The sequence below is a fragment of the Stomatobaculum longum genome, assembly GCA_000242235.1.
GTDB lineage: Bacteria > Bacillota > Clostridia > Lachnospirales > Lachnospiraceae > Moryella > Moryella longum.
In genome coordinates, this window is sequence record JH590862.1 from 510984 (window position 1) to 621320 (window position 110337).

92 protein-coding genes, 4 tRNA genes and 3 rRNA genes (1 of these 99 cut by a window edge) are annotated in these 110337 nt (G+C 55.0%); 23 read left to right on the top strand and 76 right to left on the bottom strand.

The features are described from left to right. The 29 genes from HMPREF9623_RS05310 to HMPREF9623_RS05450 form a co-directional block, all read right to left on the bottom strand. Nucleotides 1–120 carry the start of a QueT transporter family protein gene (locus HMPREF9623_RS05310; RefSeq protein WP_009532875.1) on the bottom strand. 384 nt of this gene lie to the left of the window's left edge, so the window shows 120 of its 504 coding nt (coding positions 1–120); the start codon lies at nt 118–120; its stop codon lies beyond the left edge, outside the window. Between the two features lie 76 nt (nt 121–196). Then, the gene (locus HMPREF9623_RS05315) at nt 197–1384 is read right to left on the bottom strand and encodes a VWA domain-containing protein (protein WP_009532876.1); all 1188 of its coding nucleotides are present in this window, start codon (nt 1382–1384) and stop codon (nt 197–199) included. Nucleotides 1385–1395: 11 nt separating this feature from the next. Further along, a complete protein-coding gene (locus tag HMPREF9623_RS05320) occupies nt 1396–3645 on the bottom strand; it encodes a DUF5682 family protein (RefSeq protein ID WP_009532877.1) in 2250 nt (749 codons plus the stop codon). Between the two features lie 17 nt (nt 3646–3662). Further along, nucleotides 3663–4745, bottom strand: coding sequence for an ATP-binding protein (locus tag HMPREF9623_RS05325; RefSeq protein WP_009532878.1), 1083 nt, complete (start codon nt 4743–4745; stop codon nt 3663–3665). Nucleotides 4746–4765: 20 nt separating this feature from the next. Beyond that, on the bottom strand, nt 4766–6586 hold the full coding sequence (locus tag HMPREF9623_RS05330) for a hypothetical protein (RefSeq protein ID WP_009532879.1): 1821 nt from the start codon (nt 6584–6586) through the stop codon (nt 4766–4768). 16 nt (nt 6587–6602) lie between these two features. Continuing rightward, nucleotides 6603–8060 (bottom strand): SWIM zinc finger family protein, encoded by a 1458-nt coding sequence (locus HMPREF9623_RS05335; protein WP_009532880.1) that lies wholly within the window; start codon nt 8058–8060, stop codon nt 6603–6605. Between the two features lie 91 nt (nt 8061–8151). Further along, complete coding sequence (locus HMPREF9623_RS05340) at nt 8152–8688, bottom strand: flavin reductase family protein (protein WP_242822161.1); 537 nt, start codon at nt 8686–8688, stop codon at nt 8152–8154. Further along, on the bottom strand, nt 8591–9280 hold the full coding sequence (locus tag HMPREF9623_RS05345) for a shikimate kinase (protein ID WP_009532882.1): 690 nt from the start codon (nt 9278–9280) through the stop codon (nt 8591–8593). Before HMPREF9623_RS05345 ends, HMPREF9623_RS05340 begins: the two co-directional genes overlap by 98 nt. After that, nucleotides 9273–10190 carry a nucleotidyltransferase family protein gene (locus HMPREF9623_RS05350; protein ID WP_009532883.1) on the bottom strand — a complete coding sequence of 306 codons (918 nt, stop codon included), beginning with the start codon at nt 10188–10190 and terminating at the stop codon, nt 9273–9275. Before HMPREF9623_RS05350 ends, HMPREF9623_RS05345 begins: the two co-directional genes overlap by 8 nt. Nucleotides 10191–10284: 94 nt before the next feature. Next, the gene (gene greA, locus HMPREF9623_RS05355; RefSeq protein ID WP_009532884.1) at nt 10285–10779 is read right to left on the bottom strand and encodes a transcription elongation factor GreA; all 495 of its coding nucleotides are present in this window, start codon (nt 10777–10779) and stop codon (nt 10285–10287) included. Between the two features lie 91 nt (nt 10780–10870). Continuing rightward, nucleotides 10871–11962 carry an N-acetylmuramoyl-L-alanine amidase gene (locus tag HMPREF9623_RS05360; RefSeq protein ID WP_009532885.1) on the bottom strand — a complete coding sequence of 364 codons (1092 nt, stop codon included), beginning with the start codon at nt 11960–11962 and terminating at the stop codon, nt 10871–10873. Between the two features lie 150 nt (nt 11963–12112). Continuing rightward, entirely contained in the window at nt 12113–13351 is a 1239-nt protein-coding gene (locus HMPREF9623_RS05365) for a L,D-transpeptidase family protein (protein WP_009532886.1), read from the bottom strand. Between the two features lie 45 nt (nt 13352–13396). After that, entirely contained in the window at nt 13397–13636 is a 240-nt protein-coding gene (locus HMPREF9623_RS05370) for a hypothetical protein (RefSeq protein ID WP_009532887.1), read from the bottom strand. 87 nt (nt 13637–13723) lie between these two features. Next, nucleotides 13724–13796: transfer RNA gene (locus HMPREF9623_RS05375), tRNA-Gly, on the bottom strand. Between the two features lie 61 nt (nt 13797–13857). After that, complete coding sequence (locus tag HMPREF9623_RS05380; protein ID WP_009532888.1) at nt 13858–15912, bottom strand: glycoside hydrolase family 13 protein; 2055 nt, start codon at nt 15910–15912, stop codon at nt 13858–13860. A 244-nt stretch (nt 15913–16156) separates the two neighbouring features. Continuing rightward, a complete protein-coding gene (gene hpt / locus HMPREF9623_RS05385) occupies nt 16157–16693 on the bottom strand; it encodes a hypoxanthine phosphoribosyltransferase (protein WP_009532889.1) in 537 nt (178 codons plus the stop codon). Next, the gene (gene tilS / locus HMPREF9623_RS05390) at nt 16690–18075 is read right to left on the bottom strand and encodes a tRNA lysidine(34) synthetase TilS (protein WP_083826769.1); all 1386 of its coding nucleotides are present in this window, start codon (nt 18073–18075) and stop codon (nt 16690–16692) included. Before tilS ends, hpt begins: the two co-directional genes overlap by 4 nt. 8 nt (nt 18076–18083) lie before the next feature. Further along, nucleotides 18084–18398 (bottom strand): septum formation initiator family protein, encoded by a 315-nt coding sequence (locus tag HMPREF9623_RS05395; protein ID WP_009532891.1) that lies wholly within the window; start codon nt 18396–18398, stop codon nt 18084–18086. Between the two features lie 130 nt (nt 18399–18528). Continuing rightward, nucleotides 18529–18768, bottom strand: coding sequence for an RNA-binding S4 domain-containing protein (locus HMPREF9623_RS05400; RefSeq protein WP_009532892.1), 240 nt, complete (start codon nt 18766–18768; stop codon nt 18529–18531). A gap of 1 nt (nt 18769) precedes the next feature. Next, on the bottom strand, nt 18770–19045 hold the full coding sequence (locus HMPREF9623_RS05405; protein WP_009532893.1) for an HU family DNA-binding protein: 276 nt from the start codon (nt 19043–19045) through the stop codon (nt 18770–18772). Between the two features lie 30 nt (nt 19046–19075). Next, on the bottom strand, nt 19076–22477 hold the full coding sequence (gene mfd / locus HMPREF9623_RS05410; RefSeq protein WP_009532894.1) for a transcription-repair coupling factor: 3402 nt from the start codon (nt 22475–22477) through the stop codon (nt 19076–19078). Continuing rightward, nucleotides 22477–23049: an aminoacyl-tRNA hydrolase gene (gene pth / locus HMPREF9623_RS05415; protein ID WP_009532895.1), complete on the bottom strand. Its 573-nt coding sequence runs from the start codon at nt 23047–23049 to the stop codon at nt 22477–22479. The genes mfd and pth overlap by 1 nt, the downstream gene beginning before the upstream one ends. A gap of 80 nt (nt 23050–23129) precedes the next feature. After that, nucleotides 23130–23288: a rubredoxin gene (gene rd, locus HMPREF9623_RS05420; RefSeq protein WP_009532896.1), complete on the bottom strand. Its 159-nt coding sequence runs from the start codon at nt 23286–23288 to the stop codon at nt 23130–23132. A 124-nt stretch (nt 23289–23412) separates the two neighbouring features. After that, nucleotides 23413–24216 carry a putative ABC transporter permease gene (locus HMPREF9623_RS05425; RefSeq protein WP_009532897.1) on the bottom strand — a complete coding sequence of 268 codons (804 nt, stop codon included), beginning with the start codon at nt 24214–24216 and terminating at the stop codon, nt 23413–23415. A 63-nt stretch (nt 24217–24279) separates the two neighbouring features. Then, a complete protein-coding gene (locus tag HMPREF9623_RS05430; protein WP_009532898.1) occupies nt 24280–24528 on the bottom strand; it encodes a DUF1858 domain-containing protein in 249 nt (82 codons plus the stop codon). A 118-nt stretch (nt 24529–24646) separates the two neighbouring features. After that, complete coding sequence (locus HMPREF9623_RS05435) at nt 24647–26020, bottom strand: uracil-xanthine permease family protein (RefSeq protein WP_009532899.1); 1374 nt, start codon at nt 26018–26020, stop codon at nt 24647–24649. A gap of 16 nt (nt 26021–26036) precedes the next feature. After that, nucleotides 26037–27251, bottom strand: a complete 1215-nt coding sequence (locus HMPREF9623_RS05440; protein ID WP_009532900.1) for a sensor histidine kinase — start codon at nt 27249–27251, stop codon at nt 26037–26039. A gap of 16 nt (nt 27252–27267) precedes the next feature. Further along, entirely contained in the window at nt 27268–27939 is a 672-nt protein-coding gene (locus tag HMPREF9623_RS05445; protein ID WP_009532901.1) for a response regulator transcription factor, read from the bottom strand. Beyond that, complete coding sequence (locus HMPREF9623_RS05450; RefSeq protein WP_009532902.1) at nt 27936–28559, bottom strand: GTP pyrophosphokinase; 624 nt, start codon at nt 28557–28559, stop codon at nt 27936–27938. The genes HMPREF9623_RS05445 and HMPREF9623_RS05450 overlap by 4 nt, the downstream gene beginning before the upstream one ends. 85 nt (nt 28560–28644) lie before the next feature. Here HMPREF9623_RS05450 and aroD point away from each other — a divergent pair, with 85 nt between their 5' ends. Further along, a complete protein-coding gene (gene aroD / locus HMPREF9623_RS05455; RefSeq protein ID WP_009532903.1) occupies nt 28645–29430 on the top strand; it encodes a type I 3-dehydroquinate dehydratase in 786 nt (261 codons plus the stop codon). Here the strand turns inward: aroD and HMPREF9623_RS05460 are convergent. The 13 genes from HMPREF9623_RS05460 to HMPREF9623_RS05520 all read right to left on the bottom strand — a co-directional run bounded on the left by HMPREF9623_RS05460 (nt 29377) and on the right by HMPREF9623_RS05520 (nt 46165). Next, nucleotides 29377–30372: a glycosyltransferase family 2 protein gene (locus HMPREF9623_RS05460; protein WP_009532904.1), complete on the bottom strand. Its 996-nt coding sequence runs from the start codon at nt 30370–30372 to the stop codon at nt 29377–29379. The genes aroD and HMPREF9623_RS05460 overlap by 54 nt on opposite strands. Then, nucleotides 30369–31814 carry a lipopolysaccharide biosynthesis protein gene (locus tag HMPREF9623_RS05465; RefSeq protein WP_009532905.1) on the bottom strand — a complete coding sequence of 482 codons (1446 nt, stop codon included), beginning with the start codon at nt 31812–31814 and terminating at the stop codon, nt 30369–30371. The genes HMPREF9623_RS05460 and HMPREF9623_RS05465 overlap by 4 nt, the downstream gene beginning before the upstream one ends. After that, entirely contained in the window at nt 31811–32788 is a 978-nt protein-coding gene (locus HMPREF9623_RS05470; protein WP_009532906.1) for a glycosyltransferase family 2 protein, read from the bottom strand. Before HMPREF9623_RS05470 ends, HMPREF9623_RS05465 begins: the two co-directional genes overlap by 4 nt. Next, complete coding sequence (trpS, locus tag HMPREF9623_RS05475) at nt 32785–33882, bottom strand: tryptophan--tRNA ligase (protein WP_009532907.1); 1098 nt, start codon at nt 33880–33882, stop codon at nt 32785–32787. The genes HMPREF9623_RS05470 and trpS overlap by 4 nt, the downstream gene beginning before the upstream one ends. Then, nucleotides 33872–35719 carry a hypothetical protein gene (locus HMPREF9623_RS05480; protein ID WP_009532908.1) on the bottom strand — a complete coding sequence of 616 codons (1848 nt, stop codon included), beginning with the start codon at nt 35717–35719 and terminating at the stop codon, nt 33872–33874. The genes trpS and HMPREF9623_RS05480 overlap by 11 nt, the downstream gene beginning before the upstream one ends. Nucleotides 35720–35731: 12 nt before the next feature. Further along, on the bottom strand, nt 35732–36496 hold the full coding sequence (locus HMPREF9623_RS05485) for an exodeoxyribonuclease III (protein WP_009532909.1): 765 nt from the start codon (nt 36494–36496) through the stop codon (nt 35732–35734). A gap of 8 nt (nt 36497–36504) precedes the next feature. Beyond that, entirely contained in the window at nt 36505–38142 is a 1638-nt protein-coding gene (locus HMPREF9623_RS05490) for an ABC-F family ATP-binding cassette domain-containing protein (protein WP_009532910.1), read from the bottom strand. Between the two features lie 19 nt (nt 38143–38161). After that, nucleotides 38162–39508, bottom strand: coding sequence for a dihydroorotase (locus tag HMPREF9623_RS05495; protein ID WP_009532911.1), 1347 nt, complete (start codon nt 39506–39508; stop codon nt 38162–38164). Next, nucleotides 39505–40251 (bottom strand): MBL fold metallo-hydrolase, encoded by a 747-nt coding sequence (locus HMPREF9623_RS05500; protein ID WP_050806334.1) that lies wholly within the window; start codon nt 40249–40251, stop codon nt 39505–39507. Before HMPREF9623_RS05500 ends, HMPREF9623_RS05495 begins: the two co-directional genes overlap by 4 nt. A gap of 120 nt (nt 40252–40371) precedes the next feature. Then, the gene (locus HMPREF9623_RS12005) at nt 40372–43134 is read right to left on the bottom strand and encodes an AAA family ATPase (RefSeq protein WP_009532913.1); all 2763 of its coding nucleotides are present in this window, start codon (nt 43132–43134) and stop codon (nt 40372–40374) included. Continuing rightward, nucleotides 43131–44285, bottom strand: coding sequence for an exonuclease SbcCD subunit D (locus HMPREF9623_RS05510; protein ID WP_009532914.1), 1155 nt, complete (start codon nt 44283–44285; stop codon nt 43131–43133). Before HMPREF9623_RS05510 ends, HMPREF9623_RS12005 begins: the two co-directional genes overlap by 4 nt. A 69-nt stretch (nt 44286–44354) precedes the next feature. Beyond that, nucleotides 44355–44813 (bottom strand): ribose 5-phosphate isomerase B, encoded by a 459-nt coding sequence (gene rpiB, locus HMPREF9623_RS05515; protein WP_009532915.1) that lies wholly within the window; start codon nt 44811–44813, stop codon nt 44355–44357. Next, nucleotides 44810–46165, bottom strand: coding sequence for a glucose-6-phosphate isomerase (locus HMPREF9623_RS05520; RefSeq protein ID WP_009532916.1), 1356 nt, complete (start codon nt 46163–46165; stop codon nt 44810–44812). Before HMPREF9623_RS05520 ends, rpiB begins: the two co-directional genes overlap by 4 nt. A gap of 152 nt (nt 46166–46317) precedes the next feature. Between HMPREF9623_RS05520 and HMPREF9623_RS05525 the strand changes: the two genes are divergently transcribed. Next, nucleotides 46318–46890, top strand: coding sequence for a shikimate kinase (locus HMPREF9623_RS05525; RefSeq protein ID WP_009532917.1), 573 nt, complete (start codon nt 46318–46320; stop codon nt 46888–46890). Here HMPREF9623_RS05525 and HMPREF9623_RS05530 read toward each other — a convergent pair. Next, the gene (locus HMPREF9623_RS05530; protein WP_009532918.1) at nt 46844–47995 is read right to left on the bottom strand and encodes a DUF4317 domain-containing protein; all 1152 of its coding nucleotides are present in this window, start codon (nt 47993–47995) and stop codon (nt 46844–46846) included. The genes HMPREF9623_RS05525 and HMPREF9623_RS05530 overlap by 47 nt on opposite strands. 11 nt (nt 47996–48006) lie before the next feature. Then, nucleotides 48007–48732 (bottom strand): endonuclease III domain-containing protein, encoded by a 726-nt coding sequence (locus HMPREF9623_RS05535; RefSeq protein WP_009532919.1) that lies wholly within the window; start codon nt 48730–48732, stop codon nt 48007–48009. 111 nt (nt 48733–48843) lie between these two features. Between HMPREF9623_RS05535 and ilvB the strand changes: the two genes are divergently transcribed. Beyond that, nucleotides 48844–50466 carry a biosynthetic-type acetolactate synthase large subunit gene (gene ilvB, locus HMPREF9623_RS05540; protein ID WP_009532920.1) on the top strand — a complete coding sequence of 541 codons (1623 nt, stop codon included), beginning with the start codon at nt 48844–48846 and terminating at the stop codon, nt 50464–50466. Between the two features lie 11 nt (nt 50467–50477). Next, the gene (gene ilvN, locus HMPREF9623_RS05545; RefSeq protein ID WP_009532921.1) at nt 50478–50951 is read left to right on the top strand and encodes an acetolactate synthase small subunit; all 474 of its coding nucleotides are present in this window, start codon (nt 50478–50480) and stop codon (nt 50949–50951) included. Nucleotides 50952–51153: 202 nt separating this feature from the next. On the opposite strand, the gene HMPREF9623_RS05550 is transcribed toward ilvN, so the two are convergent. The 10 genes from HMPREF9623_RS05550 to HMPREF9623_RS05595 all read right to left on the bottom strand — a co-directional run bounded on the left by HMPREF9623_RS05550 (nt 51154) and on the right by HMPREF9623_RS05595 (nt 60170). Continuing rightward, nucleotides 51154–51804: a trimeric intracellular cation channel family protein gene (locus HMPREF9623_RS05550; RefSeq protein ID WP_009532922.1), complete on the bottom strand. Its 651-nt coding sequence runs from the start codon at nt 51802–51804 to the stop codon at nt 51154–51156. Further along, nucleotides 51804–52685: a YitT family protein gene (locus HMPREF9623_RS05555; RefSeq protein WP_009532923.1), complete on the bottom strand. Its 882-nt coding sequence runs from the start codon at nt 52683–52685 to the stop codon at nt 51804–51806. The genes HMPREF9623_RS05550 and HMPREF9623_RS05555 overlap by 1 nt, the downstream gene beginning before the upstream one ends. 162 nt (nt 52686–52847) lie before the next feature. Further along, on the bottom strand, nt 52848–54092 hold the full coding sequence (locus HMPREF9623_RS05560; protein WP_009532924.1) for a M14 family zinc carboxypeptidase: 1245 nt from the start codon (nt 54090–54092) through the stop codon (nt 52848–52850). Nucleotides 54093–54200: 108 nt separating this feature from the next. Next, the gene (locus HMPREF9623_RS05565; protein ID WP_009532925.1) at nt 54201–54866 is read right to left on the bottom strand and encodes a nitroreductase family protein; all 666 of its coding nucleotides are present in this window, start codon (nt 54864–54866) and stop codon (nt 54201–54203) included. Between the two features lie 11 nt (nt 54867–54877). Next, nucleotides 54878–55732, bottom strand: a complete 855-nt coding sequence (locus HMPREF9623_RS05570; protein WP_009532926.1) for a carbon-nitrogen hydrolase family protein — start codon at nt 55730–55732, stop codon at nt 54878–54880. 2 nt (nt 55733–55734) lie between these two features. After that, the gene (locus tag HMPREF9623_RS05575) at nt 55735–56256 is read right to left on the bottom strand and encodes a nitroreductase family protein (protein WP_009532927.1); all 522 of its coding nucleotides are present in this window, start codon (nt 56254–56256) and stop codon (nt 55735–55737) included. A gap of 18 nt (nt 56257–56274) precedes the next feature. Then, on the bottom strand, nt 56275–56832 hold the full coding sequence (locus HMPREF9623_RS05580) for a YcxB family protein (protein WP_009532928.1): 558 nt from the start codon (nt 56830–56832) through the stop codon (nt 56275–56277). An 83-nt stretch (nt 56833–56915) separates the two neighbouring features. Then, entirely contained in the window at nt 56916–58097 is a 1182-nt protein-coding gene (locus HMPREF9623_RS05585) for a M20 metallopeptidase family protein (protein WP_009532929.1), read from the bottom strand. Next, nucleotides 58094–59398 carry an MATE family efflux transporter gene (locus HMPREF9623_RS05590; RefSeq protein ID WP_009532930.1) on the bottom strand — a complete coding sequence of 435 codons (1305 nt, stop codon included), beginning with the start codon at nt 59396–59398 and terminating at the stop codon, nt 58094–58096. The genes HMPREF9623_RS05585 and HMPREF9623_RS05590 overlap by 4 nt, the downstream gene beginning before the upstream one ends. A gap of 112 nt (nt 59399–59510) precedes the next feature. Next, nucleotides 59511–60170 (bottom strand): cupin domain-containing protein, encoded by a 660-nt coding sequence (locus tag HMPREF9623_RS05595; protein WP_009532931.1) that lies wholly within the window; start codon nt 60168–60170, stop codon nt 59511–59513. Nucleotides 60171–60321: 151 nt separating this feature from the next. Here HMPREF9623_RS05595 and HMPREF9623_RS05600 point away from each other — a divergent pair, with 151 nt between their 5' ends. Then, complete coding sequence (locus HMPREF9623_RS05600; protein ID WP_009532932.1) at nt 60322–61032, top strand: CPBP family intramembrane glutamic endopeptidase; 711 nt, start codon at nt 60322–60324, stop codon at nt 61030–61032. A 3-nt stretch (nt 61033–61035) separates the two neighbouring features. After that, nucleotides 61036–61710, top strand: a complete 675-nt coding sequence (locus tag HMPREF9623_RS05605; RefSeq protein WP_009532933.1) for a Crp/Fnr family transcriptional regulator — start codon at nt 61036–61038, stop codon at nt 61708–61710. A 496-nt stretch (nt 61711–62206) separates the two neighbouring features. On the opposite strand, the gene HMPREF9623_RS05615 is transcribed toward HMPREF9623_RS05605, so the two are convergent. Continuing rightward, nucleotides 62207–63508 carry an ATP-binding protein gene (locus HMPREF9623_RS05615; protein ID WP_009532934.1) on the bottom strand — a complete coding sequence of 434 codons (1302 nt, stop codon included), beginning with the start codon at nt 63506–63508 and terminating at the stop codon, nt 62207–62209. A gap of 143 nt (nt 63509–63651) precedes the next feature. On the opposite strand from HMPREF9623_RS05615, the gene HMPREF9623_RS05620 reads away from it, so the two are divergent. Then, nucleotides 63652–64137 (top strand): hypothetical protein, encoded by a 486-nt coding sequence (locus tag HMPREF9623_RS05620; RefSeq protein ID WP_009532935.1) that lies wholly within the window; start codon nt 63652–63654, stop codon nt 64135–64137. Nucleotides 64138–64248: 111 nt separating this feature from the next. Here HMPREF9623_RS05620 and HMPREF9623_RS05625 read toward each other — a convergent pair. The 3 genes from HMPREF9623_RS05625 to HMPREF9623_RS05635 all read right to left on the bottom strand — a co-directional run bounded on the left by HMPREF9623_RS05625 (nt 64249) and on the right by HMPREF9623_RS05635 (nt 66385). Continuing rightward, nucleotides 64249–64321 (bottom strand) — tRNA-Lys (locus HMPREF9623_RS05625). A gap of 73 nt (nt 64322–64394) precedes the next feature. Next, nucleotides 64395–65057: a tRNA (guanosine(46)-N7)-methyltransferase TrmB gene (gene trmB / locus HMPREF9623_RS05630; protein ID WP_009532936.1), complete on the bottom strand. Its 663-nt coding sequence runs from the start codon at nt 65055–65057 to the stop codon at nt 64395–64397. A gap of 20 nt (nt 65058–65077) precedes the next feature. Further along, on the bottom strand, nt 65078–66385 hold the full coding sequence (locus tag HMPREF9623_RS05635; RefSeq protein WP_009532937.1) for a M18 family aminopeptidase: 1308 nt from the start codon (nt 66383–66385) through the stop codon (nt 65078–65080). Between the two features lie 136 nt (nt 66386–66521). On the opposite strand from HMPREF9623_RS05635, the gene HMPREF9623_RS10875 reads away from it, so the two are divergent. Both HMPREF9623_RS10875 and HMPREF9623_RS05645 read left to right on the top strand, forming a co-directional pair. After that, nucleotides 66522–67574 carry an SH3 domain-containing protein gene (locus HMPREF9623_RS10875; protein ID WP_009532938.1) on the top strand — a complete coding sequence of 351 codons (1053 nt, stop codon included), beginning with the start codon at nt 66522–66524 and terminating at the stop codon, nt 67572–67574. Nucleotides 67575–67687: 113 nt separating this feature from the next. Next, a complete protein-coding gene (locus HMPREF9623_RS05645) occupies nt 67688–69163 on the top strand; it encodes a D-alanyl-D-alanine carboxypeptidase family protein (RefSeq protein ID WP_009532939.1) in 1476 nt (491 codons plus the stop codon). On the opposite strand, the gene HMPREF9623_RS05650 is transcribed toward HMPREF9623_RS05645, so the two are convergent. The 4 genes from HMPREF9623_RS05650 to HMPREF9623_RS05665 form a co-directional block, all read right to left on the bottom strand. Then, a complete protein-coding gene (locus HMPREF9623_RS05650; protein WP_009532940.1) occupies nt 69160–70152 on the bottom strand; it encodes a 3'-5' exonuclease in 993 nt (330 codons plus the stop codon). The genes HMPREF9623_RS05645 and HMPREF9623_RS05650 overlap by 4 nt on opposite strands. 3 nt (nt 70153–70155) lie before the next feature. Continuing rightward, nucleotides 70156–70458 carry a septation regulator SpoVG gene (gene spoVG, locus HMPREF9623_RS05655; RefSeq protein ID WP_009532941.1) on the bottom strand — a complete coding sequence of 101 codons (303 nt, stop codon included), beginning with the start codon at nt 70456–70458 and terminating at the stop codon, nt 70156–70158. Nucleotides 70459–70530: 72 nt separating this feature from the next. Then, entirely contained in the window at nt 70531–71652 is a 1122-nt protein-coding gene (gene glgD, locus HMPREF9623_RS05660) for a glucose-1-phosphate adenylyltransferase subunit GlgD (protein WP_009532942.1), read from the bottom strand. Beyond that, nucleotides 71649–72923, bottom strand: coding sequence for a glucose-1-phosphate adenylyltransferase (locus HMPREF9623_RS05665; RefSeq protein WP_009532943.1), 1275 nt, complete (start codon nt 72921–72923; stop codon nt 71649–71651). Before HMPREF9623_RS05665 ends, glgD begins: the two co-directional genes overlap by 4 nt. Before the next feature lie 860 nt (nt 72924–73783). Here HMPREF9623_RS05665 and asnS point away from each other — a divergent pair. Genes asnS through HMPREF9623_RS05685 form a run of 3 tightly spaced genes read left to right on the top strand, consistent with a single transcriptional unit; the run spans nt 73784 to nt 78140 of the window. Beyond that, nucleotides 73784–75175: an asparagine--tRNA ligase gene (gene asnS / locus HMPREF9623_RS05675; protein WP_009532944.1), complete on the top strand. Its 1392-nt coding sequence runs from the start codon at nt 73784–73786 to the stop codon at nt 75173–75175. A gap of 38 nt (nt 75176–75213) precedes the next feature. After that, entirely contained in the window at nt 75214–76293 is a 1080-nt protein-coding gene (locus HMPREF9623_RS05680; protein WP_009532945.1) for a metallophosphoesterase family protein, read from the top strand. After that, complete coding sequence (locus HMPREF9623_RS05685; protein WP_009532946.1) at nt 76290–78140, top strand: ATP-binding protein; 1851 nt, start codon at nt 76290–76292, stop codon at nt 78138–78140. Before HMPREF9623_RS05680 ends, HMPREF9623_RS05685 begins: the two co-directional genes overlap by 4 nt. 160 nt (nt 78141–78300) lie before the next feature. Here the strand turns inward: HMPREF9623_RS05685 and HMPREF9623_RS05690 are convergent, their stop codons facing one another. The 14 genes from HMPREF9623_RS05690 to rpmH all read right to left on the bottom strand — a co-directional run bounded on the left by HMPREF9623_RS05690 (nt 78301) and on the right by rpmH (nt 96585). Next, a complete protein-coding gene (locus HMPREF9623_RS05690) occupies nt 78301–79023 on the bottom strand; it encodes a hypothetical protein (RefSeq protein ID WP_154646121.1) in 723 nt (240 codons plus the stop codon). Nucleotides 79024–79197: 174 nt separating this feature from the next. Beyond that, a complete protein-coding gene (locus tag HMPREF9623_RS10880; protein ID WP_009532948.1) occupies nt 79198–80496 on the bottom strand; it encodes an RNA polymerase sigma factor in 1299 nt (432 codons plus the stop codon). A gap of 9 nt (nt 80497–80505) precedes the next feature. Beyond that, nucleotides 80506–82914 carry a SpaA isopeptide-forming pilin-related protein gene (locus HMPREF9623_RS05700; RefSeq protein ID WP_009532949.1) on the bottom strand — a complete coding sequence of 803 codons (2409 nt, stop codon included), beginning with the start codon at nt 82912–82914 and terminating at the stop codon, nt 80506–80508. Between the two features lie 225 nt (nt 82915–83139). Continuing rightward, nucleotides 83140–83619: a DUF4446 family protein gene (locus HMPREF9623_RS05705; protein WP_009532950.1), complete on the bottom strand. Its 480-nt coding sequence runs from the start codon at nt 83617–83619 to the stop codon at nt 83140–83142. Nucleotides 83620–83632: 13 nt separating this feature from the next. Further along, entirely contained in the window at nt 83633–84580 is a 948-nt protein-coding gene (locus HMPREF9623_RS05710; protein WP_009532951.1) for a ParB/RepB/Spo0J family partition protein, read from the bottom strand. A gap of 3 nt (nt 84581–84583) precedes the next feature. Beyond that, the gene (locus HMPREF9623_RS05715; protein WP_009532952.1) at nt 84584–85351 is read right to left on the bottom strand and encodes a ParA family protein; all 768 of its coding nucleotides are present in this window, start codon (nt 85349–85351) and stop codon (nt 84584–84586) included. Between the two features lie 4047 nt (nt 85352–89398). Beyond that, nucleotides 89399–90175 (bottom strand): 16S rRNA (guanine(527)-N(7))-methyltransferase RsmG, encoded by a 777-nt coding sequence (gene rsmG / locus HMPREF9623_RS05725; protein ID WP_009532953.1) that lies wholly within the window; start codon nt 90173–90175, stop codon nt 89399–89401. Next, the gene (mnmG, locus tag HMPREF9623_RS05730) at nt 90172–92082 is read right to left on the bottom strand and encodes a tRNA uridine-5-carboxymethylaminomethyl(34) synthesis enzyme MnmG (RefSeq protein WP_009532954.1); all 1911 of its coding nucleotides are present in this window, start codon (nt 92080–92082) and stop codon (nt 90172–90174) included. Before mnmG ends, rsmG begins: the two co-directional genes overlap by 4 nt. A gap of 5 nt (nt 92083–92087) precedes the next feature. Then, on the bottom strand, nt 92088–93455 hold the full coding sequence (gene mnmE, locus HMPREF9623_RS05735) for a tRNA uridine-5-carboxymethylaminomethyl(34) synthesis GTPase MnmE (RefSeq protein ID WP_009532955.1): 1368 nt from the start codon (nt 93453–93455) through the stop codon (nt 92088–92090). Nucleotides 93456–93522: 67 nt separating this feature from the next. Continuing rightward, on the bottom strand, nt 93523–94431 hold the full coding sequence (jag, locus tag HMPREF9623_RS05740) for an RNA-binding cell elongation regulator Jag/EloR (RefSeq protein WP_009532956.1): 909 nt from the start codon (nt 94429–94431) through the stop codon (nt 93523–93525). Continuing rightward, the gene (locus HMPREF9623_RS05745) at nt 94421–95749 is read right to left on the bottom strand and encodes a YidC/Oxa1 family membrane protein insertase (RefSeq protein WP_009532957.1); all 1329 of its coding nucleotides are present in this window, start codon (nt 95747–95749) and stop codon (nt 94421–94423) included. The genes jag and HMPREF9623_RS05745 overlap by 11 nt, the downstream gene beginning before the upstream one ends. A gap of 24 nt (nt 95750–95773) precedes the next feature. After that, nucleotides 95774–95986 (bottom strand): membrane protein insertion efficiency factor YidD, encoded by a 213-nt coding sequence (gene yidD / locus HMPREF9623_RS11160; protein WP_083826776.1) that lies wholly within the window; start codon nt 95984–95986, stop codon nt 95774–95776. Next, nucleotides 95983–96330 (bottom strand): ribonuclease P protein component, encoded by a 348-nt coding sequence (gene rnpA, locus HMPREF9623_RS12240; protein WP_009532958.1) that lies wholly within the window; start codon nt 96328–96330, stop codon nt 95983–95985. Before rnpA ends, yidD begins: the two co-directional genes overlap by 4 nt. 111 nt (nt 96331–96441) lie before the next feature. Continuing rightward, the gene (rpmH, locus tag HMPREF9623_RS05750; RefSeq protein WP_040799566.1) at nt 96442–96585 is read right to left on the bottom strand and encodes a 50S ribosomal protein L34; all 144 of its coding nucleotides are present in this window, start codon (nt 96583–96585) and stop codon (nt 96442–96444) included. Nucleotides 96586–97246: 661 nt separating this feature from the next. Between rpmH and dnaA the strand changes: the two genes are divergently transcribed. The 11 genes from dnaA to HMPREF9623_RS05800 form a co-directional block, all read left to right on the top strand. Next, nucleotides 97247–98641, top strand: coding sequence for a chromosomal replication initiator protein DnaA (gene dnaA, locus HMPREF9623_RS05755; RefSeq protein ID WP_009532959.1), 1395 nt, complete (start codon nt 97247–97249; stop codon nt 98639–98641). A 150-nt stretch (nt 98642–98791) separates the two neighbouring features. Beyond that, entirely contained in the window at nt 98792–99901 is a 1110-nt protein-coding gene (dnaN, locus tag HMPREF9623_RS05760) for a DNA polymerase III subunit beta (protein ID WP_009532960.1), read from the top strand. A gap of 17 nt (nt 99902–99918) precedes the next feature. Next, complete coding sequence (locus HMPREF9623_RS11170; RefSeq protein WP_009532961.1) at nt 99919–100131, top strand: RNA-binding S4 domain-containing protein; 213 nt, start codon at nt 99919–99921, stop codon at nt 100129–100131. Further along, on the top strand, nt 100106–101221 hold the full coding sequence (gene recF / locus HMPREF9623_RS05765) for a DNA replication/repair protein RecF (RefSeq protein ID WP_040799808.1): 1116 nt from the start codon (nt 100106–100108) through the stop codon (nt 101219–101221). Before HMPREF9623_RS11170 ends, recF begins: the two co-directional genes overlap by 26 nt. Then, on the top strand, nt 101218–103131 hold the full coding sequence (gene gyrB / locus HMPREF9623_RS05770) for a DNA topoisomerase (ATP-hydrolyzing) subunit B (protein ID WP_009532963.1): 1914 nt from the start codon (nt 101218–101220) through the stop codon (nt 103129–103131). The genes recF and gyrB overlap by 4 nt, the downstream gene beginning before the upstream one ends. Nucleotides 103132–103148: 17 nt before the next feature. Further along, nucleotides 103149–105668 carry a DNA gyrase subunit A gene (gene gyrA / locus HMPREF9623_RS05775; protein ID WP_009532964.1) on the top strand — a complete coding sequence of 840 codons (2520 nt, stop codon included), beginning with the start codon at nt 103149–103151 and terminating at the stop codon, nt 105666–105668. Between the two features lie 136 nt (nt 105669–105804). Beyond that, nucleotides 105805–105894: transfer RNA gene (locus HMPREF9623_RS05780), tRNA-Ser, on the top strand. Nucleotides 105895–106181: 287 nt separating this feature from the next. Continuing rightward, nucleotides 106182–107712, top strand: a 16S ribosomal RNA gene (locus HMPREF9623_RS05785). Nucleotides 107713–107774: 62 nt separating this feature from the next. Further along, a 5S ribosomal RNA gene (rrf, locus tag HMPREF9623_RS05790) occupies nt 107775–107892 on the top strand. A gap of 6 nt (nt 107893–107898) precedes the next feature. Further along, nucleotides 107899–107972 (top strand) — tRNA-Ile (locus HMPREF9623_RS05795). A gap of 158 nt (nt 107973–108130) precedes the next feature. Continuing rightward, nucleotides 108131–110337: ribosomal RNA gene (locus HMPREF9623_RS05800) — 23S ribosomal RNA — on the top strand; the annotation flags it as partial.

A 110337-nucleotide genomic window follows, 5' to 3' on the forward strand; every position in this document is an offset into this window, starting at 1 on the left:
ACGAAACTGCACGGCGCCGAAGCTGATGGGCTTCGTGACATAAGTCAGCGCGGCGTAGACTGCGGCGAGCAGCGCGGCATTCACCAGCGCCCGCGTGTTGCCAAGGGATGTTTCTCTCATTTTTTGTTTCCTCCATAGTTTTGTTTTAGGTGAGGATGGTCTCGAACTCACCGGTGCAACATTATAGCACGGATTTTCATCCTTTTCGCGCTTCACCGGAAAACTGTGAGAGATCTTCGTCTTTCAGTGCGGCCGCCAGGAGTTCCGGCAGTCGCTCCGGTGCGCAGGCAAAGCAGGGAATGCCGAGCGAGGCAAGGTGCTTTGCGTTGTGTTCGTCGTAATAGGGGGCACCGCCGTCCGCAATCGCGAGCAGCACAATCATGCGGACGCCAGCCTCCTTCATCGCCGCAATGCGACGCATCAGCGCGGCGCGGTTGCCGCCCTCCATGAGGTCGGTAATCAAAAAGAAGAGAGTCTTCTTCGGTTCCTCAATCAATGTCTCGCAGTACTTGACCGAGTTGTTGATGTCGGTGCCGCCGCCGAGCTGAAAGCCGAAGAGCAGCTCGACCGGATCCTCGATCTTATCGCTGAGGTCGACAACCTCCGTCGTAAAGGCGACCACATGGGTCTTCACGGCGCGGAGCGAGGCGAGGATGCTGCTCATGACCGAGGCGTAGAGCACCGACTCTCCCATCGAGCCGCTCTGGTCGATGTCGAGGATAATGTGATACTTGGCGACGTTGTTCTGCTGCTTCGCAAAGAAGTAGTACTTCTCGGGGAGGATGCGCTTTTTCGCCGCATCGTAGTTTTTGAGGCCGTGGCGTATGGTCTTTTTAAAATCAAGTCCCGTCGCCGAGGGAATCGGCGTGTGCTCTGTCCGCTTGCAGGCGGCCACGACCGCACGGCGCACATCTTCCGCGAGACGGCGCTGAATTTCCTCGACAATGCGCTGAATAAAGCGGCGCGCACTCTCCCGGCTCTGCTTCGGCACCTGATCCTTTAAGAGGAGCAGCATGCTGCCGAGGTCCACGCTCGGCTCGGCGGCGTCGAGAAGCTCCGGCTCAAACAGAAGCTCTTTCATGCCGCAGCGCTCCACGGCATCGCCTTCCACAAGTTTTACGAGTTCCGGCGGAAAGAGGGTCCGAAGGTCGCCGAGCCAGCGGCTGATAACGGCGGAACCCCTGCCGCTGCCGCCGCCGGGCTGCGTATCGCCGTAGGAGAAGTAGGCATCGGCATTGTAAATCGCCTCGAGCGCGGCGTCCATCTGTCTGTCTTCTTCGGACAGGTAGGGCGCACTGTCCTTTCCGTAGGCACTCCACTTCGCCTCACTCTCCCGGCCGAGCAGCAATCTCCACTTCCGGATGCGCGCTTCGTTTTCGTCCATGTCCTGTCTCCCTAGAAATCGTCAAAATCAAAGGATTCGAGCGCCTGACTCTCCTCCCGACTCAGTTCCGCATTCAGCACTTCGCTGACCTGCTCCTTCTGTAAGCCCCAGAATTCCGCCAGATTCTCCGCGACCATATCCTTTTCGCCCGCCGTGTAAGTCGCGAAGGCGCGGCGCAGAAATACCATGGCGCGCTGCCAGCAGTCCTCGGGAATCGCATCGATGTAGCGGCTCAGACTCTCCCAGACCACGCGCCGCACAATCAGCGCATAGTGATTGCGGAGCGAAAGCCCCTCAAACCAGAGCGCGCCGAGTTCCGCCCGAAGCCCGACCGACATGCGGCGGCTGATCTCCTGCGAGAGTTCTTCCTCGCCGAGGTCGCCGAGATCGAGGCGTATTGCCGTCGCAAGCCCCGAGAGCTTGGCGTTTAAATCGTCCCGGCGCGAAAGTTCCCGAACGGCATGCTCCCACTTTTCGCTCGGCAGCCCCTTCTCGACACTGAAAATACGCTGGATCTCCTCGATGCTCTTTGCGAGGTGTCCCGCCGCCTCATCGTCGCAGAAGCAGGCGTCCGTGAGGGTAAGACCCGCGCGGAGCAAAAGGCGCTCCAAAATGGGGCGAAGCACCGAAACATCCGACTGCCGCACATCCCCGAACTGCAGCATGCGCGATAGAATTTTGGCTGTCCGCGCAATCTCCTCGATGCTAATCTCATCGATACTCGCGCTGTCAAGACGGCTGACCGCCGCCTGCAAAAGCTCCGGCATGCCGCAGAGAAAGGCGCTCTCTAAGAGCTCCGTGATCTCCGCAATCTGTTCCGTTGCCGTGAGTTTCTCCTGCAAATCAAAGCTCACGGCGTGCGCGATCGTGTCGCCCTTTAAGACGGCCTCGGCGAGCTGCATCTCCGCTTCCGGCGTCCTGCTTAAAACCCAGTTTTCCTCCCAGCTCGCATCCTGCTGTCTGCTGCCTTGCAAAGCGGCAAAACCGATGCCGAGAAGGCGCAGGCGCTGCAAAAAGAAGGAGCGGCGCAGCTGTAAAAAGGCGCTCTTCTCGCTCTTTGCGCGGCGATTTTCGCGGAGATCCAGGCGGAGTTTTTCCGCGACCGGGCCGAAATTCAGCTTTAAGTCCGCACACTGATCCGCAAAATCTCGCTGAATTGAGGTGAGCAGCCCGCCAATCGGCACATGGCCTATCTTCGTGCCGATGTCCGTGAGCGCGATTCCCTCGGCAATCTCGCCGAAACTCCCGTGCCCCAGACAGGTCACGGCGGCATCCTTCAGTTCCTCGTGTGTCGGATATACGCCCTCGCGGAGCCTTGTGAGGCTCTCGGCGAGTAAGGTCGCCTCCAGCACTTCCGCCGAAGAGACCAGGCCGCCCCGCTCCCGGATGTGTACGGCCAGCGCGGACAGATAGCGCGCGGCGTGGCTCTCGGGCTTCCCTGCCGCAAGCGCTTCCCAGAGCAGCTCATAATAGGCGGGCGCCAGGTTGCCGGCCGCATAGCCCGAGCGACTCGAAAGACGCCGGTACGAGTAGGGCATCAGTGTGAGCTCAGCCTTGCACTGCGGCAGCTTTTGAAGCGCTGCATCGTCGAGCAGCTCCCCCGCGGAAAGTGCCGGTGTGTGAAAGGCACCGGTCAGAACGACCAGGCGGTCCGCCGGAATCCCCGCTGCGATTTTTTCCGCAATCACGCGGCGCATATAGGCCTCCCGGACCGCATTGTGCGCCTGTTCAAAGCGCTCACCGGGCATGGCGGCCCGCACTTCTTCGCCGAAGATCCGGGAGCGCTCGAGATAGTCTTCGAGCGTCGGGCTCTGCTCGAGATAGCGCTCCCAGAAGCCCTCCATGTCATCGGGTTCTGTGGCGCTCTCTGTCTTTTTTTCCGCTGCCTCGTCCCGTTTCCGGTCGAGGTAGCGCTCCACGGCGCCCTGCAGGCCCAGCATATAGGAAGAGGGCAAATCGCAAAAGGCGACCGGAATGCCGAGTTCCCGCGCAGCGAGCAGCGCCCGGTACTCGGGGGAATAGACCGCAAACGGGTATAGGACACTCCGCACCGGCGCCTCCGTCGTATAGGCCATTACGGCAAACGGCGGCTTCAGCTCCGGATCCGCAAGCCGGTCAATGAGGCTTTCAAAGTCCGCAGGCGCCTCAATCAGAACGCAGGCGGGCCGCCGCTCCCGGAGCAGTTCCCAGATAAAGCGGGCGCCGACCGGCGAGTGGTGGCGTATACCGACAAAGACCGGCGCTCTTTCCCCGCTCTCCATGCCGCCCCTCTCTTCGCTCACAGCGAGCGGCAGGCGTCATAGAGCTTTGCCCACTCGCTGCCGCGCCGCTTCATGATGTGCTCGAGATACTCTTCCCAGATTTTCCGATCCTTCTCTTCGTCTTTGACAATCGCGCCCTGCAGCGCTGCCGCGAGGTCACTGTCTTGCACTTCGCCGGTGCCGAAGCTTCCGGCCAGTGCCATGCTGTTCACGAGGAGTGAAATCGCCTCCGCGGTCGAGAGTACATTTTGCGTTGTCTTGACTTTCTGGGCGCCGTCAATCGTCTGCCCCGCGCGAAGCTCGCGGAATACCGTGCAGACCTTGCGGACGGCGGCCTCCGCCGGCAAAACCGCCGGCAGGCGAAGTTCCGCCGAGAGCTGACGCAGACGCGTCTCCACAATTTCGACCTCCGCCTCGAGGTTTTTCGGGCTCGGCAGAATCACCATATTAAAGCGGCGCTTCAGCGCGGCGGACATTTCGTTCACGCCCTTGTCTCTCGTATTCGCGGTCGCAATCAGCGAGAAGCCGCGCAGGGCGGCCTGTTCGCGGTTCAATTCCGGAATCGAAATCCGCTTCTCCGAGAGCAGGGAAATGAGGGCGTCCTGCACCTCCGGCGCGCAGCGGGAAATTTCCTCAAAACGCGCAATCTTGCCTTCTTCCATCGCGCGGAAAATGGGCGTCTTTACGAGCGCCCGCTCGCTCGGGCCCTCGGCAATCAAGAGCGCGTAGTTCCAGGAATAGCGAATCTGCTCCTCGGTCGTGCCGGCCGTGCCCTGCACGACACGCCCCGACTCCCCGTTGATGGCCGCGGTCAGATGCTCCGAGAGCCAGGACTTTGCGGTGCCGGGTTCGCCGATCAAGAGGAGCGAGCGGTCGGTGAGCAGTGTCGCGACCGCAATCTCGACAAGGCGGCGGTCGCCGATATACTTCGGGCTGATGACCTTATCCCCTGCCTTGCCGCCGAGAATATAGGTGAGCACCGAGCGCGGCGACATATTCCACCCCTCGGGGACTTCGTTCTGTTCCGCCGCCTGAAGTGCGGCGATTTCATCCGCGAACAGGCTCTCGGCCGCGCGGCGCTGTACTTCCTTCTGTTCCATCCTGTCTCCTTTTCTCATTGTCACAGTTCTTCGGGATCTGTGCCGTCTTTGAGCGCCTGAATTTCCGCATACAGCGTGGGAATTGCATTGCCGTAATTATTGTGGCGCAGGTGCACACCCGCGTAAACCCGCTCCAGCAATGCAAGCCGTTTCTCCTTAGAAAGTGCAAGCGACCGTACCGTCCGGTTTAGCTGATCCAGGTCATACATATAAAACCCGCGTTTTCGCCAGATCAGGATGCTGCCGTCAAACACTTCGCTGAAATCGGTCCAGCCGAGAGCTTGCAGGCGCTTTAAGTCTTCCTCTTCCGCGAGGCGGTGGTGAAGATTGTGATACTCCCAGCCTCCCCAGAGTTCCTTCGCGTTTGGAATATCCTCCCGGTAGAGCGCGCGAAGTCCCTTTTCGTACTCACTGTAACGCTTCTGTTGCAATAAAAGCGGATACCAGCGCGGGTCCATGTGTTCCCGGCCGTATGCGGGACGGAGGCAGAAACTCTCCGTCGCCTCAAAAATGCCGTCCTGCCTCTCCTGTCTCTCCTGATTTTCCGCCTGCGAGCCGAGCGCAGCCTTCACTTTGCCAAGGAGCCCCTGTCTCTCCGCAAACAGTCCCGAGAACATTTCATAGACTTCTGCCGGCGTCTTTTCTTCCAGGGCGAGCAAAAAGTCCAGTTTGGTCTGTTCCCGCGGCGACAGATCGGGAAGCAGGGTGTGAAGCGCCGCACGGAAATCCGCACTGAGCGGTGTCTTCCAGAGTCTCGAATTGAGATAGATGCGGCGCACATGCGCCACAATCGCACCGGTCCGTGTGAGCTGCCGAAGAAGCGCCGGACTCTCCATGTCGATTGCCGCATACCAGAGTTCCTTCATCTTTTCCAGATAGGTACGGTTTTCGCTCTCCTTCTCGGCATCCGGATACATCTTCTCCATCTCTGCCGCGATGAGATCCGCCGCGTACGGGAAGGGGCAGTGCGCAATCGCATCGAGATAGCGCGCGGGGTTTTTGAGGAAATTCTCTCTAACCGCTTCCTCCGCTTCCGGATATTTTGCGAGCGCTGCAATCACCGCGACATGCGCCTTGTTTTTTTCGGTCTTCTCGAGAGACAGGAGGGTTCCGTAAAATTCCGGATGCTTGCCGAGCGCCGCAATCGCTGTCTCCTTCAGCTCTCCCCGCGATCTCGCAATGACATCCGTATAAAAGGACTCGCTCTCCCCGCCGCTCAGCGCATCGATCAGCGAAAAGTAGCGGAGCTGCACCCTTTCCTTCTGCTCCGGCGAAAAGGCACGCTCTAAGAGGGGCAGAAAGGCCTTGGGTCTCTCCTCTAAAATCCAGTTTTCCACCTCATCCGCAAACTCCGCATAGCGGTCGCCGAGAGCCCTTAGGAAGAGCGGCCGGAGTCTCAGATCCTCGAGATAGGGGCGCTTACTCTCTCTTGCTGCCTTCAGCACTTCCATGCGCCCTTTTCCGCTCTCGGTCAGGGCGAGGCGCAGGCTCTCGAGGCTTCGGTAGCTCTCCTGCCGGTAATAGAGCTCCGGGATTGCCTCCTTTTGCACGGCTTCCTCTAAGAGGACTTCGTCCCCGCTTCCCGCCGCTTTGCTCTGCGTGAGCAGGACCGCATCGAGCAGCGCCAGTAAGTCCAGAATCTGCGCACCTCTTTCCTCCGCGGGCAAAAGAAGCTGTTCTCCGCGGCGCGCGAGTTCTTCTAAGACCTTTGCCTCGCCGCGGTGATTCCCGAGTTCCGCGAGGGCGCGCGAAAAGCGGGGATCCTCCGCAATGCGCTCGCTCCCCGTGAGGGCACACTGAAAGAGACTCTCTCTCATCGAAGTCAAAATTTCCGCATTCATGTGTTTCCCTCCCCGCTCAGAGCATGAGGCGGATGATGCCCCGCCCGGTCACCAGACTCTGCGGCAAAAAGCAGAGTTCTCGCCGCACTTCATCCGCAAAGAAGAGCCCGAAGACTGCGCTCTTCCCGGTATCAAATTGCGAGAGCTGACGAAGCGCTGCCTCGCTGCCGTTTGCGTCCGTGACGCGAAGCAGGCTACCCGCCGCATCTCTTACGTAGACTGCGTCCTCTTTTACCGCTATCTCCGAAAGCTGCAAAAGCGCCGGCACCCTGTCCTCCGCGAGCACCGACTGAAGCGCCTTGGCCGCCTGTTTTGCCGCCTGCGCGATGGGCGCCGCAAAGCCGATGATGCGCGCAAAATCCGCCGCTTCCGGCTGCTCCGCCGTCGCGTCCTCGAGGCGTATGCGCGCTGCCTCCCCCGGGAAGGCCGGGTAGTAGGGGAAGCGCTCCGCGCGGAGTCTCCGGTCGGAACTGTCCTTCTCCGCAATGTAGTTCTTTGCGCTGAGCGGTCTAAAGTTCATCTCGCGGTAAAGGGTTCCGTCCGAGAGCGAAATCCAATGTCCGAGGTCCAGGAACTCCCGCTTGGCCTCGTCGTAGCACACTTCGAAGGCAAGCTGAAGCAGCGCTGTCTCGGCGAGCGTTAAACCGAGTGCCTCCAGTTCCTCCTTTTTCCGCACGCCGCCGAGCGCATCGTAGAGCGGATTTGCGTCGGGCTCGCCGGCCTTCGCTTCCAGCCTCTCCGTTAAGTAGGCGCTGCCGCGGCGCACCAGGGTGCGAAGCTTTTCGAGTTCCCGCACGGCGCCCCTCAAGAGGCTCTCTTTTTTCGCCTGTTCCCGCGCAGCCCCCGCTTCGCTAAGCAGAAAGGTGAAGCGCTTAAAGAGCTGCTGCGGCCCGGAGAGGTAGCTGTCGCCGAGTCGCTTCACGAGGAGCGCGTCCTCTTCCTTCGTATTCGTGAGGCCCGAGAGCAGACCGAGCTTCATGCGCCGCGAAAGCGCCTCGTCAAGGAGCGCAAGGCCCTCGAGCTGTTTTTCCGTCTTCTTTCGGAAGGCAGTCTGTCCGCTCGCGCTCTTTTTCTTTGTCTGCGGCTTTCCCTCGGCGGGCTCGGCCTTCTCTTCGCTCTTCTTCTCGTCCCGCTTTTTGAGCTTTTCCTGCTTCTTCACAATGTCTTCGGGAATCTCTGTCTCGGCGAAGTCCTTGCCCGCGGCAATCTCGAACAGAAGGGCAATCCCGTGCTTGCAGGGAAACTGGCGACTCGGGCAGCTGCAGCGTATCACAGGCGCCTTGCCCTCTTCAAAGCAGGCGGAAACCTGATAGAGGCTCTTTCCGGACCCCTTGCATTTGCCTGCGTAGTAACTCTCGTCCTTGGAACAAACCCGCTCCGTAAAGGCACCGCTGTCCGAAATTTTCTTTCCGTTTCGAAAAGCGCTGTCATTGGGAGCAAGCGGACGTATATCCTGTTCGCTGAGTGTTCTCATGTCTCTCCTCCTGCGCGATTGTCATTGGCTATCTTTTTATTATCCCAAAAAAAGACAGCCACGGCAACCTGCCGCAGCTGTCTTCCGATGCTCATCCCTTCTTCCGGACGGAGTAGCCGTAAGTGCCGAGCAGCGCGCCGAGCGCATAGTACTCCCCGTGGGAATACGCAACCAGCTTGGCCTTTTCGAGACAGAACTTCCCCTTCTCGTCCATCAGGCTCTTGTCCACATCGACCGCGAGCACTTCCGCGAGAAAGAGGTCGTGGGTGCCGAGAGGAATGCGCTCTGTCACGCGGCACTCGAGATTCACGGGGCTCTCCTTGACGAGCGGCGCCTTGATTTTAGACGCCTTCTCCTCGGTCAGTCCGAGCAGCTCCCACTTATTGCAGTCGCGCCCCGAGCGCACGCCCGCCTCATCGGCCTTTCGGACCAGCGCCTCCGTGGTCAGGTTGATTGCGAACTCGCCGCTCTCCGCAATCAGCTGATGCGAAAAGCGCTCCGGACGCACCGAGATGGAAACCATTGCCGGGTCAGAGCACACGGTCCCCGCCCACGCGACGGTGATCAGATTGCTTCTTCCGTCGTTGCCGCGGCAGCTCACCATGACTGCCGGCACCGGATACAGCATGTTTCCGCCGCGCCACACTTCCTTTGCCATCGTTTCTCCTCTTTCTTCTCCGCTGTTTTTTCGGTTCCGGCGGCGCGGGCAAATCACTACCCTCGCCGATTGCCCGCGCAATGGCCTCGACCACTTTCCGCGTGCTGAGTCCGTTCTCATCAATCACGAGATCGGCATACTTCTCATAGAGCACCGTGCGCTCCCGGTAGAGATCCCGGAGTGTCTGTCCCTCTTTGATGCTGACGCCGCGCGCGGTCAGATCTCCGAGCCGCCGCTGAATCGCGGGGTAGGAGAGCTTCAGATAAATGACTTTTCCGAGCGCCTTCAGTCTGGCCATTGCCTTCTCGCCGTATATCACCGAGCCGCCCGGCGCAATCACCGCATTTTCCGTCTCGAGCGCCGCGAGGGTCTCATCTTCCAGCGCGCGAAACCCGTCGTCCCCGCGCTCGGCAATCAGGTCCTTTAAGAGCTTCCCGCTCTGCTCCTGAATCAGAAGGTCGCCGTCTATAAAACGGCGACCTGTCTTCTTTGCAAGCACAACGCCGACGGAACTCTTGCCGGAAGCCGGCATCCCGATCAGCGTGAGGCAATTCTTAGTCATAGAGCTTCTCCGGATACCGGCCGCTCTCAATCAGCGCGCGAATCGCTGCGACGACCGTCGGCTTGTCCTCCTGATAGGTCACACCGAACCACTTGTCGTGGGTCGGCAGCACTTTGACACTGCCCCTGCCGCTCTGAATGCAGCTGTCCACGATGCTCGGCAGGAGGTATTCGCTCTTTTGCTCCGTGCCGTGCGCCTCTAAAAAGGCCGGGAAGCCCTCGGCGAGGACATCGAGAAACCGCAGCGGCAGGCCCCACATGTTCATCGAGACATACTGCTCGGGCGTCAGGGAGACCGGATTGCCCGCGCCGTCCTTGGCCTGCAGCCCCTCCGCTGTCATGCGGATCTCAAAGGTCTCGCGGACACTCTTCAGCATATGGCTTTCATCGACTTCGCAGACGCCGCGCGTCACCGTGCCGTTGTCCGAGAGCGTGTTCTTCAGAATGAAGCCCGCCATGCACATGTCGAGCCTTTCGCCCGTCAAATCCATCTCCTCGGTCATGTACTTGTGGACCGCGCGGAAGCCCTCCGGCCCGTAGTAATCGTCCGCGTTGATGACCACAAACGGCTCATTGACCTTGCCGCACACCGATAGCAGCGCCTGTCCGGTGCCCCAGGGCTTCTTTCTGCCCTCCGGCACGGAGAAGCCCGCCGGCAGATCGTCGATCTCCTGGAACGCATAGTCGGTCTCGATAACCTTTGCAATGCGATCGCCGATGATGCTCTTAAAGTCCTGCTCAAGGTCCTTGCGGATGATGAACACAACCTTGTCAAAGCCCGCGCGCTTCGCATCATAGATAGCATAGTCCATGATAATCTCGCCGTTCGGGCCCATAGGCGTGAGCTGCTTGATGCCGCCGCCGAAACGGGAGCCGATGCCTGCCGCGAGCACCACCAGTGTCGTTTTCATATGCATTTCCTCCTGTGATCGCCTGCTTTCCTTTCAAAGCGTGCGAAATATACTTCCATGATACGCGATTTTACGATATTTCGCGACTCTTTTCTTAAAAGGAACTAATCGCGTCGTCGCTGTGGTCCTCGGCAATCGAGCGGATTTCGACCTCATAGCCGCCCTGCGGCAGGCTGACCTGCACGCGGTCGCCGACCTTGTGTCCGAGCAGCGCCTTGCCGAGCGGCGACTCGATGGAGATGCGCCCCTCCGTCGTCTCGCTGCGAATCGAAGTCACGACCTTGTAGCTCTCACTCTCGTCCTCATCGACAAAATAGACTTCCACCATCTTGTTGAGCCCGACTTCATCGGCCGCGGCGCGGTCCTCAATGATGGTCGCAAACTTCAGCATGCGCTCCAGATAGCCGATGCGGCTCTCATTCCGGTTCTTTTCCCGCTTTGCGGCGTAATACTCAAAGTTTTCGGAGAGATCGCCCTGTGCCCTCGCCTCCTTGACCGCCTGAATCAGTTCGGGGCGCAACACGAGCTTACGGTGCTCAATCTCTTCTTCTATCTTTTTAACATCTGCCTTTGTCAGTTTTTCTCCCATCGCTTCCTCCCCGGGCAAACAGCCCGCCGCACAGGAAAAGGGAAGTCTTCCTTGCCGTTCGGAAGACTTCCCCGCACGTTCCGGTGCCGTCTTATTTTGTAAAGTACTGCGTAACGCCGTCCGCAAGCCCCTCGGCAAGCTTTCGGAGTGTCGCCTCGCTGTGATCCGAGACTTTGTCGCCGAGCTCAATGTCCACGCTCGGCACCGTCGAATACGAGGTCTGCGTGAGATCCACATCCATCGAGCCGCCGCCGAAAATCTTGACGCCCTTGCCGCGGAGACCGCCGATCAGTGCCTCGCCGAAGGCCTCGCTCTTTTGCCAGGTCGAGGAGACCGGATCCATCTTCTTGAGACCGTCCGGCACACTCATGAAATACGCGCCCTTATCGGAAGAGGTGCTGTCCCAGTGAACTGCAATGTGGCAGGCCGCATAGTTGTTTGCGAGCACGGTGCGGGCAATGTTGTCGAGCTGCACATCGCTGCCCTCGCGTATCATGAGAACGCTGAAGCCCCGCTTTAAGAGCACATCGCGGAGAATCTGTGCCTCCTGCAGAGTGACCCGGCTCTCCGGCGTGCCGTCCTGAAAAGTCATGCCCGAGGAGACCGCCATGGACTCCACCGCCCCGCGCTGGTTCGTGCCGCCCGTCACCTTCGGGCTGCCGTCCGGATGCGAGAGCGTCTTGACGCGCTCACCGCCGCTCGTGCCGTGCCCCGCATTCACGCAGATCACCTTATCGCCGTACTTGCCCTTGGCATTCTTATAGAGCTTTGCGGTCCCCGTCTTAATCTTCGAGGACGAGGCAAAGCGCAGGTTGTCACTGACCGAAACATCGCTGACCGTGACCCCCTCCGGGACAGAGACCGGCGTACTCGCCGCCGCCGTTGCCGTGCTCGCCGCCGCGCTGTTTCCGCTGCTTAAGTAGCGGCTCGCGACATAGTAATTCTTGCCGCCGAGCGAAATACGCGCCCATTCTCCGGAGATTCCGTTCGCCTGTACCGCCGTGCCGCGAGAAAGGCTCTGCGCCTTGCCCGCTGTCGTCGAGGGTTCGGTTCTCACATTTAAACTGTTCGCATTGACATACATGACTTGATTGACTGTCTGAAACGAAGCTGCCCATGCGCCGAAGGCCATGGCTGCGCTGAGCGCCGCCGCGGCCGCCGCCGTCAGATATCCCTTTTTCATTTTTTCTCCTCTCGCTTGCGCTTCTCCCCGGCGCTTTGCGTTTCTATGCTTTGCATCTATCTTAAGGTCCCGTTGCGCTTGTCGCAAGCGACAATACTCTTAAGAAAAAGAGACGGCTTTCGCCGTCTCTCTTATTTTGTCGGATAAAACTCACTGCAACACGACGGTTTCGGTCGCCGGGAGTTCCTTGGTCGAAGCCTTGAACTCGCCCTTTGCCGCCGCGCCGCTCTCGCTGAACGCGCCGTAGACCTGCTCAAACTGCCCCTCCGGGGCCTGCGCAATGTACATACCGCCCTTTGCGTACTGGCGGAGCACCGCCTTCATCGCCTCCGGCTGAATGGCCACACAGCCCGCGGTGCTAGGTTTGCCGTTGCTCGTGCAGTGCAAGAAGAGCGCGGAGCCCGTGCCGGGCTGGCGATTGTCCTTGTTAAAGCCGGTATTCAGCGCATAGGCATAGATATTCTTGGCCCAGTCCTCCCAGAGCTTTTCGCCCTTCTGCTCGGCCGCCTTAGCCGCGCTCTCGAGGCGATTGGTGCGGTCGGACCAGTACTGACGCTTTGCCTCCGCCTGAATGTGCGTGTAATCGCTCGGGAAGCCCTCCTCCGATGCATTCCGTCCGAAGGGCGTGTCGGTCTTCCAGAGTCCGATCGGGGTGGTGCCGTCGCCGCTGTGCCGCGTCGCCGACATGCCGCCGTAACCGTAGATACCGGCCGACTGGATTTTTGCCTGCCACTGCCCCGCCTCATCTTTGACAAAGACCGTGACGCGCGCCTTATTCCAGCGCGATTCGTCGCTCACCTTGGTCTCGCGATAGGTGTCCTTGCCGCCCTTGACCGCAAAACCCTCGACGACAATCAGAGACTTCGCATCCGCCGGGAGCGTGAACCGGGACACATCATAGCTCAGCGCCGTCACATCAATCTTCTTTTGCTCGGAAGCCGCCGCGGTGTTATCCGTTGCCGCCGCGGTTGTCGCCGCACTGTCCTTCGGCTTTGCCGGCGCCAGGAGTGCCTGTGTCGCGCTGCCGTTTTTCTGCGCGGCTTTGCTGCCGCCCTGATTCAGCGCGGGCACGGTGCTCTCCTGCGCGGTCTTCGCCTTGCTCGCCTCTGTGGCTTTTGCTGCGCTATTCTGCAAAGCCGCCGTCGTTTCCTGCGGCTTTGCCTCTGCCTTTATTTCATTCTTTTCTGTCTTTGCCTCGCGCGGCACATAGACTTCATCGATCGGCTTTTCCACCCGACCGCGCTGCGCCGCGGTATCGCTCTCGGTCTGCTTGACCTCTCCGGCCTTCACGATTTTTCCGATTGCCGCATAACTCGTCGCATTGCCGAGCAAAACACTGCCACAGAGCAGTGCTACCGCTGCCGTTGCCTGCAAGTGTCTCAGTTTCATGATGGTTTACTCCTTTCGCAATTCGGTCTTTCTGCCGCGTCCTGCTTACCGGTGTCTCGTGGCCAGCCAGTAAATCAGGACCAAATCCAGAACCGCTATGATTGCCCGCGGCAGGATAGCCGGAATGTCGTTTGCAATCCGGGCGCTCACACAGAGCACCGCGAGACCGAACAGAGCCGGTAACTGCTGCCGAAATCGCCTGTCCCGAGCGGCACTGCGCTTTTCTGTCTCTTCCTCACTCGGCAGTTTCGGCCACTCAGGTAACTCTGGTTCTTCTTTTCCCAAGTTTCTCACCTCCGCGACCTTGCTTCTATAAAAAATCCCCGCAACCCGTCGTCAAGGGAGTGACGGCAGGTTGCGGGGAGAAGCGAGAGCGATAGACGGGACTCGAACCCGCGGTCTCGACCTTGGCAAGGTCGCGCGTTACCAACTACGCCACTATCGCATCTGTTCGTATCTCGGACATTCAGAGTATAGCATAGCCTCACGCGCACGGCAAGTCTTTTTTACGACGGTGCCGTGCCGAGATAGATTCCCGCCGAATTTTGGGTCACATAGACCAGAATCATGCCGTCCTCGAGGACATAGCGGACATGTCCCACGTTGTAGCCGTTTTCATAGGTCAGCATGACGCGCCTTACCCCCTGCGGAATTGAATCCGCCAGTTTCCAGTAGGGGAGGCGAAGCAATTTTTCCTCGGCGCCGGTGTAGACAAAAATCAGCGCCTGCTCCCGCCCGTAGACTCTGCCGTAACAGACCAGATCCTGCTCCATTAAAAGCGGAATCAGAGACCCGCGGCGGAGCGCCGCCGAATTGCGGTGTAGCTTGCTTAAGTAGCGGTGATATTCGAGGAGCTCCAGATTCTCGTGCCCCCAGGGATAACTCCGTCGGCTGTCCGGGTCCGTAAAGCCGCAGACACCGACTTCATCGCCGTAGTACATGGTTGGCGCGCCTGGCCAGGTAAAGAGCATGAGGGCCGCCTGCCGCATCACGGAGAGCTGCACACCCTCTTCCGCCGCCGCCGAACCGAGCTCCGCGAGTCTCCCAACCCTGCCGTTGGTCCGCGTCAGAAAGCGCGAGTGATCGTGATTCGAGAGCTGGTTCATCGCCGTGTGAAGCGAGGGCTCCGGCAGTTTTGCCATTGCAAGGCTCATCTTGTCCCAGAAGTGCGCGCCGTTGCCGCGAAGCCCTGTATCCCTGCTGTCCGAGTGCTTCTCCATGCCGGTCAGAAACCAGCTGACCGGCTCCATAAAGCCGTCGTAATTCATCACGGAGTCCCACTCCTTGCCGTTTAACCAAGACGCCGGACTTCCGTAGTGCTCCGCCAGAATCAGTGCATCCTCCCGCACGGCCTTGACGCGGCTGCGAAAGCGCTGCCAAAATCTGTGATTATAGTCCGGCGAATGTCCGAGATCGGCTGCGACATCGAGCCGCCAACCGTCTACCTGATAAGGGGGCTTTAACCACTTCTCGCCGATTTCCAGAATGTGCTCCGCCAGTTCCGGACTTGCCTCATAGTTCAGTTTAGGCAGCGTGTCATTGTTCCACCAGCCGTCATAGCTCTGATTATCCGGCCAGGCTTCAGGGCGGTTGTCGGCAAAGACAAAATACTTGCGATACGGGCTGTCGGGCGTCAGATACGCGCCCGGCGCATAGCCGCCCTCGCGCGCATAAATTTTCTCGCGGTCCAGCCACTTGTGAAAAGAGCCGCAGTGGTTAAAGACGCCGTCCAGCAGAATGCGGAAGCCAAAGCGATGTGCTTCTGCAACGAACTCCGCAAAAAAACGATCCGAAGCCTCAAGGTTCTTACGATCCGCACTCCGCTTCTGGTAGCGCGTCGCATTGAGATTATCGCCTGCGTCGGGAGCAAGCAACTCGCCGCCGTCCTCAGCAATGATTGTGAGATGCGGGTCAATATGATCATAGTCCTGTGTGTCATACTTGTGATTCGAAGGCGAGACGAAAAGCGGATTGAAATAAATAACCTCGACGCCAAGGTCTTTTAAATACGCGAACTTTTCGCGCACGCCTGCGAGATCTCCACCGTAAAAATATCCCACATCAAAAGCAGATGGCTTCTCATCCCAGTTTTCAATGTGCTGCACGGGGAGACCAATATAAAGATATTCATCGGTCTCCACAACGTTTGTAAGATCGCCATCTCGGAAGCGATCCACAAAAATCTGGTACATCACAGCGCCCTTGGCCCAATCCGGTGTCCGGAAACCCGGAATATGCTGAAAGCAGAGCTCTGTTCGCGCAACAGCGCTTGCGCCGCGCCGATCATAGTAGAGCTTTTCCCCGCTCTCCCTGTCCTCAATCAAAAAGAGCCAGGAAACCGGGCTCTCTGTCACCAAGGTACAGGCGTATTCGCGAAAGCGGCTGCCGCCGCTGACCGGCGAAAGCGAAACCGCCTCTTCCCTCTCCTGCAACAGCAGACTCACGCGTAGCTTGTCGGCGAGTGCCGCGCGAAACCGCACCCGCAGGGTACAGCAGGTCCCCTGCATCCACTCCGTGACGTAATGTTCATTGGTGTCGCTGAAAAATGCGTTTCTATCCATGCCCTATGCCAACTTCCTTCTGTTTGTCCGAGCAGTCGCGCGGCGCATATTCCAAGCTGTCCCGATGCAATGTCCCCTGTTGTCGCTTGCTTCGCGGTAACACTCGTCTGTGATGCGTTTTTCTTTCCTGTCACGAAAGAGCTCTGATCTCCTCGCTGTCTTCTGCTTTGCCCTGTAACACCTCTCTGCAGGAATAGCCCCGTTTTTGTTCCGGACTGTCTCGGTCCGGCGAACGGTACTTCTCTTATGCTTTGTCGTCTTCAAACTCGACGACGCCGATGTACGGATAATTCCGGTATTTCTGATCGTAGTCGAGGCCGTAGCCGACCACGAAGCGGTCCGGAATCGTAAAGCAGACATAGTCCACCGTGACCTGCTTCTTCACGCGGCGCTCCGGCTTGTCGAGCAGGGTGCAGAGGTGGATGTCCTTCGGCCCCCTCTTTTCCAGCACCTCGATGAGATAGGCGAGCGTGCGGCCGGTGTCGATGATGTCCTCGACAATCAGGACGTGCTTGTTCTCGAGCGACTCGTCGAGATCCTTGACAATCCGCACCACGCCGCTCGACTCCGTGCCGTTGTAGCTCGAGACCGACATAAAGTCAAACGAGACCGGCATTGTAAGCCGCTTCGCGAGCTCGCACATGAACATCGCGCCGCCCTTCAGAATGCAGATGAGATGCAGCGGCGTGTCGCCGTAATCGCGGTTAATCTGATCCGCGACCTCCTGAATTCTTTGGTTGACCTCTTCCTCCCGAAACATTATCTTCACATGTTCTCTCATGTTTCTTCCCCTTCGTATCGCAATTCCAAGATTGTTGTTGTCGTCTCGTCCACCTGATACAGAGCACTCCTTCGTAGGCCGATTGCCCAGATAATCTCCCCGTCCGCCGTGAGCAGCGGGAGCCGTTCCCGCAATTCCACCGGCACATTCTTCTCTGTCATGAGCGCGCGGAGACTCTTGTGCCCGCCGCCCCGCAGCGCAAGTTTATCGCCCGGGCGGCGCGTCCTGATCTCATAGTCAGCCGGCATCTTGTCCCGGTCAAACCACTGGAGGAAGCGCCCGCCGGGAATCGGTTCCCCCTGCACATACGGAAAGATTCGGGCGTGAAGCTGCTTCCGCACAGCCGCTTCCGAAAAGACAGGCTCCTCCGCAGTTTCTTCCGGTCGAAACAGGACAAGGCGCTCGCCCCGCCGCTCCGCAAAAAAACCCTGCGGAAGGGAGAGACGCTTGCCCCGCGCCTTGCCGGCAAGTGCCTGCAGCGCTTCCGTGTGCCGCGCGGTGAAGTTCTGCCGGCTTCCCCCGGCTGCCTCAAGGAGTTGCCAGAGGAGATAGCTTCGAACAATCGACGGCTCCCGGTTTAACAGCGCGCAGTCACAGCTCGCACCGCCCTTTTCCCGATGGATGAGTCTGTCCGCCTTTTCGCGCGACAGCGCCTCGAAATAGGCATCGGCCTCGCGGAAATACTGTCCCGCGCGGGCTAGGTGAGACACTGCCTCCGGGTTGATTTCCGCGCAAAGGCGCGGCAGAATCTCTCTCCGCAGGCGATTTCTCGCAAAGAGCGCGGTCGCATTGCTCTCGTCCTCCACATGCGACTGATGAAGCCGCGCAAGATAAGCCTCAATCTCCCGCCTGGAGACCGCGAGCAGCGGGCGCACAATGCGCCCCCTTCTCGCCGGGATCCCGGCGGCGCCTTTCAGGCCGCTCCCGCGGGCCAGCTGTAAGAGCACGGTCTCCGCCGCATCCTCTTCCGTGTGCGCGGTCGCAATCTTGACCGGGCGTCCGAGGTCTTTGCCCCAGCGCTCCGCCGTCTCTTCGAGCGCCGCATAGCGGAGTTCCCGCCCGATGTCCTCGATGGATCGGTGCGCGGTCGCAACCGCGCTGCGCACATCGACCTCCGCCAGAAAAAACGGGATCTCTTTTTCCGCGCAGAGCGCCTCGACAAAGGCGGCATCCCGCGCCGCCGCGCCGCCCCGTAACCCGTGGTTTACATGGAGCACCGCGAGTTTCAGGTTCAGCGCCTCGCGGAGCGCCGCGAGACAGCAGAGCAGCGCCGTCGAGTCGGCGCCGCCGCTCACCGCGAGCAGCAGGGCATCGCCTTCTTCGATTACGCCGCTTTGCCGCACTGCCGCTTCCGGGCTGTCCCACACGTGTTTTCTCCCCACTGTCTGCCTCAGTGCTCTACTTTAAAAATCACTTCGCCGCGGTCCACGAGTCCCAGCTTCTCCTTCGCCACCTTCACGACATACTCTTTGGTGTCGACGATGGCGCTGTCCTTTTGGAGGGAATCGTTTCGCTCGACCTCACTCTGATACTTTGCCGCCAGTTCCTTGGTCTGTTTTTCGATTCTTTCCGCCCTCTCCATGTTTTTCTGACAGCGCTGCAATACCAGCACCGCGAGCAGCATCAGCGGCAGAACATAGAGCGCCGCAAAAAAGCGGGTTCTGAAACTTTTCTTTTTCTGGGCTTTCTTTTGATTCCGAACCATATCACTGCCCCCTCTCGTCGCATATAACCCCAATTTTTATTTTACTCCAGACAGGGCATTTTTTCAATTTATGCAAAAAAATGCGCCGCCTTGACTGCAGGCGACGCTGTTTTTCTTTGAATCTCCGGAATCACAGATAGCGAAACAATTCCTTTGCTTCTTCTTTTTTGGTGGTCTCCGCAAGGTCTAAGACCTCCGCCTTGACCGTGCGCTGCCCGAAAAGCAGTTCGAGGACATCTCCCTTTTTAACTTCATAGGAAGCCTTGACCGCTTTGCCGTTCACCAGCACTCGCCCTGCGTCGCACGCCTCGTTCGCGACCGTGCGACGCTTAATCAGGCGGGAGACTTTCAGAAACTTGTCTATTCTCATCTCAGGCGTTGACAGCGTCCTTCAGAGCCTTGCCGGCCTTGAACTTCGGGGTCTTTGCAGCGGCAATCTTCATGCTCTCGCCCGTTCTCGGATTTCTGCCCTCGCGCGCAGGTCTCTCGGAAATCTCGAAGGTTCCGAAGCCGACAAGCTGGATCTTCTCTCCCTTGACGAGCTCCTGCTCGACAGTCTCCGTGAATGCCTTCAGTGCTGCCTCGGCATCCTTCTTGGAAATCTCTGCCTTCTCTGCGATCGCAGCTACCAACTCGGTCTTATTCATCCTTGAATCCTCCTGTGTTATGGTTCCTTTTTACTCTTTACCTTTATAGCGGGGCTCTTCCCCGTTGTCAATATCCAAGGTCGTTTTTTCGGGCAAAAGCGCCTCAAAACGCTGAAAAAGCGCCAGTGTTTCCCGCAACATCGCATCCTCCGCGCGCCGCGCGCTCTGCTTGGTCAGCAGGAATTCGACCGGTCGCGCCGGGCGCACCGAGAGGTGACCGGCGTAGTCGGAGAGCAGGGCGGGCAGCTTTTCCGTGTCGAGCACCGCGGTCTCCGACATCGTGATGCGGGCGCTCTCGCGCTTCACCTTGACTTCGGATGCCCGCACCTTTTCCGCCACCGCGCGAATCCGGGCAATCAGCAGGAGATTTGTGACTTCGATCGGCATGTCGCCGAAGCGGTCAATCAGCTCATCCTGCATCTCCCGCTCGTCCTCCTCGTTTTGAATCAGCGCGATTCTCTGGTAGAGGTCAAGCTTCTGCTCTTCGCTCTTCACATAACTGTCCGGAATATAGGCGCTCGCCTCGGCTTCGACCGTCGCGCGCACAGTCTCCTCCTCTTCCGCTGCCTCTTGACCGGTCAGACGGCGCACCGCCTGATTCAGGAGTTTGCAGTAGAGGTCATAGCCGACCGCCTGCATGTGCCCGTGCTGTTCGGCGCCGAGCACATTGCCCGCGCCGCGAATCTCGAGGTCGCGCATGGCAATTCGTATGCCGCTGCCGAGCTCCGTGAACTCGCGAATCGCGCGGAGCCGCTTCTCGGCCTCTTCACGGAGCAGTTTGCCCCGCTGGTAGAGCAAAAAGGCATAGCCGATGCGCGAAGATCTGCCGACGCGCCCCCTGAGCTGGTAGAGCTGGGACAGCCCGAAGCGGTCCGCCTGCTCAATGATAATCGTGTTGACATTCGGAATATCGAGGCCGGTCTCGATAATCGTCGTCGTGACAAGCACATCGATTTCGCCGTTCATGAAGTCCAGCATGATGCGCTCCAGTTCTCGCTCCTGCATTTTTCCGTGCGCATAGGCGACCTCCGCGTCCGGGAGCTCCGCCGCGAGCTTTGCCGCGATTTCCGGCAGGCGGCTGATCTTATTGCAGACATAGTAGACCTGGCCGCCCCGGTTCAGCTCGCGCTGCACGGCCTCCCGCACGATCGCCGGGTTCTGTTCCATCACATAGGTCTGCACCGGCTGCCTGTCCTGCGGCGGTTCGGAGAGAACCGAGAGCTCGCGTATGCCCGCGAGACTCATATGCAGTGTCCGCGGAATCGGCGTCGCCGAGAGCGTCAGCACATTGACATCCTTCCGGAGCTGCTTCACCTTCTCCTTGTGCGCGACGCCGAAGCGCTGCTCCTCGTCGATGATGAGAAGTCCGAGCTTATGGGGTTTGATGTCCTTCGAGAGCACGCGGTGGGTACCGATCAGGATGTCGACCGTTCCGCGCGAAAAATCCGCGAGCGTCTTTTTCTGCTCGGCGGCGCTCCGGAAGCGGCACAGGAGATCGATTCGCACCGGAAAGTCTTTTAAGCGCTGCGAGAAATTGTTGTAGTGCTGCTGGGCAAGTATCGTGGTCGGCACGAGGAAGACGACCTGATAGCCCTCCTGCACGACCTTGAAGGCCGCGCGGAGCGCAATCTCGGTCTTGCCGTAGCCGACATCGCCGCAGACCAGGCGGTCCATGATCTTTCCCTCCTCGAGGTCCTCCTTCACATCGGCAATCGCCTGCAACTGATCGCCGGTCTCCGCATAGGGAAAGAGTTCCTCAAACTCGGTCTGCCACACCGTGTCCGGGCCGTAGCGATGCCCCTTCTCCTTGAGCCGCGCGGCGTAAAGGGTCACCAGTTCCTTGGCGATTTCCCGCACGGCGCGCTTCACGCGCGTCTTGGTTCTGCTCCACTCCGGGCTGCCGAGGCGGTTTAGCTTCGGCACGACGGCCTCCGCCGACGCATATTTCTGAATCGCGTCGAGGCGGGTTGCCGGGACATAGAAGTTGTCGCCGTCCTTGTACTCGATTTTGATATAGTCCCGCGCGACCCCGTCGGTCTCTATCTTCTCGACGCCGCGGTAGATGCCGAGGCCGTTTTCCTCGTGCACCACATAGTCCCCGACCGAAAGTTCCGAGAGCGCGGAAATCCGGCTGCCCGCCTGCTCTGTCTTCCGCTTCCGCGGCTTCTTCTCTTTCCGCCGCCCGAAGAGATCGCTCTCCGCGAGGAGCGCGAAGCGGAGCAGCGGATACTCAAAGCCCCGGTGCAGCTTTCCCTGTAGCAGCAGAATACTGCCGGGCTCTGCGGCGGGCAGCTCGATATCGCCTTCGTCCGGACAATACGCCGAGAGCTCATAGCTTCTCAGGTTTTCGGCGAGGCGCCGTGCTCTGGTTCTGGACGGCGTCATCAGAATGACGGCCCAGCGCTCTCTCCGGTAGCGCCGCAAGTCTTCCAGCAGCAAGTCGAAATTGCCGGGGAAGCTCGCCACGCTCTTTGCGGCAATCGAGAACTCGCTGCGGATTTTAAAATCCGGCAGACGCGTATCCAGTCCCGCGAGACAAACCGTCCGGCTGCTCTGCAAGTCCTCAAAGAGCAGGTCCGCCGTCACAATCGCTTCCGCCGCCTGCTGCGACTCAGCCTTGCCCGCTGCACTCTCGAGATATTCCCGCTCCACTTCGCGCGCTCTCTCGCGGAGGCGCGCCGGTTCGTCCAGAATCAGCAGACTATTGTCCCCCGAAAAATAGCGCAAAAAGGAGTCGCTGCCGCCGAGCAGTTCCTCCTGTGCCGGGTAAATCCGGATTTCTTCCGCGGGCTCCGTGGAGCGCTGTGTCTCCGCATCGAAGTAGCGCATGGAGTCGATTTCATCGTCCCAGAGCTCGATTCGCACCGGTGCGTCTCCGGTGACCGGAAACACATCCAGAATGCCGCCGCGCACCGAAAACTGACCGCGCCCGTCTACCTCGGCCGTCCGCTCATAGCCGAGCGCCGCGAGTTTCTTGGCAGTCTCGCCGAGCTGAAGCCGGTCGCTCGCCGCAATCCGGAGGCAGCGGCGCAAAAAGCGCTCCGGCGCCTCGAGCTTATCCATGAGCGCGTCTATGGTCGTCACGACAAACCCGCTCCCGCTCTCCGCAATGCGGCGGCGGATGTCGATTCGGAGCGCGGAGAGCTCGTTGCTGCGCACATCCGCCGCGAAAAAGAGCAGATCCTTCGCGGGATAGAGCAGCGGGTCGGCGCCGAAGCTCTGCAGATCTTCCTGCAGCTCCCGCGCGCGCACCTCATCGTAGGTCACCAATAATTTCAGAGGGTACCGGTAGTCGCCGAGCGCCTCGGCGAACTGTCCCTTGGCGGCGTCCGCAAGACCGCTGACCAGCACCGGACCCTCGCGGCGCCGGAGCTTTTCCGTGAGCGCCCGGTAGACATCCAGCGCCTGTAGCGGATTCCGAAACCTGCTCATCAGCCCTGCTCTTTCCGGTTCACCTTGTTCATCGTCCGGTCAACCCCTTCTTCGAGAATCGAGAGCACGGCCTCGGCGGCATCTCGGTAGGCCTGCTCCATCTTCTCGGCGTCCTCGCCCTTTGCGCGCCCCAGAACATAGTCTGCGAGATCAAAGCCCGCGGGCTTACTGCCCACGCCGACGCGGACGCGGATAAAATCGCCGGAGCCCAGGTTCGAGATAATCGACTTCAGCCCGTTGTGCCCGCCGGCGCTTCCGCTCTTCCGAATCCGGAGTCTTCCCTCCGCGAGATCGATGTCATCCGAAATCACGAGGATGTGATCCGGTGTCACCCGGTAAAAGGCCGCCGCGCTGAGAAGACTCTCCCCCGAGAGGTTCATATAGGTCTGGGGTTTTAAGAGCAACAGCTTTTCGCCCGCGTACATCGCCTTCCCGGCGAGCGCCTTGTGCTTCTTCTCCCAGCTTGAAACCTCCAGCTTGGCCGCGAGGCGGTCAATCACCTCGAAGCCCGCATTATGTCTTGTCTTTTCATACTCCCGCCCGGGGTTTCCCAGGCCCGCGATGATATACATAGTTCCCTCCTTTCCGGACAGCGAAAACAGGGGCCTTGCATACGCAAAGCCCCCGCTCTTTCCTGTGATGATACTGGCGATCAATCCTCCGCGGAGAACTCATCCTTGCCGACGCCGCAGAGCGGACATACAAAATCCTCCGGGACATCCTCCCACTTGGTGCCTGCCGCAATGCCGTTATCCGGATCACCGGTTGTCTCATCGTAAACGTAACCGCAAACGTTGCAAATGTACTTCATCTCAATTCTCCTTTCAGTCTGCGCTTCGTCGCGCTTGTGTAGCCGATTGTACTCTATGTATTCACACTCCGCAAGTTGTCAGAACTGCCGGAAATATGACATCTTTGCTCCACATTTTGGGCATTTAGTGCTTTTTTCCGCCGAGTCGCTCTCTCAGCTCCTGCAAAAGCTCCGCGTGCCAGTTGGGTTTCAGCTCGGGGAAGGCATTCAACATGCGCCCGGTGCCGAAAAAGCGTGTCCTCTCCGCCCGCTTCTCGAGAAGCGCAAAGCGCGCCTCCGCCGCACTGCGCTGCCGTTCCAGTTCCGCCTTGGCGCGAATGCTGTCTTCACCGATTCGCTGGCTCAGCCCATCGGAGACCGCGCGAATCCGGTCTCTGAGTTTGCCGAGATCGCCGAGATCCCGGCTCAGTTTGTGCGCCGTCAGCACCGAGGCGACAAAGTCAACGAGCAGCGTGAGGTAGGCGAACGCCAGAATCCACTGTCCGAGCGCGGGCGGAAACAGCCGCACATAGCCGCGCACCAGCGGGTGCACAATGCGTATCATAACCACGGTGCCGAGCCCCCAGAGGATACTGAACCGCAGACAGATATAGCCGTGAAACTGAAACGGCTCCTTGCTGTAGTCCCACCAGCGTGCGTGAAAAAAGGTATTTAAGAGCCAGCCGCCGCACAGTTCAATCGAGGTCGTAAAGACAATGCCCGCCAGAAAGAGGGTCGGCAACCCCACCGCTTCCTCCCGCCCGGGTGCGAGCACATTCATGAGCGCACAGATGGCCAGCATGCCGAAGCCATAGATTGGGCAGACCGGGCCGTTTAAAAAACCGCGGTTGATGATTTTCCCGAGGCGCAGCGCGTGAAAGGCAACCTCCACGACCCAGCCGAGAAACGCATAGATAACAAAATAACAGAGTGCCTGATAGAGCGTCATTGCCTTCTCCCCGTTTGAAAAAAAGCCCGCACAGGTCTCCCCGCGCGGGCCAAGAAAACTTTGTTACTCTGCCTTGCCTTCTTCCTTCTGGCTTGCCTGGAACTGCAGGTACTCGTTCACATAGTCGACAACCTCGTCCGCATTCATGCCGTGCACCATGCTCGCATCCTGCAGGGACTCTGCCTGTGATGCCGGGCAGCTGATGCACCCCATGCCGCACTGCATGAGCGCAAATGCCGCATCCGGATACTTGCTGATGATTTCTCCGACCAACATGTCCTTTGTGACCAAAGCCTTCTTCTCTTCCGCCATATTCGCTCCTTCCGTATTGCTCCGCCGGAAACCGGCCGCAATATTCTTGACAATTTCGATTCACATTGATTCTACCACAGCTGTCACAGCCGCCGCAAGTGGCTATGGCAACACGCCGTCAATTCTTCATCGAGACGCCGCGCATCGCATCGCCGCGCTGATTCTCCCCGAAGTGATAGTCGTTTCCGGGCAGAATCGCATTCAGCAGCACACCGGCAATCGAGGCGATTGCGAGCGCCGTCAGCGTAATCGGCGTGCCGAACACCGTAAAGCTCAAGCCCTTCGAAAAGCCGAGACCCGAGACCAGAATGACCGCCGCAATGATGAGGTTACGGCTGTTCGAAAAGTCCACGCGGTTCTCGACCACGTTCCGGACGCCGATTGCCGAGATCATGCCGTAGAGGATAAAGCTGATGCCGCCGATAATCGCTGTCGGCAGCGAAGCCAAGACTGCCGCAAAGCGCGGCACAAAGGAGAGCAGAATCGCATAGAGCGCCGCGAGCCGGATGACCCGCGGGTCGTAGACATGCGAGAGCTCAAGGACGCCGGTGTTTTCGCCGTAGGTCGTATTCGCCGGACCGCCGAAAAATGCCGAGAGCGAGGTCGCAAGGCCGTCGCCGATCAAGGTGCGGTGCAGACCCGGGTCCTCAATAAAGTTTTCGCCGACGGTCGCCGAGATTGCCGAGATATCGCCGATGTGCTCCATCATCGTCGCAATCGCAATCGGCGCCATCACAAGAATCGCCGTCAGGTCAAACTTGCAGAGCTGAAACGGTGGCACACCGAACATCGGGCTCCCCGCAATTCTCGAAAAATCCATGACCGCGCTGCCGTCCGCGTTCCGCAGACCGATCGCATAGAAAATCAGCGCCGCCGCATAGGCGACCACGACGCCCATCAGAATCGGAATGATGCGGAATATGCCCTTGCCCCAGATATTAAAGATCACAATCGTGCAGAGCGCAATCAGCGCGAGCAACCAGTTGGTCTCCGCCGAGGAAATGGCCGTGCCCGCGAGCGAAAGCCCGATGCAGATGATGATGGGACCGGTCACGACCGGCGGCAGAAAGCGCATGACCCGCTTCACGCCGATCAGCTTAATCACCGCCGCGAGGACCAGGTACAGGAGTCCCGCAACCACAATGCCGCCGCAGGCATAGGGCAGCTTTTCCCCGTAACTCATATTCGCGTAGATGCCCGTGTTCAGCTCCGCGACGGTCGCGAAGCCGCCGAGAAAGGCGAAGGAGGAGCCGAGAAAGGCCGGCACCTTGAACTTCGAGCAGAGGTGGAAAAAGAGGGTTCCGGCCCCCGCCATGAAAAGCGTCACCTGCACAGACAGTCCCTCGCCATGAAAATAGCTATCCACAAGAATGGGCACCAGTACGGTCGCGCCGAACATCGCAAACATGTGTTGCAGGCCGAGCAGCAGCATGCGCCCCCGCCCGAGCGTTCTCGCGTCATAAATGCCGCCCTGCTTCTTTTGATTCTCCATTGCTTCTATCTCCTTTTCAACTTGGCAGTTGTACGATAAAGTACATGACCTTATCCCGCCACTGCGCGCGGATCTGTCCCTTGTACATGCGGACAATGCCCTCTGCCATCGAGAGCCCTATGCCGTAGCCCTCTTTCCTGCAGTTGTGGGACTTGTCCTCGCGGTAAAAGCGGTCAAAAAAGCGACTGCAGTCGACCTCCGCGCCCTCCGCGTAGTCATTTGAAATCGTGAGTAAGCTGCCGCGCCAGTTTCCGCGCCGCACAAGCCGGATGCGCACGGTTCCGCCCTTGTCGCAATATTTGACCGCATTGTCGAGCAGAATGTTCACGAGCTCCGGGAGCTCCCGCTCCGTCGCGGTCGCCGTGACATTGTCCGCGATATCGGCGCTGAGATGCTTCCCCTGCTGCTCCGCGACCGGATAAAAAGCCTCGGCACCCTGCCGCACAGCCGCCGTAAAGCTCTGGCGGCTCAACTCCTTCTTGATGCCCTCCTCGACGCGCGTCAGCACAATGAGGTCATCCACAAGTCTGCTTAAGCGCCGCACTTGGTGCAGAATACTGTCCGTCCACTCGGAACTGCCGTGCATGATTTCGAGGAGCTCCGCATTGGCGGAAATCACCGCAATCGGCGTCTTTAACTCATGGCTCGCATTCGTGATAAAGCGCTTCTGGCTCTCCATGTTCCGGACCACGGGTTCCACCGCCCGCGCCGAGAGCAGCAGCATGATGAAGCCGAACAGGAACAGCACCGCTCCCGATGCGAGGCAGCTGTCCCGCCAGATGCGCCTAAGCTCCCGAAAATCGCTGCTCACATCGAGAAAACAGAGCAGGGTTTTGTCACTGCTCTCCCGACGCAGGAAAAAATAATGCTGCTTGCCGTTCCTAAGAAGCCCCCTGGGTCTCGGCATACGGAGCGCGCGGATGCCGAGCGCCTGCAACTCCTCCGTCCCCATGCCGCCGAGGCTCATCACCGGCGTCAGGGCTGCACTCTCCTGTTCGTACTGAACCGAAAAATAGCGCGCCGCATGCGGCAGTTCCACCTCTTCTTCCGAACTGCCGATGCGCCCCGGCAAGGCGCCGCCGTAGTAGCTGATGAGTTCGAGCGTATCCATACTGTTCTCATAGAGAGAGATATAGCTCATCCGGTTAACCAGCATCAGAACCAGTACCAGAACGGCAAACACGGCGCTTGTCGCGACCAGGACAAACTGCCGCTTCAGTTTTCGTGCCATTCCCGTTCTCCCTGTCTCAGGCATCCCGCTGCCGGAGCACAAAGCTGCCGCCGCGCTCCCCCTCAATCAGGAGATCCGCCTGAATCGCGCCAAGCTTCTGGCGAAGATACGAAATGTAGAGAAACAGCTGCTCATCGCCGCTCTCCTCGCTCTCGCCCCAGACCCGCCGGAAAAGTTCCTCGCCCCCGAGGAGCTTATCGGGGTTCCGCATGAAAAGTTCCATGAGGCGTGCCTCCTTGCTGCCGATGCGGATGGAACTCAGCGCCTTGAGCTCCTGCTCCCCCATGTCCAGAGTCACATTACCCGCCTGAATGCACTCTTCCTGATACCCCGAGCGCCGCGCCATGCTACGGATCCGGGCGAGCAGCTCCCGCATCGCAAAAGGCTTTGTGAGGTAATCATCCGCACCTGCGTCGAGCCCTGTGATTTTGTCCTCAAGCTGGGTCTTCGCGGTCAGAATGATGACGGGCGTCCTGTCACCCTCCGCGCGGAGGGTCCGCACCACCGAGATGCCGTCCTGTCGCGGCATCATCACATCCATGACCATACAGTCGTAGCTGCCGGCACGCGCCTTTCGGAGCGCCTCCTCTCCGTCATAGGCCGGATCCACCTCATTGCCTTGGTGACGGAGAATCGCACAGACGGCGCGCGACAGCTCCACCTCGTCTTCGGCAAACAAAAGCTTCATGCTTCCTCCTCTCTGATCATGTTGCGTATCGTCTGCATCGAGAGATCGCAGGAGGCCAGATCGTCCGCGACATGCTTTAACTCCGCCGCAATCAGCGCGCGGTTGCCGCCCTCCCGCTTGTAGTGCATCTCGTGTTCGAGACTCGCCCAGGAGTCCATAGCAATCGTGCGAATCTGCACTTCGACAAAGAACTGTCCCGGCACCCGCCCGTAGAAATCCGGCGCATCGGTCTCGCAGCGCAGTATGAGATGCAGACTCCGGTAACCGCTCGGTTTGACATTCTGAATATAGTCCTTTTCCTCCGCAATTTCCACACCCGGCAGTGCCGCGAGCTTTGCCTTCACGCGGTAGATGTCGTCGACAAAGCGGGTCACAATCCGGAGGCCGATTGCATCGGTCAGCCGGCAGAGCGCATTCTCCGTGGTCTCTTCAAGGCCCCTGCGGAGAAGTTTGTCCCGCATGCTGCGCTCGGTTTTTACCCGGCTCGTCAGGTGCTCAAAACACTTATGCTCGCCGCGCTGCGCTGCCTCCTCATTCCAGGCCAGAACCTGCAGCTCGAGTTTCTTCTTTACCGCAAACAGTGTCTCCGTAAAATTGCCGTAAATATCGCTCTCTGCCATGCCTTCTCCTTCTCCTTCTCTCTTTGCTTGCGTTTCCGCAGTGTCTCCGATAAAATACCTCTAATTCACCTTAGGGAGGCTCATTATGCGCGAAGTCAGACTCGGAACTCTTACACTCGGACGCGGTCCGGTCAAGGTCGCTGTCCCGCTGGTTGGAAGCGACCGGACCGCCCTGCGGGCGGAGCTTGACGCTCTGCCGGACAGCGCCGCCGATCTTGTCGAGTGGCGCATTGACTGTCTCATGCCATTTCCGGACACCGAGATGCTCCTTGCGCTCGCGCGGGAGCTGAAACAGTCTCTCGGCTCTCTCCCGCTCCTCATCACCTTCCGAAGTCTCCCGGAGGGCGGCCGTCTGCCGCTCGACGCGGCCGCCTACCGGGAATTCCAGCTGCGGCTCGCCAAGGAGCAGCTCCCCGACTTGTTGGACGTAGAACTCTTCTCCGGCCTTCCGGATCCCGCCGCGCACATCGCCGCGCTGCAGCGAGAACATATTCCCGTCATCGCATCCCGCCACTTCTTTGACGGGACGCCCGCGCCGCAAGTCATGCGAGAAACATTTCAGCGGATGCAAGACTGCAATGCCGACATTCTGAAACTCGCCGTCATGACCGAAACCGCCGAAGATCTCCTCTCGCTCTTACAGTTCTCTGCCGCTCAGCGACAGACTGCCGACCGTCCCTTTGTCCTGATCGGCATGGGACCGCGCGGCGTTCTGAGCCGTATCTCCTGCGCGGAGTTCGGCTCCTGCCTGAGTTTCGGCGCTCTGCGGGAAAGTTCCGCGCCGGGGCAACTCCCCGCGCGGGACTTAAAACGGATTTTATCCCTCTTGCCGGAATATCCGGTCTCTCAAACGGCGGAGCCCCGCAAATAAGAAGGGTAGCGTCCGCTCCGCGCGGATAAAGCCGCGGTCCCTGAGAGAGAGTTCTCGGTAATAGCGCCGGTAGCGCGGCGAGAAAATCTCGTCGTAGTCCCGGAGATTCACCCGCGTCAAAAAGTAGACGCGCCGCGCAGCCGAGACTGCTGCGCGGTGGTACCTCCCGCCGCTCTCCCGGTCAAAGGCGCAATATAGCTCCCGCATGGCGATCGCATAGGCATCCTGCTTCTTTTTTAAATCGCCGCTCTTCATCTCCTCGGTCCAGGAACCCGCGCCGTGAAAGCGGTACACGCTGTCAAAGCGATCCGCATAGTGGCAGTAACCCTTTAACGCTGCGAGGAGTTCCAGCGGCCGGTCGCCGACCGGGCAGCGGAAGTACCAGTCCGGCAGCTGTTCCACCACCTCGCGGCGCAGGAGCATCGCACCGAAGGGGAAGCTGCCCGTCTTGTCGATCAGTTCCGCGGGGCTCAAATCGCGGTCACCGCGGTAAGGACGCATCAGATTCCGGTTCACGAGCTCGCCGCGGTCGTTTTTGACGGCAGCCGCATGCACGGTCATCGCACAGTCCGGATGCGCTTCCAGATAGCACACCTGCGCCTCCAGTTTGCCGGGATTGCACCAGTAGTCGTCGCAATCCATCAGGGCGATATACTTGCCCCGCGCGCGCGGGAAGTTGAAAATGCCGGAGATATTCTGCCGCCCCTGCCGGTACTGGTTCTCCCGCTGCAGAATCGGAAATATCTTGTCCGGGTAGCGCGCAGCATAACGCCGCAAAATCTCCGCGGAGCCGTCGGTCGAGGCGTCGTCGTGGACCAGTATTTCAATGTCAAAGTCGCCCCGCTGGGCGAGAAAGCCATCCAGCGCCTGCCTAAGGTAGTTCGCGTGGTTATAGCAGACCGCGCAGATACTGACGAGCGGGCGCTCTTTTTTCTGTGTCATGCCTGTTTTCCTCTCATCCTGACAAAATTCCGGAGATACCGCAGCATGTCGCGCTGGAACACTGCAGCGAGTACTCCGTAGCACACGATGCCTGCGGCAAGCTGTGCGAGCAGAAGCAGCGGCGGCGCGCTGAGCGGCAGTCGCTCCATCCGATAGACCAGAGCGCCCATGAGCAGCGAACAGAGCGCTGCCGGGCCGAGATCCCGGTACTGCCTGCCCGGCCCGTAGCCGAGAAGCCTGCCGAGCGGCCACGCGTTCAGCGCGCTGCAGAGCGCCTCGTCGACCGCCTTGAAGATAAGCAAGCCCATCATCCCGTAGCGGAAACTCAGCACCAGCAGTGCCGCGCCGAGCAGCTTCTTGATGCACTCGAGTTTCAGAAACAGATCGCTCCGCCCGAGCGCCGTAATCATCTGCAGATTGCTGACATGCAGCGGCCAGAACGCATAGCAGAGGCAAAGTAGGCGGAGATACGGCACGGAAAAAAGCCAGTCTTCGGTTAAGAGCGTGCGAATCAGGCTTGTGCCGACCGCAGCCATTCCCGCCATCATCGGAAATATCACAAAGGCCGAGAGGCGTATGCTGTCCCGCAGCATGTCGCGGAGACTTTCCTTTTCCGACTGCCGCCTCGCATAGGTCGGCAGAAGCACCGACTGCATCGCCGCCGAGAGATTCGAGGTGATGAGCTTTGGAAACTGTTCCGCGCGGTTATAGCCGCCGAGCGCCGCCTTCGAATAATACTTGCCGATCAGGAGTCCGTAGATATTGTTCCAGAGCGTGTCGAGAAGACCCGAGAGCAGAATTTTCCAGCCGAAGGAAAAGAGCTTCTCCACCCGCTTTAAAACAATGCCGCCGCGCGGTCGAAACGGAACCGCGATAAAAAGTCCCGCCATCAGCGCGACATAGTAGATGAGCTGCTGCGCCGCCATCGCAAAGACGCCGTAGCCGCGCGCCGCCATCAGAATCGCGATGAGACCGGACAAAATGACCGCCGCCATGGTCGCCTCGAAGAGCTTCCGGAATTGCAGATTTCGGGAGACAAAGGCCGTCTGCACCGAAATGACCGCACCGGGAAACAGCACCAGTCCCATCGCGCGGAGCAGCGGCAAAAGCACCGGCGTCTCATAGTAGTGCGCAATCAGGGGCGCAACTGCAAAGAGCAGTCCGTAGACCGGCACGGAGACCGCAAGGCTGATCCAGAAGACCGAACTGAAATCGCTCTCCTCCACCTGCTCCGCCTGAATCAGCGCCGTCGCAAAACCCGACTGCACGAATACATTCGCAAGCGTGATGAAGATCATAATCAGGCCTATGGTCCCGTACTCGGTCGGGGTCATGAGCCGCGCAAGAAACAATGCAACGACAAACTGAACGCCCTGCGCGCCGAGCAGCTCTAACAGCTTCCAGAAAAGCCCGCCTGCGACACTCTCTTCTCTCTGTCTCATAAAAAGAGTAATTCTCCCAGTGTGCGGTGCGGCAGATTAAAGGTAAAGCCGCCGCGAAGGATGCCCACTGCCTTTCCGATTCTTGTTTTGTGTTGCAGCGCGAGGAAGTCATCGAGTGTCTTCCCTGCCTCTGCCGAAAGCTCCTTCCCGTACTGCCGCCGGAACTCTTCGGCCTGTAAAAACAGGGCGCGGTAGGCCGCTCCCGATTTTTCGTTCATCTCCTTGAAGCTCTCTCCCGCAAGGCCGAGCCGCCGCCGGATTTCCGAGAGCGCACTGCCCTTCTTTGCGCCGAGCACATTGTCACCGTGCTGCCGGTAGTCATAGAGCGCGCGATCCAGATACGCAATGCGCCCGAAGGCCGCCGCGACCAGTGCAATCCAGTGGTCGTGCATCACCGCGTGCTCCGGCACCGGATGCGCAACCAGGAGCCGCACGAGCGCGTGGTTCATGAGCATTGCGCCGCCGGTCACATTGTTCTGCACCAGCAGCTGGCGGAAGTGCCGCCTCGCAGGGCTCATCTTCTGATAGCGCACATAGGAAGGCGCTATCTCCCGCCCTACGGCATCGACCACCCGCATATCGCAGTGCACCAGGAGCGGCAGCTCTTTCCCGTAGCGCGCTTCGAGGCAGCGCATCGCGCGGGCCTCAACCGCCAGTTTGTCCGGATGCCAGACATCGTCCTGGTCGGAGAACAGGTAGTAGTCGCTCTCATCGGCCACGGAAAAGAAGCGCGGATCGCGCAGTCCCTCGAAAAAGTGCCGCGCCGCGCTGCCGCTCCTTTTCACCCGCCGGATTGCCGTGATACGCTCATCGCGCGCTGCGGCTGCCTCGCCGATTGCAAAGCTCCGGTCCGTCGAGGCATCATCCGAAAGAAGCAGACGGAAATTGCTCTCCGTCTGCTCTTCCATCGAAGCCAGTTGCGCCTCCAAATATGCCTCTCCCTCGTAAGTGCAGAGCAGAATACGGTTCGTCATTCCGCCGCCTTCCGGTAGCGCTCTGCCTGCTCCCGGATGAGTTCGCTGTCCTCAAAGTAGTTGATTCGCATGGCGTCCTTGACCTCGTGCAGTGTCTCCGCCGCAATCTCTCTCGCCCGCTCCGAGCCCTTCTTCAGGATCTCATAGACCGCCGGAATGTCGCGCTCGTACTCCTTTCTGCGCTTCCGAATCGGCTCCAGCTCTTCCTGCATGACCGCCGTCAGGAATTTCTTGACCTTGACATCGCCGAGACCGCCGCGCGTGTAGTGCGCCTTCAGCTCGTCGAGGGATGCGTACTCCGGCAGATAACGCTCGAAATGCTCCGGGCGCGAGAAGGCCTCCAGATAGGTGAAGACCGTATTGCCCTCGAGGTGTCCCGGATCGCTCACGCGGAGATGTTCGGGGTCTGTATACATGGTCTTGATGCGCGCCGCCACGGTGTCCGCATCGTCCGAAAGGTAGATGCAGTTGCCGAGCGACTTCGACATCTTCGCCTTGCCGTCCGTGCCGGGGAGACGGCGGGAAGCCGCATCACTCGGAATCAGCGCCTCTGGCTCCACAAGCACCGGCGCGTAAATCGAGTTGAACTTCCGGACAATTTCTCTCGTCTGCTCGATCATCGGCAGCTGGTCCTCGCCGACCGGCACCGTGGTCGCCTTAAACGCCGTGATATCCGCTGCCTGGCTGATTGGGTAGGTGAAAAAGCCGACCGGAATATCCGCCTCGAAATTTCGGAGCTTGATTTCGTTCTTTACAGTCGGGTTGCGCTGCAGTCTGGCGACCGTGACAAGATCCGAGTAGAAAAAGGTGAGCTCGGTGAGCTCCGGAATCTGCGACTGAATGAACAGAACCGACTTCTCCGGATCGAGTCCCACCGAGAGATAATCGAGCGCCACCTCAATGATGTTCTGTCTGACTTTCTCCGGGTTGTCAAAATTGTCTGTGAGCGCCTGGGCGTCCGCAATCATGACCATGGTTCTCTTGTACTCGCCCGAATTCTGCAGAACCACTCTTCTGCGGAGCGAGCCCACATAATGTCCCACATGCAGTTTTCCTGTCGGGCGGTCGCCGGTCAAAATAATTTTATCTGCCATTGCTTCTGGTATCCCCCTGTCTCTTCTTGCTTCGTTTTGTCTTTCCTTCTGTCGGCACTTCTTTCGCGAGCAACACGACGATGCTCCGCGCCGGCAGCAAAAATGTCTCCTGGTCTTCGAGGCGCTCCTCTTCGCCGGGCGTCAGGCAATGCGCTGACTCGCCGTAGGTCCGGACGGCGAGATGCCACGCCTTCCCCTTGCCTGCGCCGGGCAGCGAAAATGTGTGCGCCTCCCAGTGCATATTATAGATGCAAAACAGGGAGCTGTCTGCCTCGCCGTTTTTAAGCTTTGCGTAGTGTCCGTTATACAGGATGCCGATTTGCCGCCGGAAGGGTTCGGTCTGCGCCTGCCACGGCTGTTCTCCGTGGTAGGAGACATCCGGAAGGCCGACCGCATCCGTGTCGAGGAACAGCGGCGGTGTCTGTCTGCCGAGCGCCGGATGCGCCTTTCGAAACGCAATCAGCCCCCGCACAAAAGCTAGGTTCTCTGCCTCCTGCTTTGCCTGACGCCAGTCGAGCCACGAAACCGCATTGTCCTGACAGTAGGCATTATTGTTGCCTCCCTGGCTGTTCCCGAACTCATCGCCGGCGAGAAATAAAGGCGTTCCCTGACTCAGGAATAACAGCGCAAAGGCATTCCGCCGCTGTTGCGCCCGACAGGCGAGGACCGTACGGCGTTTCGTCTTACCCTCGACGCCGCAGTTCCAGCTGTCGGTTTCGCTGCCGCCGTCCATATTATTCTCGCCGTTCTCCTCGTTGTGTTTTCTCTCATAGCTCACGAGGTCGGCGAGCGTAAAGCCGTTCGTGTGTGCGAGGTAGTTAACCCGCGACGCTTCCCCCGGCATGCGGCGACTGTAGCCGAGCAGCGCGCGCACCATGCCCTCGTCGCCCTTTAAAAACTTTCGCATATCCTGCTGAAAGGCGCGGTCGCAGCAGTAGAAGTTGGCGCCGGACTCCGCAGGGCGCTCCTCCGCAAAGAGGAGAAAGCCTTTGAGATACGGGTCCCGCAAAATATCTCCGAGCGGAAACTGTCCGCTTAAACGCGCCCCGTCGAGATGATAAAAGCGCCGGTAGTAGCGCAGTACCTCGAGCACATAGCTCACGGTCTGCTTCCCGTCGAAGTAGAACTCCATCACGAGTTCCATGCCCGCGGCGTGAAGCGCCTTCACAAGAGCGCGGAGTTCCCCGGCCGGATCGCGGCGGCGCTTTCTGCAGTAACTCGCCTTCGGCGCAAAATGAAAGGTCTCGCCGTAGCCCCAGTAATTGACACGCGCACTGCCGAAGGGCAGCTCCTCAAATTCTTCGGCCGGCAGGAGTTCAAGTGTTGTCACGCCGAGTTCTTTCAGATACGGGAGCTTTTCGACGATGCCGTCGAAAGTGCCGCGCTGCACCACGCCGCTGTTTTTCGCCATCGTAAAGCCGCGCACATGCAGGCGGTAGATGACACGCTCTCTGGCCGGAATCACCGGCGCCGCTTCCTCTTCCCAGTCAAAGTCCGACAAAAAGAGCGGCGAGCGCTTCACAGAGTTTTCCTTCAGCGCCTTGCCGAAGCTGTCGTGTCCGCTGAAGCTCTTTCCGTAAGGATCGGCGAAACGCCTGCCGTCGGCCTCAAACTGATATTCCGCGCTCTTTAACGCAGCGCCGCGAAATCCCGCCGCGCGGAGTTCCCGGAAACTCACGGTCAAGGTGTACACCTCTCCCAGCCGCCGGTCTTTCGAAAACGGAAGCCGAAGTCGCGGCGCTTCCTCATTTCTGAAAAAGAGCAGCAGCTCCGGCACTGTCTTTGCGACGACAGAGACCGAAATGCCCTCTTTCTCAAGCTGTATTCCGAGCGCCATGCTTCCTCCTCCTCAAAGATCGATTTTCAGTTCCACCGGGCAGTGGTCGCTTCCCAGAATTTCGCTGTGAATCGACGCTCCCTGTATCCGGTCTTTCAGCCGCTCCGATACGATAAAGTAGTCGATGCGCCAGCCGACATTCCGCTCTCTTGCTTTCATCCGGTAGGACCACCAGGAATAGGCATCCTTCTCCTCCGGGTGGAGGTAGCGGAAGCTGTCCACAAAACCGTTCGTTAAGACGCGCGTCATTTTTTCGCGCTCCTCATCGGTAAAGCCCGCATTCCGTCGGTTGGTCGAGGGGTTCTTGAGGTCGATTTCCTCATGTGCGACATTCAAATCGCCGCAGTAAATGAGCGGCTTCTTTTGATCCAGGCCCTTGATGTACGCAAAGAAAGCATCTTCCCATTCCATGCGGTAGTCAAGGCGCTTTAACTCATTCTGGGAATTCGGCGTGTAACAGGTCAGCACATAGTAGTCCGGAAACTCGAGGGTAATCACGCGTCCTTCCTTGTCGTGCTCCGGAATGCCGAGCCCGTAGCTCACGTTCACCGGCTTTTCCTTCGTGAACATCGCGACGCCCGAATAGCCCTTTTTCTCCGCATAATTCCAGTAGTCGTAGTAGCCCGGCAAATCCAGCTCGATCTGCCCCTCCTGCAGCTTTGACTCCTGGATGCAGAAAATATCCGCATCCAGCTCGTGGAACGCGTCAAAGAAGGTCTTGCCCGCTGCCGCGCGAAGCCCGTTCACGTTCCAGGAAATCATTTTCTTTTCGCTCATGCTCTTCCTCAGTCGTCGCTCTCATCATCCGCGCTGACCGTATAGGTGAAGCGCTTTCTCGCCATCTCGTCGCTGTCCAGGTAAGCGTCGTAGGTCGTAATCTTGTCGACCAGCTTGCCGTTGATGATCTCCATGATGCGGTTTGCGGTCGTCTCGACAATCTGGTGATCGCGCGACGAGAACAGCAGCACGCCCGGGAACTTGATGAGGCCGTTGTTCAGCGCCGTGATCGACTCCATGTCGAGGTGGTCGGTCGGCTCGTCGAGGAGCAGCACATTCGCACCGGTGATCATGAGCTTCGAGAGCATCACGCGCACCTTCTCGCCGCCCGAGAGCACACGCACTTTCTTCACGCCGTCATCGCCCGCAAAGAGCATGCGGCCGAGGAAGCCGCGCACATAGGTCGCATCCTTGTTCTCCGAGTACTGGGTCAGCCACTCGACAATAGTCTCGTCGCCCGAAAAGTCCTTCGTGTTGTCCTTCGGGAAGTAAGCGGTCGTCGTCGTGATACCCCACTTGTAGTCGCCGGAATCCGGCTCCATCTGTCCGGAGAGAATCTGGAAGAGCACGGTCTTTGCGCGCTCGTTCGGTCCGACCAGGGCCACCTTGTCCGTGCGGTTTAAGGTGAAGCTGATGTTATCGAGAATCTTGACGCCCTCAATGGTCTTACTGAGATTCGTGACCGTCAGCACCTCGTTGCCGATCTCGCGGTTCGGGCGGAAGTCGATGAACGGATACTTCCGGCTCGAGGGCTTCATCTCGTCGAGCTCAATTTTCTCGAGCGCGCGCTTTCTGGAAGTCGCCTGCTTGCTCTTCGAGGCATTCGCGGAGAAGCGCTGAATGAACTCCTTGAGTTCCTTAATCTTCTCCTCCTTCTTCCGGTTTGCCTCCTTCATCTGGCGCACAATCAACTGGCTCGACTCGTACCAGAAGTCGTAGTTGCCGGTGTAGAGCTGAATCTTGCCGTAGTCGATGTCGGCGGTCATCGTGCAGACCTTGTTTAAGAAGTAGCGGTCATGCGAGACGACAATGACAGTGTTCTCAAAGTTAATCAGGAACTCCTCGAGCCAGCCGATGGCCTCGAGATCCAGGTGGTTCGTCGGCTCGTCGAGCAGGAGAATGTCGGGGTTGCCGAAGAGGGCGCGCGCAAGCAGCACCTTGACCTTTAAAGCACCCGGCAAATCTTTCATCGGCGAGTAGTGGTAGTCCGGCTCCACGCCGAGGCCGTTCAAGAGGTTTGCCGCATCGCTCTCGGCATCCCAGCCGTTCATATTCGCGAACTCGTTCTCGAGTTCCGCCGCCTTGATGCCGTCCTCGTCGGTGAAGTCCTCCTTCGCGTAGAGCGCGTCCTTCTCCTTCATGATGTCATAGAGACGCTGATTTCCCATAATGACGGTGTCCAGAACCGAGAACTCATCGTACTTAAAGTGGTCCTGCTCCAGAAAGGAGAGACGCTGTCCCGGCGTAATCGCGATGTTGCCGTTCGTGGGCTCCAGCTGGCCCGAGAGAATTTTCAGGAAAGTGGACTTTCCCGTCCCGTTCGCGCCGATGAGGCCGTAACAATTTCCCTCTGTAAACTGAATGTTTACGTCCTCAAAGAGCGCCTTCTTGCCGACGCGGAACGTAATGCCGTTTGCACTGATCATATCTTCTTTCCTCTCCTCATCACAGTGTTTTTTTCTTGCTGCCGACCGGCAGCTTTCTGCCCGCAAACAGGCGCTCGTCCTCGTAGACAACGCGCCCCGCGCAGATGGTCAAGAGTACCTTGCCCCGGAGTGTCTTGCCGAGCCAGGGCGAATTGGTGGACTTGGATTCCGGCACGAGATAGGCCCAGCTCTGCGCCGGGTCAAAAATCGTGAGATCCGCCGGGTGATCTTCCTTAATCATGCCCGCATCCAGCTGATAAAGCTTTGCGGCATCCGTGCTCATGCGCTGCACAAGCTGTAAGAGCGTCAGATAGCCCGGCTCCACCAGATTCATGCAGCCGAGTGCAAACGCGGTCTCGAGACCGATGATGCCGCTCGGCGCCTCGGTGAAAGGCCTGTCCTTCTCAACCTTGGCGTGCGGCGCATGGTCGGTCGCAATCATATCGATCGTGCCGTCCGCAAGTCCCTGTATGATTGCCATGCGATCCTCTTCTCCGCGGAGCGGCGGGTTCATCTTGGCGTTGGTGCCGTAGAGACTCACGGCGTCATCGGTCAGCGAGAAGTGGTGCGGTGTCGCCTCTGCGTAGACCCGCACGCCGCTCTGCTTTGCGCGGCGCACAAGCTCGACCGACTCTTTTGCGCTGATATGCTGAATCACGATCGCCGCGCCTGTCTCCCGCGCGAGGCGGCAGTCCCGCTCGACCATCACAATCTCCGCCTGCCGGTCCGCTCCCGTCAAGCCGAGGCGCTCTGCGGCGGGGCCGCTGTTCACCCCCGGCTCTTTCACGAAACGCGGATCCTCCTCGTGGAACGATAGTGGCAGCTTTAAGCGGCGCGCCTTCTGCATGGCCTCCCGGATCAGCGCCTCATTGTTCAGCGGTCTGCCGTCGTCGGTGAAGGCAACGGCGCCGCTCTCTTTCATAAGCTTCATATCGACGAGCGCCTCGCCCTGCATCCCCTGACTGATGGTCGATGCGCTGTACACACGGATGCCCGTCGTCCTGCCCTTCCGGATATTTTCGACAATTCGCGCCTCGCTGTCGATCGGTGGCGTCGTATTGGCCATGCAGACCACCGAGGTAAAGCCGCCGGCCGCCGCCGCGCGCGCACCGCTCAAAATATCTTCCTTGTGCGTCTGTCCGGGGTCCCGGAAATGCACGTGACCGTCCACAAACCCCGGCGCCGCGCAGAGCCCCGCGCAGTCAAAGACCTCAAGCACCTCGCCCTTGGCCCGTGCAATCAGCGAGGCATCCAGCCAGAGATCCTCTCCGACGCGGATAATCTTGCCCTCTGCGAGCAAAATATCCCGGATATCATCCGTTCTGCTCTGCGGATCCAAGAGCCGCACCCCCTGCAACATAATCATAGCGTAAACACCTCACCTTCTCTGCCTGTTCCCAGTATCCTGTCGCGATAGGGGCGCGACGCCTCGCGCTCCCGCAGTTTTTGAATCACCGACGCATCACCGTAGAGATGCATCGGCACCAAATAGCGCGCGCCGACCTCCCGCATGTAGGCGTCCGCGCCGCGCCAGTAATCCGCGCCGAGCCTCGAGTCCACCGGCACAAAGGCAATGTCCGGTATCCGTTTACTCCGCTCGACTTCCGCGCGGATTTCCCGCAACTCTTCCAGATACAGCGTACGCTGGGCATTGTTCTCCGCCGCCGTATTCTCTTCCCAGTGCCAGTCGTTCAGATCACCGGCGTGGTAAATGCGCGCCTCCGCCGTGTCAACCAAAAACGCGACACCCTCATCGGTCGAGCGGTAGGTATTGACCTTCAGAAAGGTCTCCTGCCGCGGTTCTCCGCTCTTGGCGTCCCGCACGAGGCGGCAGAGCTCGGTCTCGGTCTCCGGCGCGAGCAGTCTGACATTGCCCTGCACCCAGAGCGGCAGCGCGGAGCGACGTATATCGTCCGAGAGAAAGTAGACCACATTGTCCGCCCGCTCGGCGAGCGAAAAGATGCTCTTCTGAAAGTGATCCGGATGCGCATGGCTCACAAACACAAAGAGCGGCTTGTCTGGGTCAGGCACGGGAAGCTCGCCCCGATAGTAGTCGAAGAGCAAATTCATCTCTTCCAGTTCCACATAAAATCCGGAATGTCCAATCAAGCGGATTCTCATCTCTTACGGCACCCAACTTTCTGTTGCGGCCTGTCTGTCAGGCCCTTAGTTGTAGCAACAGCAAGTATAACATAGGAAAGGGCGCGCGACAGCCTTTTTCCGTTCCGCTCAGGGCAGCACGAGTTCCGCGGAACTTCCGCCCTCAGGCTGCTTCCGGATTCGAATCTGGCGCTCAATCTTTTCCTTGAGCTCCGGGACGTGGGAAATCACACCGACCAGCCGCGCATCGGCCGCGAGCTCCAGAAGTGCCTGCAGTGCATTCCAGAGCGCCCCCTCATCCAGGGTTCCGAAGCCCTCGTCGATGAACATTGCGTCGAGGCGGATGCCGCCGGCCTCCTCCTGCACCGTGTCCGAGAGGCCGAGCGCCAGCGCCAGCGAAGCCTGAAACGACTCACCGCCGGAGAGACTCTTCACGCTGCGCTGACCGCCGTTGTAGTGATCGATTACATCGAGCGAGAGCCCCGACTGCGATCTCTTGTTCTCGGCCTCTTTGCTCCGCACGAGCTCATAGCGCCCCTCGGTCATCTCCATGAGGCGGATATTGGCGCGCACAATGATGCGCTCAAAGTAGTCGAGCTGCACATAGGTTTCGAGCATCAGCTTCTCCTGTCCCGAGAGCTGTCCGCTCGCCGTGTCGGCGAGACTTTTCGCCGCCCGGAAGTGCTGCAACGCCTCTGCCTGCTCTGCCGCAAGTTTTTGCCAGCTAAGAAAAGCCTCCCGGTTTCGCGAGAGGGAAGCACTGCTCTGTTCCGCGCGCTTTCGCAGCGCGTCACGCGCTGCCTCTGCCTCGCGAAGCCGCGCCGTCAAAGCAGCCGGGTCGGCGGGGTTCGAGTCCTCGTGCTCCGACGCGAGCGCCTTTTGCTCGCCCTCGAAGCGGCCGAGCCGCTGCACGGTCTCCGAAATCGCCGCGAGCAGCGCCTGTTCTTCTCTCTCCGCCGTCTCTTTTTCTTTCTCGAGCGCCCGAATCTCGCGCTGCAAATCGGCAGCCTCTCCGGCCGGAAGCTGTTTTTTCCCGGCTTCTTCGGCCGCGCGAAGCCCCTCGAGCTTTTGCCGCGCCGCACTCAGCCCCTCCTGCGCACTGCCCCGCGCCGTCTCAAGCGCCGCGCGCTTTGCTTCGAGCGCCGGAAGTTCCTCGCTGAGACGCTGATACTCCTTGGCCGCCGCTTTGCACTGCGCCGACGCAACAAGGCTCTCCGCAATCTGTGCCTGCAATATCGTCTCTTCGGCCTTTGCGCTGCGGTCCAAGTCCTGAAAGGCAACCCCCGGAAACAGCTCTTCCGCCCGCTCGGTGAGTTTCCTTTCCTGCCCCTCCATTCGCTCCTGACTTGCGCTGTGGCGCTTTGCCGCCTGCTCGGCCGCCTGCTGACAATCTTTCTGTGCGGTCTCCAGCGCCCGGAGCGCTGCCTCGCTCGGCGTTCCGGCGGCTCTCGCCGCAATCTTCGGATGGCTTAGGCTACCGCAGACCGGGCAGGGTTCGCCTGCCCTCAGCTGTTCCGCGAGAATCCCTGCCTGCCCCGCAAGAAAATGCCGATAGGCTGTCGTATAGTCCGCATTCGCCTGCTCGTAGGCCGCATAGCTCTCTTTGTAGTTTTTCAGATCTCTCTGCCGCTCGAAGTAAATCCGCTTGTAGTCTTCAATCTGCTGCCGCACAAGGGCAAGCAGCTTCTGCCGCGCCGCCAGCGACTCTGCCTTGGCCTCTGCCCGCGCGAGGTTTTCTCCGGCGCCGCTAAGCTCCCGGTGCTTTTCCCGCGCTGCGCTAAGCGCCTGCTCCGCCGTCGTAACGTCTGTCTCCGCGTGCCGAAGGGTCTGTTCCGCCGCCTTCACTTCCCGTTCGCCGCGCTTCCGTGCTTCCGTCAGCGCAGCGACCTCCTCATACTTCGGCAAAAGCTCCCGGTAGGCCGGCAGTTTATCCCAGCGCGGCTTTTTATCGGCAATGTCCGCGGAAAGAGTCGCTTCTCTCTGTCGCTGCGCTGCGAGCTTCTGCTGTTCGGCCAGAACCTCTCGCTCCTTCTCCTGTCTGCGTCTTTTCCGCTCTGCGGCCTCCTCCGCCCGCGCGAGTTCCGCCGCAAGCATTGTGATTTCTTTATCCTTCTCCGCCCGCACTACGACAGCCTTTTCCCGCTCCCGCTCTTCTTCCGCGAGCAGCTCCGGCAGCTGCGAGAGCAGTTCTTCCGCCGGCTTCTCTCCGCGGAGCACCGCTTCGCGCAGGGCTTCCGCCTCGCCCTCCAGCCTGAGCTGCTCTGCGCAGCTCTCTATCTTCTGCGCAAGCCGGTCACAAATCCGCTCACAGTCTGCGCTTCGTTGTTTCAGCCTGTCCTGCAGAGCCGCAAAGCGCTCCGTATGAAAAATACGGCGGAAAATCTTTTGTCTCTCCTCCGTGCTCGCAAGCAGCAGCTTTAAGAAGTCTCCCTGCGAGATCATTGCAGTCTGCAAAAACTGCTCGCGGTTTAAGCCGAGTATGTCCTCGAGCGCTTCATTGACCTCTTTGACTTTGGTCCTGACGCTTCCGTCCGGCAGCCGGAGTTCCGCCTCCGGGAGCTGCTGGGTCTCTCCCTTGCCGCGGCGCGCCGGGCGCAGGTAGCTCGGCGTGCGCCGCACCTCGTAGATTGCGCCCTTATCCTCAAAGCGGAACAAAACCTCTGTCTTCTGTTCCGGTGTGGCGTACTTTGAGCGGAGCATCTCGGGCTTTCGCACCGCGCCGCTCCCCTCGCCGTAAAGCGCAAAGCTGATTGCGTCAAAGAGCGTTGTCTTGCCCGCGCCCGTGTCGCCGGTAATCAGATACAGTCCGGCGCCGCCGAAGCGCGCAAAATCAATTGTCGTCTCGCCCGCATAGGGGCCGAACGCGTTCATCGTGAGAAGCAACGGTCTCATGCGTCCACCTCCCGCTCCGCAAGTGCCTGCGCGAGCATCTTCTGTTCAAGCGGGTTCATCTCCCGCCCGTTCTGTCCCCGAAAGAAGTCCGCGAACAGTTCCTCCGGCGTTCTCGACTCTACACGGCTCTGTTGCCCGAGCGCCATCCGGGCTCTGGTTCGCCGGTTATCATAGGCGAGCTCCATCAGATTGTGATAAATAGTTCTGAGGCGCTGCAGGGCCCCCGGCACATCGCTCTCATCGGTCAGTGTGATGCGGTAATAGTCCTCGAGGTTAAGCGGCGCATAAAAAGACCGCGCCGTGAGTTCTTCATAGCTTCCGCGGAGGCAGCGGAGTTCGTGAAGGGGCGTGAGCGGCAGCTCCTCAACCTTGAATGCTGCCATCCCGTCCGCCTGTTGTTCGCCGAGCGTCACAAGGCTTATGCTCTTTTCCTGCTCTGACTCGGAAAAAGAGTATTTGAGCGGCGAGCCCGAGTAGCGAATTCGCTCGCTCCCCGTGCTCTGCGGCCTGTGGATATGTCCGAGCGCCACATAGTCAAAGCCTTCAAAAACTGACGCGTCCACATTGTCGAGGCCGCCGACCACCGTCTCCTCCGAGTCGGAGCGCAGTGCGCCCGTCACAAATTGGTGCGCGAGCAGCACTTTTCTGTGCGTCGGGTCCGCGGTACGGCGCGTCGCCTCCAAGACTGTCCGGACGGCATCGGTATAACTCTCGATTGCGGCATCCGGAAAGAAGCTCCGCACAGTCGCAGGCTTCAAAAAGGGAAGCAGATAAAAATCCACTGCGCCAAAACTGTCTTCGAGCGTCACATAGCGCACAATGCCGTCAAAGACCGGGGACACATAAATCCGCGCTTTCCGAAAGAGGCCGCTACCGTAGGCTGTGCGCTCCGGCGAGTCGTGATTGCCGTAAATCGCAAGCACCGGGCAGTGTTCCGCCGCGAGCCCTTCCAGGAATAAATTCAAGAGCTGTACGCTCTCGGCACTCGGCATCGTCTTATCGTACAAATCGCCGGACAGCAATACAGCATCCGGCCTCTCCCGCCGGACGGCCTCAAGAATCTTCTCCAAAATATCGGCCTGGTCCTCGCGCAGGGAATACTCGTGCAGCCGCTTTCCGAGATGCAAATCCGAGAGATGAAAAAATCGCATACTGTCTCCTCCACAAAAAAACCGGGTCGGGGCTACATACCGCGCTCCGACCCGGCTTCTCAACTTTTATCACTCGCAGGAGAGTTCTCCCGTCTCCTCGATCTCGTCAATCAGCGCGACCCGCTCTGCGTGACGACCGCCCTGGAACTTCGCATCGAGCCAGCTGTCCACAATCATCTTTGCGAGGTCTTCGCCGACCACGCGCGCGCCGAAGGCAATCATATTCGCGTTGTTGTGCTCCCGCGCCATCTTTGCGCTGTAGGGCTCCGAGCAGACCGCCGCGCGTATGCCCTTTACCTTATTCGCCGCGAGGCTGATGCCGATGCCCGTGCCGCAAATCAGCACGCCGCCGTCCGCCTCACCGCTTGCGACCATCTTGGCCGCGCGATAACCGGCGAGCGGGTACTGGTAGCGCTCCTTCGTGTCCGTGCCGATGTTCACGACTTCGATGCCGCGCTCTTTTAAATGTTCGAGAATCGCAAACTTTAAATCGACCGCCGCGTGGTCGTTCGCAATCACTAATTTCATTCCTGTGCCTCCCGTGCGAGGAGAGCCTCTCTCTCCTTCTCGTAGCCCGGCTTGCCGAGCAGTGCGAACATGTTGCGCTTGTAGCTCTCGACACCCGGCTGATCAAAGGGGTTCACGCCGAGCAGATAGCCGCTCACGCCGACCGCAAACTCAAAGAAGTAGAAGAGTGCGCCGAGCGAATACTCATCCTGTGCCGGGATATTAATCTGCATGACCGGAACGCCGCCGTCAATGTGCGCGAGCTTGGTGCCGCGCATCGCATTCTTGCACACAAAGTCCATGGTCTTACCCGCAAGGTAGTTGAGACCGTCCGGATCGCCCGCCTCTTCTTCGATCACAAGCTCGTTCTTCGGCTGCTCCACATTCAAAACCGTCTCCATCAGGATGCGTCTGCCGTCCTGAATGTACTGGCCCATCGAGTGGAGATCTGTCGTCAGGTTGACCGAGTGCGGCAAAATGCCCTTCTGATCCTTGCCTTCGCTCTCGCCGAAGAGTTGCTTCCACCACTCGGAAATCATCGCGAGGCTCGGCTCATAGTTTGCGAGCACCTCAACCTCCTTGCCCTTGCGGTTCAAGACGGTTCTCGCGACCGCATAGCGCATCGCATCGTTGTCCGCATACGCTTCGGTGAGCAGCGCCTGCCGCTCTGCCGCCGCGCCCTCCATCAGGCGGGAGATGTCGGCACCGGAGACGGCAATCGGCAGGAGACCCACCGCCGTCAGCACCGAGAAGCGTCCGCCCACATCGTCCGGAATCACGAAGCACTCATAGCCCTCGCGATCTGCGAGCTGCTTTAACGCACCGCGCTGCTTGTCCGTCGTCGCATAGATGCGGGACGCCGCGCCCGCCTTGCCGTACTTCTTCTCGAGCAAGGTCTTGAAGACACGGAAGCTGATTGCGGTTTCCGTCGTCGTGCCGGACTTCGAGATTACATTGACCGAGAAGTCGCGCTCGCCGATCACATCGATCAGCGCGTTCATATACTGTCCGCTCATGTTGTTGCCGACAAAATAAATCTCCGGCGTCTTCCGCTCGCCCTTCGGCAACTGGTTGTAAAACCCTTGGCGCAAAAACTCAATGGCCGCGCGCGCGCCGAGATAGGAGCCGCCGATGCCGGCGACTACCAGGACATCCGAATCTCCCTGAATCTTCGCCGCCGCCTTCTGAATACGCGCAAACTCTTCTCTGTCATAAGCTTCCGGCAAATCCACCCAGCCGTGGAAGTCGTTGCCCGCGCCCGTGTGCTCGACCAGCTCATCCTTTGCCGTCTCCGCAGCCTGCTCCATCTGGACCAGTTCCCGCTCACTCAGAAAAGAAAGTGCGCCCCGCAAATCAAATTGAATGCAGCCCATATTTTTTCCTCCTCACACCGCGCCCCGCGGCATTCTTTTTCGTTCCATTTTATCACAATTTTACAAGAAAAACGCAGTCGTTTGTAAAGCCCTGTGCCCCGTGTTACACTGTCCCCGAAACAACCGGAGCTTCACAGAAAAGGAGTCTTTTTATGTCCGTCGATGCAACTTCCGCCGCGGTTCGTCACCGCTTAAAGCAGCACCTCTTCCTGATCGGCTTCATGGGGAGCGGCAAGTCCACGGTCGCAAGCACACTCTCCGCAGCGCTCGGTCTCCCCGCGCTGGACAGCGATGCCTGCCTTGAACAAGAGCTCGGCTGCAGCATCGCCGACTTTTTTTCGCGCGAAGGCGAGCAAGCCTTCCGCGACCGGGAGACCGAATTTTTGCGAAACCTCCGCGGGCAGAGTCCCTGTCTGATTTCCTGCGGCGGCGGCATGGCGCTCCGCAGCGAAAACCGCGCGCTGATGCGCCTGCTGGGTCCCGTCATTTACCTCACGGCGACACCGGAGACCGTTTTTTCGCGCATCGGCACCGATACCGCGCGTCCGCTCTTAAAAGACAAGAAGACCCCTGCCGACATCGCCGCCATGATGCAGGCGCGTCTCCCGCTTTACGAGGACGCGGCCTCGCTGAAAATCGCGACCGATCACCTGAGCCCCGCGGAAATCACAAATGAGCTCATTCGTCTGCTGCAGCCGTTTTTGTCCGGAGACGAATCCCGTTGACCGTGACATCTTCGGAGACCGGAATCAGAAAATATTCCCGACCGTCGATCACCCGGGTGCTGAGGAGCTCGCTCGCATCGCTCTGCAGTTTTAATTGCAGCGAATCCGTCTCGACCGTGAGCGTCTTCGGCGCACTCAGATTTTCGACCAGCAGAGCTTCCTTGCTCTCCCCGAGCACCTCTTCGTAGACTTCATCGAGGCGCGAAAGCGCCTCTTCTTCCGCGCCGCACTCGTCGAGCAGGCGCTTGAATTCCCCCTTCGATAACACCGGCGGCTCCGTGACTTCACTGTCTCCGGCCTCTTCCGCAAAGCGGTTCACCGCCTCCTGCAGATTCTGCACCAGGGTAAAGTTGCAGTCTTCTCCGAGGCTGCGCTCGACAATCTCCCGGAAGGCATCCTTCTCCGCACTCTCGGCGCGAGGGAGTTCGGTTCCGAGCAACACATCCGCGAGCTCCTCATGGCGCGTCTTCTCGCTCCGCGCATACCAGAGCGCCGCGTGCAAATCCGTATTCCTCTCGTTGAAGGCCGGGTACAGGAGACCGATGTCCGGCTTTTTTACGCTCCAGTTCTCCATGCGGCTCAGGAAGGACTTTGCCTCGGCATCGTAACAGAGCCCCTCGCGGAGCAGTTCCACCGGGCAAATCGAGAGCTCGAGGAAGGGATACACATATTCCGAGCCGTCGCTTAACCCCACGCGATCCTTGGTTCGCCCCGGAATATCGTAGACACCGTGCACCAGGAGAATCAGGTAATTGCCGGTGAAGGCGTAATGCTGAATGATATCCTGAAAAAATTCCTGCAGAAGCGCCTCGTCCTTTAATTCGCTCTTTAAGAGCCGGTACAGCTTCTCCTGCGCGCCGCCCTCCTTCTCCGCCGCAAGCGGAAATTCGATATTAAAAAGCGTCCGTCCGATTCTGCCGGAGACCGCCTTTTTAAAGAGCTCGCAGTACTGAAACAGCTCCTCCTCCTCAAAGCTGTAGAACTGATCCTGCAAATCCGCTATAATCTGCTTTTCGCCGTTCACATAGCAGCCGCGCATGCGGTCAATACGGCAGTCGTTTTTATCGAATAGTTTTCTCACCTCGAGCACTGCTTTTCTGTCCATTCTTCTCCTCCTCAAAGTTCTCCGAGCCCGAAAGGCTGCTCTTCTTTTGCGTAGCGACATAAGTCATTCAACACACAGTGCCCGCAGTCCGGCTTCCGTGCCGTACATACCGCCCTGCCGTGGTCCACGAGGCGGTGGCAGAACTGGTTGCTCTCCTCCGGCGGCACCAATTCCCACAAGAGTTTTTCTACCTTTGCGGGTTCCTTCACCTGATCCACGAGCCCGATGCGATTTACGAGCCGTATGCAGTGGGTGTCGGTGACAATCGCCGGTTCCCCGAAGACATCTCCCATAATCAGATTGGCGCTCTTTCTGCCGACCCCCGGCAGCGCGAGCAATGCCTTAAAATCGCGCGGCACCTGATCCTGATACTCTTCATGCAGTACCGTCATACACTTTTTAATGTCCCGCGCCTTGGAATTGCCGAGCCCGCAGGGGCGCACGATTTCCTCTATATCCTCGACCGGCGCCTCCGATAGGGCCCGCACCGTCGGAAAGCGCTCATAAAGCCGCGGCGTCACCTGATCCACGCGGAGATCCGTGCACTGCGCCGCGAGCCGCACCGAAATCAGAAGCTGCCATGCATCTTCATAGGTCAAGGTACACTTTGTGTCCGGGTAAAGCGCTTTTAAGCGCTCTATGACTTCTTTTGTGAGTTCTCGACGCGCGTTCAAAGCTGTCTCCGCACCGCGCTTTCCCTTCTTGTTCTCTGTCTTTTTCTCTGTCCCCTGTTTCATTTCTCCCTGTCTTGCCTTTCTCTTCCTCTCGCTTCCCGGCTTTCTTTCGCCTTCTCTTTATGCTATCATACTTTCTACTTTCATTTTCAACGGAATAAGGAGGCGAAGCTGATGAACGGTGCAGAGGCAATGGTCAAATGCCTGACCGCGGAAGGCATCTCCCGCATTTTTGGTTATCCGGGTGTCGCAATTTCACCCTTTTTGGATGCCGTCTTTCAGGACGCATCGATTGAACATATTCTGGTACGCCAGGAGCAGGCCGCAGGCCACGCCGCGAGCGGCTATGCGCGCATCACCGGTCGCCCGGCGGTCTGCGTGAGCTCTTCCGGCCCGGGCGCGACCAATTTAATCACGGCTCTCGCGACCGCCTACGCGGATTCCATCCCGCTCATTGCCATCACGGGACAGGTCAACTCCTCTCTCCTCGGACGCGATGTGTTTCAGGAGGCCGATATGCGCGGCGCGACCGAGTCTTTTGTCAAATACTCCTATCTCGTCAAAAATGCCGACGAGATTCCGCGCGTCTTCAAAGAGGCCTTCTACATCGCGAATTCCGGCCGCAAGGGGCCCGTGCTCATTGATATTCCGATTGATGTCCAGATGCAGACGCTGAAAAAACCTTTCGCCTATCCCGAACAGCTCACGATGCGCGGCTATAAGCCGAACGTCAAAGGCAACAGCCTCCAGCTGTCCCGCGTGATTGCCGCGATTCAGAAGGCGAAAAAACCGCTGGTCTGCGCGGGCGGCGGCGTGATTCTCGGCCAGGGCGAAGCGGGACTCCGCGCCTTCTGCGAAAAGTACCGGATTCCGCTCGTCCACACGATGATGGGCATAGGCGTACTGCCGAAAAATCACCCGCTCTACTTCGGCATGCTCGGCAACAACGGAAAACCGTATGCAAACCGCGCCGTTGCCGCGAGCGACCTCCTGATTATCGTCGGCGCGCGCATCGCGGACCGCGCTGTCCCAAAGCCTGAAAATCTGGAGCAACGCGTCAACATCATCCACATTGACATTGACACCGCGGAAATCGGCAAGAACTTAGGTCCCACGATTCCGCTGGTCGGCGATGCGAAGATTGTTTTTGCAGCCCTCGCCGAGGCGCCCATCACGATTGATACGAGCGAGTGGCTCCGGGAACTCGAGGAAAAGAAGCACAGCACCGTGGATCTGCGCCGCTTCAGTGACAAACTAGTAAACCCGGTGGAACTCGTGAAACTGCTCTCCGAAAAAATGGAGGACGATGCGATCTATGTGGCGGATGTCGGTCAGAATCAGCTCTGGTCTGCCGACAACTATGTGATGAAGCGCGGTCGCTTCCTGACGAGCGGCGGCATGGGCACCATGGGCTATTCGATTCCGGCGGCCATCGGTGCAAAGTTTGCCGCACCGGAGCGCCAGGTCGTCGCGGTCTGCGGTGACGGCTCCTTCCAGATGTCCCTCTATGAGCTCGGCACCATCGCCGTCCAAAAACTCCCGGTCAAAATTCTGATCATGAAGAACCGCTTCCTCGGACTGGTCCGCGAATATCAAGCGAAAACCTACAGCCGCCGCTATGAGGCAGTCGAGCTCTTTGACTACCCCCGCTATTCGCATATCGCCGCTGCCTATGATATGGCCTACTTCCACTGTGACAACAACGCTGCGCTCGGAGAATCGCTGGATGCCTTCCTCGCCTGCGAGACAGCCGCACTCATGGTCTGCGATGTGGACAGCGAGAACAATACCCAGTGAGGAGGAGCCCTATGAAAGGAATTTTTTCTGTGCTGGTCGAGAACCGCGACGGCGTGCTCTCGCAGATTGCGGGTCTCTTTGCGCGCCGCGGCTTCAACATTGACAGCCTCGCGGTCGGCGAGACCGAACAGCACGATGTATCCAGTATGACCATTGTCTCGAGCGGCGACAGCCGGACCCTCGACCAGGTCGAAAAGCACCTGAACAAAAAGATCGATGTGATCAAAGTGCGGCGGCTCGAAGAGAGCAGCTCCATCTTAAAAGAGATGATGCTAATCAAGGTCGCGCACTCCGTGACCACGCGCGCCTCCCTCATAGAGCTCTGCTCCGTGACCGACGCGAAAGTGGTCCACTTCTCACAGAAGACCATGGTCATTCAGCTGACCGCCGAGCCCGAGGCCATTCTGAATTTCATTGAACTCGTGCGAAATTACGGCATTCTCGAGATTCAACGCACCGGCAGTATCTGCGTGAGCAAGGACTGAAGAATATACAAGGCTTTTCTCTGCTTACATCTTCCTTGAAACAGTATGTTTGGAGGAAAAAGTCATGAAGCATGTAATCTGTCTTTCTTGTAACGGGCTTTTTATGAAATGCAGGAAAACGGTGCCGCTAACTCTTTTCGTCCGCTTGGCCGAAGAAAAAAGGAGCTGTGAAGAAACATTCTTCACAGCTCCTTTTTCTGTCTCAGACTTGGCCGCTGCGCTTCGGCACCTTGGGCAGGTTCCAGTCATAGTGCACGGCAATGCAACGCACCAGAATCACGCAGAGACTGCCGATCAGCGCAGCCTTGTTTTCCGAGCCGAGCATCCGCCAGGCGAGAACCGTCAGAATGGCTCCCGGCACCGAGGCCATCGCATAAATATTTTTCCAGAATATCTCGGGCATCTGGTTTGCGAAGATATCGCGAATCGCACCGCCGCCGACTCCCGTCACCGTTCCGAGGAAGGTGCAGAGAAACAGTCGGTTCATGCCGATGTTAATGCCGGCAAAGACACCGTCCACCGTGAAGGCCGCAAGGCCCAGGGTGTCACACCAGAAAAGCAACGCATTCAGCGCCTTCTTCGAGCCCGGCAGACGGCGATTCGTATAGAGATACAGAAAAACGATGTTCGCCGTAATCACCGCAATCAACACATAAATCGGATTCACAAACATGACCGGCGGCTCTTTGCCGATCACAATGTCGCGCGTCATACCGCCGCCGCAGGCCGTGATGACCGCGAGAATGTTGACGCCGAAAATGTCCATGTCCCGCTTCACGCCGACCAGCGCGCCGGAAATCGCAAACGCAATGGTACCGAGTAAATCCATAAAACCGATGACTGAGAATACCATTATTTTACCCCGCGGCTAAAGCCCTCACCGTGAACCTCCGAAATACGTCCTACAATCAGGAAGCAGGCCGGATCAATCTCGTGCGCAATGCGAATAATCTGCGGCAACTCGCGGTTGTAGATGACCGAGAGCACCACCTGGGTGGGCCGCTTCGTGTATCCGCGGTCCGCATGCAGCATGGTCACGCCGCGTCCCATCTCCTTGAGTATGGCGTTCTTCACTTCCTCCGGCTTCTCACTGATAATCTTGACTTCGGTGCGTGTGGTTCCGATCAGCGTCATCTTATCGATCGAGATGGAAGTCACAATGACACAAATCAGACCGAAGAGCACGCGCTCCCAGGAGAAGAGAAGTCCCTGCGAGAGCAGCGTAATCATATCCGTGATGATGAAGCCGGCGCCGAGCGGCAGGCTCAAATACTTCTTTGCCATAATCGGAATTACATCCATACCGCCGGTCGAAGAGCCCGCGCGGAGCACAATGCTGAGCGTAAGTCCGGTTCCGAGTCCCGCAAAAATCGCATTCAGCATGAGATCCTGGGTGAGCACCACACCTTTCAGCGCGTGACTCCAGAACTCCAGCGCAATCGGGCTGATGAAGGAGCTTAGAATGGTCGACATGCCGAAGCCCTTGCCGATGAAGATGAAGCCGAGCAACAAAGTAAATATGTTCAGTGCGAGCAGGAGCGGCGGCACCGGAAGTCCCGTAATCTTGTGTAACACGAGGGAAATACCCGTGGTTCCGCTGGTGAGGAGATCCATGGGCAAAATAAAAAGCTGTACGACAAGCGCATAGCCTACATTGCCTACAATGATTTGCAGGAGACCGATTAATTTCTCCTTATATTCCATTCCCCCCAGCATTTTCCGCAATTTTTCCATAAAAAACCGTCCTGTTCTTCATTTTTCGTGCTTCTTTATTATAACGCTTTGTCCAAAAGAGACAAGCGCGAAAAAAAGCACCCCATTTTCCGAACAGTTTAACAGAACTGTTCGGAAAATGGGGTGTCTTTTCGCTGTGATACGTCATTTATCTTTCTGATATCACTCGGCACCGGGCGGTGTGAGACTCTCGTTCGCATCGCCGCTGCCCTTCGGCGAGACATAGTGCACGCCGCTGTCTTGCGCCGTATTGCCCGCGGCGGCTGTCGACGTGCCGTTCGAAATGCTCTCGCCGCTACGGCCGAGCAGTGCGTTGACGAGTTCCGGAAGCAGGCCCTGATTCTGTTGCCAGATTTTCTCAATCTGGTTCTCCGGAACCGGCGAGACACCGAGTCCCACCTCGAGGGTGATGTTCGGAATGCCTTTCTCCCAGTCGAGCCAGTCCTTAAAGCCTGCGCCGTAGCGGGAGCCGTCCGCAGCCGGATCCACCAGCGCATAGCCGGTGCGGCGCGCCGCAATCACCGCCATCGCCTTGTCCTTGGCCTGCACCTCCTTGGAGGCATGCATCTGCGACCAGTAGATAATCTGTCCCTGCGCGTGGTAATTGATGACCTCGCTGAACTTCTGCTCGTTCACGAGCTTTATGATTGCCTGGGTCTCCGGCTCCGAAGCGGCCGACGGTCCCTTGTAGAACTCCGAGGACGCCTTGCCGCGGTTATCGTTTAGCTGTGCCCAACCCTTGGTCGGGAAATTGTGATTCAGGTCGACGCCGTTCACATTGTTCTTCCACTTGTTCAAATACCAGTTGTACTTGTCCTTGTTCTCCAGGAGACCCCAGTCCGCCCAGCTCTCAATGACACGCTGTACGGTCTGCTTGGAATTTGCATTGTTCAGGCCGTCCAATGCGCGCTGGGAAATCTGCACGCCGTCCGGGTTCGCCATCGGCACAAACTGGATGCAGACATCGTTCAGCGCAGTCTCTCCACTCGCCTTCCGATCCAGCATCTCCCGCACCTGCCGCATCACGAGCGGCGTCGTGATATACTCGCGCGCATGGATTGCCGCGAGCACCAGCACCTTCTTCTCCGCGTTCGGATTGCCGATCACAATGCGGTAGATGTTTCTGCCGTCTACCGTTTTTCCGATTGAATCCGTCGTGACACCCTCATACTTTGATTTGAGGAGCTGCATATCCGCCTCCAGACGCTGGTAGGTATACATCTCCTGCCCCGCAAAGTAGAAGTCGGTCTGCGCCGTCGCTGCCTCCGCCGTATTATTCGCCGCGCTGCCGCTCGTCTGCGCTGCACTCTTTTTCACAACACCGGCCATCGCGGGCTGTGCCATTCCTGCCGCCATGCAAACCGAGAGCGCTGCCGCCCACAGTCGCATCCGCTGTTCTCTCTTCATCTCTACCTCCGTCATCAAAGCGCATCGCTGCGCGAATTTGCAAACTATCTTGATTATACGACAGGGAGGCGTTACAAAATACCGACGATTTTGTTAAGAATCTTAGTTTTATTCCGCATCCGCGAAGCGGAAATTCTCCTTGCCCGCGCCCTGCTCAAAGAAATACTTGATAATACCGCGGTCCACATCCGAAAAAGCGCCCGCCTTATAACTGACTTGCACCACAGCATCCTTGCCTGTAATCATAAAGGCCTGCTTGTTCATCGCCGTCGGCGCGAGCAGTGCGGCCTCTACGCCGCGCGAAAACCACTCCGGTTCGCTGCCCTCATAGCGGCTCACGCGCATCGCGTCCTTGGAGCGGTGCGGCTTTCCTTCCTCTTTGCCGTAGCCGAACGCAATCACGCCGTAGAGCTCGCCGCCGGCCTCTCCCTCCACCTTCTTCATGCTGTAGGTGCCGCCGATCCACCAGGTGTTAATACCCTCCTGCTGTGCCAGCAGCAAAAGGTTCGCACCGCAGTAGCCGACCCGCTCGGCCGCCTTGCTGCCGTGGGGTCCGGCGAGCAGAATAAAGTTCTCGACACCGCTCGAGAAAAACAGCGTCATACCCGGCCAGAGCTGCAGCTCTTCGTTGGCATGCAGGCTAAGCTTCAGACCGAATTCCGCATTCAGCGCCCGGATACGCTCTTGCAGTGCTTCCAGCGCTTCCTCTTCAACCGCCTCATCCGTAAACTGCCGCACTGTGTGCCGCTCTTCGATTGCTTCCCAAATCGTCATATCGCATTTCCTCAAATTTCGCTTTGACACCGGTTCATCGTATTGCTTGATAAGCTTCCGTAGAGTTCTTCCCGTCTGTCCTCAAAACTCGGGAGCTTTTCGCGCACCTCGCGAAGCCGCTCGCTGTCCAAGTAGACCGGAAATACCGTCTCTCCCTCACCCGCGCTCGCCGTCACAACGCCCATCGGGTCTATGGCTGCGCTCTCTCCCATGCGGATTTTACTGTACTGATTTGCCGCGAGCAGATAGCAGGTATTCTCAACGGCGCGCGCCTTGAGCAGCGTGCGGAAGTGTTCGCTCTTTAAGTCGCCCTTGACCCAGGCCGAGGGCATCAGCAGGATTTCGGCGCCGCCGGCCCGCGCGACCCGCGCGACTTCCGGGAAACGGAGCTCATAGCAGACAAAGAGTCCCAGCTTCCCGAAGGGACTGTCAATCGGACGGAACAGCTGCTCGCCGCGCAGATAGTCATCCGACTCCCGGTACCCGAAGGCGTCATAGAGATGCGTCTTCCGGTAATGACCGCGAATCTCTCCCCTGTCATCCAGAATCAGCGCGCTGTTATAGCTGCGGTTTTCGCTGTCCGCCGTCTCTGCGCGCTCGTAGAAGCCAAAGACTGTCCAGATTGAAAACCGGGCGGCGAGTTCCCGCACGGCGCTGACAAAAGGCCCGTCCAATGCTTCCGCTGTCTCCGCGCGCAGCTCCCGCGTCATCCCGCGTGAAAACTCCGCCATGCAGGTCTCCGGGAACAGAATCAGCTCCGCCCGGAAGCGTTCCTGCGCCTCCCGCATCATCGCTTCCATTTTTTTAACATTATCGGTCACCTGTTCGGCCACCGTCATCTGGGCAATCGCAAAGGTGTGCCGCATTGTTAAAAACGCTCCACGAGATCCGCAATCGGCTTTCTCTTCTCATGCAGATGCGCCGGATGTGCCTCCGCCGCCTTTTCTCCGATCGGGAAGAGCGCAATCAGTTCGTACGGCGCCATCACAGGGAAGAGCTCTTTCGCGCGCGGTGCGTCAAAATACCCTACCCAGGTCGTGCCGAGTCCCTCCGCCTCGATGGCAAGCATGATATGCGTCGCCACAATGCTCGCGTCAACCGTTGCAAAGTTCGTTTGATCAAACTCGCGCACCCAGGCCTCGCCCGGAACAGCCGCCACCATCAAAAAGCAGTCGGCCCCGAAAATGCAGGGGGTTATCTCATGTACCTTCTCCACCGCCTCCGGACTCTCGAGCAGAAATACGCGGAACGGCTGCTCATTGTGTGCGGTCGGCGCAATGCGCGCTGCCTCCAGAATGCGCTCCAGTTTCTCCGCCGCCACCGGTGCCCCCGTCAGTTTTCTGCAGGAATAGCGTTCGCGCGCAAATTCCAAAAAATTCATCTTATCCATCGTGAATCTTCTCCTTCCTCAGGAAGCCTTCTTCTTCCGGTTCCAGAACAGCGGAAATCCCGCACCGAGTGCGCGGAACTTCTTGCCGCTTTTCCGCTCGATCCACGCCGCAAACCCGGCCGCATCCGCCGGTTGCAACGCTCCCATGTCGACAACGACCGCGGTCTGCGGGTTGCGGAACAGGTAAAAGCGCTGTGCGTCCTTTGCGAGGCGCAGAAGCTCCTCGTATCTCCAGGATCCGCTGTCCTCAATTTGAATTTCTTCCTCCGCAAAGCGGTAAATGACATGCCCCTCGGCATCGCCGCGCTGTTTTAAGACGGCGTCCGCCCGTGCCTTTGCGACGGTATTCCAGCCAAGCAGCAGCCAGACCCCGAGTGCAATACAGAGCACCCGCTGCGGTGTCCCGAACACAGGGCTGAACCCGAAGGCAGTCAGCACCGCCCCCATCGCAACCCGGCTCCAGATGCGCAATTTTTCAAATAAAAGGAACTGTGCGCGAAATAAGCCCCGCACAGCCTCCTCCGTAAACACGGTCTCCGTCTCGTAGCGCACACCGCGCTCTCTCTGTTCGTCCATCGTATTTTTCCTCTTGTTGTTATGCTGCTCTTATTTTGCTACGGTTCTCCGCAAAATTCCATGAATTTTTGATGAATTCCCCGTCAAAGCTCCTCGCCATAACAAAAGGCATAATTGACAAAAAAACGGACGCCGGACGCAAGGGCGCTTTCCTCGATTTGAAACCGCGGGCTGTGATTCGGATAGCGCTTTTCTGCGTCCTCACTCCCGCCGCCGAGTGCCAGAAAACACTTCGGATTCTCATATTTTGCGAAGTCCTCGCCGCTCATGCGGACACCGCCCGACCGCAATCGATCGCCAAAGATAGAGGCCGTCGCACGGCGCGCGGTCTCGGTGCAGGCTGCATCGTTGATGAGCGGCGGCGGTCCCGGCTCATAACGGACGCTGATCTCTGTCCCCGTGCTCTCGCCGATGCCGCGCGCAATCCGCTGTAAAAGTGCCGGGAAGCGCTCTCTGACCTCTGTGTCAAAGCTGCGGCCGGTTCCGAGCAGCACCGCCCGATCCGGAATCACATTGGCGCTCTGTCCCGCCTGAAACGAAGTTACGCCGAGCAACGCCGCGGTCTGCGGGTCGAATTCCCGCGCGAGCGCACGCTGCAGTTCCTCCACGAACAGGCACCCCGCCGGAATCGGATCGATTGCGCGCTGCGGCGCCGCGCCGTGTCCGCCTCTGCCGCGAATCTCTACTCGGAAAGTATCCGAAGCCGCCATCACGGGACCGCTCTCAAGGGTCGCCGTTCCGGCTTCCATGTCTCCCCAGATATGGAGACCGATCAGCCGGTCGCAGCGGCGCACCAGCGGGTGGTCCTTCATCCGCTCCGCGCCGCTGTTCCGGATTTCTTCCTCCGCCGGCTGAAAAATGAAGAGAATATCGACCGGAAGTTCCTCCCGCAGCTCCGTGAGCACACGCGCCGCCACTAGGAGCATCGCGAGATGGCTGTCGTGCCCGCAGGCATGCATCACCCCCGGCACTTCCGAGGCAAACGGCAGGCCGGTCTCTTCCTGTACCGGCAGCGCGTCCATATCGGCCCGCATGCCGAGCAAGGCCCCCTTGCTCTTTCCGCCGCGAAGATACGACAGAACTCCCGTACCGACCGCGCGCTCCGCCGTGAGGCCGAGTGCCTGCAGATAGGTCATGATTTTTTCCTGGGTACCTGACTCCTTCCAGGAGATTTCCGGATGCGCGTGGAATTCCCGCCGCAGCGCCGTGAGTTCGTCTCTGTGTTGCGCCACCCGCGCAGCAATTTCTTCTTCCCGCTTTGTCATGCCGCCTTCCTTTCCTTTCCCCGCAGCATACGGATACCTATGCCCGTGACCACAATCTCTGCCGCCGGCATCGCAATCCAGACGCCGGTCATGCCAAAGAGTGCGGAGAAGAGCAACAAGAACGGCAGCACCAGGACAATTCCGCGGAGCAGCGATAAAACCTGCGCCTGCTTGTCCCGCGCCGTCGACACGAAGTACATAATGGTCAATAAGTTAAACCCGAGAAACACACAACTCGTAAAGTAAAGGCGGAAGCCCTCCACGGCGAGCCGCTGCATCTCCGCATTGTTCTCGTGATTAAAGAGCGCCGTAATCTGTGCGGGGAAGCCCATCATTGCGACATAGAAGACAGCCGAGGCAAGTCCGACCGCAATCAAGGCGTCGCGATAGGTGAGATGCAACTTTTCTGTGTCGTGCGACGCGAAAAAGCGCCCGAATAGCGGCTGGGATCCCTGTGCAATGCCGTTGTAAACCGCAATCACAACGAGGATGATGTTTGCCAGGACGCCGTAGGCCGCAACCCCGGCATTGCCCGCGAGGCGCAGAATGATGATATTGAAGACAATCATCACGATGCCGGTCGTAATCTCACTGATCAGCGAGGAAACGCCGAGCGAAAGCATGCGCCGCAGTTCTTCGAAACGATAGCCCCGCTTGACCGGATAGAAACTGCTCTTTTTCCGGATCAGATGCAACGAGAGCACCAGAATACCCATGACAGGCGAAAAGACCGTCGCGAGCACCGCGCCGAAAATACCGAGTCCCATCGGAAAAATAAAAATATAGTCAAAAATCGTATTAAAGACACTGCCCGCAATCATGCCGAGCATCGCAAGTTTGGGACCTCCGTCGTTCTTGACAAAAGCCGAAAAAATCGAATTCGAGATAAACGCCGGGGCAAAGAGCAGCACCATGCGGAGATAAATCTTTGTCATCTCATAGGTCTCCGCCTTCGCGCCGAGAAGCACGGTCAGAGGATCCACAAAGAAAAGACCGAGCAGAGAAAAACAGAGTCCGGCCAGTACACCGGAAATCGCCGCTGTCGTATAAATCCGTCTGGAGCGCTCGGCGTCTCCGACCGTGCGGGATATAATGAAGCGCGCCGCGCCGCCGATGCCGATCATCAGGCCGACGCTGTTGATAAAATTATAAATCGGTATGGCCAGGTTGAGCGCGGCAAGGCCGTTGGCGCCAAGTCCTTTGGCAACAAAATAGGTATCTGCCAGAATATAAATCGACTGTCCTATCATGGCGAGCATACTTGACAAAACGTACTCCAGAAATTCCCTTTCGCGACTCATACTTCCCCCAGTTTACTTATGTTCTTTATCGTTATACTAAAAGAACCGACGCGCAAAAGTCAAGAGGCGGAACCCCCGAAAGAGTTCCGCCTCTTGTTGCCTTTCACCGTGCTCACGCCAGCGTGAGCAGCAGCGCCATCTTAAACTGTCCGTTTGCCTTTACGCTGTGCCGTCCGCCCTTTGCCATGCGGAACTGGTCACCCGCCTTCAGGCTGTGCGGCGTGCCCTCATAGACAATCTCACCTTCGCCCTCCAGCGCAAAAATCAGCGCATCTCCGGGCGCGCTGTGCTCCGAGAGCCCCGTGCCCGCATCAAACGCCATGACGACAAACTTCATGTTCGGATTGGATGCGACATCCATATTGACGACGCTCCCCTTTTCATAGGAAAGCAAATCGCTGAGCCGAAATACCTCACCTGCCTTGACCTGTTCGTTCATAGTAATATCCTTTCCCGGAATCACTTCCGTATAAATGAATCCCTCTTCCGTTCGCACGCCGCAGAGCGTATTTTTTCTGACCAGCATCGCAGTCCCCGCTGTGAGTGTGCGAAGTCTCTCCTTCTCCTCCACCGCGTTGCGAAGCCGGAATTCGCCGCTCCCGAAGTTGCCGAGATAGAGCACATCCTCCGGATAGCGCTCCGCGCTGATATCCGTGTTTCGGCCGAGTGAAAAATACGTCACACCGACGCTGCCGCTCTCCGTTTCCCGCGTGGAAATCGTGAGTCCCGCCTTCGGCGCGTGATCCTCTGAAAGCGAAAACTTTCTCTCCATAAGTCTCCTCCTTTCGTCAACTATTATCGCAGATACCCGACCCTTTCGCAAGGAGATTTCGCTGCGCTCATTCATTTGCCCCGTCCCGGCGCTCTTGTCTTTTCTCGCCGTTTCCAGTATAGTTTTACCAGACTATTTGCTCGGAGGTACTATGAAAATTCAAAATTCCCGGAAAAGTGATGTGCTTCTGCTCATCACCTATTTTGTCTTCTACACCCTGGTGCTCTCACTCCTTCTCGCCTTCGCCGCCGCACATATCCCGCTCTTTCGAAATGGCGTGGTTTACTACGGCGCTTACGGCGCAGGTACACTGCTCACCTTCCTGATTTTCTTTTGGCAGAAAAAGAAAGTGCTCCGCGAAGACTTTGAAAAATTCCGCGCGCATTTCGGCAAGAGCTGCCGCGTGGTGTTTCTCGCGCTGTTCATCATCTATCTCTGCAATATTCTGATTAATCTCCTGTTGCAGCATTTCCATATCAGCAACCAGAATCAGAACGTGCTCGGCGGTCTGGCGGCCGGCGGTTATCTCTGGCTCCTGATTTTGCTCGCCGTTGTATTCGCACCGGTCGTCGAGGAACTGGTTTTCCGGAATATCATTTTTAACCGTCTCTATCCAAAGAACCATCTGCTCGCCTACCTTGTCTCGATGGTCACCTTCTCGCTGCTCCACGGCGCGGCGGCCCTGACGAGCGGAAAGCCGCGGGATATGCTTGCCACACTTATCTATCTGCCGCTCGCCTTTTTCCTCTGCCGGCTCTATGAGACGCGGAAAAATATCATTTTTCCGATTGCGCTCCACTTCGTCAACAATCTGCTCGCGGTCCTTCTTCTTCTGTTACTGCAAGCAGTCAAAGGAGCCTGAGCCATGAAAAAAGCCTTTCCGGTCATGAAAACCTGCCCGCTCTTTGCCGGCATCGCAGAGAGCGACTATGAGAACCTGCTCGCTGCACTCTCCGCCAAAGAAGACTTCTTTCCGAAGAACGAAACGGTGATTCAGATCGGAGATTCCGGCAAACGCGCCGGACTGGTGCTCTCTGGCGTTCTTGAAGTTTCCTTTTACGATGAAAATGCCACTCTGGTCAGTGTGACTCGGATTGAACCCGGTAATGTCTTTGGCGCCATGATGCTCTGCGCCAAGGTCACCGACAGTCCCATTCATCTCCGTGCGGTCTCCGACTGTACCCTGCTCTTTCTGGACTTCTCGCGCCTCTTGCAGAATGCCGCGCGCCAGAGCGCCGCGGAGACACAACTCGCCGCAAACCTGCTCGGCTATTTTGCCAGACGCTCTTTTCTGCTCACACAGAAAATTCGCATTCTCGGGCAAAAAAAACTGCGCGACAAATTAAAGCTCTACTTCACGACCCTGCCCAAGCAGAAAAACGGCATCCGGAAACTCCCGCTCTCTAAAACCGAGCTCGCGAGCTTTCTCTACGCGGACCGCAGCGCGCTCTCCAGAGAGCTGTCCCGCATGCAGGAAGAGGGCATCATCGCAATGGATGGCAAGGAGATTGTCATTCTGGATCCGGATTTCCTCGACTGAATCCGGCTTTTCTTCTCCGTACAGCTTGCAAAAAAGCGGTTCCGGCGCCTGCCTCACGCAGCGCCGGAACCGCTTTTTCTTTCCGCATACATCATCCCATATCGAGATGAAGATTTCCTTCCATCCGTTGGTATTACCTGTTGTCCTGCCTTCAAAATCTGTGGACGCTTTCCCGCAATATCAAACTTTGGAGCGGTGATTATCCTCTTTTGTCTTATCACCCCCCATGTCAGGATGGAACTTTCCGCCTGCGTCTGTGACCGGATTTGCAACTGTTTTTGCGCCACCGTCGGATCCGGACTTATTCTTCCTGCATTCGATACAAGGTCCGTCACAAAAAAGACAACCAGCCTGTTTCAAGAAATTCCCCTCCGGCCATACTGTTTCCGGGAAGATGTATGCAGAGAAAAGCCTTGCATCCCCCGGGTCGGAATGAAACTCTCCGCCTTTTCTACGGCGAGAGCTTTTATATGTCTCCGCAACGCATATGGTAATCTCAGTTTCCGAGCTCCGCATTGATAAACTGCTGGGCCGTACGTCCCGACACCCCGCCGTGCCGCAATTCAAACTGGTCTGCGCGCCGCAGCAGCTCTTCCTCCGCAAGCGTTATGCCGTGGCGCTCGGCGAGCGCCAGTACAATCTCGTGATAGGCCCGGCGCGCCGGTTTGTAGTACCCGATCGAGAGACCGAAGCGGTTCGCGAGCGAGAGCTTTTCCTCCATCGTGTCGGAGTGATGAATGTCCGCATCCTGCTCCACATCATTCCGGTCTCTCCAGCTCTCCCGGATCAAATGTCGCCGGTTCGAAGTCGCGTAAATCAACACATTGTCCGGACGGGTCTCTACGCCGCCTTCAATGACTGCCTTTAAGAACTTATACTCCGACTCATTTTCCTCGAAAGACAGATCATCCATATAGATGATGAAGCGATAATTTCTGTTCTTGATTTCCGCGAGCACCTCGGAGAGCCGCCGGAACTGATACTTGTAGATCTCTATCATGCGGAGACCGTCTTTGTAATACTCGTTCACAACCGCCTTGATGCTCGTCGACTTTCCCGTGCCGCTGTCGCCGTAAAGCAGCACATTGTTGGCTCTCTGCCCGCGAAGAAAAGCTTCCGTATTTTTCCGGAGCTCTTCCTTCTGCGTCTCGTAGCCGATCAGATCCGAGAATTGCACGGCATCCATGTTGCGGATGGCCTTTAATAAGGTCCCCTTCGTCTCATCGTCTTCGAGACGGAAAGCTGCGTTGAGGCCGAACTTACCCACGCCGTAGGCGCGGTAAAAATCACTCATCGTCGCAAAAAAGGCGGCGTCGCTCTCCGCAGCCGCAAGCTTCCGGCTCAGCACCTTCACCTTCTCACTGACCGCCCGATAACAGCGCACGGCAGGCTTCGGCAAAGCCCGATAGTTTGTCAGCACCGAGAAACAGTTCATGCCGAGTGCGGTCTCGAGCGGCTGAAAGTCATAGTAAAACAGCGCGCGAAAAATATGAAAATCCTGCTCCACAAAGGTATTCACACTGCCCTTGCCCGCGCCGGTCTTCTCCGCCGTCAGTGTAAACGGATTTTCATCCATCATGAGCAGATAACTCAAATAATTTTGCCACAGATTCTCGTCGAAGCCATATTCCGTCGCAAGTTCCAACAGTTCCCGCACGGCGCGATAAGCGCGCTGTCTGTGTTCCGCAGTCAAGGTCTCCCCCCGTTTCCGCTCCCCCTCCAGCGCAGCGAGCGTCGCGAGCACTCCCTGCTCCGCCGTCTTGCCGTACATCAATAAATTCGAGACCAATACGTCCATCGCAATCCTCCTTTTGTTTCCGCTCAGTATACCGCCGAAACTTTCGCTTGGAAAGAGCGCCCACACGTGTATAATAGTGGAGAAGATATGTAGAGTTTGCTGTGCCGCACATAGCGCACACGGAAAGAAAAGAGGACAAAACCATGGCATGTTGGGGATTTCACGCATTGGAATCGGATGAGGGGCTGCTGCTCCTGGATCGCATCGGCGAAAAGCTCGCCGCAGGAAAGCAGAGCCTGAAACTCGCAGATATCATCGCGCTGCTCCGCAGTGAAAAGCTGCTTGACCCGGAAGGCGCTGCGAACACCGAGGACTACGACCTCGCGGTACTCGCACTCTCGGAGTTTTACGACAGAATGCAGGGCGAAAAAGACCTGTCCGCGCTGAAAAACAGCCGCCACGCGCTCGCGGGGCTCGAAGCACTCGAGGCAGTCAGCGCCGACCCCGAGAGCCTCGCCTTTTTACATCGCCGTCTGCAGGAAATTCAGGACGACATTGACAGCTGCGAGCGGAGTTATGCCACTTTCTGGCTGGAGGCCGCCGACTATTACGACTGGGTCTCCTATGTCGATCGTCTGGTCGAAGCCATAGGACGCGAAAAGGCAGCCTGTTCTGCCGCCAACGCCTGAAAACACGAAACCGCGGGATGCAAGACAGCATTCCGCGGTTTTCTTTTCGTCCGAAGCAACAAAAAAAGCCCTATCCCAGCAGCTCGCAGTCTGCCAAGTCAGGACTTCTCGTGCGCCTTCAGGGACTCGAACCCTGGACAAATAGATTAAGAGTCTACTGCTCTACCAACTGAGCTAAAGGCGCTTTTGTTTGTGTCGCATCTCCGTGACACAAACAGTATTCTACTTGCTATCAGTCTTTCTGTCAACAAGTTTTTTTATTTTTTTCGCGTCGCAATCAGCCGGGAAATCTTCTGCCCCCGCGCGGAAAATTTCTCCTCATACTCGGTCATCACATTCTCCTCCGCGAGCACATCCCGGTGCAGGTCTCGCGTCACATCTTGTAACACCCATCCCGCCGCCGGAATCTCTTCGAGCGACCACTCGAACAGGCCGTCATTGTCGGTCTTAAACCAAAGCTCTCCCTCGGGTGCCAGCACCGCATCGTAGAGTTTCAGAAATTCCGAGGAAGTCAGACGACGCATCGCGTGTCCAGCCTTCGGCCAGGGATCGGAGAAATTCAGGTAAATGCGCGCAACTTCGCCGGGCGCAAAAATTTCGGTGAGGCGCTTTGCATCCTCCCAGAGAAAATAGAGATTCTCTCTCTCTCTTTTCCCCTGCTCTCTTTCTTCCCGCTCCTTCCGCTCAATGGCCTTTTGCAGCACGGAAGCGTAACGCTCCAGTCCGAGGAAATTCCGCTCCGGTTCTCTGGCCGAGAGCTCACGCAAAAACCGGCCCTTTCCCATGCCGATTTCCAGCGCAAGCGGCGCCTCCTTCCGGAAAAATGTGCTCCAGTTTCCTCTGTATCGCTCGGGCGCATTGACGACCGAAGCCGCCTCCCGTACAAAGTCTTCACTACCGGGAATGTGTCTAAGCCGCATTGATTCTGTCTCCAATCTTTTTATTCTGAGAAAGCAAAGCCCCCGTCCCGCGCCTCCGTGCGCAGGCCGTAAAAGCAGCGTGCAATCCTGATAAAGTCCAGATAGTCCGAGCAGCCCGCCGTCTCATAGGGCGAATGCATCGCAAGCTGTGCGAGGCCGATGTCGACTGTGGCCAGCGCAACCTGATTGCCCGAGATATTGCCGAGCGTAGAGCCCCCCGCAACATCCGAGCGGTTGTGGAAGTGTTGCAACGAAACCCCCGCCTTGGCCGCGAGATAGCGGAACACCGCATCGCTTACCGCATCGGTCGTATAATGCTGGTTCGCGCTGTGCTTCACCACGACACCGCTGTTCATATAAACGCGATTGCTCGGATCGTGCTTATCCGCATAATTCGGATGCACGGCATGTGCGTTGTCCGCCGAAATCATAAAACTGTTTGCGATTGCGCGGAGATAATCCGCCCGGCTCTTTCCCTGTTCGAGGAAGAGGCGCAGCAGCACATCCGTCAGGAAGGTAGACGCCGCGCCCTGCTTGGTGCCGCTTCCGACCTCCTCATTGTCAAACAGCGCAAAAACCGGTGTCCCCAGGCTCTCTTCAGCTGCGAGAAAGCCTTCCATGGAAGCCGCGGCGCACTCGAGGTCATCGAGCCGCGGTGCCGAGAAGTAGCAATCTCCCTCGCCCCAGACCGTCCCCGGCATGCGATTATAGAGAAACAAATCCGCGCCGACAATCTGTTCCGGTCGTACACCGGCTTCCTCCGCAATGCAGTCCATAAATTTCTTTTTTGAGTTGCCGTCGCGCCAGAGCGGCAACATGTCGCGCTGTGCATTGTACTCATATCCCTTGTTGGCCTCGTGGTTCATGTGAATCGCCAGATTCGGAATCATCAGGAGATCGCGGTCAATGCAGACCAGCTCCGTCCGGATCTCATTTCCCTGCTGCACGGCAATGCGGCCCGCGACCGAAAGCGGCCGGTCAAACCAGGGTGCGCAGAGCATGCCGCCGTAGCGCTCCACATTCAATTTGACATAGTGCCCTTCGACTTCCATATCCGGATTCTCTTTGATTTTAAAAGAAGGAGAATCGCTGTGACTCGCAATAATCTGGAAGCTGTCCGTCTCGCCCGCGGGAAGCCGGAACGCAATCAGTGCCGAGCCGTTTCTTGTCGTAAAATACTTGCCGCTCCGGCAAAGCGTCCAGGGCTCTGCTTCTCTCAACTCCGTATATTCTGCCGCCAGCAGGCGGCGTTTCAGCGCCGCCACGGCCTGAAATGCCGTGGGGCTCTCCTGAATCAATCCTAACAATGCTTCGATTTCACGCTTCATTCTTCTCTCTCCTCTTATATCGCAAACGTTGTCACAAAGCCTGTATCTTCTCTATCATACCATCTCTCACGCAAATAAGGTGCAAAGCTGTCTTTTTTCCTGTATAATACAGATAAGTTCAACAAAGGAGGCCGGCATGGCAGATAGAAGAACTGTTCGGGAACTCATTGAAGAAGGGCTCAGTACAACAGAGAGCCTGATTTCCCAAAAGGACTATACCCAAGCAATGATTTGTTCACGCCAAACTCTGGAATTCCTGGTTCGGAGTCTTTGCCGTCGCAACAATATTTCGGATAGCGATCCCGAGCAGATGGTTGAGAGTCTTTATCTTGGTGGCATTATTTCCAAAGAAGTCTGCGGTGAGTTTTTCAAAATTTATAAATTCGGTGAACTGGCTGCCGTTCAAGGCTACAATGATACCTTCAGTGCAAACGAATCTTATCGGCTTCTGAGTCAGGCAGTCTACGCCTATCAGCAGATGCTCCAGTCACAGACCATGCATCGCAACGGCAGCCCGGCACGGCGTAGCGCTCGCCGAAAGGTATCCGGCGGCACACTCAATCAACTGCCGCCCTATGTAAAGTTCGGTCTCCCGCTGGTAATTCTTCTGTTTCTGATTTTCCTCGTGCGGAGTTTTGCTGGACATCGCAAGGCTTCGGAGCCCGTTACCACAACGGAAGCCGTGAGCAGCGAGAGCAGCGCAGCAGCGGAACTCACCACGGAGGCCGAGACCACCAGTGCTGTCGCACCGTCCGCAATCACTGTCTATACAACCAGCTCTTCGCTGAATGTGCGTGAGACGCCCTCTACCGGCGGCAAGTTGCTCACGACCTTGCCGGCCGGCACTGTCCTCGACTTCGTCGAAAAATACAATGACCAGTGGACGGTCATCAATTACAACGGCACCCACGCCTATGTGGCAAGCCAGTATGTGACTGCCTCCGAGGTCAACCCGGCTGAGCGCGGCAGCGCTTCCGCAACCAAGAGCTCCTCGCAGAGCAGTGCCGCCGAAACCGAACCCGCCCTCGGCAGCACCGCTTCCGGCACCACCGCGGCAAATGAAACCAGTGCGCAAAAAGCGCAGAGCAGTGCCGCAAAGAGCAGCACGACAAAAAGCAGTACCGAAAAAAGCAGCGCAGCAAAAAGTAGCACTGCCAAGAGCAGCACAACCAAACGCAGTTCCCGCTAAGTAAACGTGTTTGTACGTTCAAAATGCCATCCCGCGCTTACGCAGAGATGGCATTTTCCTTTTAAGGACCTTGGTTCAGACGAAAGTAGGTACCGGACAGAGAGGAGGTCTGATTGACTACCGTTTTTTCACATATCAAAGCCCGCGCACTCGCGCTGTTTCTTGCATGTTGTATTTGCTTTACTGCTCTGCAGCCTTCCGAGAGTTTTGCCGAGCCCGCCTGGCCGCAGGATGTCCTGATTGAAGCGGAAGGCGGCATTCTGGTGGATGCCGATTCCGGCACTGTCCTCTACGGAAAGAATATTCACCAGCGCTACTATCCCGCGAGCATCACAAAAATCCTGACTGCCCTCATTGTCATTGAGCGCTGCAAACTGGATGATACCATCACCTTCTCCTATGACGCAGTTCACAATGTCGAGAGCGGTTCTACCAGCGCAGGTTACGGCGTCGGCGACAAAATCACCGTCCGCGAGGCACTCTACGCGCTCCTGCTCCGCTCGGCCAACGAAGTGGCCAACGCGCTCGCCGAGCACTGCGCGGGAAGTCGCGAGGCCTTTGCCCGCCTGATGAATGAGAAGGCGGCCTCTCTCGGCTGTAAAGAATCACACTTTACGAATCCATCCGGCCTGAATGACGAAAATCATTACACGACTGCCTATGACTATTCTCTGATTGCGATGGCAGCGTTCAAAAATCCGACTTTTGTCGAGTTTGACTCAACCACGTATTACGAACTTCCACCGAACAGCGCAAACGCCGAACCCTTTACCATCTACTGCGGACACAAAATGTTAAAGAAGAGTTCGGGTCTCTATTATTCCGGCATCATCGGCGGCAAGACAGGCTATACCATGACTGCCGGCAACACGCTCGTGACCTGTGCCGAGCGCGACAATCTAAAGCTGATTACCGTAATTCTGAACGGTCATCTCACACATTACAGTGACACAAAAAAACTCCTGGACTTCGGCTTTGCTAATTTTAAAGCCGTCAATCCGGAGGGCACCGATAATCACTATGAAAAACCGCAGACCGATCTCGATCTTGTCGGCCGCCACAAGACCTTGCTCTCCCTGTCGGGCGGCAAGACCATAACACTCCCGAAGACCGCGCAGCTCTCGGATACGACCAGCACGCTGAGCTATGAACTCCCGTCCGACGCACCCGAGAATGCCGTCGCACAAATCCGCTATCTCTACGGAGAGCGGACCGTCGGCTCTGTCTGGCTCTGCGCCACCCTGCCGGACTCCGGCAATAAAGTCTCGACTTCCTCCAATGCCAAGGCACTCCGTCGACTGCGCTATCGTCTCACGAGTCTGCCGCTCCCGCTCGCAGCGGCCATCGGCGGTCTTGTTCTCCTGCTCCTGCTTCTTCTCTTTGCCCTGCGCCGGCACAGACGGCAGCGAGCGGCCGCAGACCTCGCCTTTTCTCGCAGCATGAACCGCGTCGCAGACCGTGAGAGTTTCAACGGACCAAAGGAGCTCTCGGACAGTGCTTCGTCTTTAGACCGCTATCTCGGTAACAGTTCGCTCCCCCGCCGCAGACGCAGACCCGGCTTTTTCTCCCGGCTCTTCCGGCGCCGCTAAGGATTCCGCCTGTGCGGCAGTTTGCGGTTCTTGAGATTCTGCTTTTCCCGAAGAGTCTGTTGCAGTTGCGCGATTCGCTCTGCCGTCTCCTGATTCACAAACTTGGTCGTCTTGATACAATACACCTGCATTCCCTCTGCCCGTCGTATTTTAAGCTTTCCGCGGAGCAAACCGTGTTCCGGGCAGACGGCAATGCAATAATAACTGCGCTGGTTCGCCGAAAACCAGCGCAGCTTTTTTTTCAGCATGCGATGGCAGCGGTAGCAGAGCATGTCGGTAACTGTCTTGTCATGGATCGCGCTGTCCCGGTCCGGGAAAATTCGCGACACATACTTGGCATAGTCCGGGAAATCGATATAGAGCTCCTCATCCTCGTTCGCAGGCAAATGATAGTAATCGAGGGAGCGGTATACCTTCAACGCCTCAAAGGGAAGCTGCTGAAGCACCTTCGCCGTATAGCGCGCATCCTCAATTGCGCGATGGAAGGCTCCTTCCTCCTCAAGTCCCAACGCCTCCACAGCTGTCGCGAGCGCCGTTGCCTTTTTTTCTGCATCCGGAAAACATCTTCCGTACAGCTTTTGCACATCGTAGTAGAAAAGCGGATAGGAAAAGGGATTCCGGATATGGAAAAAATGTAAATTGCGCTGTAACTCCAAAAGGTCCATGTTACCCCAGCTGCAAAAGATGACTTCTTCGCCGCTGTCCATCCCGCACCAGTGAAAAAATTCTCGCATCACCTGCGCAAATGCCTTGCCCTCTTTTTGAAGCTGCCCGGTCTGGATATTTGTGAGCGCGCGCACACGGTAATCCAGCTTCTTATAAATAAAAGGGCGCACGAAGCGAGAGAACTCAGAGACTGTCTCCAGGTTCTCGTCCAGCTTCACTGCGCCCACCTCTATAATCTCAGAGGGAAGGTCAGGTAACTTCCCGACCTTCCCTCTGGGGCTTTGATTCCATTCCAAATCAAAAACAATATAGCTTATTGCCATGAATTAAATTTCTCCGCTGCCCACCATTTCCTCGACACTCTCAATCATGTCCTCCGGAAGCTCCTCGTACTGCTCTAAAATCTTCCGCTGCATTCTGTCGCGCGTCGTCGAATTGATAGGATGCGCAATGTCCCTGTATCCGCCGTCTCTGGAAAGACGACTCGGCATTGCAATAAATAGGCCCCGATCCCCCTGTATCACCTTGATGTCGTGAATCACAAACTCGTTGTCTAGTGTGATGGATGCCACTGCCTTCATAGATCCGGCCTTTTGAATCTTTCTGATACGAACATCTGTAATCTGCATAGCGCCTCCTCCGATACAGCATGGATGTGGATGGCGATAGGGTGATCAACCCGGGCTCCCCTGACACTGAACTCAGATCACATACCGCTCATTCTTCTCGATAACGATTTTTACCTCCTCCGGTGTCCCGATATGTCTCGTATTTGCCCGGAGCGTATCCCGACTCTCTACGATGCAATTTTCAATCACTGTGTCATTTCCAATGTAGACATCGTTCAAAATCACGGAATTGCGAATCACGCAATTTTGACCGACAAACACCTTCCGAAACAGCACGGAATTCTCAACCCGCCCGTTCAGAATACAACCGCTTGAAACGAGCGAATTTCTGACCTCCGCGCCCGGATTGTACTTTGCGGGCGGTAAATCGTCAACCTTGGTATAAACCTCCGGATAGGTTCTGAAAAAATACTCCCGGATGTCCCGCCGCAGGAAATCCATATTTGTCTTGAAATACGACTCCACGCTTGCGATGTTGCTCCAATAGGAATCCAGTTTGTAGGCATAAATGCGTTTTAAATTCTTGTACCGCACCAGGATGTCACGAACAAAGTCATAGCGGTCTTCCGCTGCGCATTTCTCGATGAACTCAATCAGCTGTCTTCTGCGGACAATGTAGATGCCGCAGGAGATCATCTTGGATTCCGCAACCATGGGTTTTTCATCGAACTGCGTAATCCGGTTGTCCCCGTTCGTCTCCACGACACCGAATCTCGTGAGATCTTCCAGCGCCGACGCCTCTTTGCAGACCACAGTGATGTCTGCTTTCTTCTCAATATGATACTCGAGCACCTTGTTATAATCCAGCTTATACACACAGTCACCCGAAGCAATGACCACATAGGGCTCATGACAATTCTTCAGGAACTGCAGGTTCTGGTAGAGAGCATCCGCCGTGCCGCGATACCAGTCATTCGATGTCGCCGTAATCGTCGGTGTAAAAACGAACAGACCTCCCTGTTTTCTGCCGAAATCCCACCACTTTGAGGAACTGAGGTGCTCATTCAGAGAGCGCGAGTTGTACTGCGTGAAGACAGCTACGCGCTGTATATGAGAATTCGACATGTTGCTTAAAACAAAATCAATGCTTCGGTAGCTTCCTGCAATCGGCATCGCTGCGATGGCTCTTTTGTTGGATAACTCCCTCATGCGCTTCGAATTTCCGCCCGCTAATACGATTCCTATTGCTCTCATTTTAAGCCACCTGCCTTTATGATTGCGCCGCCGCTCTCCAGCATCCCGTTCGGATAGTCTGCTGCCACGGTCTCACCCCAAACTGCCGTATTCTTTCCAATCTTTACGTCACTCGGAATTACCGTATTTTCGCCGACCGTCACGAGATCGGAGTTGTAGACGCGCCGGTCATAACTACTCTCCCGGTATTCTCCCACCCCCAATTCGCTATTCTTGCCGACAACAACTTGTTCCGCCAAAATCGACTTTGTCACCTTTGCCCCTGTGCCAATCACCGATTCGCGCATGATAATGGAATCACGGACCACTGCGCCTTCTTCAATCACGACACCGGCGCCGATTACGGAGTGTTCCACCTGCCCGTAAATCTCGCAGCCCTCGCCAATTAAACTCGCCTCGATTTTTGCATGCTCTCCGAGATATTGCGGCGGAATAAAGTCGCTCTTCGTGAATATTCTCCAGTACTCCTCATAGAGGTTAAACTCCGGCACAATATCCACCAGCTCCATGTTGGCTTCCCAGTAAGAGGAGAGAGTCCCCACATCTTTCCAGTAGCCGTGAAATTCGTAAGCAAACAGGCGCTTTCCTTTGTCTCTGCAGTACGGAATCACATGCTTGCCAAAATCCAACTCCGGAACCTCTCGAAGTCGCAGCAGCGCTTCTTTCAAAACCGGCCAAGAGAAAATATAAATGCCCATAGATGCCAGATTGCTCTTGGGTTCTTTCGGTTTTTCTTCAAAATCAACAATCCGATTTGTTTCGTCCGTGATCATGACGCCAAAACGGCTGGCTTCTTCGATTGGCACAGGCATCACCGCCACGGTCAAATCCGCCCGGTTTGCCTTGTGAAAGTCGAGCATCACCTCGTAGTCCATCTTATAGATGTGGTCTCCGGAGAGAATCAAGACGTAATCCGGATGATACGAGTCGATGTACTCGATGTTCTGGTAGATTGCATTGGCCGTGCCGGAATACCAGTCACTGCCTTTTGCACTCTCATAGGGCGCGAGCAGCGTCACGCCGCCGACCGCGCGATCCAGATCCCACGGAATTCCGATTCCGATATGTGCATTGAGACGCAGGGGCTGGTACTGGGTCAATACGCCCACTGTGTCCACGCCGGAATTGATGCAATTGCTCAGAGGAAAGTCAATGATACGATACTTCCCGCCGAAGGAAACCGCAGGTTTTGCAACCGTCTGGGTCAGGACGCCCAAACGGCTTCCCTGACCACCCGCCAGCAACATGGCAACCATTTCTTTTTTAATCACGCTCTCACCTCGCAGTCAAGTGTATTACTACTTTATGAACCTTTATTATGTAAACGTCAATGATGTAAGAATCTGAACCGGTCCGCTTGCCTCCTGAGGGTAGGCACAGCTCTGCTCCCAGACAGCTATGCCACCATAGATAGTCTGCTGCCAGTTTCAGTATATCATAATTTTCGAAAACGTGTACAAAACGGGGGCAAAATTCTGCATGATTTTTGGGATTCTTCGCAGAATTTCACGTTTCGTCTTTTTCTGTGCCGGTCCGTCTTTGGCATATTTTGCAAGGATTTCTTTGCCCTCGAATTCTGTTTTCCCAGCTGATGTATGATATTTATTTTTCTCTACCGTATCTCGTAGTTTCACACATTTCCGTCTGCTCGCCCGACGGATTTCGCAGGTTATTTCGTTGCTCCTTCTGCCCTTTCTTCCCGGCTCATTTTCTTACTCGGTATCTCTTGGTTTTTTATCTTGCCCTGTCTTTTTTCGTAGTTTCCGCTGCCCTTACTCTTTGTCCCGCTTGCCACAGCCTCTCTGCCGATCTTCCCTGTCCTCCCCAAAAACCGCTTATAGCGCGGTCATGGCCGCTGTCTTTCACGGGCTGCGCTTTCTTTATTTCAGATTTCGCATTTTTTTGCACGCCGCGGCAGTGTCTCATCCCATCTATTCCGTCTAGCCTTCTCTTTTCCCTCTCCGACCGCCGTACTGTTATCATGACGCTGTGATTTATACCTGTCGGAAAGGGCTCTTTTCCTCCCGCCTCTGCCTTTTATTTTTGTCCAAAGTGCGCTAAAATAGAAGAGTTATAAGCTCGGGTTCTCCCTGTTCCCGGCAATATCTTTGAGAGAAAGAGGAATAAGCGAATGAAGCTCACAACAGTCAAACAGATATGGGAAAATCGCGAAGCGTATTTAGATCGAGAAATCGACTTAGGCGGCTGGGTGCGCTCGAATCGCGATTCCAAGTCCTTCGGCTTTTTGACCATCAGCGACGGCAGCTTTTTTGAACCCCTGCAGGTTGTCTACCATGACAGTCTGTCGAATTTCCAGACCATTCGGAAAATCAATGTCGGCGCCGCACTCATCATCCGCGGCACCCTCGTCGCAACGCCGGATGCAAAACAGCCCTTTGAGATTCAGGCCAGCGAAATCTCCGTCGAAGGCGATTCCGCACCGGACTATCCGCTCCAGAAGAAGCGCCATTCTCCGGAATTTTTGCGCACCATTTTGCACCTGCGCCCCCGCACAAATCTGTTCCAGGCAGCTTTCCGCGTGCGCTCTGTCATTGCGTTTGCAATTCACCGCTTCTTCCAGGAGAGAAATTTTGTCTATGTCCACACGCCGCTCATCACTTCGAGCGATGCCGAGGGTGCCGGTGAAATGTTCCGCGTGACCACGCTCGACCCGAACGATATTCCGCGCACGCCCGATGGCTTAGTTGACTACCGCGCGGACTTCTTCGGCAAGGAGACCAATCTCACAGTCAGCGGCCAGCTGGACGGAGAAGCATTTGCGCAGGCCTTCCGCGATATTTATACCTTCGGTCCGACTTTTCGCGCCGAAAACTCCAACACGACCCGCCATGCCGCGGAGTTCTGGATGATAGAGCCGGAAATCTCCTTCGCGGATCTGAATGACGCAATGGCGCTCGCAGAGGACATGCTGAAATATATTATCCGCTATGTGCTGGAACACGCGCCGGAAGAGATGGAATTCCTGAACCGCTTTGTCGACACCGGTCTGCTTGAGCGCCTGAACCATGTGCTGAATTCCGAATTCGGACGCATCAGTTACACGGAAGCGGTCGATATTCTGATGCAGCACAATGACAGTTTCGACTACAAGGTCTCCTGGGGAACAGATCTCCAGACCGAACACGAGCGCTTCCTGACCGAGCAGGTCTTCAAGCGTCCGCTCTTCGTCACCGATTATCCGAAGGATATCAAGGCTTTCTATATGAAGTTAAACCCCGACGACAAGACAGTTGCCGCAATGGACTGCCTTGTCCCCGGCATTGGCGAGATTATCGGTGGCAGCCAGCGTGAAGATGACTACGATAAATTGCTCGCGCGCATACAGGAACTCCATATGGATGAAGAGAGTTACCGCTTCTACCTGGATCTCCGCAAATACGGCAGCAGCCGCCACGCAGGCTACGGCCTCGGCTTTGAGCGCTGCGTTATGTATCTGACCGGTATCCAGAACATCCGCGATGTTCTTCCCTTCCCCCGCACGGTTGGAAACTGCGAGCTGTAAGCCACAGTAATCTTTCCAATTTAACAAGGAGCTATCTCATGAAGTTTATTCACACAGGTGATCTCCACTACGGTATGAAACCGGATATCGGAAAACCTTGGAGTGCGGAACGGGCGCAGGCTGTCAAAGATGCGCTTGCTTCGATTGTCCGGGCTGCGCGCGATGAGAAGGTAGATCTCCTTTTGATTGCGGGTGATTTGTTTCATCATCAGCCGCTTGTGCGTGACTTAAAGGAGATCAGCTACCTGTTCGCCTCGATTCCGAATGTTGCCATCGCTGTCATTGCGGGCAATCACGATCGCATTCGCGATAACTCCGCCGTACTCTCCTTTCCCTGGCCGAAAAATGTTTACTATTTCACCGAGAGTTCGCTGAGTTCCGTCTACCTCAGGCGCATCAATACCGAGGTCTATGGTTTTTCCTACCACACGCGCGAAATCCGAGATAATCTGCTCGAAGGAGTTGAGGCGCCCGAAAACGGTCGCATCCGTATTCTGCTCTGCCACGGCGGTGACGCGAAACATTTGCCGCTCGATGTCAAAGAACTCTCCGAAGCCGGTTTTTCCTATTGCGCGCTCGGACACATCCACAAGCCCGAAATCGCCGTTCCGGGCAAGGTCGCCTGGTGCGGCTCTCCCGAACCGCTCGACTTGACAGAGACCGGACCGCACGGTTATTTCCTCGGCGAGATCAACGACATCAGCCGCCAGATTACTTCTCTCGATTTCGTGCGACTTGCCAAGGTGCAATACACCTCGCTGATTGTACATGTGACGCCGGACTCCACCAATGCGGAACTCTTGATGACCCTGAGCGACGAGCTCGCACGGCGCGGCAGTCAGAATATTTATCGCCTGCAAATTAAGGGCCTCCGGGATCCGGATGTCGTGTTTGATCTCGACACACTGCGACAGCGCTTCCGCATTGCCGAGCTCTTCGATTACTCCGAACCCAAATATGATTTCTCACGCCTCTTCGCAGAGCATTCGTCGGATATGATCGGTTTCTTCATTCAGGAACTCGACAAACCCGATCTCAGCCTGCTCGACAAAAAGGCGCTCTACTACGGCGTCAGCGCCTTGCTGCATACGACAGAGGAAAGGGGACAAAAGACATGATTATCCGTGAACTCAACATACGCGGATTCGGTGCGCTGCAAAACCGGCGCTTTGTCTTCGGCGACCGCCTGAATATCCTCTATGGCGGAAATGAAGCCGGCAAATCGACCCTTCACCTCTTTCTCCGCGCCATGTTCTACGGACTCGAGCGGGCGCGCGGCCGTGCCGCCAAGACTGATGCCTACGCGCTCTACGAGCCCTGGTTCGGTGACGGCGCCTACGGCGGCAGCCTCCGTTTCGAAGAGGGCGGTAACTTGTACCGCATCGAGCGGGACTTCCGAAAAAGCCCGACCGACCTCAGCATCATCGATGAGAGTGCGGGGCTGCCGATTGAGGATCCGGAAATCTTTCTCCGCACCTGCCTCTGCGGTCTCAGCCAGACCGCTTACATGAACACCGTCAGCATACGCCAGCTCCGGAGTGCCACCGACGCGGGAATGACCCAGGAACTCAAAAACTATATCGCCAATATGAATGCAACCGGCGAGCACACGCTGAACATTGACCGCGCGACCGCCTATCTTCGCGACCAGCGCAAGGCCTTTGAGCAGCGCCTGGTTCCGGATGCCGCAAAGCACTACGCGGCGAATGTGTCCGAAATCCGGAAATTGGAAGAGCAAATTGCGGCGCCCGGTTACCGGAATACGCTCCAAAGCCTGAGCGCATCCAAGCAGGACAGTAAGACCATCCAGGAGACTTTGCTCGCTGAAAAGGAAAAGCGCATCCAAGCACTTGCTGCCAAACGGCAAATTCTGGAGGAGCGCGGATTCCGAAACCGCCGGGATTTACCGGACCTCCGAAACCGGCTCAACGCATGGCGACAGGAGAGAACTGCGCTCCGATCTAAGAGCAGCCTTCGCGCACAGCTGATTACGGCTTTTCTTTTGATTCCGCTCGCCCTATTGCTCTATTTCACCATGCGGCGTGTTGTGCCGGACAGTGCCAACAAATTGCAGGCGTTGCTCTGCATCACGGCGGTCGGCTGTATTGCCCTCGGTCTCTGCCTGTTTTTCTCCGTCCTGTGCGGAAACCGACGTAGGATGCGGTCTAACCGCAACATACGGCAGCTCATTCAGGCACATTTCCCGGAACTTCTTTTTGACAAAGAGCTTGCCCGCCGTCCGGTTTCCCTGGCCAAGGCCGGTAGCGAAAAAATTGACGAGCTCTTCTTGGTGCAGGATGAAATACAGCGCAGCGAATCCGATGTCTATGACATTGAAGAAAAGCTGCGCCTCCTGAAAACCCGGCAGGAGGAGACCGAGGCCTCCATGGCAAACCAACAAAAGAGCCAGTGGCTTCTGGAGCAACAGTTGCAGCACCTCTCGAGTTTAAAAGACGAAACCGCGGCACTGAAAAGTGTGGTTGCGGAAAATGATCGCCTGAATACAGAAATCGAGGCCATCAACATCGCCCTCGAGACTCTGGTCCGCCTTTCCGAGACCATCCACGATTCTTTCGGTCGCTACCTGAATCAATCGGCGTCACAGCTCATTTCCGGCATTACCGGCAATGTCTATGATTCTCTGTCTGTCGACCAGAATCTGAATGTGTTTCTAAACACCTCGCGAAAACTGATTCCGCTCGAGCAGGCGGGCGCAGGTACCGTTGACCAGGTCTATTTTGCTCTTCGTCTTGCCGCTGCCGATTTACTACAGTTCGGTGGCAATTCGCTCCCGCTTTTCCTGGACGACAGCTTTGCAAACTACGATGATCAGCGCCTCCGCACGGTTCTTCACTGGATGCTGGAGACCTATGCTTCGCGGCAGATATTGCTCTTCACGCCGCGTCTCCGGGAAGCGCAACTGCTCACCGCTTCCATGCTGCCGTTCCATCTCGTGGAACTCTGATGCGGCTACCTTTCCTCGAATGATACAGAAAACCCGACCCACGACTTTTGCGATTCCGCATAAGTCGTGGGTCGGGTTTATATTTTGACCGTTCGCAACTACGCTTACAAAAGACAATGCTTCCGGGGCGCCGGAACAAAGGCATGGGTCCCTATCCTGTCTATTGCTCCGGTTTCTTGTCCTCTGCCGCTTCTTTCCCCTCCTTCTCCGCCTTCCGCTCCTCGAACGGTTTCCACTCCGGATTAAACTTCCGTTTTCCTTCCTCGCGGTAGATCAGTAACTGTCGCAACAAGACCTTCAGCGCCCAGAGTGCCATACTGCAGACCAGAATTTCCATCACCGGAATTCCTCTGACCGGCACGCTCTTTCTGCCTTTCGCCTTCCCAGGAAGCAGACTTAGTTGTCCCACCGCCGGCGCTGCATTCCGCAACGCAACCTGCTGATTCACTGCCGTATCGCTTCCTGTCTCCAACAGCGCACTGCTCACAACAGTTTGCCTTTTTTCTTCCATGCCGCTGAGCTGATAGCGTCGCCTCGTAATGTGCTGTTCCGTACCGCGCTGCAAGGTCGCCGTCACCTCAAGCATGCCCGCATAGTGTTTTCCGTTTTCCGCTGCCTGACGTACACCTTTCGCTTGCAAGACATAATGCTCACCCGGTTTCACAGCACTGCTCCGCCAGTCAAACCGGCCGTCTGCTGTCAAAGCCTGTGCTTCTGTCACAGCACCCTCTCCCTGTCCTCTTGTGACAAACGCTTCTGTATATTGCACCTTCTGTGCTCCGATTCCTTCCGGCAATCGGATTTGCAACTCCAGTTCCGGAACTTCCGTCTCCGTCTGATTCTCTATCTCGCAGCGGACAGAAATATCCGTATTTCCGTCCATCAAAACTTCCGGTGAAATCTGCAATGTCTCCTCACTCTTGTTTTGCTCTGCCCACACCGGAGCCGTCGCAACAAGCAGTGTGGCTACAAGAAACACAAACATTTCTGTCCCTATACGAAGGACTCTTCCCACAAGCTGACGCATGACTCTCCTCCCCTTATTCACGGTTCTGCTTTAATATGCCTCTCCTGTGAGTTCCTCAGTGACATCCGTCACATCTTCCGTAAATTGATTTTGCTGAAAGGCATAGACCGCCCGGTTACCTGCCAAGTCCCGGACCTGCACCTGTAGCGGAAACTGTGTCTTGGAAACCGCAATGCAACCCTGCTCTCTGTCGATTCGAACTGTCTCTGCGCTGCCGTCTTCCCGCTGACAACGCAGAGTATCCCAATCGATACTTGCAGCCGCATCCTGAAAATACAAGTAAACCGTGTTATCCTGCTCCTGATAACCCGCATAGTTCGGAGCTTCGCGATCAATATTGGAAATCTCCACGACTTGCTCAATTGTGTGATTCGCAATATCCTTTGCCGTAATGATATAGGTTCCATTGGCATCGATATGTGCCTCATACACTTTTCCCTGCCTAGTCAACGGAATCTCCTGTTTGCCTAAGAGAGTCACTTTTTCGATGGGCGCTCCGCTGTCAACGCGAAAACGCACCAACTGTTCATTGACATAGCAATTGGTATCCCGATATTGCAGAGAAGAAATCTGTATCCCGCGCAATGCAACCGAACCGACCAGCCCTACTGAGAGCAAAACCATCGCTGTTTTACCTATGAATCCGACCGAGGCCGTTGCTACTTTTCCGCTCAAATTCCAGGACTCGAGCTGCGAAAGAAATGTATACAACGTAAAGGGACTGAAGCAGTACAGCCTTGTGCCGAGTCTCTTTTTCATTTTCTTCTTGGCTTCGGCGAGCCGGCTTTTGACGGTCCCGAGCGGCACATTCATGATGTCTGCGATCTCTGCCTCTCGAAGTCCCGCAAAAAACCGAAGTAACAGCGTGGCACGCAACGCCCAGGAGAGATGATCTGCCGCATCCATGATTACCTGGTTCTGCTCAGCTTGTTCAATCTGCCTTCCCTGATCTGAATCCGAAAATTTTTCCGTATTAAAATCTGACTCGAGCAGCGCATCCAGCGAAACCGTATTTTTTACTCCCGCATAGCGGGTTGAGACCATATAATCCAAGGTCTTGTGATATGCAATTCTATTGGACCAGCACTGAAAGCTCTCCGGATCCGTTAGTTCGCGAAGCTGATGAAAAATCTGCAAAAACACTTCCTGGGTGACATCCTCTGCCTCATGTCGGTCCCGAATCATCTTGTAAATAATATAATAAATCGGCCCATAGCAGAGCGAGTAAATCCCGTCAAATGCCCTTTTATCCCCTTTTTGATACGCTGCAATCAGTTCCGTTACACGTTGCCTGCGCTCGCGATTTGCCTTCTCCATCTTGTCCTTCATCCTGTCTCCTCAGTGCTGCCTTGCGACCATATGCAGCGCACGCAATAACATTGCCAGTGACCAAAGAATTGCCAGATGAAACCATACCCCTTGTTTTGCAGCTGTTTCTCCTGTGTGCGGCAGCCGACGCAGTACTGTGCGCTGTGTTCGCTCCCCCGTGCCGGCCAGAACCAGTTGCCGTCCCTGCAACTGTCCCTGTGTTTTTTTGACCTTACAACTTCTGATCTCTGCCCATGGAAGATATGCCAGCGTTGCCGTCTCTCTTTTTTCGGGCTGTACCTGCCTGTGCGGCTCATCCTCTCTGCCGGGACGCGCGTCCTGTATTCGCGCTTCCTGCCTTGCTTCTTGCGGCTTTACTTCTTCCCGCTTCACTTCCTGTTGCTTTGTCGGTTCCGCTTGCTCGTTCACTTCTTCTGCCGCGCGTTCAGTCCGCCGTAACAGTTCCGGCTGTCTCTCCCCTCTCTTTCGCGAGAAGAATCTGTCAATCCCGACTGATGTCTCCTTCCGATTCGTCACCTCAAAATATGCACTGTTGCCGATACGCCGGAATGCCTGATACTCCGGCGTCCAACCTGCCGGAATGTCCACTTCTTCCACACTGATTTGTTCGCCTGCATCGTTGCTGTCATTCAACAGTTCCGCATCTTCGCGGAATTCCTCTTCCCGCTCTGCATCTGCCATACTTGCGCGCTGCATGGTTCTACGTCTCGCATCGGAGGGCGTAGCCTGTAAGTTCCAGCTGACTTCCCAGCCATTGTCCGCATTGACCTCCTTGACAGCGCCGAGCACAGCGACCACTTCTCCGTTTCTTCGAAGCACCGGGCGAAAATACGCCTCTGATGGCGTAGCTGCTCCGTGCCAGCTCTTTTTGACTACGATACGGCGAATTTCCGAGTCATCGGGTCTCGAAAAAATTGCATTCACTCTCTGACAGCCCCCGTCATAGAACAGGGCCTCCACCACGCGAATACGCCGACTGTCTCTTCGCAAGTCCTGCTCCCGTATTCTTCGATTGAGCACTTGCTTCGCTTCTGTCGGGTACGCATAACTTCCGAGCAGTGTCTCATCCTCATAGATCGAAACTCTGCTTCCCGGAAGAAGCTCATACCCCTCTTTGTACGGCAACTCTCCTTTCAGAAGCTCCACATATCCCAGGTCGGATAAAAACCCGTCACAATTCAGAGCATCTGCCGGTTGCAAAACAGCTGTATCCTCTTCCGTCTCGATTCCTTGCATTTCGCCGCGATTGAGAAAACGTATATTTTTCACATTGCCTGTCAGCGCATAACTTTTCGGAAGACCTGAACACTGTGCCTCTTTTTCCGGAATCCCGGCGCTTTGACGTGCATCCCGTATTACAACTTGAAAACTGCTCTGGTGCGCCTCGTATCCCGGCTTCCGATTCCGTTGCTCTATCCGATACGTACCGGATTCCAGATTTGCAATGTAAATCCTACCACTCACATCCGTTATATAGTCCGCACCGCCGTCTGTGCTCAGAATCTCCCTGCCGCTGTCCGCTTGCCATATGCGGTAGTAAATACCCGGAAGCGGCTCTCCTTCTTCTGTCGTAGCCGTCAGTTCTATGCTTCCCAGTGTTTTCTCGTATACCGCATCCTCAAATTCTCGCATGAACCTGACATCCAGCGGCATGGACCACTGCAGCTGTAGCCGTGCTTCCGTGCCTTCACGCTGCAGGTATCGCGCTGTCACGGAAAACGGCAAAGGATATGCCTGTTCTATACTGTGTAAAATCTCTGCTTCTTCGCGATTCCGGAATACAACCGCCTTCTCGGTCGGCCGACCACCGGGTTCCTCAAAGTAGTGCAACAGCAACCTTCTCTCTGCATCATCATTCCGGTAGGAAAGTGAAACAGGTACCGTAATCTTTTCATCTAGGCGATAGCGGCCTGCGATAAATCCCATCATCTGTTCCGGTACCCGATGAATGGGATTCCCTGTCAGTACAATTTCCGACGCTGCAAAATAATTTGCTTGTTCCTCTATACTCATATCCCGTTTCAACGGGCTCAGATCCTGAATCTGATTGTCCGAGAGGTCGATTCGCGTCGCGTGCCGTAACAGCCATATTCCGCTGATATCCCGGATTTCTCTACCCCGTGCGTCAATTTCTGCCTCAGCTGTGTGTGCACCGTACTCCAGCAGAATCTTCTCTGTGCTATCTCCCGGTGATACCGAATAACTGCCGTCGGCGATGTGGGAAGATATACTATCAAATATAGCCTTCGCAAAAGCTGCGTCTCGCACGCCGGCCTGTTGAATACTTTCAACCGAAAAACCGTTCCCGCCACCGGCTGCCCATGCCGTGTGCTGCCATACCGGCCATTGCCACAAAACCATGAAGATCACCGCTAGATAAGGAATCCCTCTGCGCATATACTTCTTTGCCGTTTCCATATCACGTTCCCTCCACAAGTACGCTGTCTTTTTCGATGCAACTTCTCTCCACTTATATAAGGACGGTATAAAGCAGTAAAAGGTTCATTTTTTTTTTACAAAAAAAACAGCGGAATTTTTCAATCCCGCTGTTCGGCATTCGCAGCAGAACTATGTATGATAGTACCATAGTTCCGGTGTTTTTCTGCACAAAAATTGGCAAAAACTTCTTTCAATTCTCTTAAGTTATGCCTCCGTATAGCCGAGTGCCCGTTCCAAGGCATCCTTTTCTTCAGCACCGAGCAACACTTCCGTCTGACCGCAATCTACAGTCTTGATGTAAAGGTAACAGCCCTCCCGCGAATGTACCGTATTCAGAATGAAACCTGAATTCGTATAATCCAAAAGGGCAAGCGCAAAGCTCATCTTACCCCCCATATCCTTGAACGCATTGTAGCGCACAATGCCGACCTTCTGATAGGATGCTCTCTGGTTTTTATTCAGAACACGGATTGCCTCCTTATTTATCTGATCTTCCGCCCGCAGCTGCCGCAGAGATTCTTCCAAGTCAAAAATCATATCTTCCATGCTCTCCGCATCTTTCCCGCGCATAAAGAAGTCATACGATCGTTTGACCTTCGTATACTTGCTCAGCAAAAACAACACAAGAATCAGCATGATTGCATCAAAAGCAATCAGTGCGCCCAGTAGAATTGTGGTATGCATGACTCGCGCCCCCTCACTTATTTTCTACGGAGCGCAAGAGATCCATGATGCGCTCCAACTCAGCTGTCGAATAGTAGTCAATCTCTACCCGCCCTTTATTGTTATCACGGCGGTTGATGTGAACCTTCGTGCCAAGTATGCTTCGCATCTTGTCCTCATAGTTCTGATAGTACAGACTCAAATCCGCTGTCTCCACCACAACTTCTTTCCGTTCTTTGCGTTTCTTTTTCGCCTGCTTGACAAGTTTTTCCACCTCGCGGACACTGAGCATCTCTTTGACGATTCTCTCCGCAAGCGCATCCTGGTCATCCTCATCTTCGACAGCGAGCAGTGCCCTCGCATGCCCGGAGGAAATTTTTCCTTCCATCAGCAGTTCTCTGGCACCCTCTGCGAGCTTCAACAGACGAAGCGCATTCGTAATGGTCGTGCGGCTCTTACTGACCTTGTCCGCCACTTCTTCCTGTGTCAGACCATAGTCCCGAATCAACATCTGATACGCCATCGCCTCTTCAATCGGATTCAAATCCGCGCGCTGCACATTTTCGATGATGGAAATTTCCGCCACCTGCTGAGAGCTGTAATCTCTGACCAGCACAGGAATTTCCTTGAGACCCGCTGCCTGCGCTGCGCGATATCTTCGCTCACCGGCAATAATCTGATATCCTCCCAGCTTTTCATCTCTCTGCACCAATAGCGGCTGCAAGATACCAAAGTGGCGGACCGAATCCGTCAATTCCTGCAGCGCCTCCGGTTCAAAATGCTTGCGCGGCTGATCCGGATTTCCATGCACTTCTTCAATCCGCAACAGCATCTCCTTATCTTTCGCAGCTTCGCTCTCACCCGCGGTACGATTCTCTTCCTGAACCGCGGTCTCCTCCGATCTGTCTTCGAGATGCTCCATTCCTCCCATCAGATCGCTGAGTCCCTTTCCCAATCTTCGCTTCTTACTCACAGCACACATAACTTAATCTGCCTCTCTCGTCAAAATTTCTGCCGCCAACTTCCGATAATTTTCCGCGCCTTTGGAGCGCGGATCATATTCTGTCACCGGCATACCGTAACTGGGTGCTTCCGCCACCCGCACATTTCGCGCAATCACCGTATCATAGATATACTCTTTCAGCACATCCTTCACGCTGTCCACGACCTGCTGCGACAAATTATTTCGGGCATCATACATCGTAAAAATGATTCCGTTGATGCGAAGCGCAGGATTCAACTTCATCTGTAAGAGTTTAATGCTACGGAGCATCTGATTTAAGCCTTCCATCGCATAGTACTCACACTGAATGGGGATGATGACATCGGTTGCGGCTGTCATCGCATTGACCGTCAATAGACTCAAAGACGGCGGGCAGTCGATAAAGATGTAATCATATTGCTCCACCACAGGCTCAAGATAATGCTTTAATACGTACTCCCGATTTCGCTTGTCGAGCAGCTCCAGTTCCAGTCCCGAAAGATTGACATTAGAAGCAAGCACATCCAGATTTTCCGAATATGTTTTATGTACGGCCTCTTCAAAAGTGCATTCTTCCATCAGAAGCTCATAAATCGTATTTTCTTCTTTTTTCTTCTCGATTCCCAATCCGCTTGACAAATTACCCTGCGGGTCAAAATCGACTGCCAATACGCGCATTCCGGCTTCTGCAAAAGCCGCCGCCAAATTAACGACAGTTGTCGTTTTTCCAACTCCGCCCTTCTGATTTGCCAATGCAATGATCTTTTTCATGATCCCACCGTGCGCCTCTCTATTCGTTCATTTCCGCTTTTTTATATCATAACATAATTTTTATTCCTAAGAAATATTATCTGCGTAGAAACAATCTTTCTCCTTGCATTTTACATGAAACAATACACTTTTCCGGATTTCTCAGGCCTTCTCTTTCGTTATAGCAAGACCGAACAGACGGCAATTCTTGTCTGCACAGTCTTGCTTCTCAGAATTCTGTAAAGCGTTCTACTATCGTTTCACAGGAAATATCTTTCTTTTACTTTTAATCGACATCCATTCCGGTATTCTTGTATTCCGACCTTGACACGCAGGCTTTGTTTTGACAGTATCATTTTCTTGTTTTATCCGATTCTGTGAGAAACATTGCTTTCGGAATGAATATTTCAGGAGAAACGCTATGAGTCTGCTCACAATATTCTTGTTTGAACATAATCATTTTCCCCCGCTTTTTGGAAATCCATCGTTTTGTTCCACGTGGAACATCAAAGTAAGTACCGGCAAAAAGCAATTTCTCAGAATGTGAATTACCGAGAGTATCAGGTTGTTCTGTTTCACTGCTTATGGACTTCGTTTCAAAGAGGTCCTATAGGACCCTGTAAGAATCGACTCAAATGTATCTTTTTGAGCCAAAGATTTTACTCTTTATTTTCGGCAGTCATCCATTTCACGTGAAATCTCAACGTGATCGTCATCGGATTTAACATAGCAATATCAATATAATGAACCACTGAAGTAACGGCCAAAGCTGCAATATCTACTACGAGGTAAGTTTTAAAAGCTCCTCTGAATCAGCTCCCGGCGTTCTTATTTTAGCAAAAGCATTTACTTCCTGATTCCCGTAAATCCATCCCTTTGTTTCATGTGAAATATCAGAGTTATCACCAAAAAATTGTACATTCTTAGGATTATGAATGCCTGAGAAGAAGATGAATTTTCCGACTGATTTTTTTGCAAAATCAAGTTCTGAAAAATGCTATCGCTATGCATCTGCTTACAATATATGCTTATTTGAGCAGTATGAATTGTCTTCTGATAATCTTATGGCTTGTTTCACGTGAAACATCAAACTAACAACGAGCAAGTTGATGTACAAAGGACCTTAACCCTCTACTCAAAATATTCTTCCTTCAAAAAGCACCTTTTCCTTGTTCCCTGTATAAATCCAACGAACCGGCACAACTTAACTCGAAAAAGTACCCTATAATTCTATAAGTATCTGTCTCTGATTGCGATTGAACAGGCATACTGATGGTCTGCGAAACACGTTCTGGCAAGATCTTGTTCCAGTTAAATCATCGGACGCACTCCGGTCAGAACAATCCGAAATCCTTCGAGATAACAGCTGTACATCATGTGCAGAGTGCTAAAAGCATCTGATTGCCGACCATCTATATTCAGAACTCTATTTTGATCTTAGATTTTCCCTCCCGTCCGAATCAGATCTGTACATTGAACTTTTGATTGCAACTTCTAATTTTATGATATGACATCCGAAATCAGTTTCGATATTGCAACTACAGATTAGTTGGCTTTGCCTCCTTTTGCTCATTAACAAATCGATTCATTCAGTTACAAACATCTGCGTCCGATTAGTATCGGCGATACTATGTTTCACGTGAAACCTTCTGTCTTATTTTCAGTGCCGTATCGCCACAATGTGCGGATTCCGGATGTTAGGCTCTGTAACACTACTGCGGTTAGGATTGATTGTGTTGACTCACTATTATAGTCTGGCTCTTGTTTGAATTTCTTAGCTTATTCGCGTCCATATGAGCAAATTAGCTTCAATCTGTTTCATGTGAAATATCTATCTCTATTTAACAGCCCCTGTCACTATAAAGGTATAATATTCGTATGGGTTCCGTGACGCTCTTTGAATGTGCTTGAAATTATCAACAAGAAGTTTCACATGAAACATCCATTTTTACTTAACAGACCCTGTTGCCATGAATGTACAGTCACTTGCACGGATTCCGTAGCACATCAATTATGACTGCCTCTTATATGTAGTCCGACTTTATTCCGAACAACATAGTCCATTTGTAATCACCTGCGCGCAGTTAGCCTTGGCAGCAAAAAGTTTCAGGTAGAACATCCGGTTCACTTTGGTAACGTCATATCGCTGCTAATATACGGATAATGGCAGGTAGCGGCCCCCTAGCTCTACCGATATGATTGACTGCATGGACTGCACTATAGTCCGGCCCTCTACATAAATCACCTGGCCCATCTGTTACCACCTGAATCCGATAGAAATTAACATCCATCTGTTCCACGTGAAATATTTGTGTCTATTTAACAGGCCTCTTTGCTATGAATGTACAAATACTCGCACAGATTCCGTAGACTTCGAATATAACTGACTCAAATGCCTTTTCTGCAGCAATCCCAACTCAACTCATTTACAATCATACTGAGACAATTGACAATAGTGGCAATATGTTTCACGTGAAACATCTGTGTCTGTTTGATAGAATCTTCCCACTGCAACTATACGGATAATTGTAAGTATTCCGTGATACTTCGATATGATTGAATCGAATGCTTTCACTGTAGCACAGGCTCTGCACAAATCGTCCCAGCTCATTTACAAGTATTTCGAGACTATCGATATTGTCGGCTACATGTTTCAGGTGAAACATCTATCTCAATTTGACAGGAAAACATCAATACAAATATGCAAGCAATCGCAGCTATCTCGGACACTTCTGATAGAGCTTGAGGATTCTAATTCGATAGATATTCGTGGCGATATGTTTCACGTGAAACATATACTTATTCGGCAGAAATATATCTGGCAAATGTACTGAGAATTGCATGGTACCGTAAAAATCGCTGTGATAACAAGATATTTTGCTTAAAACATCTGCTTTCTCTAATCGATTTATATAGTGACATCTCTGCCGAATAGCCGCAGGACTTTCGGACGCCCCAGGTAAGGACAGCTGAAGCTGAAGTGGGAGATTATATATGAAACATCTACTTCTGTTCGGATGACCCCTTCTACGGGAAAATGCAGAAATTCTTTGGTGCAGTGTATGTGACTATATATTGACCTATATTAGCCTAGCCCTCAATATCAATCATTCAACTCATTTATAAGCCTCTAAGCCAGATTGAATTCTCAACAAGCGCTTTCACATAGAACTGCTGATTTCTTTCAAAGCTTTATTCTGCGAAAGTACAGGACAACTGTAATCATTCTGCGGAAATAGGAGTATAGCTAACCAAAATTATGAAGAAATTTCATGTGAAACATCTGATTTCTTTCAACGGACATATCACGACAAGTGTTATCGCAGAGACGCAGGAACTTCGTGACTCCGCAAAGAGAATTGTGATGGCATCTCTATAGTCGGCTCTCTGCATCAATTGCTTCACTTATCTACACGCGCTCAAAACCAAGCATCAAATGCCTATGATTGGTTTCATGTGAAACATTTGATACTCGTTGATAATCCCCACGCCAAAAAGTATTTCCGAACCAGAGCGGAAACGTACCCGTATCTAAAAGCCAAAATGATTGACTGATATCGGGTAATTGTTTTACATGAAGCATATACGCTGCCGTTCCTGCATAAGATATTTTCGGATTGACTTCCGGGCATACTCCAAACATGAAGGAGATGCACCGATTTCATAAGCTGCTTTCCGACACACCGGTAATTGTCCCGAATCATTTTCTGCGCAGAACTAAGGAAAAGATCCTCTCGCAAATTATTTTGATTTGTTTCCGGCAATGGGAATTCCACCTTAAAATAGAAGCATTAAGTCCGCATCAAACCGATAATTTGCGATAAAAGATAAACTTAGGTACAAGCCCATAGAAGATATCGAATCATTCGTAACCTTTTCCTGCGCTCTCGAATTTGACTGATTATAGGTTTTTTCATGTATTATTTATCACTGTTACCGGCAAAAGCTTATACAAAAAAAGATGTTTCACGTGAAACATCTTCCGAGAACTTGATTTCCTCTATTGTGAGCTATCGCTATACCAAAAGAGCTGAGTCCAGCATCGTAGACTCAGCTCTTTTTACATACTCAGGATTTCCGTGAAGAATTGCACAGCGGCTCTTTGGCCGGCATGCCGGCCTTTCTCGGATACACAGCCGGTGTTTCACGGTATTTGCGGATTACTACCAGGCTTCGTTCTCCGGCATCCTCCGGCAAAGAAAACGAAATAACCTGCTCCGGCTCGCCGCCAAGTTTCCGGATAGCATACTTCGCATCCGATAGTTCCTCTGCAATATCCCCCGCCTTATAGGCAATCATCTGTCCACCCACTTTCACAAAAGGAAGACAAAACTCGGAGAGTACAGAGAGACGTGCAACAGCTCTGGAAGTACAATACTCATATGTTTCACGTTGCTCTGCCTGACGGGCCAAATCTTCAGCTCGCGCATGAATTGCTGCAGTGTGCTGACTCAGTCCGAGCTTCTTGATTTCATCTGTCAAGTAAACAACTCTTTTATTTAAACTGTCCATTAGTGTCAGCTGTAAGGCAGGAAACGCAATTGCCAGCGGAATGCCCGGAAAGCCCGCCCCGCTCCCCAGATCCAACAACTTCGCATGTTCTGCGGGAAAATCAGCAAGAAGACCGGCAGGTGCAAGGCTATCCAGATAATGTTTCACAATCACTTCTCGCGGCTCTGTAATTCCGGTCAGATTCATGACCTTGTTCTTTTCCAGCATATCTTCATAGAAGATTGCGAACTGTTCCATCTGTCCATCCAAAAAAGACAACTTTTCTGTGCCGGAAAACCCTTCCAGGGCTGTCCGCATATCGCGGACAAACAATACTCTTTCCTCCTGTGTCATTTGCTGTCCCCCTTTCGAGACTGATGTGCCTCCAGCCATACCAGCAAGACCGAAATATCCGCCGGAGATACCCCTGAGATTCGAGAAGCCTGGCCGATGGATCGCGGCTTCAGTGTGTTCAGTTTCTGAACGGCTTCGAGGCGTAGACTTCCGACTTCTTCGTAGTTCAGATTCTCGGGTAGCAGTTTATGTTCCAGGCGCTTGAACTGCTTTACCTGTTGTTCCTGGCGGCGAATATAACCTTCATATTTGAGTTCGATATTCACCTGCTCCGTCACAGCTTGTGGCAAGGCTTTCCGCTCCGCATCAAGCGGCGCAATCAAATCATAGTTTAGTTCCGGGCGCTTGATGAGCTCAGCAAGAGAAATCCCTGTCTTCAACGGTGTCGACTGCAATGCCGTCAGAATCTCAGCATTCCCGGCACTTGCGCCGATATGAGTCTCTGTCAGACGCTTTTTTTCCGATGCAATTGCAGCGCGCTTTGCCCGCAATCTGGAAATCTTTTCCTCACTGACCAAGCCCAGCGCATATCCCCGCTCCGACAATCTCAAATCCGCATTGTCCTGACGCAAAAGCAATCTGTATTCCGCGCGAGAAGTCATCATTCGATACGGCTCATGGCTCTCCTTAGTCACAAGGTCATCGATCAAGACCCCAATGTAAGCCTCCGCTCGTGTTAAAAGAAAAGGTTCTTTCCCAAGTACCTTCTGTGCCGCATTGATGCCCGCCATCAATCCCTGTGCAGCCGCCTCTTCATAACCAGAACTCCCGTTCAGCTGTCCCGCCGCAAATAACCCCGGAATTTTCTTGAATTCCAGCGCTGCCGTCAGCTGCCTCGCATCAATGCAGTCATACTCAATCGCGTACGCATTGCGGACAATGACGGCATGCTCAAGCCCCGGCGTCGCATGAATGACCGCATACTGCACATCTTCCGGCAGGGATGACGACATTCCGCCGAGGTACATCTCATCGGTATAAAGTCCCTCCGGTTCCACAAAGATCTGATGCCCCTCTTTATCCGGGAACTTCATCACCTTATCCTCAATGGAGGGGCAGTAGCGCGGTCCTGTTCCGTGGATACTGCCGTTGTAGAGCGGAGAGCGCGAGATATTTTCCTGAATCAGACGCTTGACCTCCGCCCCCGTGTGTGTGAGCCAGCAGCTCACCTGTTCACGCTGTACCGTTTCCGGATCCGTATCAAAGGAGAAGGGGACAACCGGAACATCTCCCTTCTGTTCCTCCATCTTGGAATAGTCCACGGTTTTACCGTCCACCCGCGCAGGTGTGCCTGTTTTAAATCGCCGCATTTCAATGCCAAGTGACAGGAGAGAGGCCGTGAGATGCGTGGCAGCCTTCAGCCCGTTGGGGCCGGTTGCCTCGCTCACCTCACCAAACACACAGCGCGCATTGAGATAAACCCCTGTCGCCAATACCACAGCCTCGCCGTAATAGCAACTGCCGGAGACCGTTTTTACACCGATACACCGTTTTTTCCCCAGCTTATCCACAGCATCCTCTGTTAAAATTGTGGATATCTCAGCCTGACGAATGGTAATTCGTGGATTTTGTTCCAATACCCGCCGCATCTCCCCGATATACGCCTGCTTATCCGCCTGCGCGCGCAGCGAGTGAACGGCAGGTCCCTTGGATTCATTCAGCATACGAGACTGAATAAATGTCTTATCAATTACATGTCCCATCTCTCCGCCGAGCGCATCCAGTTCCCGCACCAGATGCCCCTTGGACGTTCCGCCTATATTCGGATTACAGGGCATCAATGCAATCGAATCTACGCTCACGGTAAATATAATTGTTGTGAGCCCCAGTCGCGCCGCAGCCAACGCTGCCTCACAGCCGGCATGTCCCGCGCCGACCACAATCACATCATATCTTTCTTCTATCATTCCGTTTACTTTCCTGTGCAAAACTTTTCAAAAATACGATTGACCACGTCGTCTTCCACACTGTCCCCGGTCACAGTACCCAGTGCGCGATATGCCGCCGCCAGATCAATCGAAAAGAAATCCTCCGGCATCCCTGCCGCAATCGAGGCTTCCACATTGTGCAGACTTTCCTTTGCCTCCGTCAGGGCCTCTTTATGGCGCGCATTAATCGCGAGTTCCTCACTTTGATTGTCAAATTCACCGCCGAAGAAAAGTGCGGTCACTGCCCGCTCCAATGCCTCCAGGCCGTCTCCGCGCCGCGCCGAGAATGAAAGGACGGTTGCGGCACCGCAGTTTTGTATTTCTTCTTTTGAAATCTGTTGTGATAAATCAGCTTTATTCAGCAAAACAATGGTGTGCTGTGCTGCGGCATAGGAGAGAAGTGCACGTTCTTCCTCACAGAGCGGCTTGGATGCATCCAGTACGAGAAGAATTAAGGCTGCGGCTGCGGCTGCCTGTTTGGCACGGGCCACGCCTATCTGTTCGATTCTGTCTTCACTCTCCCGAATTCCCGCGGTGTCCGATAACACGAGCGTAAGTTCTCCGAGTCTAACCTGTTCTGTCAAGATATCCCTCGTTGTGCCGGCAATCTCGGTCACAATTGCGGACTCCTCACGTGTCAGCAAATTCATCAGCGAGGATTTTCCGGCATTGGGCAAGCCCAAAATGACGGTCGGAATTCCCTCCCTCCGGAGTTTCCCGTTATCTGCCGTCCGGAGCAACTCTTCGAGCGACTGTATAAAGCCATGAATTCGCTCCTCGAGCTTGTGCGGATACCCCGTTAAATCATAATTTTCGGGATCATCCAGCGCAGCTTCAATCCAGGCAAGCTCATCCAAAATACCTGTCCGGAGCAAATGGATCTTTTCCGACAATCTGCCATCCAGTTGATTGACCGCGGCCCGCAGCGCATGGGAATTCTTTGCCTGAATCAAATCCATGACGGCTTCCGCCTGACTCAGATCCATGCGTCCGTTCAGAAATGCCCGTTTTGAAAATTCTCCCGGTTCTGCCATTCTGGCACCGGCTGAAAGCACAGCGTTTAAAACAGCCTGCAGTAGATAAAGACCGCCGTGACAATTGATCTCCACGCTGTCCTCCGCCGTGAAACTGTGCGGCGCGCGAAAGACTGTCACCAATACTTCATCCAGGATGAGCGACTGCTCCTTTACATGCCGGTAATGCACCGTATACCCTGCCGCCTCCGAAACAGGACGATCCAGGATGCTGTCGGCAATCCGGAGTGCTTCCGGACCACTGATTCTCACAATCCCGATGCCTCCCTCTCCCAGTGCGGTCGCAATCGCTGCAATGGTATCCCGTTCTTCTCGCAAACTTTTCTCCTCTCCATCCGGAAAATGAAAAGCTGTCAGCAATTTTTCTGCCGACAGCTCCTCACACTTATTTGATTGACTCTTCTTTTTTCTGCCTGTCGGCGTCTTTCCGGAGGGTGATCACGACATGGCGCTTCTCACCTTCTCCTTCGGAATGCGTAGTCACATAGCGATCGCGCTGCAACGCGGCATGAATAATACGTCTCTCATTCGGCGTCATAGGATCAAGGGCCAGCGATTCACCGCTCTGTTTTACGCGGCGCGCAGCATTTCTGGCAAAGCCTCTCAACTTATTTTCCTGCTTTTCCCGGTACGAGCCAATATCAAGTTTGACACGCAAGAAGGCATCCTGCTGCCTGTTCACAACATGCCCCAGCAGATACTGCAGAGCATCGAGGGTTTGTCCGCGTTTTCCGATCAGCGCACCCAGATTTTCACCGCGCACCCGGAAAAACAATGCCTTCTCTGCGGCGCGACTATCACTCTCTATCTCTGCCTTGAGCTTGAGCGTTGCAAAAAGCTCCCGCAAAAAAGCTGTTCCGCTGCTTTTTCCTGCTTCCAGCGCAGCCGTAATTCCTGTTTCACTGCCGACCTTTTTGTTCTCCTTCGGCGCTTCCGGGGCTGTCACGGCCGTTTCTTCTTCTACCGTAACCACCGTTTCTTCGACTTCCCTGACTTCCTCCGGTGCTTCCGCACCGCTTTCTGCCACCGGAATCACTTCTTCTGCTTTTACTGCTTCTTCGGCAACCGGTTCTTCGGAAGCGGGCTCGTCGGTTTGGCTTTCCCGTCCAATCGGCTCTGTCTTCAGAACCGCACGGAGCTTCCAGGGTTTACTTCCGATGAATCCCAGCAGACCCGCACTTCCCTGTTCCAGGACGGATACTTCCAAGCGCTCGCTTGTTGTCCCCAGCTCCAGGAGAGCCTTTGTCAATGCTTCGTCATAAGTCTTCCCTGTCACAGTGACTTCAGTTTTCATTGCTGTTCTCTCCGCTCGAGATATCGCTTCCTTTATCCTTCTTGTTTCTGCGCTTCTCAGCTAACCGCTCATCGTACATTGCGACCATATTTGCCTTGGAGGCAAGTGAACCGGGCTTCGCATTCTTCTGATAGTAAGCCGTCGATTCTTCGACCTGCTTTACCGTCTTCTCCGTGCGCTGACGCTGACGCTCTTCCTCGTTTTTCTCTGCTTCCTCCTGTCGTTTTACCTCACGGAGAAGCTTATCCGAGTTGCTCTTTACCAATGCCGGATTCTTACCCTCACGGATGGCCTTTTCATTCGCCTTTTCCGTATTCTTTCTCACAATCTCATCGACATCCATCTTATCAAGCTGTGCGTTGATGACGAGCTGCTGGATCATACGGCAAAGTCCGCTGGCAACCCAGTAAATACCGATACCCGCGGGGAGCGTAAAGCAGAAGAAGAGCGACATGATCGGCATCATCGTATTCATGCTCTGCATCTGCTGTGCCATCATGTTGTCCTCATCAACCTTGGCTTTATTGTTCTTTGTGCCTGCGGTCATGAGTTTTGCGGAATACCACTGAACAGCAGCCGAGAGGACCGGAATAATCCAGGCAAAATTCGGATGATCGATGCCCTGGAACGGCGGTGTCGCCAGATTGACCCCCAGGAAATAGTTCATCTTTGCAATTTCTGCCGAAGCCGCGGAAATCGTAGAGGACAGCGCCGGATAGGCCTGCTCGAGGCTGCTCCACTGTGCGGGCGTAAACTTATAGAGGAGATCGATTACGTTTTGTACCGTCGCGGCATCCGTGAGCGGCGGCTTTACCTTCGGTGCCAGTTCCGTCAATGTGCTCACAAAATTTCTCTGCTGCATCAACGGTGAAGCGACGCTTTCAAAAACTTTATAGACCGACGGCACATAAGCGGGAATTTTATAAATAACCTGATACAAGCCGAACAGAATCGGCATCTGAATCAGCAGGAAGAGGCAGCTGCCGCTCATGCTCGTCCCGTACTTCTGATAAACCGCTCGCGTCTCTGCCTGCATGCGTGCCATCGACACCTGATCTGTCTTTCCCTTATACTTCTTTTGTACCGCCTGAAGTTCCGGCTGCATGACGCTCATCAGCTTGGAAGACTTCTGTTGCGACACGGTGAGCGGCCACATCAGCAGGTTCGTGATAATGGTAAATAAAATAATGCTGAGGCCGATGTTGGTAATGCCGAACTGGCTCGTAAAACGAAACAGCGCGTCCATAATCATGCCCAAGACAAAAGCAACCTGTCCGATAATCGGCACGGATGACTTGGTTAAAAAGATGAGTTCCAAAGCTTGCCTCCTATTATTTCGGTTTTACGGAACCGGGTCATATCCGCCCTTTGAAAAAGGATTACAACGCAAAATACGGAAGAGTGCTAACTTTCCACCCTTCCATGCGCCATATTTTTCAATTGCTTCCAGCGCATATTGCGAACAAGTCGGATAAAACCTGCAATGACAACGCCATTTATAGGGAGAGAGTGCTCTCCGATAAAAACGAATCGAGCAGAGCAAAATTTTCTTCAGCACCTTGCCTCCTCTAAAATTCCCTGTGCCCTGCAAAGCTTCAGAAACGAGGCTTCCAATGTACGGTAATCCTGCTTGGCGCCGTCTTTTCGCACGACGAAGATCAAATCACAGGGTGATGTGAATGCATGGCGGTGTAATCGAAATATCTCGCGCAAAACTCTCGTCACGCGATGTCTTACAACACTGTTTCCAATTTTTTTTGATGCACTGATACCAATGCGCGAGTCTCCCGCAGGGCGGAAACACAGATAGAGCACCAGATTACGGTCAGCTCTGGTTCCGCCGCTCTCATAAATCTGTCGGAATTCGCAATTGTCTTTGATCGACGGAAAGCGTCTCATTCCTCTTAATCCTTTGCATTCATATAATTTCAAGTGCACAGACAAAGCGAAAAAGAAAGGGGTCGTCGTCAGACAACCCCATTGTTCTTCGACGCGAATGCCGATCAAATTTTAAACTGTCAGTCTCGCTCTGCCCTTTGCTCTTCTGGCAGCCAGAACTTTTCTTCCACCCTTGGTCGCCATGCGAGCACGGAATCCATGTACACGGAACTTCTGCGCATTGTGCGGCTGGAATGTCATTGTACCCTTTCTCATTGTCAGAACACCTCCTCACTTCCTAGCATTTTCCCAACCGGCCCTGATCTCTCAGCTCCTACCGGAAGCAGTTTCCGGAGATATCACGCAAACGTGGGAATATTCCTGCTTATTATACGGAACTGTGCCTTTTTCGTCAAGAACTTTCCATCCCGCATTCCACGCATATTCGCACTTAAAATAAGTGCTTCTGTATCTTACAAAATATTGAATCTTCGTTTCAACAATTTGTACTGCGATTCTGTGGATAACCGTGACTTCTTCCTCTAAGTTATTCAGATTCTCCACATCTTTTTGTTGATAACTAATTGTATACAATAAGCACGACTTAAATTTTAACTTTACATAATGTTATTCACATTTTGTGAGTAACTCGTTGATAACTCCCTCATCTGCCTGAACTATTTCAAACATTCGGCCTATCATGCGCCTTTATTCCCTGTGTAAATGCGGAAAATTTCTTCTGCCTTTCATCCACAGCTGTGTTTTTCCCATTTGTGTAAACCGATAATCCGCTCTTTTTCCTCATCTCGTCACATGCAGTTCACGAGATGCTCACAGACTTATCCACAACCCTCATTTTGATTGCGTTGAGATTATCCTGTCTTTTTGCTATACTGAAAACGATTTATCCCCAAACGCGGCAAAGGAGTCTTTGATTATGGAGCAAAACGCAGCGTTCCAAGCAATCGTAAACCAATGGCCGGATATACTGGCCTATATCAGAAACGAATTTGAAATTTCGGAGATTTCCTACGGCATGTGGATTTCTCCGCTAAAACCACACCATCTGCTCCAGAATTCAGATGGAAACATCCAGCTGTTTGTCGAAATTCCGGAAGAAAACGATAATCTGCCCAATGCGGGCTTCCAGACTTTTGTTTCCGGACGCTATGCAGGCATTATTGAAGCTGCCGTCGAAGCGGTAACCGGACTATCCTGCCGCCTGGCCTTTTACAGCGCCAAAGAAGAACAGTCTGCCGGCAATCGCACAAAGCCGGTGAGTCAGCAGATTTTGTCCAATGCAAAGCTGGATCCCCGCTATACCTTCGATACCTTTGTCGTCGGTAAAAACAATAACCTTGCTCATGCCGCCTCTCTCGCAGTCGCCGAAAATCCAGGAGAAAGTTATAATCCACTTTTCATTTACGGAGGTGTGGGACTCGGAAAAACACATTTGATGCAGTCCATCGCACATTTTGTACTTCAACACAATCCGAGCGCCAAGGTACAGTATGTGACGAGCGAATCCTTCACCAATGAGCTGATTGAAGCTATTCGAAGCAAAAACAATTTCACAACGACAGAATTTCGCGACAAGTACCGCTATATCGATGTGTTATTGATCGATGACATACAATTTATAATAGGAAAGGACAGAACCCAGGAGGAATTTTTCCATACCTTCAATGCGCTGCACGGCGCAAAGAAGCAGATTATCATCTCCTCGGATAAACCGCCGAAGGAACTCGCAACCCTGGAAGACCGACTGCGTTCTCGTTTTGAATGGGGACTCACCGTTGACATCCAGCCGCCGGATTACGAGACGCGCATGGCCATTCTCAGAAAACGCGAGGAACTGGATCACATCAATGTCGACAACGAAGTTATTCAATATATCGCCTCCAATGTGCGAAGCAATATCCGTGAACTCGAGGGCTCGCTGACAAAAATCGTCGCTTTCGGCAAGCTGAATCACATGGAAGTCAACCTGGAGCTCGCTCAAAATGTGCTCCGCGATATCATTGATCCCAATGTAAAGCAGGAAATCACACCGCAATTTATCATTCAGGTCGTCGCGGAACACTACGGAATCTCCGAACTCGATTTGGTCGGCACCAAGCGAACCAAAGAGCTTGCGACTGCCAGACAGGTCGCAATGTATCTGTGTCGTGAAATGACTGAAGTCTCTCTCCAGCAGATCGGCGCACATTTCGGCGGAAAAGACCATACGACAGTCCTCTACGCCATCAAAAAGATATCCACAGAGGTTGAGGATAACCCCGATACCTCCGGCACCGTGACTGTTCTAAAGAAAAAGATTTCTGCACAGTAATTCACAAGCCACTGCGAGAATCCGGTATGATTTCCACGACAGTTTCCAAGTGGAAAAGCACGCTGTTTTGCGCCTTTCCGGTGGATTCTCACATACTCACAGCCCCTATTATTATGATTACGGGATGAATATGAAAGAGAGGACGGCTCTATGAAGCTCGCGTTCAACAAAGAAAAACTCACAACCGCTCTGGGGATTGTTTCCAGAGCCATTCCGACCAGAACAACCAACCCGATTTTGAGCTGCATCTTATTCGATGCTTCGGAAGACGGCGTGACTCTCATTGCGAATGATTCGGAATTCGGCATTTCAACCAAAGTAGAGGGCATTGTCAGTGAAAAGGGAAAAGTAGCGCTGGATGCGCGACTGGTCAGCGACATCATCCGCAAGCTGGAAGGCGGAGAAGAGCTCGTCAACATCGAGACAGACCAGACTTTCACGACGAGAATTTCTTGCAGCGATGTACTATTCACCATTCCCGGCAGAGACGGAGAAGAATTCGCCTATCTCCCGCAGATTGAGAAAGAACACAGATTGTGCCTCACACAGTTTACGCTGAAGGAGGTAATCCGGAAGACAATCTTTGCGGCGGCATTGAATGACAGCAATAAGATGATGGGCGGTGAGTTTGTCAATATCAAAGGACGCGTTGCTACGTTTGTGGCCTTGGACGGTCACCGCGTCGCTGTCAGAAATGTGACGCTTCGCGAGGGAGATGAGACCTTCCATGCGATTATTCCGGGCAAAACCATGAATGAAATCAGCAAGATTATGGAGGATGACAACGAAAAAGAGGTAGAACTCTTTTTCTCCAAAAATCATGTGCTGTTCTCATTTGAAGGAACGATGGTTCTTTCCAGACTGATTGAGGGAGAGTACTTTAAGATTGAGCATATGCTCTCCAAGGACTATGCGACCAAACTGGAAATTAACCGGGTTAAGCTGCTCAGCAACATCGATCGCTCGACCATTCTGATTAAAGAGAGCGATCACAAACCGATTATCCTTGATATCGGTGATCAGAAGCTCGCACTGAAAGTCAAATCGTCCTATGGTTCGATGGATGGTGAGCTTCCCTGTGAGAAAACCGGAAAAGATCTTTTGATTGCGTTTAATCCCAAGTTTTTGATGGATGCGCTTCGCGCAATCGATGATGAGACGGTGACCCTGTATTTTACCAATGCAAAATCACCCTGTTTTTTGCGGGATGAACACGACAGTTTTGTCTATCTGATTTTGCCGGTCAATTTTGTCGCATAAGTCGAGAGGATATTGAAGTGAACGAAGTCAGGATTAAAGATGCTTATATTAAACTGGATCAGGCGCTGAAATTGTCGGGGGCCTGTGATCTCGGTTCCGATGCAAAGTACGCCATTCAGGGAGGAAAAGTCTCTGTGAACGGTGAGGTGGAAGAGCGGCGCGGGCGCAAGTTACATCCGGGAGATTGTTTCTCCTTTGACGGGCATGATTATCGAATCGTTGGAGCTTGAAAACTTCAGGAACTATCGCTGCGGAAAATTTCAATTTTCCGCAGGCAGTAACCTACTCTACGGGGATAATGCACAGGGAAAGACCAATCTTCTAGAAGCACTCTATTACTGTGCCGGCGGAAAATCACACCGCGCCGGTAAGGATAGGGAGTTGATTCGTCTCGGCGAGACCGAGGCGCACATCAAACTGTTGCTGCAGAGCAAGGAGATTCCCCACCGGATTGACATTCATCTCCGGAAGAACGGAACGAAGGGCATAGCGGTGGACGGTATTCCGCTTCGGCGAACCAGCGAATTATACGGAATTGCCCGTATGGTTGTATTTTCTCCGGAGGATCTGAATCTGATCAAGAGCGGTCCCGCAGAGCGCAGGCGTTTTCTTGATATGGAGTTATGTCAACTCAATCGGCGCTATGTAAAAGAACTTCTGCAGTATAACAGGGTATTGCAGCAGCGAAATAAGCTGTTAAAGGAATTGGTTTTTCGTCCCTCCCTGCTGGAGACATTGGATCTCTGGGACGCACAGCTGGTATCGGCGGGAACCGCACTGATGCAAAGTCGCGCGGTCTTTTTGAAGCAGCTCAACGAAATCTGCGTGGAAAAATACGCGGCATTGACCGGAAAGCGTGAGCAACTGCATCTTTTTTACGAGGCCAATGTCTCAGAAGATTGTTTTGCGGCAGCGGTAAAGAAGAATCGGGAGTCTGATCTGCGACAAAAGACAAGTTCTGTCGGACCGCATCGGGATGATATTGCTTTTTATTTGCAGCAGGGCGAGGAAGAAGAGATGGATTTGCGAAAATTCGGCTCACAGGGGCAGCAGCGAAGTGCGGCCCTTGCCGTGAAACTGTCGGAATTTTCGTTGATGCAGAGAGAATGCGGTGAGAATCCGGTTTTTCTTCTGGATGATGTGCTCTCAGAGCTAGATACAACCAGACAGAAACAGCTCTTAAAGAGTATTCGGAATGTGCAGACCGTTTTGACGAGTACAGGAATGGATAACTTGTTGCAAGATGGCTTTCAAATTGACAAGAAATTCCTGGTGAGAACAGGAACGGTGACAGAAGTATCAGAGGAGGAAAGTGCATGAGCGAAGAATACAATGCTGATCAAATTCAGGTGTTGGAAGGTCTGGAGGCAGTCCGGAAAAGACCTGGTATGTACATAGGATCGACCTCTTCGCGGGGATTGCATCACCTCGTATATGAAATTGTGGATAATTCGGTCGATGAAGCACTGGCCGGTTATTGCAGTGAAATTGAAGTGATGGTTCACAGAGACAATTCGGTGACGGTCAAAGACAACGGGCGTGGCATTCCGGTTGATATTCAAAAGAAAATGGGACTTCCTGCGATTGAAGTGGTTTTTACGGTGTTGCATGCGGGCGGAAAGTTTGGCGGCGGAGGTTATAAAGTATCCGGCGGTCTGCACGGTGTCGGTGCTTCTGTCGTGAATGCGCTCTCTACCTGGCTAAAGGTGAAAGTATATCGCAACGGAAAGTGCTACGAAGAAGAGTTTGCGCGCGGCAAGACGACGGTTCCGCTTCATGTGGTCGAAGAAGTGAGTACAGAATTACACGGCACGGAAGTTCACTTTTTACCGGATCCGGAGATTTTTGAGACTACGGTATATGATTATGAGACCTTGCGTGTGCGTCTCCGGGAGACAGCTTTCCTGACCAAAAACCTAAAAATCACACTCAGCGATGAGCGCAATGACGGAAAAAAAGACTGCTTTCACTTCGAGGGAGGCATCCGTGAGTTTGTGCAATATTTAAATCGCGGCAAAGAAGTGCTCTATGAGCAGATTATCGACTGCGAGGACAAGCGGGAAGGTGTGATGGTCGAAGTTGCGATGCAGCACAACGACGGTTTCAATGAAAATATATTCACATTCGTGAATAACATCAATACGCCGGAAGGCGGCACACACCTGACCGGATTTAAGAATGCCATCACGAAGACATTTAACGATTACGCGCGAAATCGGAAGCTCTTAAAGGACAATGAAGAGAATCTGAGCGGTGAGGATCTCCGGGAGGGGCTCACGGCCATTGTCTCCGTCAAGGTGGAGAATCCGCAGTTTGAGGGACAGACCAAGCAAAAATTGGGAAATTCCGAGGTTGCGGGTGCGGTCAGCTCTGTGCTCAGCGAGCAGCTCACTTATTTTCTGGAGCAGAATCCTACTGTGGCAAAGCAGATTTGCGACAAGGCAATTCTTGCCCAGCGTGCACGCGCGGCAGCCAGAAAGGCGCGCGATCTGACACGCAGAAAATCCGCGCTGGACGGCGTGGCATTGCCCGGTAAGCTCGCAGACTGTTCCAGCAAAAATCCGGAGGAGTGCGAGATTTTTATCGTCGAGGGAGATTCGGCAGGCGGTTCCGCAAAGACGGCCAGAGACCGGAAAACACAGGCGATTTTGCCGCTGCGCGGAAAAATCCTCAATGTGGAAAAGGCGAGAATGGACCGCGTCTATAGCAATGCGGAAATTAAGGCGATGATTACCGCCTTCGGTGCCGGCATTCACGAGGACTTTGATCTTGCAAAACTGCGTTACCACAAGATTATCATCATGACCGATGCCGATGTCGACGGCGCACATATCGCAACCCTGATGCTGACCTTCATCTACCGCTTTATGCCGGAACTCATTCAGGAGGGCTATGTCTATCTGGCGCAGCCGCCGCTCTACAAGCTGGAAAAGGGCAAGCGAATCTGGTACGCATACTCGGATGAGGAATTGAATCAGATTCTGCAGGAAGTCGGCAGAGACGACAGCAATAAGATTCAGCGCTATAAGGGACTCGGAGAAATGGATGCGGAACAGCTCTGGGAGACGACAATGGATCCGGAGCGGCGCGTTCTGCTCCGCGTCAGCATGGATGAAGATGCCCGCTCGGAATTGGAACTCACGTTTACGACTTTGATGGGAGATCAGGTGGAGCCGCGCCGGGAATTCATCGAGAACAACGCAAAGTATGTGAAAAATCTTGATATTTGACGAAACGGGGGCCATGAATGGAACCAAATGTATTTGATCAGATCAAAGAGGTTGATCTGAAAAAAACAATGGAGAAGTCGTACATCGACTATGCAATGTCTGTCATTGCGGCGCGGGCGTTGCCGGATGTGAGAGACGGCCTGAAGCCGGTGCAACGGCGTATCCTGTATTCCATGTTCGAATTGAACAACGGACCGGACAAAGCCCACAGAAAGTGTGCGCGTATCGTCGGTGATACCATGGGTAAATATCACCCGCACGGCGACTCATCGATTTACGGCGCTCTTGTCAATATGGCACAGGAATGGGCCATGCGGAATTGTCTGGTCGACGGACACGGAAACTTCGGATCCATTGATGGCGACGGCGCGGCGGCCATGCGATATACCGAGGCAAGACTCTCCCATATTGCGATGGAGATGATTGCCGACATCAACAAGGACACAGTGGACTTTGTTCCGAATTTTGATGAGACGGAGCAGGAGCCTGTGGTGCTGCCGAGCCGTTTCCCGAATTTGTTGGTTAACGGTGCGCAGGGTATTGCGGTCGGTATGGCGACCAATATACCGCCGCATAATCTGCGGGAAATTGTCGGCGCCGTCGACTGTATCATTGACAACAGAATTGCAGACAGGGAGACCGCGCTGGAAGAAGTGATGGCTCGTGTCAAGGGACCGGATTTTCCGACCGGCGCCACGATACTCGGAAAGAGCGGTGTACTGGAGGCATATCGGACCGGAAGAGGAAAAATTCGTGTTCGCGCCGTAACCAATATCGAGCCGATGCAGAACGGAAAGCATCGCATTGTGGTCTCGGAGCTTCCGTATCTGGTCAATAAGGCGAGACTCATTGAGAAAATTGCGGATTTGGTGCGCGACAAGCGCGTGGATGGAATTACGGATCTTCGCGATGAGTCAAACCGCGAGGGAATGCGGATTGTCATTGAGCTCAGAAAAGATGTGAATCCGCAGATTGTCCTGAATCGTCTGCTGAAACATACACAGCTCGAGGATACTTTCGGTGTCATTATGCTCGCGCTGGTCGGCAATGAGCCCAGAGTCCTGAATCTTCTGCAAATGCTCGAGTACTATCTGGAACACCAGAAAGATGTGGTGACGCGAAGAACCAGATATGATTTGAACAAAGCAGAGGAGAGGGCGCATATTTTACAGGGACTTTTGATTGCCCTGGATCACATCGACGAGGTAATCCGCATCATTCGGGAGAGCAGAAGCGTAGCACTGGCAAAGCAAAACCTGATGGAGCGGTTTGGGCTTACAGAGGTGCAGGCACAGGCCATTGTCGACATGCGTCTTCGTGCGCTGACCGGCTTGGAGCGCGAGAAGCTGGAAGCGGAATATCGTGAGCTTGAAAAAAAGATTGCCTATTATAAAAGCATTCTGGCGGATGAGAAAAAGTTGCTTGCGGTCATCAAAGAAGAGATTGATCTCATCGCGGAAAAATATGGGGGTGACAGAAGAACCGGTTTCGGCATCAGTGACGAGATGGAAGCAGAGGATTTGATTCCGGATGAGACTGTTATTGTCGCGATGACAAACCGCGGCTATATTAAGCGGATGAATCCTGATTATTTCCGGAATCAGGCACGCGGTGGCAAGGGAATCCGGGGCATGCAGACTATAGAGGATGATTTCATCACCGATCTTCTGATGACCACGACGCATCGTCCGATTGATTTCTTCACCAATAAGGGAAGATTGTATCGACTCAAGGTGTATCAGATTCCGGATGCGAGCCGAACGGCGCGCGGCACGGCAATCGTAAATCTCCTGCAGTTGCAAGCGGATGAAAAAGTCACGGCCATGATATCTTATCGGAAGAAGGGCGGGGCCAAGTATCTCTTTATGGCAACCAAACAGGGCATGGTCAAGAAGACCGAGCTCAGCGCCTATATGAATGTTCGGAGTAACGGACTGGCGGCGATTGCGCTCCGCGAGGATGATGAACTCATAGGTGTTAAGGCGAGCCGCGGTACGGAAGATGTACTTCTGGTGACGCAAAACGGGCAGAGTATACTTTTCTCCGAGGAGACAGTCCGTGTCACAGGAAGAAATTCCTACGGTGTCAAGGGCATTGCACTCCGCGAGGGCGATGCGGTCGTTGCGATGCAGCTTACGGCGCAGGGCGAAGAACTATTGACAGTCACGGCCTATGGTATGGGTAAGCGTACGGAACTCACAGAGTTTCACGCCCAAAACCGCGGTGGCTACGGTAACCTCTGCCATAAACTGACGGATAAGACGGGATTCCTGATCGGTGCAAAGCTGGTTCGGGAGGATCAGGAGATGCTGCTGATTACGAATACCGGTGTCATGATACGGATTTCGGTCGGTGATATTTCCAAGTACGGACGTCTTGCGTCCGGTGTGAAACTCATGAATATTGAGCGGGACGGTGAGGAAGAAATCAGAATCGCCGGAATCGCAATGGTAAAAGAAAACATGAGTGCCGTACAGGAGAATGAGGACGGCGCCGAATCCGGCGAGGACAGTGAAGATATAGAAAGCAACAAATAAGAAACAACAAGATATAGAAGAAAAAAACAAATTGCTGCGCCTGGAAAATAAAGCCTTAAAAAGATTCAAAAAAATAGCTTTTATCCGTTGACAGATGGCGAAAACATCCGTTATAATAGCGTAGCAATTCGTTTCTGGAGAAATACTCAAGAGGCCGAAGAGGCCCCCCTGCTAAGGGGGTAGGTCGGGTAATACCGGCGCGAGGGTTCAAATCCCTCTTTCTCCGCTTGAGTCACCCTGAAAAAACTTTAAAAAAGTGTTGACAGGAAAAACTCAAAGTGATAAAGTAAGGGAGTTGCGCCTGAAGGGCGAGACAACCTAAAAGGACCTTGAAAATCAAAGATCAGACAGTACAAACAACCCTGAAATCTCTGTGAAAACAGAGGGCTCGCGGACATCTTTCGAATGTGTCCGTGAGCTTCCAAAAGAATTTCAAAAAAGAACCAAACCAAGTAATAACGGGTAAAATAACTGAGAAAGACCAACGTTATTTTGACCGGAACGAACAAACTTAAATTTGAGAGTTCGATCCTGGCTCAGGATGAACGCTGGCGGCGTGCTTAACACATGCAAGTCGAACGAGAAGTGGAGACGGAAACCTTCGGGCGGAAGACTTTATTTCGAGTGGCGGACGGGTGAGTAACGCGTGGGTAACCTGCCTCATACAGGGGAATAACAGTTGGAAACGACTGTTAATACCGCATAAGACCACAGCACCGCATGGTGCGGGGGTAAAAACTCCGGTGGTATGAGATGGACCCGCGTTCGATTAGCCAGTTGGCGGGGTAACGGCCCACCAAAGCGACGATCGATAGCCGATCTGAGAGGATGACCGGCCACATTGGGACTGAGACACGGCCCAAACTCCTACGGGAGGCAGCAGTGGGGAATATTGCACAATGGGGGAAACCCTGATGCAGCGACGCCGCGTGAGTGAAGAAGTATTTCGGTATGTAAAGCTCTATCAGCAGGGAAGAAAATGACGGTACCTGAGTAAGAAGCCCCGGCTAACTACGTGCCAGCAGCCGCGGTAATACGTAGGGGGCAAGCGTTATCCGGATTTACTGGGTGTAAAGGGAGCGCAGACGGCTCTGCAAGTCTGAAGTGAAAGCCCGCGGCTTAACCGCGGGACTGCTTTGGAAACTGCAAAGCTTGAGTATCGGAGGGGCAGGCGGAATTCCTAGTGTAGCGGTGAAATGCGTAGATATTAGGAAGAACACCGGTGGCGAAGGCGGCCTGCTGGACGAAAACTGACGTTGAGGCTCGAAGGCGTGGGGAGCAAACAGGATTAGATACCCTGGTAGTCCACGCGGTAAACGATGAATACTAGGTGTTGGTGCCCGAAGGGCATCGGTGCCGTCGCAAACGCAATAAGTATTCCACCTGGGGAGTACGTTCGCAAGAATGAAACTCAAAGGAATTGACGGGGACCCGCACAAGCAGTGGAGCATGTGGTTTAATTCGAAGCAACGCGAAGAACCTTACCAAATATTGACATCCTTCTGACCGCACCGTAATGAGTGCTTTCCTTCGGGACAGGAGTGACAGGTGGTGCATGGTTGTCGTCAGCTCGTGTCGTGAGATGTTGGGTTAAGTCCCGCAACGAGCGCAACCCCTATTGCCGGTAGCCAGCAGGTAAAGCTGGGCACTCCGGCGAGACTGCCCGGGATAACCGGGAGGAAGACGGGGATGACGTCAAATCATCATGCCCCTTATGATTTGGGCAACACACGTGCTACAATGGCGTTAACAAAGAGAAGCGAGAACGCGAGTTTAAGCAAAGCTCAAAAATAACGTCTCAGTTCGGACTGCAGTCTGCAACTCGACTGCACGAAGCTGGAATTGCTAGTAATCGCGAATCAGCATGTCGCGGTGAATACGTTCCCGGGTCTTGTACACACCGCCCGTCACACCATGGGAGTCAGCAACGCCCGAAGTCAGTGACCCAACCTTAGGGAGGGAGCTGCCGAAGGCGGGGCGGATAACTGGGGTGAAGTCGTAACAAGGTAGCCGTATCGGAAGGTGCGGCTGGATCACCTCCTTTCTAAGGAAAGAGTAAGGGTTGTTTGTGCTGTCTGGTTTTTGATGAAAGGTTCACACCGGATATCCGGTGTCGATGCGTCTTCTTGAAACACCCGTTCCCATCCCGAACACGACGGTTAAGAGGAAGACGGCCGAAGGTACTATGCTGGTAACGGCATGGAAGAATAGGCGGGCGCCGGATTTGAAAGGGATTATAGCTCAGCCGGTTAGAGCGCACGCCTGATAAGCGTGAGGTCGGTGGTTCGAGTCCACTTAATCCCATTTTGCACCTTGAAAATCGCATACAGAATGAATATTCAATTTTAGAATATCTAGACATCCGAGGTGATACGACGCAAGTCGTATCCAAGATATAAACGTATGCTCTGTGTAAGCAGAGCGACCAACCCGCATGTTCTTACGCTAGAGAACATGTAAGAGGTTAAACAAAAAAGAGCGTAGGGCGGATGCCTTGGCACTAAGAGCCGATGAAGGACGTGATAAGCTGCGATAAGCTGCGGGGAAGAGCAAATATCTATTGATCCGCAGATTTCCGAATGGGGAAACCTACTGCAGAAGAGCTGCAGTGACCGTGCGTGAATCCATAGCGTACAGCCGGGAACCCGCTGAACTGAAACATCTAAGTAGGCGGAGGAAGAGAAAACAACAGTGATTCCGTAAGTAGCGGCGAGCGAACGCGGAAGAGCCCAAACCGCAGTGCGTGCACTGCGGGGTTCGGACTGCACACGGGAATTGAATCGTTACCGGAAAGACTTTGGAACAGTCTGCCAGAGAGGGTGAAAGCCCCGTACGGGAAAACGAGTTAAGACCCAGCAGGATCCAGAGTACCACGAGACACGTGAAACCTTGTGGGAAGGCGGGGGGACCACCCCCTAAGGCTAAATACTACTTAGTGACCGATAGTGCATAGTACTGTGAAGGAAAGGTGAAAAGGACCCCGGGAGGGGAGTGAAAAAGAACCTGAAACCCTATGTTTACATGCAGTGGAAGTGCGATACATGAACGCACAACCGCGTACTTTTTGTAGAACGGTCCGGCGAGTTGCCGGTGCTGGCAAGGTTAAGGACTACAGGTCCGGAGCCGAAGGGAAACCGAGTCTTAATAGGGCTTACAGTCAGCATCGGCAGACCCGAAACCGGGTGATCTATCCATGTCCAGGTTGAAGTCCCCGTAAAAGGGGATGGAGGACCGAACACACATCCGTTGAAAAGGGTGGTGATGAGGTGTGGATAGGGGAGAAATTCCAATCGAACCCGGAGATAGCTGGTTCTCCTCGAAATAGCTTTAGGGCTAGCCTCGACTTAGTCAGACGGAGGTAGAGCACTGAATTCCTGAGGGGGCGTCAAAGCCTGCCAAGGGATATCAAACTGCGAATGCCGTCCTGATGATGGTCGGGAGTCAGACTGCACGAGATAAGTTGGGCAGTCAAAAGGGAAAGAGCCCAGACCTACAGCTAAGGTCCCAAAATACGTGTTAAGTGGAAAAGGATGTGGGATTTCGAAGACAGCTAGGATGTTGGCTTAGAAGCAGCCACACATTCAAAGAGTGCGTAATAGCTCACTAGTCGAGAGGTCCTGCGCCGAAAATTTCCGGGGCTAAAACACGATACCGAAGCTTAGGAATGTAGTAATACATTGGTAGAGGAGCAATCTCAGAGTGCCGAAGCGCTACCGCAAGGAAGCGTGGAGTTCTGAGAAGAGAGAATGCCGGAATGAGTAGCGAGAATGATGTGAGAATCATCATGGCCGAATATCCAAGGATTCCAGGGTAAAGCTGATCTGCCCTGGGTAAGTCGGGACCTAAGGCGAGGGAGAGATCCGTAGTCGATGGACAGCAGGTTCATATTCCTGCACCTGACATGATCAGAACTGTGGGGACACAGGAACAAAACCGGACCCGGGAGAGCAAAGACCGGGCGAAGCGAAGTTAGGAGTGGGGCAGGCAAATCCGCCGCACAATCCGAAAGCGTGACAGGGAGCGAAATATAAGTAGCGAAGCCGGTGGAGGGACTGTCGAGAAAAGCCGCTATTGTATCATGTCAGCCCGTACCGCAAACCGACACAGGTGGATGAGGAGAGAATCCTAAGGCCGGCGGGAGAAGCATTGTTAAGGAACTCGGCAAAATGACCCCGTAACTTCGGGAGAAGGGGTGCTGCAGAGATGCAGCCGCAGAGAAAAGGCTCAAGCAACTGTTTAGCAAAAACACAGGTCTATGCGAAACCGTAAGGTGAGGTATATGGGCTGACGCCTGCCCGGTGCTGGAAGGTTAAGAGGAGAGGTTAGCGAAAGCGAAGCTTTGAATTTAAGCCCCAGTAAACGGCGGCCGTAACTATAACGGTCCTAAGGTAGCGAAATTCCTTGTCGGGTAAGTTCCGACCCGCACGAAAGGCGTAATGATTTGAGCGCTGTCTCAACAATGCACCCGGTGAAATTGAAGTACCAGTGAAGATGCTGGTGACCTGCGCCAGGACGGAAAGACCCCATGGAGCTTTACTCCAGCTTGATACCGGGATTCGGTGTTACTCGTACAGGATAGGTGGGAGGCTAAGAAGGAAGGACGCCAGTCTTTCCGGAGCCGCTGTTGGGATACCACCCCTGTGGCACTGGATTTCTAACCTACATCCGT

Coding starts and splice junctions, on each gene's coding strand:
- HMPREF9623_RS05315 (WP_009532876.1), bottom strand. CDS start 1,384: ATGGACGAAAACGAAGCGCGCATCCGGAAGTGGAGATTGCTGCTCGGC.
- HMPREF9623_RS05320 (WP_009532877.1), bottom strand. CDS start 3,645: ATGGAGAGCGGGGAAAGAGCGCCGGTCTTTGTCGGTATACGCCACCAC.
- HMPREF9623_RS05325 (WP_009532878.1), bottom strand. CDS start 4,745: ATGGAACAGAAGGAAGTACAGCGCCGCGCGGCCGAGAGCCTGTTCGCG.
- HMPREF9623_RS05330 (WP_009532879.1), bottom strand. CDS start 6,586: ATGAATGCGGAAATTTTGACTTCGATGAGAGAGAGTCTCTTTCAGTGT.
- HMPREF9623_RS05335 (WP_009532880.1), bottom strand. CDS start 8,060: ATGAGAACACTCAGCGAACAGGATATACGTCCGCTTGCTCCCAATGAC.
- HMPREF9623_RS05340 (WP_242822161.1), bottom strand. CDS start 8,688: ATGCTGTATCCGGTGCCGGCAGTCATGGTGAGCTGCCGCGGCAACGAC.
- HMPREF9623_RS05345 (WP_009532882.1), bottom strand. CDS start 9,280: ATGACTAAGAATTGCCTCACGCTGATCGGGATGCCGGCTTCCGGCAAG.
- HMPREF9623_RS05350 (WP_009532883.1), bottom strand. CDS start 10,190: ATGAAAACGACACTGGTGGTGCTCGCGGCAGGCATCGGCTCCCGTTTC.
- greA (WP_009532884.1), bottom strand. CDS start 10,779: ATGGGAGAAAAACTGACAAAGGCAGATGTTAAAAAGATAGAAGAAGAG.
- HMPREF9623_RS05360 (WP_009532885.1), bottom strand. CDS start 11,962: ATGAAAAAGGGATATCTGACGGCGGCGGCCGCGGCGGCGCTCAGCGCA.
- HMPREF9623_RS05365 (WP_009532886.1), bottom strand. CDS start 13,351: ATGAAACTGAGACACTTGCAGGCAACGGCAGCGGTAGCACTGCTCTGT.
- HMPREF9623_RS05380 (WP_009532888.1), bottom strand. CDS start 15,912: ATGGATAGAAACGCATTTTTCAGCGACACCAATGAACATTACGTCACG.
- hpt (WP_009532889.1), bottom strand. CDS start 16,693: ATGAGAGAACATGTGAAGATAATGTTTCGGGAGGAAGAGGTCAACCAA.
- HMPREF9623_RS05395 (WP_009532891.1), bottom strand. CDS start 18,398: ATGGTTCGGAATCAAAAGAAAGCCCAGAAAAAGAAAAGTTTCAGAACC.
- HMPREF9623_RS05400 (WP_009532892.1), bottom strand. CDS start 18,768: ATGAGAATAGACAAGTTTCTGAAAGTCTCCCGCCTGATTAAGCGTCGC.
- HMPREF9623_RS05405 (WP_009532893.1), bottom strand. CDS start 19,045: ATGAATAAGACCGAGTTGGTAGCTGCGATCGCAGAGAAGGCAGAGATT.
- mfd (WP_009532894.1), bottom strand. CDS start 22,477: ATGAGCAGGTTTCGGAATCCGCTACAGGCGCTGGATGTCTACCGGGCG.
- pth (WP_009532895.1), bottom strand. CDS start 23,049: ATGTATATCATCGCGGGCCTGGGAAACCCCGGGCGGGAGTATGAAAAG.
- rd (WP_009532896.1), bottom strand. CDS start 23,288: ATGAAGTACATTTGCAACGTTTGCGGTTACGTTTACGATGAGACAACC.
- HMPREF9623_RS05425 (WP_009532897.1), bottom strand. CDS start 24,216: ATGACGCTCTATCAGGCACTCTGTTATTTTGTTATCTATGCGTTTCTC.
- HMPREF9623_RS05430 (WP_009532898.1), bottom strand. CDS start 24,528: ATGGCGGAAGAGAAGAAGGCTTTGGTCACAAAGGACATGTTGGTCGGA.
- HMPREF9623_RS05435 (WP_009532899.1), bottom strand. CDS start 26,020: ATGGAGAATCAAAAGAAGCAGGGCGGCATTTATGACGCGAGAACGCTC.
- HMPREF9623_RS05440 (WP_009532900.1), bottom strand. CDS start 27,251: ATGGCACGAAAACTGAAGCGGCAGTTTGTCCTGGTCGCGACAAGCGCC.
- HMPREF9623_RS05445 (WP_009532901.1), bottom strand. CDS start 27,939: ATGAAGCTTTTGTTTGCCGAAGACGAGGTGGAGCTGTCGCGCGCCGTC.
- HMPREF9623_RS05450 (WP_009532902.1), bottom strand. CDS start 28,559: ATGGCAGAGAGCGATATTTACGGCAATTTTACGGAGACACTGTTTGCG.
- aroD (WP_009532903.1), top strand. CDS start 28,645: ATGCGCGAAGTCAGACTCGGAACTCTTACACTCGGACGCGGTCCGGTC.
- HMPREF9623_RS05460 (WP_009532904.1), bottom strand. CDS start 30,372: ATGACACAGAAAAAAGAGCGCCCGCTCGTCAGTATCTGCGCGGTCTGC.
- HMPREF9623_RS05465 (WP_009532905.1), bottom strand. CDS start 31,814: ATGAGACAGAGAGAAGAGAGTGTCGCAGGCGGGCTTTTCTGGAAGCTG.
- HMPREF9623_RS05470 (WP_009532906.1), bottom strand. CDS start 32,788: ATGACGAACCGTATTCTGCTCTGCACTTACGAGGGAGAGGCATATTTG.
- trpS (WP_009532907.1), bottom strand. CDS start 33,882: ATGGCAGATAAAATTATTTTGACCGGCGACCGCCCGACAGGAAAACTG.
- HMPREF9623_RS05480 (WP_009532908.1), bottom strand. CDS start 35,719: ATGGCGCTCGGAATACAGCTTGAGAAAGAGGGCATTTCGGTCTCTGTC.
- HMPREF9623_RS05485 (WP_009532909.1), bottom strand. CDS start 36,496: ATGAGCGAAAAGAAAATGATTTCCTGGAACGTGAACGGGCTTCGCGCG.
- HMPREF9623_RS05490 (WP_009532910.1), bottom strand. CDS start 38,142: ATGATCAGTGCAAACGGCATTACGTTCCGCGTCGGCAAGAAGGCGCTC.
- HMPREF9623_RS05495 (WP_009532911.1), bottom strand. CDS start 39,508: ATGATTATGTTGCAGGGGGTGCGGCTCTTGGATCCGCAGAGCAGAACG.
- HMPREF9623_RS12005 (WP_009532913.1), bottom strand. CDS start 43,134: ATGAGACCGTTGCTTCTCACGATGAACGCGTTCGGCCCCTATGCGGGC.
- HMPREF9623_RS05510 (WP_009532914.1), bottom strand. CDS start 44,285: ATGCGATTTTTTCATCTCTCGGATTTGCATCTCGGAAAGCGGCTGCAC.
- rpiB (WP_009532915.1), bottom strand. CDS start 44,813: ATGAAATTAGTGATTGCGAACGACCACGCGGCGGTCGATTTAAAGTTT.
- HMPREF9623_RS05520 (WP_009532916.1), bottom strand. CDS start 46,165: ATGGGCTGCATTCAATTTGATTTGCGGGGCGCACTTTCTTTTCTGAGT.
- HMPREF9623_RS05525 (WP_009532917.1), top strand. CDS start 46,318: ATGTCCGTCGATGCAACTTCCGCCGCGGTTCGTCACCGCTTAAAGCAG.
- HMPREF9623_RS05530 (WP_009532918.1), bottom strand. CDS start 47,995: ATGGACAGAAAAGCAGTGCTCGAGGTGAGAAAACTATTCGATAAAAAC.
- HMPREF9623_RS05535 (WP_009532919.1), bottom strand. CDS start 48,732: ATGAAACAGGGGACAGAGAAAAAGACAGAGAACAAGAAGGGAAAGCGC.
- ilvB (WP_009532920.1), top strand. CDS start 48,844: ATGAACGGTGCAGAGGCAATGGTCAAATGCCTGACCGCGGAAGGCATC.
- ilvN (WP_009532921.1), top strand. CDS start 50,478: ATGAAAGGAATTTTTTCTGTGCTGGTCGAGAACCGCGACGGCGTGCTC.
- HMPREF9623_RS05550 (WP_009532922.1), bottom strand. CDS start 51,804: ATGGTATTCTCAGTCATCGGTTTTATGGATTTACTCGGTACCATTGCG.
- HMPREF9623_RS05555 (WP_009532923.1), bottom strand. CDS start 52,685: ATGGAAAAATTGCGGAAAATGCTGGGGGGAATGGAATATAAGGAGAAA.
- HMPREF9623_RS05560 (WP_009532924.1), bottom strand. CDS start 54,092: ATGAAGAGAGAACAGCGGATGCGACTGTGGGCGGCAGCGCTCTCGGTT.
- HMPREF9623_RS05565 (WP_009532925.1), bottom strand. CDS start 54,866: ATGACGATTTGGGAAGCAATCGAAGAGCGGCACACAGTGCGGCAGTTT.
- HMPREF9623_RS05570 (WP_009532926.1), bottom strand. CDS start 55,732: ATGCGGCACACCTTTGCGATTGCCCAGATGACGGTGGCCGAACAGGTG.
- HMPREF9623_RS05575 (WP_009532927.1), bottom strand. CDS start 56,256: ATGGATAAGATGAATTTTTTGGAATTTGCGCGCGAACGCTATTCCTGC.
- HMPREF9623_RS05580 (WP_009532928.1), bottom strand. CDS start 56,832: ATGGACGAACAGAGAGAGCGCGGTGTGCGCTACGAGACGGAGACCGTG.
- HMPREF9623_RS05585 (WP_009532929.1), bottom strand. CDS start 58,097: ATGACAAAGCGGGAAGAAGAAATTGCTGCGCGGGTGGCGCAACACAGA.
- HMPREF9623_RS05590 (WP_009532930.1), bottom strand. CDS start 59,398: ATGAGTCGCGAAAGGGAATTTCTGGAGTACGTTTTGTCAAGTATGCTC.
- HMPREF9623_RS05595 (WP_009532931.1), bottom strand. CDS start 60,170: ATGGAGAGAAAGTTTTCGCTTTCAGAGGATCACGCGCCGAAGGCGGGA.
- HMPREF9623_RS05600 (WP_009532932.1), top strand. CDS start 60,322: ATGAAAATTCAAAATTCCCGGAAAAGTGATGTGCTTCTGCTCATCACC.
- HMPREF9623_RS05605 (WP_009532933.1), top strand. CDS start 61,036: ATGAAAAAAGCCTTTCCGGTCATGAAAACCTGCCCGCTCTTTGCCGGC.
- HMPREF9623_RS05615 (WP_009532934.1), bottom strand. CDS start 63,508: ATGGACGTATTGGTCTCGAATTTATTGATGTACGGCAAGACGGCGGAG.
- HMPREF9623_RS05620 (WP_009532935.1), top strand. CDS start 63,652: ATGGCATGTTGGGGATTTCACGCATTGGAATCGGATGAGGGGCTGCTG.
- trmB (WP_009532936.1), bottom strand. CDS start 65,057: ATGCGGCTTAGACACATTCCCGGTAGTGAAGACTTTGTACGGGAGGCG.
- HMPREF9623_RS05635 (WP_009532937.1), bottom strand. CDS start 66,385: ATGAAGCGTGAAATCGAAGCATTGTTAGGATTGATTCAGGAGAGCCCC.
- HMPREF9623_RS10875 (WP_009532938.1), top strand. CDS start 66,522: ATGGCAGATAGAAGAACTGTTCGGGAACTCATTGAAGAAGGGCTCAGT.
- HMPREF9623_RS05650 (WP_009532940.1), bottom strand. CDS start 70,152: ATGGCAATAAGCTATATTGTTTTTGATTTGGAATGGAATCAAAGCCCC.
- spoVG (WP_009532941.1), bottom strand. CDS start 70,458: ATGCAGATTACAGATGTTCGTATCAGAAAGATTCAAAAGGCCGGATCT.
- glgD (WP_009532942.1), bottom strand. CDS start 71,652: ATGAGAGCAATAGGAATCGTATTAGCGGGCGGAAATTCGAAGCGCATG.
- asnS (WP_009532944.1), top strand. CDS start 73,784: ATGAAGCTCACAACAGTCAAACAGATATGGGAAAATCGCGAAGCGTAT.
- HMPREF9623_RS05680 (WP_009532945.1), top strand. CDS start 75,214: ATGAAGTTTATTCACACAGGTGATCTCCACTACGGTATGAAACCGGAT.
- HMPREF9623_RS05685 (WP_009532946.1), top strand. CDS start 76,290: ATGATTATCCGTGAACTCAACATACGCGGATTCGGTGCGCTGCAAAAC.
- HMPREF9623_RS05690 (WP_154646121.1), bottom strand. CDS start 79,023: ATGGACGGAAATACGGATATTTCTGTCCGCTGCGAGATAGAGAATCAG.
- HMPREF9623_RS10880 (WP_009532948.1), bottom strand. CDS start 80,496: ATGAAGGACAAGATGGAGAAGGCAAATCGCGAGCGCAGGCAACGTGTA.
- HMPREF9623_RS05700 (WP_009532949.1), bottom strand. CDS start 82,914: ATGGAAACGGCAAAGAAGTATATGCGCAGAGGGATTCCTTATCTAGCG.
- HMPREF9623_RS05705 (WP_009532950.1), bottom strand. CDS start 83,619: ATGCATACCACAATTCTACTGGGCGCACTGATTGCTTTTGATGCAATC.
- HMPREF9623_RS05710 (WP_009532951.1), bottom strand. CDS start 84,580: ATGTGTGCTGTGAGTAAGAAGCGAAGATTGGGAAAGGGACTCAGCGAT.
- HMPREF9623_RS05715 (WP_009532952.1), bottom strand. CDS start 85,351: ATGAAAAAGATCATTGCATTGGCAAATCAGAAGGGCGGAGTTGGAAAA.
- rsmG (WP_009532953.1), bottom strand. CDS start 90,175: ATGACACAGGAGGAAAGAGTATTGTTTGTCCGCGATATGCGGACAGCC.
- mnmG (WP_009532954.1), bottom strand. CDS start 92,082: ATGATAGAAGAAAGATATGATGTGATTGTGGTCGGCGCGGGACATGCC.
- jag (WP_009532956.1), bottom strand. CDS start 94,431: ATGAAAACTGAAGTCACTGTGACAGGGAAGACTTATGACGAAGCATTG.
- rnpA (WP_009532958.1), bottom strand. CDS start 96,330: ATGAGACGCTTTCCGTCGATCAAAGACAATTGCGAATTCCGACAGATT.
- rpmH (WP_040799566.1), bottom strand. CDS start 96,585: ATGAGAAAGGGTACAATGACATTCCAGCCGCACAATGCGCAGAAGTTC.
- dnaA (WP_009532959.1), top strand. CDS start 97,247: ATGGAGCAAAACGCAGCGTTCCAAGCAATCGTAAACCAATGGCCGGAT.
- dnaN (WP_009532960.1), top strand. CDS start 98,792: ATGAAGCTCGCGTTCAACAAAGAAAAACTCACAACCGCTCTGGGGATT.
- recF (WP_040799808.1), top strand. CDS start 100,106: ATGATTATCGAATCGTTGGAGCTTGAAAACTTCAGGAACTATCGCTGC.
- gyrB (WP_009532963.1), top strand. CDS start 101,218: ATGAGCGAAGAATACAATGCTGATCAAATTCAGGTGTTGGAAGGTCTG.
- gyrA (WP_009532964.1), top strand. CDS start 103,149: ATGGAACCAAATGTATTTGATCAGATCAAAGAGGTTGATCTGAAAAAA.